110 protein-coding genes and 1 pseudogene (1 of these 111 cut by a window edge) are annotated in these 99,268 nt (G+C 70.8%); 64 read left to right on the top strand and 47 right to left on the bottom strand.

What is annotated here, in order from left to right; translation table 11 throughout:
• Positions 1-341, top strand: a 341-nt coding sequence (locus BMY74_RS27040; protein ID WP_143091718.1) for an integrase core domain-containing protein, incomplete at its 5' end; no start/stop codon positions are given.
• Here the strand turns inward: BMY74_RS27040 and BMY74_RS27035 are convergent.
• From BMY74_RS27035 to BMY74_RS27005, 7 genes are all read right to left on the bottom strand, one after another.
• Complete coding sequence (locus tag BMY74_RS27035) at positions 338-1,105, bottom strand: alpha/beta hydrolase (protein ID WP_089920872.1); 768 nt, start codon at positions 1,103-1,105, stop codon at positions 338-340. The genes BMY74_RS27040 and BMY74_RS27035 overlap by 4 nt on opposite strands.
• Before the next feature lie 119 nt (positions 1,106-1,224).
• Positions 1,225-1,971 carry a dienelactone hydrolase family protein gene (locus BMY74_RS27030; RefSeq protein ID WP_089920871.1) on the bottom strand — a complete coding sequence of 249 codons (747 nt, stop codon included), beginning with the start codon at positions 1,969-1,971 and terminating at the stop codon, positions 1,225-1,227.
• A gap of 22 nt (positions 1,972-1,993) precedes the next feature.
• On the bottom strand, positions 1,994-2,962 hold the full coding sequence (locus tag BMY74_RS27025) for a PP2C family protein-serine/threonine phosphatase (RefSeq protein ID WP_089920870.1): 969 nt from the start codon (positions 2,960-2,962) through the stop codon (positions 1,994-1,996).
• A complete protein-coding gene (locus tag BMY74_RS27020) occupies positions 2,962-5,088 on the bottom strand; it encodes a serine/threonine-protein kinase (protein ID WP_089920869.1) in 2,127 nt (708 codons plus the stop codon). Before BMY74_RS27020 ends, BMY74_RS27025 begins: the two co-directional genes overlap by 1 nt.
• Before the next feature lie 13 nt (positions 5,089-5,101).
• Positions 5,102-6,058: a glutamate ABC transporter substrate-binding protein gene (locus tag BMY74_RS27015; RefSeq protein ID WP_245786384.1), complete on the bottom strand. Its 957-nt coding sequence runs from the start codon at positions 6,056-6,058 to the stop codon at positions 5,102-5,104.
• Positions 6,055-7,296, bottom strand: a complete 1,242-nt coding sequence (locus BMY74_RS27010) for a hypothetical protein (protein WP_089920867.1) — start codon at positions 7,294-7,296, stop codon at positions 6,055-6,057. Before BMY74_RS27010 ends, BMY74_RS27015 begins: the two co-directional genes overlap by 4 nt.
• A 95-nt stretch (positions 7,297-7,391) precedes the next feature.
• Positions 7,392-8,165, bottom strand: a complete 774-nt coding sequence (locus BMY74_RS27005) for a TetR/AcrR family transcriptional regulator (RefSeq protein ID WP_425434861.1) — start codon at positions 8,163-8,165, stop codon at positions 7,392-7,394.
• Between the two features lie 35 nt (positions 8,166-8,200).
• On the opposite strand from BMY74_RS27005, the gene BMY74_RS27000 reads away from it, so the two are divergent.
• From BMY74_RS27000 to BMY74_RS26980, 5 genes are read left to right on the top strand one after another with little or no spacing between them, the layout of a single operon-like run.
• A complete protein-coding gene (locus tag BMY74_RS27000; protein ID WP_089920866.1) occupies positions 8,201-10,522 on the top strand; it encodes a DEAD/DEAH box helicase in 2,322 nt (773 codons plus the stop codon).
• Positions 10,519-11,277 carry an SWIM zinc finger family protein gene (locus BMY74_RS26995; protein ID WP_089920865.1) on the top strand — a complete coding sequence of 253 codons (759 nt, stop codon included), beginning with the start codon at positions 10,519-10,521 and terminating at the stop codon, positions 11,275-11,277. The genes BMY74_RS27000 and BMY74_RS26995 overlap by 4 nt, the downstream gene beginning before the upstream one ends.
• 17 nt (positions 11,278-11,294) lie before the next feature.
• A complete protein-coding gene (locus BMY74_RS26990) occupies positions 11,295-11,813 on the top strand; it encodes a sugar O-acetyltransferase (protein WP_425434862.1) in 519 nt (172 codons plus the stop codon).
• Entirely contained in the window at positions 11,803-12,414 is a 612-nt protein-coding gene (locus tag BMY74_RS26985; protein WP_245786383.1) for a DUF2238 domain-containing protein, read from the top strand. The genes BMY74_RS26990 and BMY74_RS26985 overlap by 11 nt, the downstream gene beginning before the upstream one ends.
• Positions 12,395-13,150 (top strand): DUF3626 domain-containing protein, encoded by a 756-nt coding sequence (locus BMY74_RS26980; protein ID WP_245786382.1) that lies wholly within the window; start codon positions 12,395-12,397, stop codon positions 13,148-13,150. Before BMY74_RS26985 ends, BMY74_RS26980 begins: the two co-directional genes overlap by 20 nt.
• On the opposite strand, the gene BMY74_RS26975 is transcribed toward BMY74_RS26980, so the two are convergent.
• A complete protein-coding gene (locus tag BMY74_RS26975) occupies positions 13,138-14,106 on the bottom strand; it encodes a helix-turn-helix transcriptional regulator (RefSeq protein WP_089920862.1) in 969 nt (322 codons plus the stop codon). The two genes, BMY74_RS26980 and BMY74_RS26975, sit on opposite strands and share 13 nt — an antisense overlap.
• Before the next feature lie 47 nt (positions 14,107-14,153).
• Positions 14,154-14,462: a hypothetical protein gene (locus BMY74_RS26970; protein ID WP_143091717.1), complete on the bottom strand. Its 309-nt coding sequence runs from the start codon at positions 14,460-14,462 to the stop codon at positions 14,154-14,156.
• Between the two features lie 113 nt (positions 14,463-14,575).
• On the opposite strand from BMY74_RS26970, the gene BMY74_RS26965 reads away from it, so the two are divergent.
• Entirely contained in the window at positions 14,576-15,052 is a 477-nt protein-coding gene (locus BMY74_RS26965; RefSeq protein WP_089920860.1) for a hypothetical protein, read from the top strand.
• 65 nt (positions 15,053-15,117) lie between these two features.
• Positions 15,118-15,621: a DUF2087 domain-containing protein gene (locus BMY74_RS26960; RefSeq protein ID WP_089920859.1), complete on the top strand. Its 504-nt coding sequence runs from the start codon at positions 15,118-15,120 to the stop codon at positions 15,619-15,621.
• Here BMY74_RS26960 and BMY74_RS26955 read toward each other — a convergent pair.
• Together BMY74_RS26955 and BMY74_RS26950 are read right to left on the bottom strand one after the other, a co-directional pair.
• Positions 15,603-16,334 carry an SDR family oxidoreductase gene (locus BMY74_RS26955; protein ID WP_089920858.1) on the bottom strand — a complete coding sequence of 244 codons (732 nt, stop codon included), beginning with the start codon at positions 16,332-16,334 and terminating at the stop codon, positions 15,603-15,605. The two genes, BMY74_RS26960 and BMY74_RS26955, sit on opposite strands and share 19 nt — an antisense overlap.
• Before the next feature lie 499 nt (positions 16,335-16,833).
• Positions 16,834-17,088, bottom strand: a complete 255-nt coding sequence (locus BMY74_RS26950; RefSeq protein ID WP_089920857.1) for a hypothetical protein — start codon at positions 17,086-17,088, stop codon at positions 16,834-16,836.
• Positions 17,089-17,232: 144 nt separating this feature from the next.
• Here BMY74_RS26950 and BMY74_RS26945 point away from each other — a divergent pair, with 144 nt between their 5' ends.
• The 12 genes from BMY74_RS26945 to BMY74_RS26890 all read left to right on the top strand — a co-directional run bounded on the left by BMY74_RS26945 (position 17,233) and on the right by BMY74_RS26890 (position 25,804).
• The gene (locus BMY74_RS26945; protein WP_089920855.1) at positions 17,233-17,811 is read left to right on the top strand and encodes an RNA polymerase sigma factor; all 579 of its coding nucleotides are present in this window, start codon (positions 17,233-17,235) and stop codon (positions 17,809-17,811) included.
• Positions 17,808-19,058 carry a hypothetical protein gene (locus tag BMY74_RS26940; protein WP_089920854.1) on the top strand — a complete coding sequence of 417 codons (1,251 nt, stop codon included), beginning with the start codon at positions 17,808-17,810 and terminating at the stop codon, positions 19,056-19,058. Before BMY74_RS26945 ends, BMY74_RS26940 begins: the two co-directional genes overlap by 4 nt.
• A 61-nt stretch (positions 19,059-19,119) precedes the next feature.
• Positions 19,120-19,629, top strand: a complete 510-nt coding sequence (locus tag BMY74_RS26935; protein WP_281245003.1) for a GNAT family N-acetyltransferase — start codon at positions 19,120-19,122, stop codon at positions 19,627-19,629.
• Positions 19,607-20,383, top strand: coding sequence for an arylamine N-acetyltransferase family protein (locus BMY74_RS26930; RefSeq protein ID WP_245786381.1), 777 nt, complete (start codon positions 19,607-19,609; stop codon positions 20,381-20,383). The genes BMY74_RS26935 and BMY74_RS26930 overlap by 23 nt, the downstream gene beginning before the upstream one ends.
• Before the next feature lie 37 nt (positions 20,384-20,420).
• Entirely contained in the window at positions 20,421-20,930 is a 510-nt protein-coding gene (locus BMY74_RS26925) for a YflT domain-containing protein (RefSeq protein ID WP_089920850.1), read from the top strand.
• Complete coding sequence (locus tag BMY74_RS26920) at positions 20,927-21,148, top strand: hypothetical protein (protein ID WP_089920848.1); 222 nt, start codon at positions 20,927-20,929, stop codon at positions 21,146-21,148. Before BMY74_RS26925 ends, BMY74_RS26920 begins: the two co-directional genes overlap by 4 nt.
• Before the next feature lie 68 nt (positions 21,149-21,216).
• Positions 21,217-21,900 (top strand): hypothetical protein, encoded by a 684-nt coding sequence (locus BMY74_RS26915; RefSeq protein WP_089920846.1) that lies wholly within the window; start codon positions 21,217-21,219, stop codon positions 21,898-21,900.
• Positions 21,901-22,298: 398 nt separating this feature from the next.
• On the top strand, positions 22,299-22,607 hold the full coding sequence (locus BMY74_RS26910) for a MerR family transcriptional regulator (RefSeq protein WP_089920844.1): 309 nt from the start codon (positions 22,299-22,301) through the stop codon (positions 22,605-22,607).
• Positions 22,608-22,668: 61 nt separating this feature from the next.
• Positions 22,669-23,424, top strand: a complete 756-nt coding sequence (locus BMY74_RS26905; RefSeq protein ID WP_089920843.1) for a TetR/AcrR family transcriptional regulator C-terminal domain-containing protein — start codon at positions 22,669-22,671, stop codon at positions 23,422-23,424.
• Positions 23,421-24,257, top strand: coding sequence for an NAD(P)H-binding protein (locus BMY74_RS26900; RefSeq protein WP_089920842.1), 837 nt, complete (start codon positions 23,421-23,423; stop codon positions 24,255-24,257). The genes BMY74_RS26905 and BMY74_RS26900 overlap by 4 nt, the downstream gene beginning before the upstream one ends.
• Positions 24,258-24,321: 64 nt before the next feature.
• Positions 24,322-24,552, top strand: coding sequence for a YciI family protein (locus tag BMY74_RS26895; protein WP_089920841.1), 231 nt, complete (start codon positions 24,322-24,324; stop codon positions 24,550-24,552).
• Positions 24,553-24,559: 7 nt separating this feature from the next.
• On the top strand, positions 24,560-25,804 hold the full coding sequence (locus BMY74_RS26890; RefSeq protein ID WP_089920840.1) for an RNA polymerase sigma factor: 1,245 nt from the start codon (positions 24,560-24,562) through the stop codon (positions 25,802-25,804).
• Here BMY74_RS26890 and BMY74_RS26885 read toward each other — a convergent pair.
• A complete protein-coding gene (locus BMY74_RS26885) occupies positions 25,801-26,391 on the bottom strand; it encodes a LysE family translocator (protein ID WP_089920838.1) in 591 nt (196 codons plus the stop codon). The two genes, BMY74_RS26890 and BMY74_RS26885, sit on opposite strands and share 4 nt — an antisense overlap.
• A 124-nt stretch (positions 26,392-26,515) precedes the next feature.
• Here BMY74_RS26885 and BMY74_RS26880 point away from each other — a divergent pair, with 124 nt between their 5' ends.
• Complete coding sequence (locus BMY74_RS26880) at positions 26,516-26,938, top strand: VOC family protein (RefSeq protein ID WP_245786380.1); 423 nt, start codon at positions 26,516-26,518, stop codon at positions 26,936-26,938.
• Here BMY74_RS26880 and BMY74_RS26875 read toward each other — a convergent pair.
• Entirely contained in the window at positions 26,931-27,668 is a 738-nt protein-coding gene (locus BMY74_RS26875) for a helix-turn-helix domain-containing protein (RefSeq protein ID WP_218159755.1), read from the bottom strand. The genes BMY74_RS26880 and BMY74_RS26875 overlap by 8 nt on opposite strands.
• Positions 27,669-27,768: 100 nt before the next feature.
• Between BMY74_RS26875 and BMY74_RS26870 the strand changes: the two genes are divergently transcribed.
• The 3 genes from BMY74_RS26870 (at position 27,769) to BMY74_RS26860 (ending at position 32,269) form a co-directional block, all read left to right on the top strand.
• Positions 27,769-28,323 (top strand): TIGR03086 family metal-binding protein, encoded by a 555-nt coding sequence (locus BMY74_RS26870; RefSeq protein WP_089920829.1) that lies wholly within the window; start codon positions 27,769-27,771, stop codon positions 28,321-28,323.
• 8 nt (positions 28,324-28,331) lie between these two features.
• On the top strand, positions 28,332-29,024 hold the full coding sequence (locus BMY74_RS26865) for an aspartate/glutamate racemase family protein (RefSeq protein ID WP_089920826.1): 693 nt from the start codon (positions 28,332-28,334) through the stop codon (positions 29,022-29,024).
• A gap of 95 nt (positions 29,025-29,119) precedes the next feature.
• Positions 29,120-32,269, top strand: a complete 3,150-nt coding sequence (locus tag BMY74_RS26860) for a S8 family peptidase (protein WP_089920822.1) — start codon at positions 29,120-29,122, stop codon at positions 32,267-32,269.
• A 40-nt stretch (positions 32,270-32,309) separates the two neighbouring features.
• Here BMY74_RS26860 and BMY74_RS26855 read toward each other — a convergent pair whose 3' ends face one another.
• The 5 genes from BMY74_RS26855 to BMY74_RS26835 are packed head-to-tail and all read right to left on the bottom strand — an operon-like array spanning position 32,310 to position 35,589.
• Positions 32,310-32,720, bottom strand: coding sequence for a YciI family protein (locus BMY74_RS26855; protein WP_245786386.1), 411 nt, complete (start codon positions 32,718-32,720; stop codon positions 32,310-32,312).
• A gap of 5 nt (positions 32,721-32,725) precedes the next feature.
• A complete protein-coding gene (locus BMY74_RS26850) occupies positions 32,726-33,124 on the bottom strand; it encodes a VOC family protein (protein WP_089920818.1) in 399 nt (132 codons plus the stop codon).
• 45 nt (positions 33,125-33,169) lie between these two features.
• Positions 33,170-33,739, bottom strand: a complete 570-nt coding sequence (locus BMY74_RS26845) for a TIGR03086 family metal-binding protein (protein ID WP_089920816.1) — start codon at positions 33,737-33,739, stop codon at positions 33,170-33,172.
• Positions 33,740-33,743: 4 nt separating this feature from the next.
• A complete protein-coding gene (locus tag BMY74_RS26840) occupies positions 33,744-34,415 on the bottom strand; it encodes an RraA family protein (RefSeq protein ID WP_089920814.1) in 672 nt (223 codons plus the stop codon).
• 10 nt (positions 34,416-34,425) lie between these two features.
• A complete protein-coding gene (locus BMY74_RS26835) occupies positions 34,426-35,589 on the bottom strand; it encodes an MFS transporter (RefSeq protein ID WP_089920812.1) in 1,164 nt (387 codons plus the stop codon).
• Positions 35,590-35,662: 73 nt separating this feature from the next.
• Here BMY74_RS26835 and BMY74_RS26830 point away from each other — a divergent pair, with 73 nt between their 5' ends.
• The 3 genes from BMY74_RS26830 to BMY74_RS26820 are packed head-to-tail and all read left to right on the top strand — an operon-like array spanning position 35,663 to position 37,803.
• Complete coding sequence (locus tag BMY74_RS26830) at positions 35,663-36,415, top strand: DeoR/GlpR family DNA-binding transcription regulator (RefSeq protein ID WP_245786379.1); 753 nt, start codon at positions 35,663-35,665, stop codon at positions 36,413-36,415.
• Complete coding sequence (locus BMY74_RS26825) at positions 36,412-36,960, top strand: HAD-IA family hydrolase (RefSeq protein ID WP_089920810.1); 549 nt, start codon at positions 36,412-36,414, stop codon at positions 36,958-36,960. Before BMY74_RS26830 ends, BMY74_RS26825 begins: the two co-directional genes overlap by 4 nt.
• Positions 36,961-36,969: 9 nt before the next feature.
• The gene (locus BMY74_RS26820) at positions 36,970-37,803 is read left to right on the top strand and encodes an SCO6745 family protein (protein ID WP_425434860.1); all 834 of its coding nucleotides are present in this window, start codon (positions 36,970-36,972) and stop codon (positions 37,801-37,803) included.
• On the opposite strand, the gene BMY74_RS26815 is transcribed toward BMY74_RS26820, so the two are convergent.
• The 5 genes from BMY74_RS26815 to BMY74_RS26795 are packed head-to-tail and all read right to left on the bottom strand — an operon-like array spanning position 37,800 to position 41,445.
• Entirely contained in the window at positions 37,800-38,336 is a 537-nt protein-coding gene (locus BMY74_RS26815; RefSeq protein ID WP_089920806.1) for a vitamin K epoxide reductase family protein, read from the bottom strand. The genes BMY74_RS26820 and BMY74_RS26815 overlap by 4 nt on opposite strands.
• Positions 38,333-38,929: a DsbA family protein gene (locus BMY74_RS26810; RefSeq protein WP_089920804.1), complete on the bottom strand. Its 597-nt coding sequence runs from the start codon at positions 38,927-38,929 to the stop codon at positions 38,333-38,335. The genes BMY74_RS26815 and BMY74_RS26810 overlap by 4 nt, the downstream gene beginning before the upstream one ends.
• A 51-nt stretch (positions 38,930-38,980) precedes the next feature.
• Positions 38,981-39,358 carry a hypothetical protein gene (locus tag BMY74_RS26805; RefSeq protein WP_089920801.1) on the bottom strand — a complete coding sequence of 126 codons (378 nt, stop codon included), beginning with the start codon at positions 39,356-39,358 and terminating at the stop codon, positions 38,981-38,983.
• 30 nt (positions 39,359-39,388) lie between these two features.
• Positions 39,389-40,873, bottom strand: coding sequence for a carboxylesterase/lipase family protein (locus tag BMY74_RS26800; protein ID WP_089920948.1), 1,485 nt, complete (start codon positions 40,871-40,873; stop codon positions 39,389-39,391).
• Between the two features lie 5 nt (positions 40,874-40,878).
• Positions 40,879-41,445 carry a TetR/AcrR family transcriptional regulator gene (locus BMY74_RS26795; protein WP_089920799.1) on the bottom strand — a complete coding sequence of 189 codons (567 nt, stop codon included), beginning with the start codon at positions 41,443-41,445 and terminating at the stop codon, positions 40,879-40,881.
• A 40-nt stretch (positions 41,446-41,485) separates the two neighbouring features.
• Here BMY74_RS26795 and BMY74_RS26790 point away from each other — a divergent pair.
• From BMY74_RS26790 to BMY74_RS26780, 3 genes and pseudogenes are all read left to right on the top strand, one after another.
• A pseudogene (locus BMY74_RS26790) lies at positions 41,486-42,301 on the top strand (SDR family oxidoreductase); the annotation flags it as partial.
• A gap of 256 nt (positions 42,302-42,557) precedes the next feature.
• Positions 42,558-43,199, top strand: a complete 642-nt coding sequence (locus BMY74_RS26785) for a hypothetical protein (RefSeq protein WP_089920795.1) — start codon at positions 42,558-42,560, stop codon at positions 43,197-43,199.
• A gap of 41 nt (positions 43,200-43,240) precedes the next feature.
• Positions 43,241-43,477, top strand: coding sequence for an SDR family oxidoreductase (locus BMY74_RS26780; RefSeq protein ID WP_089920793.1), 237 nt, complete (start codon positions 43,241-43,243; stop codon positions 43,475-43,477).
• Between the two features lie 5 nt (positions 43,478-43,482).
• Here BMY74_RS26780 and BMY74_RS26775 read toward each other — a convergent pair whose 3' ends face one another.
• On the bottom strand, positions 43,483-44,514 hold the full coding sequence (locus tag BMY74_RS26775; RefSeq protein WP_089920791.1) for an NAD(P)-dependent alcohol dehydrogenase: 1,032 nt from the start codon (positions 44,512-44,514) through the stop codon (positions 43,483-43,485).
• 92 nt (positions 44,515-44,606) lie between these two features.
• Here BMY74_RS26775 and BMY74_RS26770 point away from each other — a divergent pair, with 92 nt between their 5' ends.
• From BMY74_RS26770 to BMY74_RS45230, 4 genes are all read left to right on the top strand, one after another.
• A complete protein-coding gene (locus tag BMY74_RS26770; RefSeq protein WP_089920946.1) occupies positions 44,607-45,185 on the top strand; it encodes a TetR/AcrR family transcriptional regulator in 579 nt (192 codons plus the stop codon).
• A gap of 3 nt (positions 45,186-45,188) precedes the next feature.
• Positions 45,189-46,145, top strand: coding sequence for a helix-turn-helix domain-containing protein (locus BMY74_RS26765; RefSeq protein ID WP_143091716.1), 957 nt, complete (start codon positions 45,189-45,191; stop codon positions 46,143-46,145).
• The gene (locus BMY74_RS26760; RefSeq protein WP_245786378.1) at positions 46,111-46,281 is read left to right on the top strand and encodes a DUF397 domain-containing protein; all 171 of its coding nucleotides are present in this window, start codon (positions 46,111-46,113) and stop codon (positions 46,279-46,281) included. The genes BMY74_RS26765 and BMY74_RS26760 overlap by 35 nt, the downstream gene beginning before the upstream one ends.
• Before the next feature lie 103 nt (positions 46,282-46,384).
• On the top strand, positions 46,385-46,561 hold the full coding sequence (locus BMY74_RS45230) for a hypothetical protein (protein WP_177229930.1): 177 nt from the start codon (positions 46,385-46,387) through the stop codon (positions 46,559-46,561).
• 33 nt (positions 46,562-46,594) lie between these two features.
• Here the strand turns inward: BMY74_RS45230 and BMY74_RS26750 are convergent, their stop codons facing one another.
• A complete protein-coding gene (locus tag BMY74_RS26750) occupies positions 46,595-47,086 on the bottom strand; it encodes an FBP domain-containing protein (protein WP_089920783.1) in 492 nt (163 codons plus the stop codon).
• Positions 47,087-47,152: 66 nt separating this feature from the next.
• On the opposite strand from BMY74_RS26750, the gene BMY74_RS26745 reads away from it, so the two are divergent.
• Complete coding sequence (locus BMY74_RS26745) at positions 47,153-47,428, top strand: TetR-like C-terminal domain-containing protein (protein WP_089920781.1); 276 nt, start codon at positions 47,153-47,155, stop codon at positions 47,426-47,428.
• Here BMY74_RS26745 and BMY74_RS26740 read toward each other — a convergent pair.
• Positions 47,379-47,777 carry a VOC family protein gene (locus tag BMY74_RS26740; protein ID WP_089920779.1) on the bottom strand — a complete coding sequence of 133 codons (399 nt, stop codon included), beginning with the start codon at positions 47,775-47,777 and terminating at the stop codon, positions 47,379-47,381. The two genes, BMY74_RS26745 and BMY74_RS26740, sit on opposite strands and share 50 nt — an antisense overlap.
• A gap of 63 nt (positions 47,778-47,840) precedes the next feature.
• On the opposite strand from BMY74_RS26740, the gene BMY74_RS26735 reads away from it, so the two are divergent.
• Positions 47,841-48,761 carry a helix-turn-helix transcriptional regulator gene (locus tag BMY74_RS26735; RefSeq protein ID WP_089920777.1) on the top strand — a complete coding sequence of 307 codons (921 nt, stop codon included), beginning with the start codon at positions 47,841-47,843 and terminating at the stop codon, positions 48,759-48,761.
• Between the two features lie 21 nt (positions 48,762-48,782).
• Positions 48,783-49,526, top strand: coding sequence for a M15 family metallopeptidase (locus BMY74_RS26730; RefSeq protein ID WP_089920775.1), 744 nt, complete (start codon positions 48,783-48,785; stop codon positions 49,524-49,526).
• A 9-nt stretch (positions 49,527-49,535) separates the two neighbouring features.
• On the opposite strand, the gene BMY74_RS26725 is transcribed toward BMY74_RS26730, so the two are convergent.
• Positions 49,536-50,102 (bottom strand): TetR/AcrR family transcriptional regulator, encoded by a 567-nt coding sequence (locus BMY74_RS26725; RefSeq protein WP_089920773.1) that lies wholly within the window; start codon positions 50,100-50,102, stop codon positions 49,536-49,538.
• Between the two features lie 120 nt (positions 50,103-50,222).
• Here BMY74_RS26725 and BMY74_RS26720 point away from each other — a divergent pair, with 120 nt between their 5' ends.
• The 3 genes from BMY74_RS26720 to BMY74_RS26710 are packed head-to-tail and all read left to right on the top strand — an operon-like array spanning position 50,223 to position 53,798.
• Positions 50,223-50,681: a (2Fe-2S)-binding protein gene (locus BMY74_RS26720; RefSeq protein WP_089920771.1), complete on the top strand. Its 459-nt coding sequence runs from the start codon at positions 50,223-50,225 to the stop codon at positions 50,679-50,681.
• Positions 50,668-51,630, top strand: coding sequence for an FAD binding domain-containing protein (locus BMY74_RS26715; RefSeq protein ID WP_089920769.1), 963 nt, complete (start codon positions 50,668-50,670; stop codon positions 51,628-51,630). Before BMY74_RS26720 ends, BMY74_RS26715 begins: the two co-directional genes overlap by 14 nt.
• Positions 51,627-53,798 (top strand): xanthine dehydrogenase family protein molybdopterin-binding subunit, encoded by a 2,172-nt coding sequence (locus tag BMY74_RS26710; protein WP_089920767.1) that lies wholly within the window; start codon positions 51,627-51,629, stop codon positions 53,796-53,798. The genes BMY74_RS26715 and BMY74_RS26710 overlap by 4 nt, the downstream gene beginning before the upstream one ends.
• On the opposite strand, the gene BMY74_RS26705 is transcribed toward BMY74_RS26710, so the two are convergent.
• Together BMY74_RS26705 and BMY74_RS26700 are read right to left on the bottom strand one after the other, a co-directional pair.
• Positions 53,770-54,954 carry an epoxide hydrolase family protein gene (locus tag BMY74_RS26705; RefSeq protein WP_089920765.1) on the bottom strand — a complete coding sequence of 395 codons (1,185 nt, stop codon included), beginning with the start codon at positions 54,952-54,954 and terminating at the stop codon, positions 53,770-53,772. The genes BMY74_RS26710 and BMY74_RS26705 overlap by 29 nt on opposite strands.
• 16 nt (positions 54,955-54,970) lie before the next feature.
• Positions 54,971-56,164: an FAD-dependent monooxygenase gene (locus tag BMY74_RS26700; protein WP_089920763.1), complete on the bottom strand. Its 1,194-nt coding sequence runs from the start codon at positions 56,162-56,164 to the stop codon at positions 54,971-54,973.
• A 60-nt stretch (positions 56,165-56,224) separates the two neighbouring features.
• Here BMY74_RS26700 and BMY74_RS26695 point away from each other — a divergent pair, with 60 nt between their 5' ends.
• The gene (locus BMY74_RS26695) at positions 56,225-56,743 is read left to right on the top strand and encodes a MarR family winged helix-turn-helix transcriptional regulator (protein WP_089920761.1); all 519 of its coding nucleotides are present in this window, start codon (positions 56,225-56,227) and stop codon (positions 56,741-56,743) included.
• Here BMY74_RS26695 and BMY74_RS26690 read toward each other — a convergent pair.
• Positions 56,714-57,151: an Lrp/AsnC family transcriptional regulator gene (locus BMY74_RS26690; RefSeq protein WP_089920759.1), complete on the bottom strand. Its 438-nt coding sequence runs from the start codon at positions 57,149-57,151 to the stop codon at positions 56,714-56,716. The genes BMY74_RS26695 and BMY74_RS26690 overlap by 30 nt on opposite strands.
• Before the next feature lie 104 nt (positions 57,152-57,255).
• Here BMY74_RS26690 and BMY74_RS26685 point away from each other — a divergent pair, with 104 nt between their 5' ends.
• Positions 57,256-58,533: an ArgE/DapE family deacylase gene (locus BMY74_RS26685; protein ID WP_218159754.1), complete on the top strand. Its 1,278-nt coding sequence runs from the start codon at positions 57,256-57,258 to the stop codon at positions 58,531-58,533.
• A gap of 262 nt (positions 58,534-58,795) precedes the next feature.
• A complete protein-coding gene (locus tag BMY74_RS45225) occupies positions 58,796-59,803 on the top strand; it encodes a hypothetical protein (RefSeq protein WP_177229929.1) in 1,008 nt (335 codons plus the stop codon).
• On the opposite strand, the gene def is transcribed toward BMY74_RS45225, so the two are convergent.
• Positions 59,743-60,321, bottom strand: coding sequence for a peptide deformylase (gene def, locus BMY74_RS26675; RefSeq protein WP_089920756.1), 579 nt, complete (start codon positions 60,319-60,321; stop codon positions 59,743-59,745). The genes BMY74_RS45225 and def overlap by 61 nt on opposite strands.
• Before the next feature lie 48 nt (positions 60,322-60,369).
• Here def and BMY74_RS26670 point away from each other — a divergent pair, with 48 nt between their 5' ends.
• The 4 genes from BMY74_RS26670 (at position 60,370) to BMY74_RS26655 (ending at position 63,270) form a co-directional block, all read left to right on the top strand.
• Positions 60,370-60,774 carry a winged helix-turn-helix domain-containing protein gene (locus tag BMY74_RS26670; protein WP_089920754.1) on the top strand — a complete coding sequence of 135 codons (405 nt, stop codon included), beginning with the start codon at positions 60,370-60,372 and terminating at the stop codon, positions 60,772-60,774.
• Between the two features lie 6 nt (positions 60,775-60,780).
• Positions 60,781-61,569: a pentapeptide repeat-containing protein gene (locus BMY74_RS26665; protein ID WP_089920752.1), complete on the top strand. Its 789-nt coding sequence runs from the start codon at positions 60,781-60,783 to the stop codon at positions 61,567-61,569.
• A gap of 79 nt (positions 61,570-61,648) precedes the next feature.
• Positions 61,649-62,716, top strand: a complete 1,068-nt coding sequence (locus BMY74_RS26660) for an agmatine deiminase family protein (RefSeq protein ID WP_089920750.1) — start codon at positions 61,649-61,651, stop codon at positions 62,714-62,716.
• Positions 62,713-63,270 (top strand): TetR/AcrR family transcriptional regulator, encoded by a 558-nt coding sequence (locus tag BMY74_RS26655; RefSeq protein WP_245786377.1) that lies wholly within the window; start codon positions 62,713-62,715, stop codon positions 63,268-63,270. Before BMY74_RS26660 ends, BMY74_RS26655 begins: the two co-directional genes overlap by 4 nt.
• Here BMY74_RS26655 and BMY74_RS26650 read toward each other — a convergent pair.
• Positions 63,267-64,031, bottom strand: coding sequence for an alpha/beta fold hydrolase (locus BMY74_RS26650; RefSeq protein ID WP_089920748.1), 765 nt, complete (start codon positions 64,029-64,031; stop codon positions 63,267-63,269). The genes BMY74_RS26655 and BMY74_RS26650 overlap by 4 nt on opposite strands.
• 215 nt (positions 64,032-64,246) lie before the next feature.
• Entirely contained in the window at positions 64,247-64,777 is a 531-nt protein-coding gene (locus BMY74_RS26645) for a TetR/AcrR family transcriptional regulator (protein WP_089920746.1), read from the bottom strand.
• Between the two features lie 86 nt (positions 64,778-64,863).
• Here BMY74_RS26645 and BMY74_RS26640 point away from each other — a divergent pair, with 86 nt between their 5' ends.
• Positions 64,864-66,075 carry an FAD-dependent monooxygenase gene (locus BMY74_RS26640; RefSeq protein WP_089920744.1) on the top strand — a complete coding sequence of 404 codons (1,212 nt, stop codon included), beginning with the start codon at positions 64,864-64,866 and terminating at the stop codon, positions 66,073-66,075.
• A 9-nt stretch (positions 66,076-66,084) separates the two neighbouring features.
• Here the strand turns inward: BMY74_RS26640 and BMY74_RS26635 are convergent, their stop codons facing one another.
• Complete coding sequence (locus BMY74_RS26635) at positions 66,085-67,743, bottom strand: M14 family metallopeptidase (protein WP_089920742.1); 1,659 nt, start codon at positions 67,741-67,743, stop codon at positions 66,085-66,087.
• A 105-nt stretch (positions 67,744-67,848) separates the two neighbouring features.
• On the opposite strand from BMY74_RS26635, the gene BMY74_RS26630 reads away from it, so the two are divergent.
• The 4 genes from BMY74_RS26630 to BMY74_RS26615 all read left to right on the top strand — a co-directional run bounded on the left by BMY74_RS26630 (position 67,849) and on the right by BMY74_RS26615 (position 70,429).
• Positions 67,849-68,562 (top strand): class I SAM-dependent methyltransferase, encoded by a 714-nt coding sequence (locus BMY74_RS26630; protein ID WP_089920740.1) that lies wholly within the window; start codon positions 67,849-67,851, stop codon positions 68,560-68,562.
• Between the two features lie 69 nt (positions 68,563-68,631).
• Positions 68,632-69,210: a DinB family protein gene (locus BMY74_RS26625; RefSeq protein ID WP_089920939.1), complete on the top strand. Its 579-nt coding sequence runs from the start codon at positions 68,632-68,634 to the stop codon at positions 69,208-69,210.
• Between the two features lie 69 nt (positions 69,211-69,279).
• Positions 69,280-69,855 carry a pyridoxamine 5'-phosphate oxidase family protein gene (locus BMY74_RS26620; RefSeq protein WP_089920738.1) on the top strand — a complete coding sequence of 192 codons (576 nt, stop codon included), beginning with the start codon at positions 69,280-69,282 and terminating at the stop codon, positions 69,853-69,855.
• A 46-nt stretch (positions 69,856-69,901) separates the two neighbouring features.
• A complete protein-coding gene (locus BMY74_RS26615; RefSeq protein ID WP_089920736.1) occupies positions 69,902-70,429 on the top strand; it encodes a pyridoxamine 5'-phosphate oxidase family protein in 528 nt (175 codons plus the stop codon).
• Here the strand turns inward: BMY74_RS26615 and BMY74_RS26610 are convergent.
• Complete coding sequence (locus BMY74_RS26610) at positions 70,379-71,665, bottom strand: M20/M25/M40 family metallo-hydrolase (protein ID WP_089920734.1); 1,287 nt, start codon at positions 71,663-71,665, stop codon at positions 70,379-70,381. The two genes, BMY74_RS26615 and BMY74_RS26610, sit on opposite strands and share 51 nt — an antisense overlap.
• A 71-nt stretch (positions 71,666-71,736) precedes the next feature.
• Here BMY74_RS26610 and BMY74_RS26605 point away from each other — a divergent pair, with 71 nt between their 5' ends.
• Positions 71,737-73,143 (top strand): hypothetical protein, encoded by a 1,407-nt coding sequence (locus BMY74_RS26605; protein WP_218159752.1) that lies wholly within the window; start codon positions 71,737-71,739, stop codon positions 73,141-73,143.
• Here BMY74_RS26605 and BMY74_RS26600 read toward each other — a convergent pair whose 3' ends face one another.
• On the bottom strand, positions 73,144-73,971 hold the full coding sequence (locus tag BMY74_RS26600; RefSeq protein WP_089920936.1) for a M55 family metallopeptidase: 828 nt from the start codon (positions 73,969-73,971) through the stop codon (positions 73,144-73,146).
• A gap of 43 nt (positions 73,972-74,014) precedes the next feature.
• On the opposite strand from BMY74_RS26600, the gene BMY74_RS26595 reads away from it, so the two are divergent.
• The 4 genes from BMY74_RS26595 to BMY74_RS26585 are packed head-to-tail and all read left to right on the top strand — an operon-like array spanning position 74,015 to position 79,099.
• Positions 74,015-75,769: an ABC transporter substrate-binding protein gene (locus BMY74_RS26595; RefSeq protein WP_245786376.1), complete on the top strand. Its 1,755-nt coding sequence runs from the start codon at positions 74,015-74,017 to the stop codon at positions 75,767-75,769.
• Positions 75,770-76,720: an ABC transporter permease gene (locus BMY74_RS45220; protein ID WP_281245002.1), complete on the top strand. Its 951-nt coding sequence runs from the start codon at positions 75,770-75,772 to the stop codon at positions 76,718-76,720.
• Complete coding sequence (locus BMY74_RS26590; RefSeq protein ID WP_089920726.1) at positions 76,717-77,571, top strand: ABC transporter permease; 855 nt, start codon at positions 76,717-76,719, stop codon at positions 77,569-77,571. The genes BMY74_RS45220 and BMY74_RS26590 overlap by 4 nt, the downstream gene beginning before the upstream one ends.
• A gap of 4 nt (positions 77,572-77,575) precedes the next feature.
• Positions 77,576-79,099: an ABC transporter ATP-binding protein gene (locus BMY74_RS26585; protein ID WP_089920724.1), complete on the top strand. Its 1,524-nt coding sequence runs from the start codon at positions 77,576-77,578 to the stop codon at positions 79,097-79,099.
• A 685-nt stretch (positions 79,100-79,784) separates the two neighbouring features.
• Here the strand turns inward: BMY74_RS26585 and BMY74_RS26580 are convergent.
• The gene (locus BMY74_RS26580; protein WP_089920722.1) at positions 79,785-82,508 is read right to left on the bottom strand and encodes an AfsR/SARP family transcriptional regulator; all 2,724 of its coding nucleotides are present in this window, start codon (positions 82,506-82,508) and stop codon (positions 79,785-79,787) included.
• 162 nt (positions 82,509-82,670) lie between these two features.
• Here BMY74_RS26580 and BMY74_RS26575 point away from each other — a divergent pair, with 162 nt between their 5' ends.
• On the top strand, positions 82,671-84,788 hold the full coding sequence (locus BMY74_RS26575; RefSeq protein ID WP_089920720.1) for a vWA domain-containing protein: 2,118 nt from the start codon (positions 82,671-82,673) through the stop codon (positions 84,786-84,788).
• Positions 84,789-84,842: 54 nt separating this feature from the next.
• Here the strand turns inward: BMY74_RS26575 and BMY74_RS26570 are convergent, their stop codons facing one another.
• On the bottom strand, positions 84,843-85,220 hold the full coding sequence (locus BMY74_RS26570) for a cupin domain-containing protein (protein ID WP_089920718.1): 378 nt from the start codon (positions 85,218-85,220) through the stop codon (positions 84,843-84,845).
• A 53-nt stretch (positions 85,221-85,273) separates the two neighbouring features.
• Here BMY74_RS26570 and BMY74_RS26565 point away from each other — a divergent pair, with 53 nt between their 5' ends.
• A complete protein-coding gene (locus BMY74_RS26565) occupies positions 85,274-86,245 on the top strand; it encodes a GlxA family transcriptional regulator (RefSeq protein ID WP_089920716.1) in 972 nt (323 codons plus the stop codon).
• Here the strand turns inward: BMY74_RS26565 and BMY74_RS46295 are convergent.
• The 5 genes from BMY74_RS46295 to BMY74_RS26540 all read right to left on the bottom strand — a co-directional run bounded on the left by BMY74_RS46295 (position 86,223) and on the right by BMY74_RS26540 (position 91,542).
• A complete protein-coding gene (locus BMY74_RS46295) occupies positions 86,223-87,260 on the bottom strand; it encodes a GrpB family protein (RefSeq protein WP_245786375.1) in 1,038 nt (345 codons plus the stop codon). The two genes, BMY74_RS26565 and BMY74_RS46295, sit on opposite strands and share 23 nt — an antisense overlap.
• Positions 87,261-87,293: 33 nt before the next feature.
• The gene (ligD, locus tag BMY74_RS26555; RefSeq protein ID WP_089920715.1) at positions 87,294-88,178 is read right to left on the bottom strand and encodes a non-homologous end-joining DNA ligase; all 885 of its coding nucleotides are present in this window, start codon (positions 88,176-88,178) and stop codon (positions 87,294-87,296) included.
• The gene (gene ligD, locus BMY74_RS26550) at positions 88,168-89,610 is read right to left on the bottom strand and encodes a non-homologous end-joining DNA ligase (RefSeq protein WP_089920713.1); all 1,443 of its coding nucleotides are present in this window, start codon (positions 89,608-89,610) and stop codon (positions 88,168-88,170) included. Before ligD (BMY74_RS26550) ends, ligD (BMY74_RS26555) begins: the two co-directional genes overlap by 11 nt.
• Positions 89,611-90,435 (bottom strand): non-homologous end joining protein Ku, encoded by an 825-nt coding sequence (gene ku / locus BMY74_RS26545; RefSeq protein ID WP_089920711.1) that lies wholly within the window; start codon positions 90,433-90,435, stop codon positions 89,611-89,613.
• A gap of 129 nt (positions 90,436-90,564) precedes the next feature.
• A complete protein-coding gene (locus BMY74_RS26540; protein ID WP_089920709.1) occupies positions 90,565-91,542 on the bottom strand; it encodes a tyrosine-type recombinase/integrase in 978 nt (325 codons plus the stop codon).
• Positions 91,543-92,127: 585 nt separating this feature from the next.
• Between BMY74_RS26540 and BMY74_RS26535 the strand changes: the two genes are divergently transcribed.
• From BMY74_RS26535 to BMY74_RS26525, 3 genes are all read left to right on the top strand, one after another.
• A complete protein-coding gene (locus BMY74_RS26535; RefSeq protein ID WP_089920929.1) occupies positions 92,128-92,622 on the top strand; it encodes a DinB family protein in 495 nt (164 codons plus the stop codon).
• A 75-nt stretch (positions 92,623-92,697) separates the two neighbouring features.
• The gene (locus tag BMY74_RS47025) at positions 92,698-93,291 is read left to right on the top strand and encodes an LLM class flavin-dependent oxidoreductase (RefSeq protein ID WP_089920707.1); all 594 of its coding nucleotides are present in this window, start codon (positions 92,698-92,700) and stop codon (positions 93,289-93,291) included.
• Positions 93,206-93,496 carry a hypothetical protein gene (locus BMY74_RS26525; protein WP_177229911.1) on the top strand — a complete coding sequence of 97 codons (291 nt, stop codon included), beginning with the start codon at positions 93,206-93,208 and terminating at the stop codon, positions 93,494-93,496. Before BMY74_RS47025 ends, BMY74_RS26525 begins: the two co-directional genes overlap by 86 nt.
• Before the next feature lie 8 nt (positions 93,497-93,504).
• Here BMY74_RS26525 and BMY74_RS26520 read toward each other — a convergent pair whose 3' ends face one another.
• The gene (locus tag BMY74_RS26520; protein WP_089920703.1) at positions 93,505-94,065 is read right to left on the bottom strand and encodes a TetR/AcrR family transcriptional regulator; all 561 of its coding nucleotides are present in this window, start codon (positions 94,063-94,065) and stop codon (positions 93,505-93,507) included.
• 10 nt (positions 94,066-94,075) lie between these two features.
• Positions 94,076-94,942, bottom strand: coding sequence for an SDR family NAD(P)-dependent oxidoreductase (locus BMY74_RS26515; RefSeq protein WP_089920701.1), 867 nt, complete (start codon positions 94,940-94,942; stop codon positions 94,076-94,078).
• Positions 94,943-95,086: 144 nt separating this feature from the next.
• Here BMY74_RS26515 and BMY74_RS26510 point away from each other — a divergent pair, with 144 nt between their 5' ends.
• A complete protein-coding gene (locus BMY74_RS26510; RefSeq protein ID WP_089920699.1) occupies positions 95,087-97,966 on the top strand; it encodes an NACHT domain-containing protein in 2,880 nt (959 codons plus the stop codon).
• Here BMY74_RS26510 and BMY74_RS44335 read toward each other — a convergent pair.
• Complete coding sequence (locus BMY74_RS44335; RefSeq protein ID WP_143091715.1) at positions 97,914-98,180, bottom strand: hypothetical protein; 267 nt, start codon at positions 98,178-98,180, stop codon at positions 97,914-97,916. The two genes, BMY74_RS26510 and BMY74_RS44335, sit on opposite strands and share 53 nt — an antisense overlap.
• A gap of 2 nt (positions 98,181-98,182) precedes the next feature.
• Entirely contained in the window at positions 98,183-99,127 is a 945-nt protein-coding gene (locus tag BMY74_RS26500) for a helix-turn-helix transcriptional regulator (RefSeq protein ID WP_089920695.1), read from the bottom strand.
• Between the two features lie 91 nt (positions 99,128-99,218).
• On the opposite strand from BMY74_RS26500, the gene BMY74_RS26495 reads away from it, so the two are divergent.
• Positions 99,219-99,268, top strand: partial view of a ZIP family metal transporter gene (locus BMY74_RS26495; protein WP_089920693.1) — the 5' end (the start) only. The gene runs 700 nt beyond the window's last position; the window shows 50 of its 750 coding nt (coding positions 1-50); the start codon lies at positions 99,219-99,221; the stop codon falls past the right edge of the window.

Genomic DNA, 99,268 nt, shown 5'->3' with positions numbered 1-99,268 from the left:
CACAACTGTTCTTCACCACCCACGGCATCACCGTCGAACGAGTACTCACCGACAACGGCTCCTGCTACAAGTCCCGACTCTGGCGAGACACCCTCACCACAGCCGGGATCACCCACAAACGCACCCGCCCCTACCGGCCGCAGACCAACGGCAAAGTCGAGCGGTTCAACCGCACACTGCTCGACGAATGGGCCTACCAACGGCCCTACACCAGCAACACCGAACGCACCCAGGCCCTGGCAGACTTCCTGCACACCTACAACCACCACCGCAGCCACACCGCGCTCGGCGGCCACCCACCCATCAGCCGAATCAACAACCCTGCGGGTCAATACACCTAGCTGACCGACACGATCGCGTCGACCACCCGCGGCCCCGAGTTCAGCACCTCGTCGTTGTGGTCCGCGTCCGCGATCTCGACCAGCGTCGCCCGCGCCGCCGTCGCCACCTCGCGGCTCTGCGCGGGCGGTACGACCGAGTCCCGCGTGCCCAGCACCACCACGGTCGGGACGTCCACAGCGGACACCCGCTCCACCACCGGGTACTTGTCCTGCAGCAACATCCGCACCGGCAGCCACGGGTAGTGGTGCGAGCCCACCGCCGCCAGCGACGTGAACGGCGACCGCAGCACCAAGCCCTTCGGCGCTCGGAACGTCGCGAGCTCCGCCGCCACCGCCGCCCCCAGCGACTCGCCGAAGTACACGACCGGCCCGTCGATCAGGTCCAGCGCCGCCCGCGCGTCGTAGGTCAGGCCCTCCTCCGACGGCGTGCCCGGGTTGCCGCCGTAGCCGCGGTAGTCGAACAACAGCACCGACAACCCGCGCGCCGTCAGCCCCCGCGCGAGCGACAGCCGCCCGGACCGGTTGCCGCCGTTGCCCGGGAACACGATGACCGTCGCGGGTGCCTCAGGCAGTTCGAAGTGCCAGCCGTCGAGCATCAGACCGTCCGCCGTGACCAGCCGGACGTCACGGCCACCGGGCATCGCCTCGTCCGCCGAGGGCAGCGGGCCGGGTTCGGGGAAGTACACGAGCTTGCGCTGGAAGGTGAAGACCACGGCGACGATGGTGACAACCACCGCCACCGCGATCAACACCGCCCTGCGCATGAGGCCATCCCATCAGGGTTCGGCGGGCGAGGCGACCGCCGCGAAGACAACCGGCGCTGGTGCACCGCCGCCCGGAGCGACCGGCGCGAAGACCGGCGCCGCGGCCTTCTGACCGGGTCTCAGAGCGTGCGCGAGAACAGCGCCAGCAGCTCCGTCCAGTGACGCTCCGCGGCTTCCTCGTCGTAGGCGGCGGTGTCGGCCTGCGTGTAGCCGTGGTGCGCGCCCGCGTACACCTCGCACCGGTGCGTCACCCCGGCCTCGGTCAGCGCCTTCTCCAGGCGTTCGACCTGCTCCGGCGGCATGGCGGCGTCCTGGTCGGCGTGCGCGAAGTACAGCTCCGCCGTGACCTTCCCTGCCAGCAGGTGCGGGCTGTCGTCCGCCTCCGACGCCAGGTACGCGCCGTGGAACCCGGCCGCGGCCGCCACCCGGTCCGGGTAGGTGCCCGCCGTGCGCAACGCCAGGCCCGCGCCCATGCAGTAGCCCGTGATGCCCACCGGGCCGTCCGTCGTGAGCGGCGAATCGGCCAGGAAACGCAGGTACGCGCCGGCGTCGTTCATCAACGCCTCCGGCGTCAGCGACCGCATCAGCGGCCCGATCTTCTCGAACAGGCCGGGGCGCGCCGCCGGGTCGATGAACTCCGGCAGGTCGAACACCGGTGAGCGGCCCGCGCGGTAGAAGACGTTGGGCACCAGCACCACGTAGCCGGCCTCGGCGAGGCGGTCGGCCATCTTCTCCAGGTGCGGGCGCAGGCCGAAGGCGTCCATGTAGAACAGGACCGCGGGGAACGGGCCGTCGCCGTCGGGACGCGCCAGGTAGGCGTCCGCGGTGCCGTCCTCGGTGGTCACGTCCACGGTGGTGCCGGGCATCAACAGGGTCCTTCCGGATCGACTACGACGCCGGTGCGAACGGCACCAGCACGACGGTGATGTTGTCGTGACCGCCCGCGTCCAGCGCGACCTTCACGAACTCCTCCGGCCCGCACGGCAGCAGCGGCTGCAGGTCCTCGGGCTCGGGCTTGTAGTTGTGCAGGCCGTCCGAGCAGAGCAGGAACACGCCGGGCGAGGTCGGCTGCAGCGTCACGACCTGCGGCACCACCTGGCCCGCGTCCGCGCCGATCCACCGCGACAGCACGTGCGCGCGGCGGTCCGTGCGGGCCTGCTCCTCGGTCAGCACGCCCTCGGCGACCAGCTGCGCCGCCCACGTGTCGTCCGCGGTGAGCTGCTTCGAGCCCTCGTCCGACAGCCAGTAGGCGCGCGAGTCGCCGACCCAGCCGATCGTCACCGACGACTCCGTGACCAGAGCGGAGACGAACGTGCACGACGGGGCGACGCCCCGGCCGCCCGGTTCCAGCGGCTCGTCCTCCACCAGCTTCTCCACGGCGGAGCAGGACGCGGCGACCGCGTCCACCATCGCCTGCTCGGGGTCCGCCGTGTCGATCAGGGCGTTGAGCAGCACGTCCACGGCGGCGTCGGCGGCGGCCTGCGAGGCCTGCTCGGCGCGTTCGGAGGAGGCCACGCCGTCGCAGACGACGGCGGCGACACCCTTGCCCGCGACGTGGCCGAACGCCATCGAGTCCTCGTTGCGGGCCCGCCGCTTGCCCCGGTCGCTCACCCCGGACACCGCGCCGAGCGCGTACTCGACCCGGTCACGCGCCGACGGCTGGTGCCGGCCGCACTGGGTGCAGTAGTCCTCGTCATCGATGTCCGGCGACCCGCACAGGATGCACGAGGCCTGCGCGGGACCGGTCGGTCCGCCCAGCGGCGTGCGGCGGACCAGCAGGTTGCGTCCGCACGCCTCGCAGAACCGGTCCTCCGCCGCGACGGGCGCGAAGCACTCCGGGCACTTCAGGGTGTCCATCAAACCAACGTCCTAGGCCTTACCGCGTTCGCGCGGTCCACCAATGCGATCCGTTCCTCCGGCGTGGCCGCGAACCGGGCCAGCGTGCGGTAGCGACGCTCCAGACCCAGCCGAAGTTCGTGTTCGGAGAGTGCACAGTCCAGCACCTGGCCCTCGGCGGCCTGATTGCGGGTCACGTAGTGGTACGCCGCCTCCAGCACCTCCGCCGACAGCTGCGTGCGCGAATGCACGTCGATGTCCAAGGCGCGCAACCGTTCCCCGGCCGCGACGAGGTCCTCGGCGCCGCAGTCGCCGAGCTGCGCGCGCACCGCCGCGATCTGCGCCGGCAGATGTTGTGACGAGGTGTCCGGGACCGACAGCAGCACCTCGACGGCCCGCGCCCGGTCCCCGCACTCGAGCAGCACGCGCGCCAGCCCGAACGCCGCCGACACGTACGCGTGGTCGGTGTGCCACACCAGCTCGTACCAGCCGACCGCGCCCTTGAGGTCGCCGACGGCCTCCGCGCACACGCCCAGCGCGAGCTTGGGCGCGGCCTCGCCCGGGACCGCCGAGCAGACGGCGTCGAAGAACCCCAGCGCGTCCTGCGCCCGTCCGTCGACCAGCGCCGCGAGACCCCGGTACCAGTCGGAACGCCAGTCCTCCGCGGGGTCGAGCTCCGGCTCGTCGAACATCGACGGCGCCGTCAGCGCCCCCAGCTCGAGCAGCGCCGCCTCGGTGTCGCCGGACTCGATCAGCACCCGCACGATCCGCAGCCGCACCTCCACCGTCAGCTCCGGGGCCTTGCGCAGGCCCGCCGGGTCCGACGTCGTCGCCGTCGCGAGCCACGACGCCGCGGCGTCCGAGGTGTTCACCGACGGCGCGGGCAGCGCGACCGCGACCTCCCGCAGGTCCAGGGCACCCTCCACGCCGAACCGGCGGCGTTCCGGCGTGAACTGCCGCGACAGGCCCGGCCGCGGCACGCCGTCCTCGATCGCCAGCACCTCGCGCAGCACCCCGGTGAGCTGCTCGGCCATGTCCTCGGCCGAGCAGAACCGCAGCTCCGGGTTCGGGTTCGTCGCGCGCAGCAGCAGCCGGTGGAACGAGGTGAACCGGCCCAGCAGCGGCTCCTCGTCCACCGTCGGCAGCCGGTCCTTGAGCTTGCCGCGGAAGTCGAACGGGAAGCTCATCACCGCCAGCGCGCGCCCGACCGTGTAGATGTCGGAGAACACCGACGGCCCGATCGTGCCGATCTCCGGCGCCTGGTAGCCGACCGTGCCGTAGATGGGGGAGTGGTGGTCGTCGATGCGCCGCACCGCGCCCAGGTCGATCAGCTTGAGCTGCTCCTCGGTGTGGATCATGTTGTCGGGCTTGAAGTCGCAGTACAGCAGGCCCACGCCGTGCAGGTAGCCGACCGCGGGCAGGATCTCCAGCACGTAGGCGATGGCCTGCGCGAGCGGCAGCGCCTCGTCGCCGCGGCCCTCCCGGCGCCGGTGGGTGATCATGTCCTTGATCGACTCGCCGCCGACGTACTCCATCACGATGTACTCGACGAGCTTCTCACTCACGCGGCTCTCGTGCCGGATGAAGTTGTGGATCTTCACGATGTTCGGGTGCTCGACCTCGGCGAGGAACCGCCGCTCCGCGAGCGCGGCCGCCATCGCGTCGGCGTCACCCGAGTCGAGCAGGCCTTTCAGCACCACCCACCGGTCGCTCACCGCGTGGTCCAGCGCCAGGTACAGCCAGCCCAGGCCACCGTGCGCCAGGCACCCCAGCACCTCGTACTGGTCGTGCAGCACCTCACCCGGTTCGAGCTTCGGCGTGAACGAGTAGGCGTGCCCGCACTGCGGGCAGAACCCCTCCACCCGGCCCTGCTTGCCGTCCTTGGCCCGCCCGACCTTCTTGCCGCACTTCGAGCAGAACCGCTTCGCCTCCGGGACCTCGGGGTTCTCCAGCACCGCGGTCTTCGGGTCGCGGTAGGGGATCCGGGGCACCTCGACCAGGCCCGCGCCGAGCCGGCCGCGGCTCATCGACCGCGCACTGCCGCGGCGCGCCCGTGCCGACGCCGACCGCGTCACCTCCTGCGACGCCGACCAGGGCGCGGTGCCCGGCGCCGTCGACGGCCCTGTCTCCGTCAACTCGTCACTCATCGAGGCCCCCCTTTCAGTCCCGATAACGCGCGACCGGCGGCGTCGGTGCCGGACCCAGCGGTGTCAGCCACCGCAGGTAGATCCCGCGCCACGTGCCGTCGGTGCGCATCCGCTCCAGCACGCCGTTGACGAACCGGACGAGGTCCTCCTGGCCCTTCGGGACCCCCACCCCGTAGGACTCGTCGGTGAACCGCGACCCCACCACCTCGGTGTACGGGTCCTGCGCCGCGAGGCCCGCGAGGATCGTGTCGTCGGTCGAGATCGCGTCGGTCTGCCCTTGTTGCAGCATCACCAGGCAGTCCGTCCAGTTCGGCACGCTCACCGTCGTCTTCGCCCTGTTCACGACGTTGTTGAGCGACGTCGACCCCGACGCCACGCACACCCGCTTGTCCGCGAGGCCCTCCACACCGGTGATCCCGGAGTTGCGGCGTACCAGCACCCGTTGCCCGGCCTGGTAGTAGACCTGCGAGAAGTCGACGTCCTCGAGCCGGTCGCACGTGATCGTCATCGTGCGGACCACGACGTCGACCGCGCCGCTCTGCAGCATGGGGATCCGCTCGGCCGCCGTCACGACCTTGAACTGCACCTTCTTCTCGTCGCCGAACACGGCCTTGGCGATCTGCCGCGCCACGTCCACGTCGAAGCCCTCGATCTCGCCGGTGAACGAGTTGCGGAACCCCATCAGGTAGGAGTTCTGGTCCACCCCGGCGATCAGGCGGCCGCGTTGCGCGATCCTCGCCATCGTGGAGCCGTCCGGCATCTGCCCGGGCTGGGGCAGCGCGCCGGGCCGCAGGCTCGCCGTCGCGTCGCACGAGGGCGGCGGGTTCGCCTGGCTGCTCGGCGCCGCCGACACCGTGCTCGCGTTCGCCGGCTGCGGGGCCGGGGCCGATCGCGGCACGACCTCGCTGGGCGCCGGTCCCGACGCACACGCCCCGAGCAGCAGCACCGCTGCCAGCGCCAGTCGCCTCACCTGTACTCCTTGAGCCGCTGCCACAACCCCATCGCCGCACCCGCCGCACCGACCACCGCGAGCACCAGCACCCCGACCGCCGTGCCCGACAGCGACACCCGCGCCACCGCCACCTCGTCGCTGAAGTCCTGCCGCGCCTCGCCGATCCCGCGCACCAGCGCCTGGTCCAGCGAGTCGAAGTACGGGCTTCCGATCAACGACACCGCCTCGGTGTACTGCCCGGCGTCGTCGGCCTCGCGGATGCGCTGGTGCACCTGCTGCCACTGCCGGAACTGCTTCATCGCCTCGTCGACCGCCGCGGTGTCGTCGAGCTTGCTCGCCTGGTCCAGCAGCCCTTCCAGCCGTTCGGACACCTCGACGAAGTTCTTCTCGTACGTCTGCCCCGCACCGCGCGCGACCAGCGTCAGCGTCTCCTCGCCGCGCGCCGTGAGCGTCGCGATCCGCGCCTGCGCCAGCACGTCGACCTTCTGCGACGCCGCCCGCGAGTCCGCCACGTCGTTCATGACCAGCACCGACACCGTCGTCATCCACAGCAACGACAGCGCCGCCGCCCCCGTGGCCACGAGCAGGCCGACGTTGAGCAGCCGGTTCGTCTTGCGCGTCAGGTACCGCTGGGTGAGCACCAGCGCGATCACGAACGCCAGCGCCACCGCCACCGAGCCCCACGGGAAGCTCGCCTCGTCCTGCGCCCGCGCCACCCGGTCGGTCTCCGCCCGGTACAGCTCCTGCGCCGCCGGCAGCAGCTGCGTGCGCATCAACCCCGACGCCTCACGCAGGTACGCGGCGCCCACGGGGAAGCCCTGCCGGTTGTTCGTGCGCGCCGTCTCGATCAGCCCCGTGTACACCGGCAGCTGCGCGGCCAGCGTCGCCGTCAGCTCGGGCGAGGTGGCCGTCGCCACCGACAGCGCGGCCTGCGCCTGCGCGACGTCGGCCTCGTAGCGTTCCCGCAGCTCGGAGGGCTCCAGGCCGCCCGAGAGGAACGCGCTCGCCGCCGTCGCGTCGGCGTCCTGCAACGCCCGGTAGACCTCCTGCGCCGCGTGCGCCAGGGGCTCCGACCGCGTCGCCAGGTCCTCGAGCGCCCGCTCCTGCCGGTTCACGCTCCACGTCGTCAGCCAGCCGCTCGCCAGGCTCGCCACGACCAGCACCACGACGATCAGGCTGAGCCGTCCCGGCGTCGACCGCGCCAGACCGGTGACGCGGCGCACCAGCGCCTGCCGCGGCTGCGAGTCGACCACCACGAGCGAGCCTCCCGAACGGCGAGTTGATCGGCGTGGCGTAACTGTAGGCACCTCAGTGACACCGCGTCGGAATTAACGACCCATCCCGTGAGACGTCACTCAGGAGTTACACCCCCGCGTGACGCGACCAGCCGCGCCACCCCGTCCAGGATCATCTCCAGCCCGAACTCGAACGAGTGCTCCGGGCTGAACGCGCTGTGGTGGGCCTCCCCGACGGCGGCGCCCACCCGTGCGGCGACGGGGAAGCGGGCCGGGTCGAACACCGTCATCAGCACCGGCGCGGCCGCGTCCCACCACTGCTGGTCCGTCAGCCCGGTCTCCTTCTCGGTCACCGCGGCCGCCGTGAGGTCGCGCGCCGAGTTCTGCACGTGCCCGAGCACCAGGTTGAGCACCGAGTCCATCTCCACGTCCGAGAGCCCCACGCCCTCCAGGCCGCGCAGCTCGAAGTCGTACTTCGCCGCCACCTGCGGGCCCAGCACCGTGCGGGCCGGCGCGACCTGCAACAACCACGGGTGCCGCCGGTACAGCGCCAGGTTCTCCCGCGCCACGTACGTCAGATGCGCCCGCCAGCCCTGCGCGGGCTCCCGGCCCGTGACCGCCTGCACCGTGTCGACCATGACGTCGATCAGCTCGCCCTTGCCCGGCACGTAGGTGTAGAGCGACATCGTCCCCACGCCCAGCGCCTCGGCCACGCGCCGCATCGACAGCGCCTTGAGCCCGTCGGCGTCGGCCAGGGTGATGCCCGCCTGCACGATGCGGTCCACGCTCAGGTCCGGCTTGCCCTTGCGCGACACGCGCTCCTGGGTGCGCCACAGCAACGCCAGCGTCCGCGCCGGGTCACCGCTGCCCGTGTGTTCGATCACGAGCACGACACTACCGTACCGTATGGTGTACGGTACAAAGTATGTTCGCGCCCGCCGATCCGCCCCGCTTCGGCCAGTTCGACGGAAAACCCCTGATCGAGGCGTTGCCGGAGGTGCTGGCGAGCGACGGCTACTGGTCTGTGGCGGCCGCGACCGCGCTCACCCTCGTCGCGCGGGGCCGCATCGTGCCCGGCGTGACGGCCGCGGGCCACGACACCTGGCGCGTCGGGCCCCTCGACCACGCCGACGAGCTGCACCTGCGCCAGCTCGCCGCCCACGACGACTACGACCGGCTCCGCGCGTTCCTCGACGCCGTCGCCGACACCCTGCCCCGCACCGGCACCGGGCCGTTCGCGGGCACCGAGGCCTGCGACGTCTCCGCGCTCAAGGCGTGGGCCGACGAGCAGATCACGATCTCCCTGCGCATCGAGACCACCGACGACCTGCGGTTCCGCGGCATCGTGCAGGTCCGCGCCGTCACCGACCCCTACCCGCGCGACGTGCGCGGGTCCGGCCGCGAGCTCGACGCCATCCGCGCGATCAGCCGTGTCGACTGGCCGCCGCTGCAACGCCTGCTCGACTCCGCCGAGCTCGCCGACGGCGAGGTCAGCGAACTGCTCGCCACCGACATCGAGGTCCACTGGCCGCGCGAGCTCACCACCGGCCTGTCCGCGAAGGCCGTCATCGGCGAGCCCAGCGGCACGTTCCAGGCAAGCGACCTGCTCGCGTTCGACTGGCGGCTCGCCCTCGGCGGCCAGGAGCTGACCCAGGCCGAGATGGACCTCGTCGCCGAGGCGTCCCGGCCGGTCGTCAAGCTGCGCGACCAGTGGGTGCTCGTCGACCCCGCTCTCAAGAAGAAGGCCCGGCAGAAACTCAAACCGCTGACCGCCGCGCAGGCCGTCACCGCCGCCCTCACCGGCGTCGCCATCATCGACGGCGAACGCGCCGAGGTCGCCCCGCACGGCCTCACCGCCGCGATCACCACCGTGCCCGAGTTCCCCCAGCCCGCCGCGCTGCAGGCCCGGCTGCGCGACTACCAGCTGCACGGCCTGCGCTGGCTCGCCCACATGACGAGCCTCGGCCTCGGCGCCTGCCTCGCCGACGACATGGGTCTCGGCAAGACCATCACCCTCATCGCCCTGCACCTGCACCGCGCCGACCCGCGGCCCACGCTCGTCGTCTGCCCTGCCTCGCTGCTGGGCAACTGGGAACGCGAGATCCGCCGCTTCGCCCCCGGCACACCCGTCACCCGCTACCACGGTCCACAACGGACCCTGCCGTCCGACGGCGTCGTGCTCACCACCTACGGCACCATGCGCCTGGACGCCGAGGCGTTGCGCGGCCACGACTGGGGCATGGTCGTCGCCGACGAGGCCCAGCACGTCAAGAACCCGCACTCCGGCACCGCCAAGGCACTGCGCTCCATTCCGAGCGGCGCGCGCGTCGCGCTGTCCGGCACACCCGTGGAGAACTCGCTGTCGGAGCTGTGGGCCGTGCTGGACTGGACGACACCGGGCCTGCTCGGCACGCACCGCGCGTTCCGCACCCGCTGGCCCGAACCTGACGACACCCTCGCCAAGGTCGTCCGCCCGTTCCTGCTGCGCCGCCGCAAGACCGACCCCGGCGTCGCCCCCGAACTGCCCGCCAAGACCGAGACCGACCGCTACGTCTCGCTGTCGGTCGAGCAGGCCGCGCTCTACGAGGCGCTGACCCGCGAAATCCTCGACCAGATCGCGCACTCCGACGGCATCGCCCGCCGCGGGCTCGTGCTGAAACTGCTCACCGGCCTCAAGCAGATCTGCAACCACCCGTCGCACTACCTCGGCCACGACACGCTGCAGGGCACCTCCGGCAAGCTCGACCTGCTCGACGAACTCCTCGACACGATCGTCGCCGAGGACGGCTCCGCGCTGATCTTCACCCAGTACGTCGGCATGGCCCGGCTGCTGGAGCGCCACATCGAGCAGCCCACCCGGTTCCTGCACGGCGGCACCCCCGTGCCGCAGCGCGAGCAGATGGTCGACGACTTCCAGAACGGCCGCGCGCCCGTGTTCCTGCTGTCCCTCAAGGCCGCCGGGACCGGACTCAACCTCACCCGCGCCGACCACGTGATCCACTTCGACCGCTGGTGGAACCCCGCCGTCGAGGACCAGGCCACCGACCGCGCCTACCGCATCGGCCAGACCAGGCCCGTCCAGGTGCACAAGCTCGTCACCGAGGGCACCGTCGAGGAACGCATCGCCGCGCTCCTGCAGAGCAAGCGCGACCTCGCCGACGCCGTCCTGCACGGGGGAGAGGCCGCCTTCACCGAGCTCACCGACGCCGAACTCGCCGAACTCGTCCAGCTCAGGAGCGCGCAATGACCGCCCGCGGATACGCCGCGTTCCCCAAGGTGAAGCGCCGCATCGCCACCTCGTGGTGGGGCAAGGCCTGGGACAAGGCTCTCAAGGACACCGCGCTCGACTCCGGCATGCTCAAGCTCGGCCGCCGCTACGCCCACGCCGGCGTCGTCGGCCCCATCACCGTCAGCCCCGGCCGCCTGCACGCGCAGGTCCACGACGACGACACCGTCCACAGCACCACCGTCAGCGTCCCGGTGCTCACGGAGGTCCAATGGGGACGGTTCCTCGACCGCGTCGCCGAGAACTCCGCGCACATCGCCGCGTTGCTGGACAACGACATGCCGCGCGACCTCGTGCTCGCCGCCGAGGAGTCCGGAGTGGACCTGCTGCCCGGCATCGGCGACCTCGAACCCGACTGCGACTGCGACGGCTGGGAACTGCCGTGCCGCCACGCCGCCGCGCTCGCCTTCCAGGTCGGCTGGCTGCTCGACGCCGACCCGTTCGTCCTGCTGCTGCTCAAGGGAAAACCGGAACAGGAACTCCTCGACGCCCTGCGCGAGCGCGTCGCCGGCCCCGTCGGCACCAGAACACCTGTGGTGGTTTCGCACGAAGAAGCAGGTCAGTTGCCTGATCGTCCGCTGCTTCCCACCACCACACCTGTGGTGCTCGCGGTGGAGCCGCCACCCGGTTTCGAGGCCGCGGAACTCGTGGCGCTGATGGAGATCGCCGCGTCCCGCGCCCGCGCGCTGCTGCGTTCGGGCTCTCTCGAAGGGTGATCACCGAGAAGCAGAAGATGATGACCGGCCTGCTGTACAAGGACTCCGACCCCGAACTGGTCGCCGAACGGCAGCGCGCCCAGGCGTTGGTGGACGAGTTCAACGCCACCCGCTCCGGCGAGGTCATCACGAAGCTCTTCGGCTCGATCGGCGAAGGCTCGTGGGTCATGCCGCGGTTGCAGTGCGACTACGGCTACCAGATCCACCTGGGCTCCAACAGCTTCCTCAACTACGACGCCATCCTCATGGACTGCGCCACCATCACCATCGGCGACGACGTCTCCATCGGACCCCGCGCCCAGCTGCTCACCGCCCTGCACCCGATCGAGGACCACGAGGCCCGCCGGCAGCGCTTCGAGTCCGCCGCGCCGATCGTGATCGGCGACAACGTGTGGCTCGGCGGTGGTGTCATCGTCTGCGCCGGTGTCACGATCGGCGAGAACTCGGTCATCGGAGCCGGTAGCGTCGTCACGCGCGACATCCCGCCGCGCGTACTCGCCGTCGGCAATCCCTGCAAGGTGGTCCGTGAGCTCTAAGACGCACATCGAGCCGTTTGTCCTGCTCGGACTGACGGTGGTGGCGCTGGTCGCCTCGGGCATCGGCCCGTACGACCGCGCCACCTGGTACCTCGAGGTCGCCCCCGTCGTGATCGGCGGCGTGCTGCTGGCCGCGACCTACCGGCGGTTCCGGCTGACACCGCTGCTGTACCGGCTGATCTTCCTGCACGCCCTGGTGCTGCTGCTGGGCGGCCACTACACCTACGCCCGCGTGCCGGCCGGGTTCTGGGTGCAGGACTGGCTCGACCTCGCGCGCAACCACTACGACCGGTTCGCCCACTTCGCGCAGGGCTTCGTGCCCGCGGTCCTCGCCCGCGAAATCCTGCTGCGGCGCTCCCCGCTGCGGCCGGGCGGCTGGCTGTTCTTCCTCGTCGTGTGCGTGTGCCTGGCGTTCAGCGCGACCTACGAGCTCGGCGAGTGGCTCGCGGCAGTGCTCGGCGGATCGGCCGCGGACGAGTTCCTCGGGACCCAGGGCGACGTGTGGGACACCCAGTGGGACATGTTCATGGCACTGCTCGGGGCCCTGGCGGCGCAGCTGGCGCTGACACGCGTGCACGACCGTGAGCTCGCGCGTGTTTGAGCAGGCCATCGCGCACGTCGACGGCCTCTCGGCGGGTGATCCGCTGCCGCGCGATCTCCGCGTGACGCTGAACTTCCACCCCGGCCGCGGTGTGCTCGACAGCCTCGTGCGCGACGGCGTCTACCGCTCCCAGTTCGAGACCGGCACCAGCAACGGCGGACTCGGTGGCGCGCGCCGGGACTGGGAGAGCCGCCTGTTCGGCGGCGCCTACGACCACGCGGCACCCGCGGACCGGCCGAAGTACGGCGCGCTCAACCACCGCCGGCTGGTGTGCGGCGCCGCCCCGAGGTTCGGCTCGGCGCACCTGCGGCTCCGCGAGGACGTGCTCGACCGCACGACGTTCTGCTACCCGGACAGCGTCTTCGAACCGGTCGACTTCGGCACCGCCCGGCACTTCTCGCTGACCGAGGACGAGAGCCTGGACTTCCTCGACAACTACGTCGAGGCCCACGTCCACGGTCCCGTCACCCTCGACGACGTCGAAGCCCTCGTGCTCGACCCGAGCCACCCTCCGGTCGACCTGCCGTGCCCGGTCGAACGCCACCCCGGCTTCCGGCTGTCCACACAGGACCTGCTGCGCCACCCCGGCTACCGCACACCCGAGTCCGTCGAGCTGGGACTGCGGCTGGCCCGCGACGGCGTCATCACCCCGGACCTGCTCGAGCACAGCGACGCGGACCCGCAGGTCGTCAAACACCTGTGGCACCACCTCGCGCGGTTCGGTCACCCCAGGTAGATCGACGCCAGCCGCCGCACCGCCGCCGTCACCTGCTCCCGGAGCTCGGCGGGGTGCAGCACCTCGACCTCACCGCCCAGCCGCAACAACATCCCGGTCGCGTGACCCAGCGACTCGATCGGGATCGTCACCCGGAAACCGCCGCCGTCGTCCACAACGGACTCCTCCGCCGCCTTCGCCACCACCGGCAGCACGTGCGACGCGAACGACTCCCAGCCGCGCTCCGACAACCTGATCACCGCCTCGCCGGTGTACTGCCGCGACTGGAAGTCCTCCAGCGACTCCGCCCAGTGCGCCGCCAGGTCGAACCCCTCCGGCCTGGTGAACGACTCCTCCAGCACCGCGGCCGTCTGGATCTGCGCCACCCGGTACGTGGAGATCCGCGACGACCCCTGCGCCACCAGGTACCAGCGCCCCGCCTTCAGCACGAGCCCCAGCGGCCGCAGCACCCGCGTCACGTCCTCGGGCGAACGCCACCGCCGGTAGCTGACCTCCAGCAACCGCTCCCGCCACACCGCGTCCGCCACCAGCCCCAGCAACGGCGAGCGCTCCGGGTCGTAGTACCAGGCGGGCGCGTCGAGGTGGAACCGCGTCGCCATTCGCGAGGCCCGGTCCCGCATCGGCGACGGCAACGCCGCCATCAGCTTGAGCTGCGCGGCCGACACCGCGTCCCCGAGCCCCAGGTCCGCGGCCGGCCCCGGCAGCCCGGCCAGGAACAACGACTCGGCCTCCTGTTCGGTCAGGCCCGTCAGCCGCGTGCGGTAGCCGTCGAGCAGCTGGTAGCCGCCGGACGGGCCCGCGTCCCCGTACAGCGGCACGCCGGCCGCGTGCAGCGACTCGACGTCGCGGTAGATGGTGCGGACCGAGACCTCCAGCTCGTCGGCCAGCGCCTGCGCGGTCATCCGCCCCTTGGTCTGGAGGAGCAGCAGCAAGGACACCAACCGGCTCGCGCGCACGCGGACACACTGCCACAAACCACTGACACACCGATGTCAGTGATTCATCAGCAGTTGTAGATCGAGGTGCAGGCGGCAGGGTCGGCGGCGTTCGCGATGACGAGCAACGTGATGAACGCGGCGGCACCCAGGACGGGGATGATCACCAGCATCCACATCAGGATCCGGCGAATCGAGTGCAGCAGGATGACGGCTTCGGTCGTGGCCTGCACACCCGCTTCCTCGACCGTCGGCGCGGCTTGGATCCGGAGCACCGAGTCAGCCGGATAGGAGCTCGACCAGTCGGGTCCGGTGCCGACGCCCCGTTCCTTCTGCACCCGCAATTCGAATGCGCCTGCCTGGGGTTCTTCGGACACGGTGTCACCTCTCGCTCGCCAGGAACGAACCGACTGTCGCCCTGTCTCACGCGCGCGTTACCGGAACACAGACACTGACACAGGGTGTCAGGGATAGCTCATATGTTCGACGCATGGCTTTCTACGAGAAGCAGCTGGCCGTCAAGGAACCGCTGGTCGTCGCGGGCAGGCACGTCAAGCGCTACGAGGTGGTCACCCCGGGGCTCGAGATCACCGACGACATCCGCGACGCCGCCTGCGCGTTCCTGCCGGCGATCTACCCGGACTTCGACGACCCGACCCCGCCCGCCACCGTGACGGTCCTGCACCGCAGCGCCGCGGGGATGTACCTCAACGCCTACAACTGGGTCTGGGACAACGTCCTGCACTGCCGCACCGCCGTGTCCGGCGACCAGCCGTTCCTCGGGTCGACCGATCCCGACCTCACGCACTTCACCGTCATCCCGAAGGACCTCATCGGCTGCGTCTGGGAGCTCCCGCCGCTGGCCCACGAGCGCACCGCGTGGGTCCGGCACGTGCTCGAGCCCGACACGCCGGACTTCGACGGCTACCTCGGCGACGTCATGGCCGAAGGCCTGGTGGGCCGGTGAACGCCGACTGGCAGGGCGCGCCCTCGCGCTGAAAACCGGTGGACGGCGGCGTTAGGTTCGCAGGCATGACCACTCCGGAATCCGTCGTGCGCGCACTGGCCGAACCCACGAGGCTGCGGGCGTTCGCCGCCGTCGTCCTCGGCGCGGGCACCCTGGCCGACGTCGCCGCCGCCTCCGGGTTGAAGGTCAAGGACGCCGGCACCGCGCTGCGCAAGCTCCGCGAGGCCGGGCTGGTCGAAGGAGAACCGGCCCGGCCCGCCGACCTCAAGCCGCTCGCGGCGACGCTCACCGAGGCGATGCCCGCCGACGGACTCGCGCCGTTCATCCGGGGCGACAAGCTGGTGTCGTTGCCCGTGGCGCACGAGCGCCGCCGCAAGATCCTCGAGCACGTCGCCTCGCACGCCTTCACCGCGCGGACCTACTACGAGGAGCAGGAGATCAACGAGCGGCTCCAGGCGTGGTGCGACGGGGGAGAACTCGACCACGTCACCATCCGCCGCTACCTCGTCGACTTCGGCCTGCTCGAGCGCGGCGGCGGCCTCTACCAGGCTCAACCCCTGCCGATGTAGGGCATCCCCGTGGCCATCACGGTCATGAACTGCACGTTCGCGTTGAGCGGCAACCGCGCCTGGTACAGCACCGCGTCGGCCACGTGCTGCACGTCGAACGTCGGCTCCGCCCGGACCTCGAAGTCGGCCTGTAGCACGCCGGCGCCCATGCGCTCGGTCATCTCCGTGGCGGCGTTGCCGATGTCGATCTGCCCGCACGCGATGTCGAACGCGCGGCCCTCCAGCGACAGCGACTTCGTCAGCCCGGTCATCGCGTGCTTGGTCGCGTTGTAGGCGACGGCGTGCGGGCGCGGCACGGACGCCGAGATCGAGCCGTTGTTGATGATCCGCCCGCCGCCCTGCGCCTTCATCACCTTGAACGCCTCGCGGGCGCACAGGAACGCCCCCGTCAGGTTCACCCCGACGACCTTCTCCCACGCGCTCAAGGAGAACTCCTCGATCGGCGTCGCGCGCACGTTCATGCCGGCGTTGTTGAACAACACGTCCACGCGACCGAAGCGCGCCACCACCGCCTCGAACAAGGCGACGACCGAGTCCTCACGCGACACATCGGACGGCACCACGAGAGCGCTCTCGGGAAAACCCTCTCCGGTCTGCGCCAGCGCGTCCTCCCGCCGACCTGCCAGCGCCACCTGGAAACCCGCCGCCAGCAGGGTGCGCGCCGCCGCGCGCCCCACCCCGGAACCCGCACCCGTCACGACCGCGACCGCCATCGTGATCTCCCCTCTATCCAGCGATTGCACCCAGTGTCCCGTGTGGAGTAGATCCTGGGTGTGGAGTGTGAAGAGGACACCTGCCTGCTGTGCGCGGGGTCCGGAACGATGTCGTGGCAACAACCCGTCCCCGGTCCTGAAGGCCTTGTGCTGCACGAGATGTCGCACCCGTGCCCGCGCGGGTGCTCCGGCTGGTGGAAGCTCCCGCACGGGGAGAGCAGAGGGGTCGTCCCAGGGAACGTCACAGGCAATGTCGCACGGGCCAACGAGATTCCAGCCGGTCCGTCCACCCAGGTCTGATCACCGAGCGTGAACGGTGGGGGTCACCCATTATTGCCAGGAGGGTCCCTGCTTGGCGGCTGCGCCCACTCCGAGTGCGAGCGGACACTGTTCTTCTGTGAAGGAGTGCAGCCGTTGCCTTGGTTCTGGGCTCAACGAGGACCGGACCGCCTGCCGGGTCTGCGGAGGCCTGGGTCAGGTCCCGGACCGCTAGCCGAGCCTATTTCTTCGTCATCAAGGTCGGGCCGAGGATCCGGCGGGCCAACCGCCGGGTCAACGACTTCGGCTTGCGCGCGGCCGCCGGTGCGGCCGCGGTGGTGGGCGTTGCCGGTGGAGCGGTCGCCGCGGGGGCGGGAGCCGGGGTCACCGGAGCGACACCGGGAACCGTCGCCGGCTCCGGCGGCAGGGGTGGGATCTTCGCGAACACCTGGGTCTCGGCCTCGACATTGCCGGGCTGCTGCTGCTCGATCGGCACGCGGAGATCTTGCCATCGGGGTCGTTCGCGCTTCGAACGAGGGGCCGCCTGTCGTGCGGACGGTCACGTTCGGACACCGCCGCGCCGCGCGTGTGGCGGGCGTCACGCAGCACACTGGGGCGTGACGGCCCCAGGCGGAGTGTGATGACTGAGACGACCGAGCGCGCGAACGTCGGGCCGCCCGACACGCGGCTCTGGGAACAGATCGCGCAGGGCGACCACGCCGCGTTCACGGAGTTGTTCGAACGCCACGCCGAAGCGGTCTGGAACTACGCCTACCGGCTGACGGCCTCCTGGTCGCAGGCCGAGGACCTGCTCTCCGCGACGTTCCTGACGGCGTGGAGGAAGCGGGGAGACGCCCAGCTCGTGCGGGACTCGGCGCTGCCGTGGCTCTACACGGTGACCGCCAACCGCGCGCGTACCGAATGGCGGGCCTCGCGCCGGGCGCTGCGGCTGGTCACCAGGCTGACCCCGCAGGACGAGCGCGACCACGCCGACGAGGTCGCCGCCCGCACCGACGCCCAGCGCCGGCTGGCCGAGGTGGTGGCGGCCATCGCGAAGCTGCCCGCGTCCGAGCGGGAGATCGCGCAGCTGTGCCTGCTCGGCGACGTGTCCACCGCAGACGCCGCCGCGCTCCTCGGCATCACCGAGTCGAGCGTGCGCGCCCGAGTCTCCCGCACCCGCGCCCGGTTGCGCGACCTGACCCCCGAGGACACCCCGTGATCGACCAGATGCCCGAACACCGCGCACTGCCCGACGACGTGCGCATGCGAGCCCGTCAGCGCATCAGCGAAGGCATGCGGCCCGCCGCGCGGGGCGGCCGCCCCGCGCTCATCGCCGCCGGCGTGAGCATGCTCGCGGCCGGCGCCGTGGTCGCCGGGCAGGTCCTGCTCGGCGGGTCGGCCGACCCCGCCGCGCCGCCCATGCAGCACAACGGCGAGTTCGTCGGCACCGACCGCAAGATCGTCTACGAGGTCCGGCGCGGTGAGGTGGATCCGGACGTGCTGGCCCGCTGCGCGTCCGCCGCGAAGGACCACCCACCGGCCGGGGAGTGGCAGACGATCGCGACCAGCCGCAACGCCGGCACCGTCCTGACCGCCTTCCGGGTGCCCGCCGGTGTCTTCTTCTGCGCCACCACCGCGGTCACGACCGCGATCTCCGCACCCGACCCCGCCCGGCTGGAGCCGGGCGACCGCCAGGCGAAGATCCTCTTCACCACGACCTCGGGCGCCATGGCCGGCCTGGTGTCCCCGGACGTCGCGATCCTCAACCTCGCCCGCGTCGGCGACCAGGGCCTGAACAACGCCCTCCCGGCCGTGGTGGACGGCCTGTTCCTCGAACCGAACGGCTACACCAAGGCCGAGACCGGCACGACGGCCATGTCCGCGGGCCGGGAGTGGCTGGTCAGCGGCGTGCCGAGGCCCACCCCGCCGGTGGTCGACCGCCCGCAGCCGCCCGCACCGCGCGACACGCCCCAGGAACAGCGGTTCGCCCAGTGCCTGCGCGACCGCCCCATCCCGGACCCCGACCAGTTCGCGCTCGGCGTCGCCGCGAAGGTGGGACCGAACGAGACGATCATGGCGGGCCGCTTCGGAGACCTCCTGCTGCTGTGCGACGACACCGGGGGACCGGTGCACGGCACCGTCCACGAGTCCGCCGACCTCAAGGAGGTGCGCGGGAGCACGCTCGTGGCGCTCGGCGCCTCTTACGACTTCAAGACGCACCTGTCGCTGGAGGGCGTGGAGTACAACGGGAGCACGTCGGTGGCCGCGGTCGGCCTCGTGCTCGACCCGAGGGTCGCCTCGATCACCTACACCCGGCCCGGCATGGCCGACGTGCCCGCCTCGCTCGGCGGCGGCACGTTCGTCCTGGCGGCGCCGTTGATCGACCAGCATCCCGACGCGCGCGTGGTCGTGCGGGACGCGGCGGGGAACGTCCTGGAGTCGATCACTCCGCAGCACGGGCGGTAGCCAGGACGACCAGCATGGCGAAGGCGGGTAAAGCGGTGGACAGCCGCGCCACGATTCATCCGTGAGGACCGAACGCCTGACCCTGCGCCCGATGCGGCCGTCCGATGCCGACGCGGTGCGCGCGCTGCACGCCGACCCCGAGGTCATGCGGTTCCTCGACCCGGCGCCGGTCGAGGACTACCTCGGCGACGGCTTCCACGCCGCGCACGAGAACACGAGCGGCCGGTTCGTCGGCTGGTTCGAGTTCAAGGGCACCGGTGTCGTCGAGCTCGGCTACCGGCTGCACCGGGAGTTCTGGGGCCTCGGCTACGCCACCGAGGGCGGAAAAGCCCTGATCGAACGCGGTTTCACCACCGCGGGCGTGCAGCGCGTCGTCGCCACGACGATGTTCGTCAACGCCGGCTCGCGGCGCGTGATGGCCAAGTGCGGGCTGCGGCACGTGCGCACGTTCCACGTCGACTTCCCGGATCCGCTGCCCGGCGCGGAATACGGAGAGGTGGAGTACGCGCTTACTGGAGAAGAGTGGCACCGGGCTCGGGGGGAACGTCGTGTGGCAGACGGAATCAGTTGATTTGGACGCGTACTTCGCGCGAACGGGCGCATCGGCGTCGAGTTCGTTGACGGAGTTGCACGAAGCGCATGTGCGCGCCATTCCGTTCGAGAACATCGACGTGATGCTCGGCCGGGTGCCCTCACTCGACCTGGTCGACATTCAAGACAAGATGGTGAGGAGTCGGCGCGGCGGTTATTGCTACGAGCACCAGCTGCTGTTCACGGCAGTGCTCGAACGGCTCGGTCACACGGTGAGCCGGCAGATGAGCCGGGTGAAGACCGGACCCCGCACGCACTTCATGTCCGTCGTGGACGACCAGCTCGTCGACATCGGCTTCGGCGCCGGGATGCTGCACCCCATGCCGCTCGTCGACGGCGCGGTCGTGGACCAGGCCGGGTGGCCGCACCGCCTGCGCCGCGAGCACGGCCGCTGGGTGCTGGAGAAGCAGGTCGAGGACGGCTGGGAGCTGCAGCACGCGTTCGAGACCGGCATCGAGCAGCGACCCGTCGACTACATGGCCGCCAACTACTACGTCGCCACGCACGAGCGTTCGCCGTTCAGCCGTCAGCTCGTCGTCATGCGGCTCGAACCCGGTTTGAGCCGCCGATTGGTAGGTCGCGAGTTCACCGTCGAGCGGCCGGGGGAGAAACCTGAGAATTCTCAGGTCGACGACCTCGGAAAAACGCTGGAATCGCTGGACATCACGCTTACCGACAGGGAGCTGAGTCACATCGGCGCAGGTTTGGGAACAGAATCGGGGGCCCGTTCGTAGTACCGGGTGTAGGGATCGCAATTCGGAGGTGTTGGAAATGACCACCGCGACTCCGTTCGCCACGGGAGCGAATTCCACGGGCGCCAACGCACTGCCCACCCCGCCCACGGGCTGGCCCATCGGTTCCTACGGGACCTACGAAGAGGCCCAGCGCGCCGTGGACCACCTGGCGGACAACGACTTCCCGGTCGCGGACGTCACCATCGTCGGCGTCGAGCCGATGATCGTCGAGCGCGTCACCGGACGCCTGACCTGGGGCCGCGTCCTCGGCGCGGGTGCCGCGTCGGGTGCCTGGTTCGGTCTGTTCGTCGGTCTGCTGCTCGGCCTGTTCTCGACCGGCGGCGCCCTCGCCCCGATCGTCACGGGTCTGGTCGTCGGTACGGTCTTCGGCCTCGCCAGCGCCGCCACGCGCTACGCCGCCACGCGCGGCAAGCGGGACTTCGCCTCGACCACCCAGCTCGTGGCCGGCCGCTACGACGTCCTCAGCCACCCGCGCAGCGCCGAGCGCGGCCGCGAGATGCTGACGGCACTGGCCTGGCGCTCATGACCACCCCGCTGACGGTCGACGAACTGCGCACCGCGATCGACGAGATCCGGCGGACCAGCGCCGAGCTCGGCGCGCAGGCCACCGACCTGGCCGCGCGCGCCGACCAGGACCTGGGCCGCGACGTCGCCGAGATCGTGAAGGACCTGCGGGCCGCCGCCCGTCAGCTGCGGGTAGCGCAGCTGCTGCTGGAGCCGGCCCGCGCCGACCTGGCAGCCTAGAACCCAGCTCCCACCACAGGAAACGCCGTTCCGGACACCGGGGCGGCGTTTCCGCTTTACTGACGATCATGGGGAACCCGGGGGTGTCGCGGTGGGCGTGGCGGGCGGCTTTGGTCGTGGCCGCCGTGGTGGTGGGGACGTTCCCGTGGAGCGGCGCGCCGTTCGGGCTGGCCGCGGTGGTGCCGATCCTGATCTGGTGCGCCCTCGCCCGATCACCGCAGCAGGGCGTGGCCCCAGGGCTCGTCCTGCTGGCGCTGCTGGCGTGGTTCGTGGTCCCGCGCGGACTGGGCTGGTCCGGACCGCTCGTGCCGTCGGCCGTCGAGGTGTGCTGGCTCTACCCGATCATCGCGGCGGTCGTCTGCCTGGTCGCCATGCCCCGCGAGCGAGGCCTGACCTCCAGTTCGCTGGGGCTCGTGGCGATGGTCGGCATCGGGTTCCTGGTCACGGCGGTCGTCCTGCTCGACCGGCTGGAAGCGAAGCCCGGTGACGAGGGGGTGCTGCCCGCGCCGTCCGGACTGCGGGTGGCGGAGGGGACGGGGCACTGCGGCTCGGGCAACTGCTCGCGCGAGGTGACGCTGTCCGGTGAGCGGGCGCCGGAGGTGGTGCGGGAGCACCTCGACTCGCGCGGGTTCTCGGCCAGGACGCCGCAGCGGATGTGCCGGGAGACCGGTCTCGTGTTCACCCACGAGGTGTGCGCGGAGCTGGCGACGGCCGGGCCGGACGCCGTCGAGGTCACCTGGTACGTGAACTAGAGGGGCGGTGGGCACGTGGCCCGCCGCCCCTCTTCTGCTGTACGGGCTCCTCTCGTGTCGACCGGACGGGAACGAGCGTTCGTCGTCAGGCCGGAGGAGATCGCTGCCGCGATCTCGCGAACCCCGCGCGCCACACCCCTCGCATCGGGAGGGGTTCGGCGAACCCCGCCGCGGTGACGCGAGGGCGAGGACGCGGCACCGGCGACGCACCGAAGTTGGCGTCGATGAGCGCTTCGAACTCTGCGCTCACCCAGGCCGGATCGGCGTACACCAGGTCCGCGAAAGCCCTCTCAGTGGTGGTCGGCACCTCGTCTCACTCCCTGAGGAAGAGTTACCAGGTACATATTTTTTGTAGCGCTGACTGTAAGTTGTGTCAAGCGCCTACTTGAGGAGTTCGTGTGCCGCTGAGCGACCTCGACGACGAGGACTACCCCGCGTACACCACCGGGCGGGCCGCCGAGGTGCTCGGCGTCCAGCAGGCGTTCCTGCGCAGCCTCGACGCCGCGGAGGTGCTCGTGCCGGGCCGCTCCGGCGGCGGCCACCGGCGGTACTCCCGCCGCCAGCTCGGCCTGGCCCGCCGCTACCGCGTCCTGTTCGACGAGGGCCACTCGCTCGTCTCGGCGGCGGTGATCGTGCGGCTGCAGGACGACCTGGCCGCCGCGAACGCCGAGGTCGAAGCGCTGCAGGCGCGGCTGCGCCAGAACTGACCCGGTTTCCGTACGTCATACGGTATTGTTTCCGTATGGCCTACGGAAATGGGGTGGACGGATGGCCGCCGAACGCAGCGGCGGGGGAGACCCGGCCAGGACGCTCGCGCTGCTCTGGCGCAGGCCGCCGGAGCCGAAACCGGTCGGCAGGAAGCCCAAGGTGAGCGTCGACCAGATCGTCACCGCGGCGATCGCGGTGGCCGACCGCGACGGGCTCGGCGCGATGTCGATGGCCCAGGTCGCGCAGGAGCTGAACGTCGGCACGATGTCGCTCTACACGCACGTGCCCGGCAAGGCCGAGCTGATCGACCTCATGGCCGACACGGTGCTGCAGGAACGCGACCTCGCGTCCGAGGGCACGTGGCGTGAGCGCGTCAAGCACTACGCGGACCGCACGCGCGCGGTCTACCAGGCGCATCCGTGGATGCGGGACGTGTCGATGGTGCGGCCGCCGCTCGGGCCGGGACTGATGGACGGTCAGGAGTTCGTGCTGGCCGCGCTCGCCGACTCCGGGCTGGAGCCGCGCGAGGTCACCGTCGCCCACGTCGCGATCGAGGGGTTCGTGCACGGCGCGGCGGCGTCCGAGGTCGACGACCAGCAGCTCGCGGAGACGACCGGCGAGTCCGGCGACTCGTGGTGGGGCGCGCGGCAGGTCTTCTGGGACGACTACTTCGACGTCGAGCGGTACCCGGCGATGACGGCGTTGTGGAACGCCGGCGCCTACGACACCGAGGGCACGCTCGCGGACACCATCACCGGCTCGTTCGACTACGGGCTCGAGAAGCTGCTCGACGGCATCGAAGGGGGCATGCGATGACGACGCTGGTCACCGGCGCGACGGGCAACGTCGGCCGGCTGGTGGTGCGGGGGCTCTCCGGCCACGTCCGGGCGATCACCCGCGACCCGGCCAAGGCGGACCTCCCGCCGCACGTCGAGGTGGTGAAGGCCGACCTCGACGACCCGGACGGCCTCCCGTTCGACGGTGTGGAGAGGCTCTACCTGTTCGCGCACCCGCCGACCGCGCAGGCCGTGGTCGAGCGCGCGGTGCGGGCCGGGGTGCGCCGGATCGTCACGTTGTCCTCGGGCGCGGTGACCTACGGCTACGACACCACCCACCACCTGCCCGTCGAACAGGCCGTGGAGGCGTCCGGCGTCGAGTGGACCCACCTGCGGCCCGGAGAGTTCGCGGCCAACAAGATCGACCTGTGGGGCCCCTCGATCCGTGAGGACGGCACGGTCGTGCACCCCGAACCGGACTCGCTCGGGCAGCCGATCCACGAAGCGGACATCGCCGACGTGGCGATCAAGGTCCTGCAGGAGGACGGTCACGCCGGCAAGGCCTACGACCTGTCCGGGCCGCCGCAGCTCACGCAACGGGACATGGCCCGCGACATCGGCGCCGCGATCGGGCGCACGCTGACGTTCCGCGACGTCACCGTCGACGAGGCGCTCGCCTACTACGTCAGCGTCGGCTGGCCCGAGGAGATCGCGCGGTACGTCCTCGGCCTCGGCGGCTACGAGGGCGGCGAGCCCGACGACTTCAGCGACTACGAGTTCGTCGTGTCACCGGACTACGAGAACCTCACCGGCAGGCCCTACCGCACGTTCGCGCGGTGGGCCCGCGACCACGCCGCCGACTTCCGCGGCTGATCACCGCGTCGATCCCGGACCTCCCCGTTCGACGTCTTCACGAGAGGGCGAACGAGGAGGTCCGGTGCGGTTCATGGTGTTCGTCAGGAGCCCGAGTCCGTTGGCGGCGCTGCACGGGGACGCGCTGCGGCACGCGGGCGTCCTGCTCGACGCCGGTGACCTCGTCCCCGGCGCGTGCGGGGTGTCGGGGTACTGGCTGATCGACGTGCGCGACCACGAAGAGGCCGTGGAGCGGGTCAAGCGCATCGGCCTCCCGGCGTGCGTCGTGGAAATACGTCAGGTGGCTGTGGTCTGATGCCCCCATGGGGGCTACCTCGGTGCACCGCACCGTCGACGCGGTCTGGCGGATGGAGTCGGCGAAGGTCATCGCCGCGCTGGCCAGGTACGTGCGCGACGTCGGCCTGGCCGAGGAGATGGCGCAGGACGCCCTGGTCCAGGCACTCGAGCAGTGGCCGGAACAGGGCGTGCCCCGCAACCCCGGCGCCTGGCTGATGACCACGGCGAAACGGCGGGCCGTCGACCAGATCCGGCGGCGCGAGAACTTCGCCCGCAAGGTCGAGGAGATCGGCCGCGACGTCCAGGAGACCACGCCGGACGCCGCCGAGGGCATCGAGGACGAGATCGGCGACGACCTCCTGAGCCTCATGTTCACCGCCTGCCACCCCGTCCTCGGCACCGAGGCACGGGTCGCGCTCACGCTCAAGATGCTCGGCGGCCTCAAGACCGAGGAGATCGCCCGCGCGTTCCTCGTCAGCGACGCCACCGTGGCCCAGCGCATCGTCCGCGCCAAGAAGACCCTGGCCGACGCCGGCGTCCCGTTCGAGGTCCCCGAAGGCCCCGAGCTCGCCTCGCGGCTCGCCAGCGTCCTCGAGGTCCTCTACCTGATCTTCAACGAGGGTTACTCCGCCACGCAGGGCGACGACTGGCTGCGCCCCGAACTCTGCGCCGAGGCGCTGCGCCTGGGCCGCGTGCTCGCCGAGCTCGCGCCCAAGGAGGCCGAGGTCCACGGTCTCGTCGCGCTGATGGAGATCCAGGCCTCCCGGACCAGGGCCCGCACCGGCCCCGGCGGCGAGCCCGTGCTGCTGCTGGAGCAGGACCGGGGCAAGTGGGACTGGCTGCTCATCGGCCGCGGCCTGAAGGCGTTGGAACGCGCCGAAGCGCTGAACCAGCCGCCCGGCCCCTACTACGTGCAGGCGGCCCTCGCCGCGTGCCACGCCCGTGCGCGCAAGGCCGAGGACACGGACTGGCAGCGCATCGCCGCCCTTTACCAGGTGCTCGCGGGCATCTCGCCGTCCCCGATCGTGGAGCTCAACCGCGCCGTGGCGTTGTCGATGGCGTTCGGGCCCGCCGCCGGACTCGCGCTCGTGGACGAGATCGCGGGCGAGAAGGCGTTGCAGGGCTACCACCTGCTGCCCAGCGTGCGCGGCGACTTCCTGGTCAAGCTGGGGCGCACCGCCGAGGCGAAGGCCGAGTTCGAGAAGGCCGCCTCGCTCACGCGCAACGAACGCGAGCGCACCCTGCTGCTGGAACGCGCCGCCAGCTGCTAGGTGAGCGCCAGCTTCGCGCCCAAAGCGGCGAACGACGCCGCGAAGAACCGCCGCAACCACACCACCACCCGCGGCCGGGCCAGCACCCGGTCGCGCATCGACGCCGCGAACACCCCGTACACGGCGAACACCACGAACGTCAGCGCCATGAACACCGCGCTCAGCGTCACCATCTGCCCGAACCCCGTCGCGAACTGCGGCAGGAACGCCACGAAGAAGATCGTCAGCTTCGGGTTGAGCAGGTTGACCAGCACCGCCGACACCACGACCCTGCGCGCGGACGCCGGTGCCGCGGACGACTCCACGACCAGCTCGTCCTTGTCCCGCAACGTCGCCCACGCCAGGTACAGCAGGTACGCGACGCCCAGGTACTTCACGATCTCGAACGCCAGCGCGCTCGCGTGCAGCAACGCCGCCAGGCCGGTCACCGTGGCCAGCACGTGCGGCACGATCCCCAGGGTGCAGCCGAACGCGGCCACCACGCTCGCTTTCCGCCCGTGCGCGAGGCCGGCGGACAACGTGTACAGCACACCGGTGCCGGGGGTGGCGACCGCGATCAACGTCGTGATCAGGAATGCGAGGCTCATGCCGTAGGACTCTGCCGGGAAAGCGGTCCAGCCAGGAGAGCCAAAAACCACTCGCCAAGTTGGACCACTTCGAAGGTAGAGACCGCGCCGACGGCTCCGTCCCTGAGACATGAGCATCCAGAACATGCACCACGTCGGAATGACCGTCACCGACCTCGCGGCCGCCGTCGCGTTCTTCGAGGAGCTCGGCATGGAGCTCGAGGGCAAGGCGCACATGGAGGGCGAGCTCGTCGACGGCGTCATCGGCCTCGACGGCTCCACCAGCGACATCGCGATGATGAAGACCCCGGACGACCGCTACCGCATCGAGTTCAGCCAGTTCCAGACACCGAAGAGCATCGACGGCGGCTCGCACGCCCCGATCCACGCACTCGGGCTGCGGCACGTCGCGTTCGTCGTCGACGACCTCGACGACACCCTCACCCGCCTCCAGCCGCACGGCGCCGAGGTCGTCAGGAACGTCGAGACCTATGAGGACGTGCTCAAGACCTGCTACGTCCGCGGCCCCGAGGGCATCCTCATCGAGCTGTGCGAGTACTTCAGGTGAGAGCGCGCGCGTACGCCGTGGGGGAGACGCCCACGGTCTGCGTGAAGTCCCGGACGAGGTGCGCCTGGTCGCTGTACCCGAGGTCGGCGGCCAGCCCCGCCCACTCCACCTCCGTCTCGGCGCGCTCCAAGGCCTCGTGGATGCGGTAGCGCAGGATGACCCACTTCGGGCTCACCCCGACGTAGTCCGCGAACAGCCGCTGCATCGTCCGCACCGCCACGCCGCAGTCGCGCGCGAAACCCGACACCCGCTGCACCGAGCGGTCGTCGCGGATCCGTTGCACCAGCTCCATGGCGAGCGTCGCCTGCGGGTCGGCGACCGGGCCGAGGCCGAGCAGGAACGCGTCGAGCGCGGCCACCCGTTCGTCCTCGTCCTCCACGTCCAGCACCAGCGACGACGGCACGTCGAGCCGCACGTGCCGCCCGGTCCACTCCGACACCGGCTCCGGCCGGAACGGCCGGAACCCGCCGGGCCGGAACTGCACGCCCGCCACCCGGATCCGCCCGTCCAGCACGCGGCTGAACAGGCCCAGCCCCACGCCCGCGATCTCCGGCCGGTCGAAGCCGCGCTCGAACACGACGTTCACCGACGGGTGCGGCACGACGTGGGACGTGTAGGGCTCGTCCAGTTCGCCGTCGATCAGCCAGTAGTGCTCCAGGTACGGCTGCAACTCGGCGCACGGCATGCGGCGGCGGAACCGCACGCGGGCGAAAAGCTCGCGCGCGTCCACGATCCCCCGAGTGTCCCGGCGCGGCCCCTGCACAACCACGGATCCTAGGTTGGCGCGTTTCTTCAAGAACGCCGGCAACACCGGAAATAGCCTCGGGACCATGAAGCTCAGCGTTCTGCTCGACCGGGCCCGCGACCACGCACTGCCCGTCATCGCGGCCATCACCGACGACGACCTGACCAAGCCCACGCCGTGCGCCGACTACGACGTCCGCGCGCTGCTCGACCACCTGCTGCACGTCGTCGTCGAGTTCCAGAAGCTCGCCGCGAAGCAGGACGCCGACTTCAGCCACACCCCGTCCTACCCGGACTGGCGCACGCGGTACCCGGCCGAGACGGCGAAGCTCGTCGAGGCGTGGGGTGAGCCCGGCGCCACCGAGGGCATCGCCGGGAACATGCGGATGCCCGCCCAGACCGTCGGCGGCCTCGTGCTGCTCGACCTCACCGTGCACGTCTCCGACCTCGCCCAGGCCACCGGTCAGACCTTCGAGCCCGACCCGGAGGTGTTCACCGAGGTCAAGGCCCTGGTCGAGCAGATGGGCCCGATGGCCGTCGAGATGAAGGTCTTCCAGGACCCGGTCGCCGCACCGGCCGACGCCTCGCCGTTCGAGCGGCTGCTGGCCACCACCGGCCGTGCGCCGCGGTGGAGTGCTTGACTGTTGGCATGTTGACGATCGGAATGCTGGGCGGGATGAGCTGGGAGAGCAGCGCGGAGTACTACCGGCTGGCGAACGTGCTCGTACGCGAGCGCCTCGGCGGGCTGCACTCCGCCAAGGTGGTCCTGCACTCCGTCGACTTCGCCGAGATCGAACGCATGCAGGTTGAGGGCCGCTGGGACGACGCGGGCAAGGCCCTCGCCGAGGCCGCCGCGGGCCTGCAGGCGGCGGGCGCCGACTTCGTGCTGATCTGCACCAACACCATGCACAAGGTGTACGACCAGGTCCAGGCCGCGGTCGACGTCCCGGTGGTCCACCTCGGCGACACCACGGCGCAGGCGATCAAGGCCGCCGGGCTCACCACCGTCGGTCTGCTCGGCACCGGTTTCACCATGGACCAGGCGTTCTACCGCGAACGCCTGGAGTCGCACGGCCTGAAGGTGCTCGTGCCGTCGGAAGAGGACCGGGCGACCGTGCACCGGATCATCTACGACGAGCTGTGCCTCGGCATCGTCCGCGATGAGTCGCGCCGCGCCTATCAAGACGTGATCGCGCGGTTCGACGGGGCGCAGGGCGTCATCCTCGGGTGCACCGAGATCGAACTGCTGATCTCGCAGGCCGACGTGCCGCTCCCGGTGTTCCCGACCACCCGCCTGCACGTCGAGGCGGCCGTCGAACGGGCCATCCAGACGGTTCTGTGAACACGTGACGTGATCGCGGCTGCAACGCCGCCACCGACCGGAGTGTCTTAGTCACTGAGGGCTATTCCTTCTTCAGTGAACTAGGGGAATTCGCGTTGAAACGATCACACATCGCCGCCGGGCTGACGGCTGTCGTGGTGGCCGCCACGGCAGCCGTTCCTGCTTCGGCGGCACCGCGGGAACAGGCGGTCGTGGCAGAGGGACTGACCACCAAGGTCACGCTCGTCACCGGTGACGAGATCACCGTCAGCAACGGCAGGGTCCATGCCCGAGGTGCCAAAGGCAGGGAGAACGTCGGGTTTCGCTCGTTCAAGGACCCGAGAGGCGACCTGCACGTCGTCCCGCTCGACGCCCAGGACCGGCTCAACTCCGGCGAACTGGACGAGCGGCTCTTCGACGTCTCGCTGCTCGCCAGATCCGGCTACGACGACAAGGCGAGCAGGACCATCCCGCTGATCGTGCAGGGGCAGGCGATCAGCGCGGCGGGCGCCGAGTCGTTGCCGAGCATCGGCGCGCACGCGATCACGGTCGGCAAGGACGGCTCCTTCTGGGCCGGGGCACGGGCCGCGGGCAGCGGCAGGATCTGGCTCGACGGCAAGGTGACCGCGTCCCTGGACCGCAGCGCCGCGCAGGTCGGCGCACCGCAGGCGTGGGAGAAGGGCTTCACCGGCAAGGACGTCACCGTCGCCGTCCTCGACACCGGCGTCGACGAGACCCACCCGGACCTCGCGGGCGCCGTCGTGGAGTCGAAGAACTTCTCCGACAGCGACACCACCGACGACCGCCACGGCCATGGCACGCACGTCGCGTCCACCGTGACCGGCGACGGCAAGTACAAGGGCATCGCGCCCGACGCCAAGGTCGTGAACGGCAAGGTCCTCGGCGACTACGGCGGCGGCCGCGAGAGCGACATCATCGCCGGCATGGAGTGGGCCGCGACCAAGGCCAAGATCATCAACATGAGCCTCGGCAGCTCGTGGCCCGACGAGGGCACCGACCCGATGTCGCTCGCGCTCAACCGCATCACCGAGCAGACCGGCGCGCTGTTCGTCGTGGCCGCGGGCAACTCCGGCGGCACCATCGGCTCACCCGCCGCCGCCGACGCCGCCCTCACCGTCGGCGCCGTCAACCGGGACGACAGCCTCGCCGAGTTCTCCTCCCGCGGCCCGCGCTGGGTGAACAACGCCGTCAAGCCCGACATCACCGCGCCGGGCGTCGACATCGTGGCCGCCAAGGCCAAGAACGGCCAGATCGGCACGCCCGTCGACGAGGGGCACGTCTCGCTGTCCGGCACGTCGATGGCCACGCCGCACGTGGCCGGGGCAGCGGCGATCGTCGCGTCGAAGAACCCGACGTGGAAGGCCGAGGACATCAAGGCCGCGCTGATGAACAGCGCCAAGCCCAACCCGTCGCTCTCGATCTACGAGCAGGGCGCCGGGCGCCTCGACGTGAACCGCGCCGTCTCCACCGGGGTCTCCACGAACCACGGCAGCCTCTCGCTGGGCACCGCGTTGTGGCCGCACGACGACGACCAGCCCATCACGCAGAAGCTGACCTACCGCAACACCGGTACGTCCGACGTGACGCTCGACCTGAGCGTCACCGAGGTCAAGCCCGCGGGCGCCGGCCTGTTCAGCGTCTCGCCCGCGAAGCTCACCGTTCCCGCAGGGGGCAGCGCGGACGCCACCGTCACCGCCGACACGAAGGCGGCCGTGCCGGACGGCATCTACGGCGCGGTGGTCCTGTCCTCCGACGGCGTGCGCGTGCCGATCGGTGTCGTGAAGGAGGTCGAGAGCTACGACCTCAAGCTCACGTTCCTCGACAACAACGGCGCGCCGACGCAGTACTACGACTACCGGTTCGTCAGCCTGGACCAGCCGCAGGCGTACTTCCGCTACGACCCGTCCGGCACGCTCGTGCAGCGCCTGCCCAAGGGGAAGTACTTCCTCGACGGCACGATCAGCACGCGCGACCCCGACCCGGCCAAGAGCCTGATCACGACCCTGACCGAACCCGCGCTCGACGTCACGGGCAACGCCGAGGTCGTGTTCGACGCGCGCCAGGGCAACCAGCCCGGCATCGCGATCGAGGCGAAGGACGCGAAGGCGGCCACCGCGGGCCTCGGGTTCCTGATGCAGGCGCCCTGGGGCCAGACCGGCGGGACCTGGTACCTGAACTCGTTCGACTACGTCCGCGTCGTGCCGTCGAAGACCTCGTGGCCGACGTTCGAGTTCTACGCGGAGTCGGTGCTGGCCAAGCCGGACGCCAACGGCACGTTCGACGGCAGCCCGTACCAGTACCACGTGCGCATCGGCGAGAAGACCCGCGTGCCCGCGACCGTGCAGCGCTCGGTGAAGGACCGCGAGCTCGCCCGCGTCGACTCGGTCACGCACGCCCGCGTACCGGGGTCGGTCGGCCAGCGCGACAGCGGCGCCTCCGGCCCGTTGCCGTTGCGGCTCAAGGAGTTCTACACGCCCGGTGTCGAGTGGGACGGCGCGCTCACCGAGTTCGTGAAGCTCGGCGAGTACCCGAGCCTCGGCTCGCAGTTCTCCATCGCGCCGCGCGTGTTCAAGCTCGGCCGCACCACCACCGAGCACTGGAACAGCGCCGTCTACGGCCCCGGCGTGCCGCACCAGCCGGGCACCGTGCGCTTCGCCGGACGCGTCGGCAACGTGCTGCGCCTCGACGTGCCCCTGCACAGCGCCCAGGGCATGTACGGCTTCAGCACGAGCACCGGCCGCACCACCGTCACCGTCGACGGCAAGGTCATCTCCGACCAGCCCGAGTCCGGCTACGCCTACATCCCGGACGCGCCGGCGGAGAGGAAGCGCTACACCGTGCACACCGAGGCGACCCGCGACTCGCAGTCGTCGAAGGTCACCACGGACTGGTCGTTCTACTCCGAGCACGTGCCCGGTGACCTGTACCAGTCGGTGCCGTTGCTCGCCGTGCGGTTCACGCCGCAGCTCGACGACCGCAACCGCGCCGCACGCGTCCTCACCGTGCCGATCACGGTGGAGCGCAACGGAACGGGCCCCGTCACGAACGTCAAGGCGCCCGCCGTGCAGGTGTCCTACGACGAGGGCAAGACGTGGAAGCCGGTGTCGCTGCGCAAGACCAAGGCGGGCTGGCAGGTCACGCTGGTCCACCCGCACGGCGCCAAGAACGTGTCGTTCAAGGCACGGGCGGCGGACGCGGGCGGTGACGTCCAGCAGACGATCCTGCGCGCGTACGACCTGAAGTGATCACCGGTGAGGGGGCCGGTGCGCACCGGCCCCCTCACCGCTACTTCTGGTACGGCGCCAGCGTCTCCGGGTCCACGTCGGGCGCGCTCATGATCGGGTGCACCTCGATCGGCTGGTTCAGCAGCTTCCCGCCCGGCCCGGGACAGGCCGACGCCTTCTGCGCGATCTCCAGCAGGCGTTCCTCGCTGTCGACGTCGACCACCCAGTACCCGGCGATGACCTCCTTGGACTCCGCGAACGGACCGTCCACCACGACCGGACCGGAGTCGCTGCCCCGCACCACGAACGCCCGCGCCGGACCGCTGAGCCCCTCGGACTGCAGCAGCTCACCGGAGGCGCGCAGCTCGGCGTCCAGGTCGCGCATGTAGGCGATCATGCGGTGCATGTCCTCGTCCGACCAGGCGGCGAGGCCCTCCCAGTCCTCCTGGCTGCCGCCGTAGCTGACCAGCATGTACTTCACTTCCACTCCCCACCGGTACCGCGGGCCTTGATCTCCTGCACGGCCCAGCTGTTGCCGTCCGGGTCGTCGAAGAACAGGAACGACCCTCCGTCCGCCTCGTTCATGCGCACGATCTCGCCGACCTCGACGCCGCGCTCGAGCAGTTGCGCGCGGGCCTTCTCCAGGTCGGAGACGACGAGCTGCACGCCCTTGAGCGTGCCCGGCTCGCCCTTGACGATGCCCTTGCCCATCACGATCGAGCAGCCGGAGCCGGGTGGCGTGAGCTGCATGATCCGTGTGTCCTCACCGAAGGTCGTGTCGTGGTCGACGGTGAAGCCGAGCTGCTCGGAGTAGAAGCGCTTCGAGCGGTCGAGGTCCGACACCGGCACGACGACGACTTCCAGGGTCCAGTCCATGTCCGTGGTTCCTTTCAGCGGCCTTTTGCGGAACCGTCGAAGTGCTCAGGGATCTTTCGACACGGGGTCCCGGCCCACATACCCGAGCAGCCGGTCCTGCAGCGGGGCGTCCTCCGGCACCGGCACCTCGGCGCCGTAGACCTCGATGCCGGGACCGAACGCGCCGGGTGTGCGGAAGCGTTCCATCAGCTCGGGCGGCACGGCGGTCGCGGTGGCCCAGAGGCGTTCGACGTCGGTGGCGGGGATCGTCTCGTCCTGGCCGGTGGCGCGGGCGAGGTCCCAGCCGTGCAGCACCAGGTCGTCGCTCACCACCCGGTCGACGTGGTCCTCCAGCGTCATCGGTCCGCCGGGTGTGCTCACCTCGGTCTTCGCCCGGTCCGAGGTGAGCGCGTCGAGGACCTGGCGGCGGGCCTCGCGGAAATCCGCGAGCGGGTCCTCGGTGCGGGGGATCGCCTCGCCGAGCATCACGCCGTGCATGTCGATGACGTGGTCGACGACCTCCAGGGCCGTCCACTTCGCACAGGGCGACGGATCACCCCACTGCTCCGGGCGCACGTTCGCGATCTTCTGCTCGAACGCGTCCGCACGGGCCCGGTACCTGTCCGCGATGGTCATGGCCTCACTCCTCGACGGCGCCGCCGATCTTGCGCAGGTGCTCGCGGAAGGTGAGTCCGCTCGCGAGGTACTCGCCGAACCGGAGCTGGGCGCGCAGGGACTCACCCTGCCGCACGCGGTCCGCCTGCGCTCGTTCGACGTCCCGGATTCCTCGTGCCTTCTCGATCAGCGCGTCGACGTCCGAGGCAGGCACGAACAGCACGCCGTCGTCGTCGCCGAACACGACGTCGTCGGAGGTGACGGTCCACTGGTCGACCTCGGCCGTCGAGAGGGCCTCCGGCGCACGGTCGCGCAGGCTCAACGGTCCCGTCGGGTTGGCGCCGAGGCTGAACACCGGCAGTCCGATCGCGCGGATGTCCTGCGTGTCGCGGTGCAGTCCCCAGACGACCACGCCGGCGAGCCCGGCCTGCTGTGCTTCGAGGACGACCAGGTCACCCACGCACGCCTCGTCGGTGCGGCCGTCGTTGTCGACGACCAGCACGTCACCCGGCCGGCTGCGGTCGATGGCCTCCAGGAACACGTCCACGCTCCCGGCGTGCCGGGCGGGCAGGACGCGGCCACCGGTCTTCGTGCCGGGGATGACCGGCGTGAGAACGGCGGTGCGCACCGGGATGTTCGCGCGGATGCACGCGTCGGCCAGGTGCGCGGTGGTCAGGTCGAGACTGGCGAGATCCATGCGCGCATTCTTACGCCGCCACCTTGTCCTCGGCGGGAGTGGCGCGCAGAACGCCCGCGGACAACGCCGCGACCAGGCACAACCCGACGGGCAGCAGGAACGCGATGTTGAGCGGCACCACGTGGGTCAGCCAGCCGATCACGGCCGGTCCGGCCAGCACGCCGAGGTAACCGAGCCCGGCCACGCGCGAGACGTTGGCCGCCGCGGCACCCGGCTCGAAGTGGCCCGCGGCGCTGAAGAGCTGCGGGACCGTGCCCGACAGGCCGATGCCGGCGATCGCCCAGCCCACCAGGGCCAGCCAGATGTACGGCGAGAGCGCCGCCGTCGCGATGCCCACCGCGCCGATCGCCGAACCCCAGCGCAGCACCGCCATCGGCCCGATCTTCGCGGTGACCCGGTCGGCGATCAGCCGTCCGACCGTCATCGTGGTGGCGAACGCGCCGTAGGCGAAGGCGGCGACCTCCGGTGCGGCGCCGAGGACGTCCTGCAGGTGCAGCACGCTCCAGTCGTTGGCGGCGCCCTCGCTCAGCATGACCAGCAGGGCGAGCACCGCCATGATCCAGATCCGGCGCGGGGCCCTGCGCTTGCCCGTGGTCTGCGCGCCGACGTGCTGCTCTTCCTTCTCGTCGAGGAGGAACCGGGCGGTGACGAGGCTGACGACGACACCGAGCACCGCGGCCGCGCCGAGGGTGGTGGCGGGGGAGAGCTCCCAGCTCAGCGTGCGTGCGCCGGTCAGTGCCGCGGCGACGCCACCGAGAGACCACGTCGCGTGGAACGCCGACATCACCGGGCGGCTGTAGCGCCGTTCCACCACAACGGCGTGCGCGTTCATCGTGACGTCGATCAGGCCGTTGCCGAAGCCGAAGATGAGCAGCGCCAGACCGAGCGTCCACTGGTTCACGGCCACACCGGGCAGGAACGCCGTCACGCTGCACACGACACCCGCGATCGGCACCATGAGCTTCACGCCGATGCGGTCGGTGACCTTGCCGCCGGCCCGCATGCCGAGGAACGCGCCCAGCCCGAGCAGCAGCAGCAACCGGCCGAGCTCGGCGTGCGAGATGCCGGTGCGGTCCTCGACGGTCGGGATGTGCACGAGCCACAGCCCGAGCAGGAACCCGTTGAGGGCGAAGTACGTGAAGGTCGCCGCCCGCGCGGCCTTGAGAGCGCTCACATGCTCAAGCTAACTAACGTCTCGCTTGTTCGAAAGGTTGAGTTTCGCACATCACTGTTGTTCAATCGCGATCGTGTCCCGACTGAAGCAGATCTCCGAGGCGGTGCGCGACGCGGGCTCCCTCGGTGTCGCGGAACTGGCGGCGCTGACCGGCGCCTCCGAGATGACCATCCGCCGTGACCTGGAGGTCCTCGCCGCCCAGGGCGTCCTCGAACGCTACCGGGGCGGCGCGCGCAGCCTGTTGCTGCGCGGCTCCGAACCCCCGTTCGCACTGCGCTCGGACGAGAACACGGACGCCAAGCGCCGCATCGCCGCCGTCGTCGCCGGCCTGATCGCGGACGGCGAGTCGGTGGTCCTCGACAGCGGCACCACGTGCCTCGAGGTGGCCCGCCTGCTGCACGACCGGCGCGTGACGGTCATGCCGTTGTCCCTGCATTCGGTGAACGCGCTGTCGTCCTCGTCGTCGGTGACGCTGCTGGTGCCCGGTGGCCGCCCCCGCCCCGGTGAGCTGGCCCTGACCGGGCCGCTGGCGCTCGCCTCGCTGCAGGCGCTGCGCTTCGACACCGCCGTGATCGGCTGCTGCGGCCTGTCCGCCGAGCACGGCCTGACCGCGTTCGACCTGGAGGACGCCTCGGTGAAACGCACCGCCATCGCCTCGGCCCGGCGCGTCATCGCCGCCGTCGACGCCTCGAAGCTGACCCGCACGGCCCTGGCCCACGTGGCCCCGGCGTCCTCCCTGGACGCCGTGGTCACCGACGCCGTGGTCACCGACGCCGCGGGCGACGACGGCCTGACCGCGGCCGGCGTGGCGGTGGTGACGGCGTGATCGTGCTGTTCGACATGTTCGGGGTGATCGCCCGCCACCAGTCCCGCGAGGTCATGGACACGATGAGCACCTCACCGGACTTCTGGGCCGCCTACTGGGAGCACCGCCCCGCCTACGACCGCGGCGACGTGACGGCCGACGAGTACTGGGCGCTCGTGGGCCACCCGCCGCTGGTCGAGCAGGACGTGGCGAGCTGGAGCCGCGTCGACTACGAGATGGTGGCGCTGCTGCACGAGCTGCACAACGCGGACCGGCGCATCGCGTTGCTGTCCAACATCCCCGAGGACCTCGCCCGGCACTTCGAACGCACCTACGCGTGGCTCGAGCTGTTCGAGCTGTGCGCGTTCTCGTGCCGCATTGGCCACGCCAAGCCGGACCGCGCCGCGTTCGAGTGGTGCCGCGACGCGCTGGGCGACGACGACATCCTGTTCGTGGACGACCGCCTGGAGAACGTGCGGGCCGCCGAGCTCGTGGGGATGCGCGGGCACCACTTCACCGGGATCGACTCGTTGCGTCCGGCTTTGGGCGCCGTGAAGCAGGTCTAGATCCATACGATGAGCGCCATGTCGCGCACCGCTCGTCGCATGTTCGAGCTCCTGGAGCCGATCTGCCTCGTCACCTACTTCGCCGACGAGATCAACGAGGAGATGGCCGCGCTCGGCCACCGCACCTACTGGGACGGCTACTTCGCGAGCCGTGCCGCACCACTGGGCCGGGTGCCGGCCGAGGTCGTGCACGCGGCGTTCTACAGCTTCGCCGAGGGCGAGGCGGCCCGGCACATCCCCAGCGCGTGGGAGACGATCCCGCCGGAGGTCTCCCTCGCCGCGTGGCAACGCGCGTCCGCCGCCGCTCTCCGGCGGATCCTGGACGACCTGGCCTCCTCACCGGGCCTGGTGCGCGCGGCCGACCTCACCACGAAGGCCGCGGTCAGCGCGCCCACGGCGGGACGGGTGATGTACGCGGGCATGCGGACGCTGGACATCCCGACCGACCCGGTCACCCGGCTGTGGCATTCCGCCACGATGCTGCGCGAACACCGCGGCGACGTGCACGTGGCGGCGCTCGTCAGCCTCGGCATCGGCGGCACGGAGGCGCACATCGTCTCCGCGATCGCGATGGGCATCCACCCACCCGAGTCGTTCGGCCGCGTCCACCACCTGCCGAAGAAACGCCTGGCCGAGGTCATGAACGGCCTGCGCACACGCGGGCTCGTCACCGCCGACGGCCACTTCACCGACCTCGGGCGCGAGATTCAGGCACGGCTCGAAGCGCTCACCGACGAGCTGGCCGCGCCGCCGTACGAGGCGTTGCCAGCGGCTGAGCTCGACGAACTGGTCGCCGAGCTCGAACCCCTCTCCGCGAGGCTGGTGGCCGCCGGGTCGCGTTAGAACAACGACGACCAGTAGAACCAGAACGCCTGCAACACCCCGGCCGCGATCAGCAGGTACCACAGGATCAGCACGACGCTGTGGTACTGGAACGTCGGCCGGATGTTGCGCAGCGTCGTGTACCAGAAGATCGGGATCGTCACCGCCCACACGACCATGCAGTACGGGCACAGCGCGCCGATCTCGTACAGCGACTGGACGATCAGCCAGTGCACGAACAGCACGCCGAACGTCGTCCCGACCTGCAGCCCGATCCACACCCACGACGGCAGCTCCACGCCGGCGAGCAGCAGCACACCCAGCGTCGTCACCACCGCGAAGCCCGCGATGCCGATCAGCGGGTTCGGGAACCCGAACAGCTCGGCCTGCTCGGTCTTCATGATCGAGCCACAGCTCAGCACCGGGTTGATGCTGCACGTCGGCACGTAGAACGGGTCCTTGAGCAGCGCGATCTTCTCGACCGTCAGCACGAACGAGGCGACCAGCCCGACGAACCCGCCGACGGCCAGCACCCAGGCGACGATCCGGTTCACGAGAGCTCCTCGTCGATCGCGGCCTTCAGCTTGTCGTAGGAGGGCGCGCCGGTGAACTTCGTGCCGTTGATGAAGAACGTCGGCGTGCCCGTGACCCCGGCCTTGCTGCCCTCGGTCCGTTGCGCCAGCACCCGCTCCCGCAACGCCGGGTCGTCCAGCGCCTTCTCGAACGCGGCCTGGTCGAGCCCGAGCTGCTGCGCGAACCCGACGAACACCGCGCGCTGCGACGTCTGCTGCCCGCCCCACTCCTGCTGGGCGTCGAACATCATCCGGAACATGTCGTCCCGCTTGCCCTGTGCGCCCGCCGCCTCGACGGCGACCGCGGCCAGTTCGGCGTTGCGGTGACTCGGGATCGGGAAGTGCCGCACGTCGAACGTTACCCGCTCGCCGTACTCGGTCTTGAGGCGCTCCACGCTCGGGAACGCGGCGCGGCAGGACGGGCATTCGAGGTCGAGGTACTCGACGACGGTGACCTTGCCGTTCTGTGCTTGGGGTGCCGCGGTGGTGTCGTTGCGGCCGAACAGGAGGAACACACCGACCACCACCGCCACGACGGCGATGATGACCAGGGACAGACGAGCGTTCTTGGACATGGCAGAACTCCACGTGTGGCGTCGGGAAGAGGACCGAACTACGGGTTCGGTCTAGGCGCGCAGCACGCAGAGCTGCGCCAGCCGCACTTCCAGCCGGCGTGAAGGGGGAGACGGCACCGAGGGCAGGCGGACCTGGGCCAGTGCGAACGAGCCGGTGCGCCGCAGCACGGCGAACCCGATCAGCACGGCGAGCGCCACCACCAGGCAGCACCCCGCGACCAGGATCCCGTCGAGCATGGCCGACCCCGTGTCCACGTCGTCGGCCACGTAGGCGATCGAGGACGTGGTGGACGTCGGGCACTGCGCGGTCCAGGCGAACTCCGACTCGCACGGAGTGCCCTGCATCATCGCGACGCCGGCGACCAGCGCGAGCACGGCGAAGACCCGCGCGAGATACGCGCGGGTTCGCGAGCTGCGGGTGCCTGGCACGTGGTCCAGGGTAGCGAGCCGCCGCCGTGCCTAGTTCCAGAACCCCAGTCTGTGCTCCGCCGCGTAGTCGACCGGCCCGATCGCCCCCGGTGCCAGCGACTGCACGTACTGCCCCTCCGAGAACCGAGGCCACCCCGGCGAACCACCGCGGGCGAAGTCCGTCCACGCCTTGATCATGTGGTCGGACAGTCCCCGGTCCTTGGCGAAGCCGGAGTCCGGGAACAGGTAGTCGATGTCGGACGAGTGGTTCGCGCCGTGCAGCTCAGGCGGGACGGACGGGTCCGTGAACGCATTGGGGTCAGCGAACTCGAACGCGTAGACGGACGCCTTCTTCGCGTAGAGCGTGTTCTGCTGGAACGTCGAACGTGCCCACATGCGGTCCGTCAGCACGCGGGCCCACGCCTGCTTCGGCGACGCGAACGCGCTGAGCGGGTACTCGCGCTCGATCTCAACCGCGCGGTCGGGGAACGCCTCCCGCAGCAGCCGCGAGTAGTCCTCGGCGGACATCGGGTCCGGGCGGAACAGGCCGACGAAGCTGTTGTGCTCGTCGCGGGTCGCCCCGGCCAGGATCGGCACGTCCGCGAACTCGCCCGCCTCCAACGACTCGGCCGGCGGGCGGGGGAGCAGCGCACCGTCGTAGCCGACGGGCTGGAAGATGTTCATGATCTGCGGATGGTCGAGCAGCTTCTCCACGGGCAGCTGCCGGAGGCACTCGACGTCGGCGCACCCCAGTTCGGAACTGATCTGGGAGCCGATCGCCTGGATCTCCGGCACCGGCCGCCACGCGAGCGACGGCAGTGCCTCCAGGCCCGGGAACCAGGCTTCCTTCGGCACGTCCACCAGCGTGAACGAGCTGTGCATGATCGCCTTGTGGAACAACGGCTCACGCCCGATCAGGTGTGCGCCCACGGTCGTCGCGCCGAACGACACCCCGAACAACGTCACGTTGCCCGGATCGCCGCCGAAACCGGAGATGTTCCGTTGGACCCACTCCAAGGCCGCCCGCTGGTCGAGCAGGCCGAACTCGCCGGAGTGTGCGAGACCCGGCAGGCCGAAGCCGCCGAAGACGCCCATGCGGTAGTTGAACGTCACCACGACGACGTCGCCCTGCCGGGCAAGGCGTTCCGCGTCGAAGTAGTGGCCCGCGCCGATCGCGCCGTCGCCGTGCACCCACACCAGCACCGGCTTGCGGCCGTGCACGGACGGCGTCGTGACGTTGGCGAACAGGCAGTCCTCGTTCGTGCTCTTCGTCTCCGAGTAGCTCGATCCGACCTGCGGACACGGACTTCCGGGCTGTGAGGCGTCCCGCACCCCGCTCCACGACGCCGCCCGCACCGGCGGTTCCCACCGGGCCGCGCGGGCGTACGGAACGCCCTGGAACCGCAGGTGCCCGTCGCGCTGTTCCCCCTTGACCTGCCCGGTGTCGGTCGTGACGACGTCCGGCGGCATGGCTTCCCCCTTCCCGCAGGCGCTGAGCAGCAGCACCGCGGCGATCAACAACGTGCCCCGACGCACGGCGATCAACTCCTCGTCATCAGGTCGACGGCCGCGACCAACTCCCTCTCGCAGACGTCGAGGTCGAGTGACCCGGACCGCAGCACGACGCCGTTGCGCATCGCGAGCACGAACACCGCCATCACGTCCGGGTCGAACGCGCGGAACTCGCCGGCCTGCTGGCCCTGCCTGAGCAGGTCGGCGAGCCCCGCGCGATCGGAATCGGCGATGCCCCCGTCCGTCACCGCCGCGTTGGCCCTGATCCGCAGGAACGCCACCATGTCCGCACGGTGCTCGCGCAGGAAGGCGATGTTGGCGACCAGGAACGCCCGCAACTCCTCACGCGCTCCGGCCTGACCCATCCGAGCGCGCACGAACTCTTGAAAGCGCTCCAAGACGTCCGCGAACACCACGTCGACGAGTTCCTGCTTGTTCCTGAAGTGGTACGAGATCAGCCCCGTGCTGCTCAGCCCCGCACGCGCCGCGATCGCCTTGAACGACGTCTCCGCGTAGTCCAGCTCCGCGATCGTGGCGATCGCCGCCGCCACGATCTGCGCCCGCCGGGCCTGCTCGGTCACGGACTTTGCTCGCATGAGCAAAATTTAGCACGCCTGAGCAAACGCGACGTCCTCCGGCTTCGGCCGCCACCTCGCCGAGCAGCTGCTCGACCGAGGGGACCGCGTCGCCGCCATCGCACGCCGCCTGGAGTCCCTCGACGACCTGGCGGAGCGCCACGGCGACCCGCTCTGGCGCGCCCGGCTGGACGTCACCGACACCGCCGAGCTGCGTGATGTCGTCGACCGCGCGTTCGCCGAGCTCGGCCGGATCGACGTCGTGGTGTCCAACGCCGGCTACGGCCTGTTCGGCGCGGTGGAGGAGCTGAGCGACGAGCAGATCGACCGCCAGATCGCCACGAACCTGACGGCGTCGATCCAGCTCGTCCGCGCCGCCACCCCGCACCTGCGCGCCCAGGGCGGAGGCCGGTTCGTGCAGATCGCGAGCATCGGCGGCCAGATCGCGTTCCCCGCCATGAGCCTCTACCACGCCACCAAGTGGGGCATCGAGGGCTTCATCGAGTCGGCCGCCGCGGAGCTCGCGCCGTTCGGCATCGGCGTGACGCTGGTCGAGCCCGGCATGGCCCGCACCAACTTCGGCACCGGTGCGTTCGCGATCGGCGACGCGCTGCCCGCCTACGCCGACGGCCCGTCCGGCTCCCTGCGCCGCGTCATCTCCGGCGAACTATCCGCGCTGCCCACGCCCGGCGACCCGGCCAAGATCGCCGCCGCGATCATCGCCGCCGCCGACCGGCCCGAGGCACCGCTGCGGCTGACGCTCGGCTCCGACGCCTACGCCCTCGGGACCGCCGCCCTGCGCGGGCGGCTCGACGCCCTCGAGTCCGCCCGCGACCTCGCCCACTCCACCGACGCCGACGACGCGCTCGTCCACTGAGAAGGAGTCCACCACGGTCGACTTCACCGGCAAGACCGTGCTCGTCACCGGCGCGTCCGGAGCGCTCGGGACAGCGCTGGTCCAGCGGTCCACCGAGGCCGGCACCACTGCGGTGGCCGCCGCCGATACCGCGGGCTCACCTCGGTAGGCCATCCTGGTGATCTCCACACCGGTGGCCGCCATCCAGACTGCCCGTGTTGTCGAATGCTTGTGCTCCCGACGGGAGACGCGCAGAGCGGATGCTTCTGGAGGGCGCATGGGTTTCTTGCTGTCCCTGGCGTGTGTCGTGGGCTTGTTCGCGATTCTGGCGGCCGTGCATTCGTTGATCGACGTCCTGCAGCGCAACAACCGGACGCGCTCCCGTGTGGCGGCGATCGACGCGCTCGAACGCCACGTCGGCAAGCCCGGCTGGCGATGGATGCCCGACGACGAGGACGTGCCGGCCGGGCGGATGGACGAGGCCGAGCGGACACGGCACGCGGCGATGGCGGGTACCCACGGCGGACGGACGGTGCGGGTCGCCGTTTTCACGGCGTCCATGCCTGACACGATCTACCAGGGCGTCGCGGTCAGTCGGGCCGTCCTTCCCGGTCTCGTGCTGGTGGTGGACGTGCCGGAGCTGCACGGGAACCTGATGCTGAGCCGGATCCCGGGTTCGCGGCGCTACAGGGTCCTGGGCAGCCTGGAACCGCTTCTGTCAACAGACACGGGCAGGAAGGTGTTCGCGCAGCTCACGTCGTGCACGTCGCCCGCTGTGGACATCCGCGACGGCGTCGCGTGCTTCACCTTCACCGACGTGCGCGTCGCCGATCGGCTCGACGCCCTGATCGTCATGGCCTGCGAGGTCGCCGAGCTCCTCGCGGCAGGGAGGAAGGCGACTCCGCTCGGCGAGGACTGAGCCGGCGCGGGACCCGGTCGTCACGGTGACCGCCAAAGGAACTGGCCCGCGACGGCATCCGCGTCAACGCCGTGCACCCCGGCATCATCGGCACACCGCTCGCCTACGGCCCCGACGGCGAGGAACTCGTGCCCGTCGACAGCTTCGCGATTCCACGCCAGGCCAGTCCCGAGGAGATCGCGGACCTCGTCCTGTTCGCCGCGTCCGACCAGGCGCGGTTCGCGACCGGGTCCGAACTGCTCGCGGACGGCGGCTTCCTGCTCGGACCCGTCGCGTGAACCCGTCAGTCGAGGTCGGACAGGTCGAGCACGAAGCGGTACCGGACGTCACCGCGGTCCAGTCGCTCGAGCGCCTCGCCCACCCGCTTCGACGGCAGCACCTCGACGTCGGCGGTGATCCCGTGGGCGGCGCAGAACTCCAGCATGGCGGCGGTGGCGGGAAGGCCGCCGCTGCCACCGGAGCTCAGCTTCTTGCGCCCGGCGAGCAGGTCCATCGTCTCCACCGTGACGCTGCCGAGGTACCCGACCTGCGTCAACGTCCCGTCGACGGCCACCAGCGCGAGGTAGGGAGCGAGGTCGTGGGCCACGGGGATCGTGTCGACGAGGACGTCGAACGAGTCCCGCGCCGCGGCCGCGCTCTCCGGGTCGGTGGAGACGACGACACCGCTCGCCCCCAGCCGGAACGCGTCCTTCGCCCGCTCCGCCGACCGGCTCACGACCGACACCTCGGCCCCGAGCGCCGCCGCGATCTTCACCGCGAGGTGCCCCAGCCCTCCCAGACCGGCCACCGCGACGCGCATACCCGGTCCCACGTTCAGCGCGCGCATCGGTTCCCACACGGTGATCCCCGCGCACATCAACGGTGCCGCGGCAGCCGGGTCCAGCCCGGACGGCAGGGGATAGGCGAACTTCTCCCGCACGACGTACTCGCGTGAGTAGCCGCCGAGAGTCGTCGTCCCGTCGTGACGGTCCTTGCCGCCGTAGGTGAGCGTCGGGAACTCACGGCAGAAGTTCTCCTGGCCCGCCTCACACATCGAGCATGTGCCACAGGAGTCGACGATGTTGCCAACGGCCACGGCATCGCCGGCCCGGAACACCGTCACGTCCGGACCGACCTCGGTCACGACACCCGTGAACTCGTGTCCCGGCACGAGGACGCCCTCACCGTCGTGCCCGCGCAGGGAGTGCAGGTCGGTGTGGCAGACCCCGCAGAAGTCGACGCGCACCGCGATGTCGTCGCGCCGCAGGTCACGCCGGGAGAGCGGCACCTGGCGCAGCTCGGTGCCGTGGGCCTGCCAGCCGGTGGTGCTTCGCATGACGCTCCTTCAAACAGACTGTTCGGTCTATTTCACGCTAGCCCTCCTCGGCGGCAAAGTAAACCGACTGGTCTGTAGGTAAGGTGTCCGTCATGCCGGACCAGCAGCTGACCGCCCGAGGCGCCGCCACCCGGCAGCGCATCATCGACGTCGCCACCCTGGAGTTCGCCGAACACGGCATCGCCGGGGCCCGCGTCGAACGGATCGTCGCCGCGGCACGCACCAACAAGGCCCAGCTCTACGCCTACTTCGGCAACAAGGACGGCCTGTTCGACGCGATCTTCTTCGCCTCGCTGAAACGCATCGTCGACGTCGTCCCCATCGACGCCACCGACCTCGCGGACTGGGCGGTCCGCCTCTACGACGAGTACCTGGAGAACCCCGAGCTCATCCGGCTCGCCACCTGGACGCGCCTGGAACGCCGGCCCACCGGCCACCTGGTGGCCGACCGCCTCGACGCGCAGAAGCTCCAGGCGATCTCGGAGGCCCAGGCGAACGGCCTCGTGCGCGGCGGCGACCCGTTCGACGTGATGGCCATGGTGATCGCGATGTCGATGGCGTGGTCCCCGGTCAGCAACGTGTACGCGGCGTTTGCAGGCGAGCCCGCGGAGACCCACGAACGCCGGCGCGAGTTCCTGCGTGACAGCGTGCGCCGCGCAGTCGCCCCGTGAGCTTTGGAAATCGTCCAAACAGCATTCTTTCAGGTTGACCTGCGGGGAATGAGTGGAGCCAAACGGAAAAGCGCCCCTACCTTGTTCCGCATGCCTTTGCGGAGATCAACGGTGCGCGGCCGCGAATTCGGTGACGCGATGCGAGCGCTGCTGCGGGCGGCCGACCTGACCAACCGGGCCGCGGCGGAGTTGCTCGGCTGGCAGGAGGCCAAGGTCTCGGAACTGGTCAACGGCAAGGAAGGCGTGAGCGACGTCGACCTGGCCAAGCTGCTGGGCCTGCTGCGCACACCTCCCGCCGAATGCGACCACCTGATGGCGTTGCACCACGACGCCCACATCCGGGATTGGTTGCAGCCCACCGGTTCTGGCGCCCCGAACCGCACCTTGCGAGAACACGAAAAGATCGCGTCGGACATCACCGGCTGGTCGATGAACGTCGTCCACGGCCTTCTGCAGGTGCCCGACTACACCTGGCACCTCGGGCTGGCCAAGCCGCTCGATGAACCCGAGGCGCGCGTGCTGGTCGAGAACCGGGTCGTGCGTCAGACGGCAGTGCTCGACGGCAGCCGGGCCGTCAAGATCTTCATGCACGAGCAGGCCCTGCGACTGCCCGTCGGCGACGCCGGCGTGATGGGGGAACAACTCCACCACCTGCTGCGGCTGTCCGTGCGGCCCTATCTCACTATTCGCCTGATCCCGACCGCGTTCGGGCCGCACGCCGGACTCGCGGGCGACTTCGACCGCCTGAAGTTCAAGAAGATCCCGGAGATCGTCTACGTCGAGAGCGAAGGGGCTAACGTCTTCCTCGAAGATCAAGCTTCTGTCGACCGCTACGAGACCGTCCTCAAGTCACTCGACCGGACGGCGTTGGACGAGGTCGAAACGAGGAAGCTGATCACCAGCATCATCGGTGAGGAGGCTCGTGGTGACCAGGTGGCGGAAGAGCAGCTACAGCGCTAGCGACGGCAACTGCGTCGAGGTGGGGCGTGGCGTCGGCCTGCGGGACAGCAAGTCGCCCTCCGTCGAACTCGCGCTCACCGCCCGCCAGTGGGCACCGCTCCTGCGCATGATCAGGTCCGGCCCCACGGACAGGTGACGCCGACCCGCCGAACGTCGGGTTTGAGCGGATTTCTCACCCAAACGACCGGTTGCGGGTGCATCCTTGTCCTCGACCACCTCAGAGCCGAGGACTGATGACCATGACGAGTGCGACCGCGGCCTCCCGCCACAACTGGGAGTCCGACCTGGAGCGCTACCGGACCAGGGCGGTCCAGGTGCTCGACACGCACCTGCCCGCGACGACCGGCTGCACCGAGTGCGGCGACCCGTGGCCCTGCGCCCGTGCGTGCACGGCCGAGCTGGTCCTCGAACTCTGACACCGGGAACTCTGACACCGGGAACTCCGGCGCCTACGAGTTCACGCGTTCGAGGAACGCGTTGATCCCGGCGTTCATCCGCTCGACCTGCTCGTCGAGCGTGATCGCTTCCTTGAACCGCGCGCCGGGGCCCGCGCTCTTCTTGCCGCGCAGGTAGAGCGAGCACGCCAGGTCGGCGCACACGTAGACGCCGACCGTGTTGCCCAGTTGCCCGGACTTGCCGGCCTTGCGCGCGCTCATCAACGACACGCCGTCACCGGAGTGCGTGGTGAGGCACCACGAGCACATCGTCTTGCGCGCCCGCCCGGCCTGGGCCGCCCTGCGCAGCGCGATGCCGACGAGCCTGCCGTCCAGCTCGGTCACCAGGTACGAGCGGTCGGGTGCGGCGGGGTCGGTCCAGCCCAGGAAGTCCAGGTCGTCCCAGCGCCGTTCGCCCAGGTCCTTGGGCACGTGCATGCGCTTCGCCTCGCCCTTGGTGGAGTTGACGAAGGACGCGCGGATGTCCTGTTCGGTCAGTGGCTTCATGCCTTCGACGCTAGGCTTGCCTATAGGTCTTAGGCAAATCATTAAGGTGCCTAGGAAGGGTGACGGATGGCACGTGCGGGGCTCACGGCCGACCGCCTCACGCGGGCGGCGGCGGAGTTCGCGGACCGCGTGGCCGAGGCGATCGGCGGCCGTTCGGGCGGGGGCTACGACCTGGGGGAACCGGAGCAGACCGACGCCGTCCGGCTGCTGCACAGCACGTTCCACGGGTACGTCTCGCTCGAGCGCGCGGGGGCGTTCCACAGCCACCCGCGCGGGGTCGAGGCGTCGTGGCTCAGGACGTTGGACGCGCTGGGCTCGCTGCTGCGGTCGTGGCCCGCCTGAAGAAGTTGACGAGGTTGCCGTCGGGGTCGCGGACCAGCAGCGACCGGTTGCCCCACGGCATCGTCGTGGGTTCCTGGACGACCTCGACGCCCGTCAGCTTCTCGTGCACGCCCTCCACGTCGTCGACCTCGAACTCGATGATGACGCTGCGGTTCGCGGCCGGTTCGGCCGATCCGGCGGCGAAGAGGGCGACGGTGCGGGTGCTGCCGATCGCGAGGGTCACCGCGGGGCCCTTCAGCTCGGCGAAGTCGTCGTTGGCCCAGGTCGCCGCCGTCCCGGTGGCACGTTCGTAGAAGCCGGCGAGGCGGGCGACGTCGGCGGTGATGATGCGGATCGATGCGAAGTTCATGCCAGGCACGCTAGGAGCAATACCGGACAGAACCCGCCCGGTATTTGCAGCAGAATCAGGAACATGACCCGGCCCATCGCCCGCGTGCTCTCCCTGTTGGAGCTCCTCCAATCCGGAGGCGTCCGCACGGTGGCCGAACTCGCCCAACGGCTCGAGGTCGACGAACGCACCGTGCGACGCTACGTCGACCACCTGCTCGACCTCGACGTCCCGGTCGAGTCGGTGCGCGGACGCTACGGCGGCTACCGCCTCGCACCCGGCTACCGCATACCGCCGCTGATGCTGAGCGACGACGAGGCCCTCGCCGTGCTCGTCGGGCTGACCCCCATGACGGGCACGGCGAGCGAAACCGCGGCCGCGAAGATCCGCCGGGTGCTACCGGCACGATTCGCCCGCAGGCTCGACGCCCTGCTCGGTTCGCTCGCGTCCACGTCACCGGCTTCGACGGGCGTACCGGACGCCGCGGTGCTCCTCGCTCTGGCCGACGCGGTGACGCACCACAGGCCGGTGTCGATCAGGTATGCCTCCCGCGAACGCACAGTGCACCCCTACGGCCTGGTCACGCACGCGGGCCGCTGGTACGTGGTGGGTGCAGACCCGTCGATCGGCGAGCAGCGCACGTTCCGGCTGGACCGGATCGCCTCGGCCAGGACCGTGCCGGGCACGTTCGAGCCGCCGGAGTCGTTCGATCCGGCCGAGCAGCTGCTGACCGGCCTCGCCACCGCCCCGTACCGGCACGAGGTGACGGTGCGGATCGAGGGGACCGTCGAGCAGATCCGCACCCGTCTGCCCGCGAGCGTGGCGGTCGTGGAACCTCTCCCGAAGGGCTGGTGCCGCGTCGAACTGAGGGCGGAACGGCTCGACTGGCTGCCGGGTGTGCTCGCGTCGCTGGACCTGCCGTTCGCGGTGGAGCGGCCGGACGAGCTCCGCGACCTCGTGGCGGCGCTGGCGGATCGGCTCCTGCGGTCTGCTCGGCGGCACTGAGATCCCGCGAAGGCTGCTTGGATGAGCTCCATGCGAGCCCTGCTGCTCTCCCTGCTCCTGACCGCCGCGGTCGCCGCGCCCGCCCACGCCACCAGCGGGTTCGTGGTGCTGAGCGACGTCGACCCCACCATCCGGCACGACATCCGCTACTACACCGCGCACAACTTCGTCGGCACCCGCGTCGACGGCTACCGCGCGCCCCTGTGCATCCTGACCAGGCAGGCCGCGAAGGCGTTGCGAACCGTGCAGCGCCATGTGCTCCGGCAGGGGTACACGCTCAAGGTCTACGACTGCTACCGCCCGCAGCGCGCCGTCGACCACTTCGTGCGGTGGGCGCGCGACCTCGGCGACCAGCGGATGAAGCCCGAGTTCTACCCGCGCGTCGACAAGACCAGGTTGTTCGAGGACGGCTACATCGCCGAGAAGTCCGGTCACAGCCGCGGGTCGACGCTCGACCTGACGATCGTCGAGCTGCCGCCCCGGTACCAGCGGCCGTACGTGCCGGGGGAGCGGCTGGTGGACTGCGCCGCGCCGCACCGGTTCCCCGACAACACCGTCGACATGGCGACCGGCTACGACTGCTTCGACACGCTCTCGCACACCGACGACCCGCGCGTGACCGGGCAGGCGAAGGCGCACCGCCAGTTGCTCAAGGCGGCGATGGCGCAGGCCGGGTTCCGCAACCTGCCCGAGGAGTGGTGGCACTTCACGCTGAACGACGAGCCGTTCCCCGACACCTACTTCGACTTCCCCGTCACGCGCTGAGCCGGGTCGCTAGTCCTTGCGCATGCCGCGCCACAGCAGGTCCACCAGGTCCGCCGTCTGCTCCCGCCAGGACTCGGCGGGGCTGAGGTAGAACAGCCCTCCCAGCGCGCGCAGGACCGTCTGCGGGTCGAGGTCGCTGCGCACGGTTCCGGCGGCGACGTTCGCGGCGACCAGGACCGACACCGCCTCGACCAGGGCCTCGTACGCGTTCGCCGGCAGCTTCGCGGGGGACTTCGTCGCGACCGTCATGGCGTCGGCCAGGCCGCGCTTGGTCATCATGTAGTGCGCCAGGTACTCGCTGGTCCAGCGCCGGAACGCCTCCTGCGGCGGGTGCTCGGCGAGCAGGCGGGGCACCACGTCGACCATGTGCCTGAACTCGCGCTCGTAGACCGCCAGGATGAGCGCCTCCGGGGTCGGGAAGTGGCGGTAGACCGTGCCGACCCCGACTTCGGCCTTCTTCGCGATCGTGTTGAAAGACAGCTCCGCGGAACTCAGGAGCGACTCCGTCGCGACCGCGAGGATCCGCTCGTGGTTGCGCCTGGTGTCCGCCCTGCGAGGGCTGACCGATCCCGTCATCCCTCCCTCCCCTCGTCGCGTGTTGAGACAGCACGTCGGTGCACAGCGGATTCTCATCCGCTACCTTCGAAAAAGGAAGCGGATGACTATCCGTTTCGGACCGCGACGAAGAGAGATCCGGTGGACATCTTTCTCGAAGTCAACGGCAGGACCGAACAGCTGGCCGTCGATCCTGGCGTCACGCTGCAGGACGCGCTGCGCGAACGCCTCGGCCTGACCGGCACCAAGAAGGGCTGTGACCGCGGGCAGTGCGGTGCCTGCACGGTGCACGTCGGCGGCCGCCCCGTGCTCTCGTGCCTCACCCTGGCCGCGACCGTACGGCAACCCGTCACCACCGTCGAGGGACTGGCGACCGGGGACGGACTGCACCCGGTGCAGCAGGCCTTCGTCGACCAGGACGCGCTGCAGTGCGGTTTCTGCACGTCAGGGCAGATCCTGTCGGCGGTGGCCGCGGTGCGCGACGACGTCGGCGACGTCCGGGAGTTCATGTCCGGCAACCTGTGCCGGTGCTCGGCCTACCCGAACATCGTCGCCGCGGTCGAGCAGGCCAAGGCGGTGAGCGCGAATGCGGCAGTTTGAGCTCACGGCGCCCACGACCGTCGACGACGCCCTCGCGACGCGGGGCACGTTCCTCGCGGGCGGCACCACGCTCGTCGACCTGATGAAGCTGGACGTCCTGACGCCCCAGCAGGTCCTGGACATCAACGGCCTCCCGTTGCGCGGCATCGACACCTCGGACGGGCTGCGCTTCGGCGCGCTCGAACGGATGGCCGACATCGCCGCGCACCCCGGCGTGTACCCGGTGGTCTCCCGCGCCCTGCTGCTGAGCGCCTCGCAGCAACTGCGCAACATGGCCAGCATCGGCGGGAACCTGTTGCAGCGCACCCGCTGCACCTACTTCCGCGACGTGGCCATGCCGTGCAACAGGCGCGACCCCGGCAGCGGCTGCCCGGCGATCACCGGCGCGAACCGCATGCACGCCGTCCTCGGCACCAGCGAGCACTGCGTGGCGACCCACGCCAGTGACGTCGCCGTCGCCCTCGTGGCGCTCGACGCCGAGATCACGCTGGTCAGCGAGGACGGGGAACGCGTCGTCGCGCTGGCCGACTTCTACCGCCTGCCCGGTGAGACCCCCGAGGTCGAGAACGACCTGCGTCCCGGTGAGCTGATCACCGAGGTGCGCGTCCCGCGCCTCGACTGGGCGAGCCGCTCCACCTACGTCAAGGTCCGCGACCGCCAGTCCTACGAGTTCGCACTGTGCTCGGCCGCGGTCGCCCTCGACGTCCAGGACGGGCAGATCACCGACGCCCGCGTGGCGGCGGGTGGCGTCGCCACCGTGCCGTGGCGACTGCGCGCCGTCGAGGAGGCGCTGCGGGGCAAGCCGGTCACCCTCGCCTCGTTCGAAGACGCGGCGGCCGAGGCGACCGAGGGCGTCAAGCCGCTGGCCCACAACGCTTTCAAGGGCTCGCTGCTCAAGCGGACCATCATCCGCGCCCTGTTGGAACTCACCGAGGGGGAACTCCGATGACCGCCCGCGTGGACGCGCCGCTCAAGGTCACCGGCCAGGCGCGGTACGGGGCCGACCACTGGTTCCCCGACATGACCTACGGCTACCTGGTGCTCAGCACGATCGCCCACGGCCGGATCGAGGCCATGGACGTCACGAGTGCGAAGAACGCCCCTGGCGTGATCGCCGTCTACACCCCGTTCGACCCGCTGGTGCTGCACAAACCGAGCACGTTCTTAGGGGAGACATGGGTTCCCCTGCAGGACCGCGAGGTCGCCTACTACGGCCAGCCGATCGGTGTCGTGATCGCGGAGACCTTCGAGCAGGCCCGCGACGCGGCGATGCTCGTCGACGCCACCTACGAGGTGCTTCCGGCCGTGACGTCGATGTCCGAGGGGATGGCCACCGCCGAGGACCCGCCCCCGTCGCGGTTCGGTTCGCAGTCGGCGCTGGAGCTGCTCGCGGACGGCGTCGCCTCCATCGAGGACGCGATCGCGGCGAGCCCGGTCGTCGTCGAGGCCACCTACAGCACCGCGCCGCAGAACCACGCCGCGATGGAACCGCACTCCGCGATCGCCACGTGGGAGAACGGCGTCCTGACCGTGTACAGCGGCAACCAGGCGTCGAACCTCCAGGCCGACGAATTGGCCGGCGCGCTGGCCGTCGACGGGGACCGGGTCCGCGCGGTGAACCCGTTCGTCGGCGGTGCCTTCGGCGGCAAGGGGCGCACGTCCGCGCCCGCGTTCCTCGCCGCGGCCGCGTCCAGGGCGCTCGGGCGTCCGGTCAAGGCGGCACTGACCAGGGAACAGGTCTTCACCGCCACCGCGGGCCGCGCCTCGACCGTCCAGAAGCTCACCCTCGGCGCCGACAAGAACGGCATCCTGATCGCCGTGCGGCACGACTCGTGGTGCAGCACCGCGATGGACCGCTCGTTCGTCGAGCCGACCGGGCAGGGCACCTCGGGGCAGTACTACACGACACCGAACCTGTCGCTGAGCCAGAAGATCGTGCCGCTGAACCTGCCGCCGACGACGTTCATGCGGGCGCCCGGCGAGGCACCGGGGTCGTTCGCCCTGGAGAGCGCGATGGACGAACTCGCGGTCGCCCTGGACGTGGACCCGATCGAGCTGCGCCTGCGCAACGCCTCGACGGCACCGATCGGCAAGGACCTGCAGTGGTCGAGCAAGCACCTCGACGAGTGCTTCCGCATCGGCGCCGACCGGTTCGGCTGGAGCGAACGCACCCCGGGCGGGCGGACCGACGGCGACTGGCTCGTCGGGATGGGCACGGCCAGCGCGCTGTTCCCCGCGGGACGCTTCCCGGCCTCGGTCGAGCTCACGCTGCGCGCCGACGGCACCGCGGTGGTCTCCACGAGCGGTGCCGACCCGGGGACCGGTCTGCTGACGGTGCTCGCGCAGGTGAGCGGCGAGTCCCTGGACATCGCGACCGACCGCGTCACGCCCCGGCTCGGCCACTCCACCTACCCGGCGGGCGGGTTCTCGGCCGGCTCGACCGGCACGGCGAGCGCGGGTACCGCGGTCATGGTCGCGGCCGCGCAGGTGATCGACGACCTGCTGGGCCTGGCCACGGCGCCGGGCGCACCGTTCGAGGGCGTCGAGGCGTCCTACGAGGGCGGCGCGGTGGTGGGCGGTGGCCGCACGATGCCGTTCGGTGAACTCCTGCACGCGCTGGGCCGCGAGTCGCTGACCGCCACGGGGACCTCCGCACCGGGCGAGGAGGTCACCAAGCACTCCTTCGGCTCGTTCGGCGCCCAGTTCTGCGAGGTCAGGGTGCACCGGTGGACCCGCGAGGCGCGGGTGACGCGGATGCTCGGCGTGTTCGACGCGGGCCGGATCATCAACGAGAAGACGGCCCGCGGCCAGATCGCCGGCGGCATGATCTGGGGCGTCTCGGCGGCCCTGCACGAGGCCCTGGAGTTCGAGGAGAGCGGGCGGCTCGCCAACGGGGACTTCGCGGGCTACCTGGTGCCGGTCAACGCCGACATCCCGAACGTCGACGTCGAGTTCGTGCACCACCCGGACACCCTGCACAACGCCCTCGGCGCCAAGGGCGTCGGCGAGGTCGGCATCGTCGGGATGGCGGCGGCCGTCGCCAACGCGGTCTACAACGCCACCGGCATCCGCGTCCGGCACATCCCCATCACCATCGAGGACCTGCTGATCGACTGAACGTGCGGCGCAGGTCGCTCACCCACGCCTCGGGGTTCTCCCACGGGATGAAGTGACCACCACGCTCGTGGGCGTTGACGTTGACGTGGTTGAAGTAGCCGGCCATCGGTCCGGACTTGAACGCCTCGACGCGCTGTGAGGCGGTGTGGACGCCGGGCGGGTTCTCGTAGGTGACGAACGTGAGCCCGACCGGCGCCTCCACGACCGGGACGCGGTCGTGGGCGGGGGTCCACGGGTAGCGGTTGGCGTTGGCGTAGTAGCGCAGGGACGTGCCGATGGAGTTGGTCGCCCAGTAGATCGTCGCGTGCGTGAGCAGGTCGTCCCTGGTGAAGACGGACTCGAGGTCGCCGTCGCTCCACGCGTTCCAGCGCTCCAGCAGCCAGGCGAGCAGACCGGCGGGGGAGTCGCTGAGACCGTGCGCGAGGGTGGCGCCGTCGAGCACGTGCACGTTCAGGTGCGTGGCGAAGCGGTGGTCGAGCTCGATCGCGCGGGCGCGCAGGTCCGGGTCTTCGGGGAGCGCGCGGCCTCGGGTGAGGTCCCAGGCGCGGTCACCGGTGAAGAAGTCGAGCGGCAGGCCGGAGCCGATGTGGATGCCGTACAGGGAGTCCGCGTACTTGTGGCCGAGCTGGCTGGTGACGATGCCGCCGATGTCGCAGCCTGCCGCGGCGTACTTCTCGTGGCCCAGCGTCTCGGTCATGAGGGTGTGCCAGAGATCCGCGACCTTCCAGAAGTTCACGTCCGGGAAGCCGGTGAGCGGGCCGGGGAAGCCGAAGCCGGGCAGCGACGGCACGATCACGTCGAAGTCGTCGGCGAGCGGGTCGACCACCTTCGACCAGTGCCAGAACGTCCACGGCCAGCCGTGCGTGAGGATCAGCGGGACCGGGTCGCGGCCGCGGCCGGGGTTGCGCATGAAGTGGACCGGGACGCCCGCGACGGTCACCTCGTAGTGCTCGTAGGCGTTGATCGCCGCCTCCGCCCTGCGCCAGTCGAAGCCGTCGCGCCAGTAGGCGACCAGCTCTCCGAGGTAACTCGCCGGGACGCCGTAGGACCAGTCCTCGTTGCCCTCGTCCAGCGGTGGGCGGGTCACCGCCAGACGAGCGCGCAGGTCGTCGAGGACCTCGTCGGACACGTGAATCGGCGTGGGTTCCAGGGTCACGCCCCGACGATAGTGATCACACGTGCGGCCGCGCCGCGATGGGCGGAAGAGGCTTGGTCGTGGCCGCCACCTGCGTGAGCTTCGCCGTCAGCGGCGACAGCAGGCGGGAGGTGACGATCTTGTCGGCGACGCGGCGCAGGGCCAGTCCGGTCCGGGTCTGCGGGTAGGCGAACCGCACGAGCCAGCCCGGGAAGTTCTGCACGTCGTCCACCAACGGCCGCATCCACTCCTCGTAGGCCACGAGCCCGTCCTCCAACCGGTCCGCCGACGACAGGCACGCCGCCAGCACGTACCCGCTGACCAGCGCGAGCGAGGCGCCGCCCCCGCCCATCGGCGTCACGCACCAGCCGGCGTCCCCGGCGAGGCACACCCGCCCGCGGTGCCACACCGGCATGCGGATCTGGGTGAGCTGGTCGACGTAGACGTCGTCGGAGGTCTCGAACCCGTCGAGGACGCGGCGGGTCTCCCACCCCGTGCCGGCGTAGCGCTGCCGGAACCAGGCCAGGGCGTCCGCGCGGTCGAGCCGGGCGACGTCCGCCTCACTGGTGCAGGCCAGCATCGCGCGGGTGGTGCCGTGGTGGTCGGGGCGGAGGTGGATCTGCCGTCCCCCGGTGGTGGTGTGCCAGCGCCACCGGCTGTCGTCGGAGGCCGTGCGCGGGATCGTGCCGAAGACCATGGTGATGCCGAGGTCGCGGCGGTCGACCTGGTCGCCGAAGAGCCGGTCGCGCGTGGCGGACCGGACTCCCTCGGCGACCACCAGCAGGTCGGCGGTCAGGACGCGGCCCGAGGCGGTCGTGACGGTGACCGCGTCGGCGTCGTCGGACACCTCGGAGATCGTGTCGCCGTAGGTGATCTCGACTCCCTCCGGCAGGTGTTCCAGGACCACGCGGGCGAAATCGCCGCGCAGCACCTCGAGCTCGGCGGTGGCGCCGTCCGGGCCGGCGGAGGGCAGTTCCGCGAGCACCTCGCCGCGCTCGTCGACGAACACCGTGCCGGTCTCGGTGGTGTTCTGCGCTTTCACCGCCCCGGTCAGCCCCATCCGTTCGAGGACCTCCCGTGCCACGCCGCGGACGTCGACGTTCTGCCCGCCGTCGCGGAAGGCCGCGGCGCGTTCGAGCACGGTCACGTCCCAGCCCGTGCGCCGCAGCCAGAACGCGGCCGAGAGGCCGGCGATGCTCGCACCGGAGATCACCGCGTGTCGTGCAGCCATCTGCAACTCCCCATCAGTGGTAGCTTTGCCACAAAGCTACTTTGGAGCAAAGGCACCTGCATGACAGACGACCCGTTGACCGCGCAGTGGACGTCGGCGCAGGTCGAGGTGATGCACCGGCTGCGCGACTGGGTCGTCGACTTCGGTGAGCTCAACCAGCACCTCGCCGCCTGGATGCGGCTGCCGGGCACCGACGCCAACGCCCTGGGCCAGATCATCTGGGCGGCCGAGGCGGGCACCCCGCTGTCCCCGGCACAGCTCGCCCGGCAGCTCGGCATGACCACCGGCGCGACCACGATCCTGCTCAACCGGCTCGAAGCCGCAGGACACGTCCACCGCAGCAGGGAGAACACCGACCGCCGCCGCGTCACCCTCCGGCCCACTGCGGCCGCACGTGACCGGGCCCGGCAGTTCCTCGGGCTCGCCGGCACCGAGATCGCGACCGTCCTGCGCACGACGCCGCCGGACGAGCTCACCGCCGTGGCGACGTTCCTGGCGCGGATGACGGCGGCCGCCGACCAGGCGAACCTGCGGCTCGGCCGACACGGTCTACAGGCGGGGCCGGGTCAGCAACCGTGACAGCACGATCGCGCTCTCGGTGCGGTCCACCGGGGCGGTCGAGCGCACTCGCTGGATGGCCTGTTCCAGGTGTGGGATGTCCTTGGCGAGCATGTAGAGCATGGCGTCGGCGGCGCCGGAGACGGTGCACGCCTCGATGACCTCGGGAATGTCCTCGAGCGCCTTCGTGAGCTGGGCAGGCGTCGGGTTGCCCTTGCAGTAGATCTCCACGAACGCCTCGGTGTGCCACGCCATCGCCTGCGGATCCACCACCGCGCTGAAACCGCGGATCGCTCCCGCGGCGACGAGCCGGTCGAGCCGTCGCTTGGCCGCCGACGGCGACAACCCCGCCGCCTTGCCGATCTCGGCGTAGGTGGCCCGGGCGTCGCGCAGCACGCACTGGATGATCGCCTCGTCGATGGAGTCCATCCGCAAATATTCGTCGCGACGGCCTGATCTTTGCAAAGAATTCAGGGTTGGAAGCGGTTCCTGACGATTGTTCGCGCAGGTCAGGCGACCCTAGTCTCCGCCTCGTGACGATCAACGATGTCGAGGCCGCGGCGCTGGCCGCGGTGGACGAGGCGGCTGCCGGCCGGCTTCTGATGGACCTTCTCGAGATTCCGAGCGTGACGGGCAGCGCCGCGGAGTCCGAACTGCAGCACGTGCTGGCCGGGAACCTGGAGCGACTGGACCTCGACGTCGACCTGTGGTCGATGGACCTCGACCACCTCCGCGCGCAGGAGGACTTCCCCGGCGGCGAAGCACCGCGCACGGAGGCGTGGGGCGTGGTCGGCGGCACCCGCCAGAGCGACGGGCCGACGCTGGTCCTGCAGGGCCACGTCGACGTCGTCCCGCCCGGTGACCTGGCGCAATGGCACGGCGACCCGTTCCGGCCGCGGGTGGCCGGGGACGTCGTGCACGGCCGGGGCGCCTGCGACATGAAGGCCGGCGTGGTGGCGATCCTCGCCGCGATGGCCGCGATCCGCGCGGCCGAGGTCAGGTTGCGGGGTCAGGTGGCGGTGCACTTCGTCGTCAGCGAGGAGGACGGAGGCCTCGGGGCGTTCGGCACGCTGCAGCGCGGCCACACCGGTGACGCCTGCATCATCACCGAACCGACCAGCGGCGCACTCATGGTCGCCAACGCCGGCGCGCTCACGTTCCGCATCGAGGTCCCCGGCAAGGCCACGCACGGCAGCACCCGGTACGCCGGGGTCAGCGCCATCGACGCCTACCTGCCGATCCACGCCGCGCTCGCCCGGCTGGAGGCCCGCCGCAACGCCGGCGCCGACGCACTCCTGTCCGCCTACCCCGTGCCGTACCCGCTGTCGGTCGGCACCGTGTCCGCAGGTGACTGGGCCAGCAGCGTGCCGGACCTGCTGGTGGCCGAAGGGCGGCTGGGCGTGGCGCTGGGGGAGGACCCGTCCACGGCTCGGGCGGACCTGGAGGCGTGCGTCGCCGAGGCCTGCGCGGCGGATCCGTGGCTGCGGGCCCACCCCGCCGTCGTGACGTGGCCCGGTGGCCAGTTCGCGAGCGGCCGGTTACCGGTGGGGCATCCACTCGCGGATCTGGTGGGGCAGGCGCATGCCGACGTCACCGGGGGCACGCGTCCTGGCGAGCAGGGGGCTCCCTACGGCAGTGACCTCCGGTTGTACGCGGGGGCGGGGATCCCCACCCTCCAGTACGGGCCCGGTGACGTCCGGCTGGCCCACGGTCCTCAGGAGCAGGTTCTTCTGAGCGAGGTCGTCACCGTCACCCAGGCTCTGGTCCTCGCCACTCTGCGATCCGTGGGCGCCGAGTCTGGCCGCCGATAATGTTCACTTATCGGCGGCCAGCTTTTTCGTGCCCGATTGAGTAGCGTTGCGTTGCATAACGTTAGTGCACACGTAATTCTGCTACGATATCCGTGTGGAGACGAGCTGCAACTTCCCCGGCTGTGAACGCCCCGTTTTCCGAGGTGGCGGGCCTGGCAGGCCCTCGGAGTACTGCGATCTGCCGGAGCACACGCGGTGGCGGGCGTGGAGAGAGCGGCAACGGCTGGCGGAAACCGCCGAGCAAAATCTGGAGGTCGTCACCGTGACGAATCTCCCGAGGGTCTCCGGTACCGCCAAGATCAGGGCTGAAGAGCTCCTCGACCGCTTCCGGGTGCTGTCGGAGCAGATGACGCAGACGCTCGGGAGGGCGGTCGGCGAGCTGAACGCCATGGCCGACCCGAGCGTCGCCGAGAGCCAGATCCAGGCCGCCGAGGCCCAGGCCGCCCGCCGGGTCGCGGAGGCCCAGGCGGAACTGGCTTCCGCCGAGCGCCGTCGGCACGACGCGGAGCAGGCGCGCAAGGTCGCTGAGGAGACGACGGAGCAGGCGGTGCGTGCGGCGGAGGAAGCGGACGACGCCGTGGACACCGCCATCAGCGAGCGGGACGAGGCGCGGGAGGCCGCGCGGGCCGCCGCCGAACGGGCTGAGGCGGAGATCGCCGAGGTCAGGGTGCAGGCGGCCGCGGTGGTCGAGGAGATCCGGGCCGAGGCGGAGCAGGCGAAAGCCGACGCGGTCAAGCACGCGGAACAGGCCCGCCGGCAGGCGGCGAAGGAGATCGAGCAGGCTCGTGCCGAAGCCCGGAGCGAGGTCGAGCAGGCTCGTGCTGAGGCCCAGGCGGAGGTCGAGCGGGTGCGTGCGGAGGCGCGGGCCGTGACGGACCGGGCCGAGGCGGCGGTGCTGGCCGCGGAACAGTCGGCCGGGCAGGCTCGCGGTGAGGCGGCGGCGCAGGTCGAGAAGGCGCGCGCGGAGTCAGCCGAGACGGTGAGCCGGGCCGCGAAGGCACGTGACCAGGCCGTGGTGCGGGCCGAACGCGCCGAGCAGGCGGCCGCGGACGCGCGGGCCGAGCTGGAGCGGACGCGTGGTGAGTTCGAGGCACGGCTGGCGCAGGTCCGGCAGGAGGGTGCGGAGCAGGTCGCGGCGGTGCGGCAGACGTTGGCCGTGGTGGAGGACGCGCGCGCTCAGACGTTGACCCGGGCCGAGCGCGCGGAACGTCAGCTGGACGAGGCAGCCGACGAGCTGCGGGCGGCACGGCGGGCGAAGACCTCGTCCTGAGAGGCGGCCATCTCCCGGAGCGCGGACTTGCGTTCGCGCTGGGTGAGCCGGTCGAGGTAGAGGCGTCCGTGCAGGTGGTCGGTCTCGTGTTGCAGGCAGCGGGCGAAGTAGCCTCTGCCCTCGACGACGACCGGGTCGCCGTGCTGGTCGACACCGCGCACGACGGCGCGGTCAGGTCGCGCGACGACGCGGTACGGGCCCGGCACCGACAGGCAGCCCTCCGGTTCCTCGAGGAGTGTGCGCTGCCCGGAGGGCAGGTCGTCGAGGACGGGGTTGAGGATGTGGCCGACGTGGTGGGTGCCCCACTCGTCGGTCATGTCCCACACGAACAGCTGCAGGTCGACGCCCACCTGGTTGGCGGCGATGGCGGCGCCCTCGGCCACGTGGTTGGTGGCGAACATGTCGTCGATCAGCCGGGAGAGCTCGGGCGTGCCGAACTCGGTGGCCTCGCGGCAGCGGCGGGTCAGGATCTCTTCGCCCACGACGGTGATGCGGCGCGGTGTGCCTCGGTCGGACATGCTTTGCAAAGTAGCAGCGTTTGCAAAGCAATCGGTAGGGTGGTGCCCATGTCCCGACGGCCGCTCCCCGACCACCCGGTACGCCTCGCGCTGCTGGACCTGCTGGCCGAACACGGCACGCTGACCTCCACCCAGGCCGCCGCTCGGCTGGGCGGGAGCTCCGGGCTGTGTTCGTTCCACCTGCGCAAACTCGCGGAGCTGGGGTTGATCGAGGAGGCGCCGCACCAGGGCGGCAAGGCGCGTCCGTGGCAGCTGCGCTGGGAGAGCGACGACGAGCCGGCGGCGGACGAGTCGTTCAGCGCGCTCGTCCACGTCACGCCGCAGGAGATGGCGGAGATCAGCGCGTCGATCCGGCGGCTGCTGTTCCGCTACCGCGACCGGGGCACCCGCCCGGCCGGCGCGGTGGCCGTCACCGCGGAGGTCCGGCTGCTCAGCGGCGACCCAGTAGGCTGAGCGGCGATGGACGAGTTGAAGGGCGACTGCGCCAACTGCTTCGGGTTGTGCTGCGTCGCACTGCCGTTCGCCAAGTCGGCCGACTTCGCCGCGACCAAGGACGCGGGCACGCCCTGCCGGAATCTGCTGGCCGACCACCGCTGCGGCATCCACGACTCGTTGCGATCGAAGGGCTATGCGGGCTGCACGGTCTACGACTGCTTCGGCGCGGGTCAGAAGGTCTCCCAGACGACCTTCGCCGGCGTCGACTGGCGCACCGCCGGGCGGCAGCAGATGTTCGCGGTGTTCCCGCTGGTCAGGCAGCTGCACGAACTGCTGTGGTACCTGGCCGAAGCGCAGCGCCTCGACCCGCACGACGACCTGGCCGAGGCGTACACCGAGGTCGAGCAGCACACCGTCGCCGCGCCCGAGGACGTCCTGGCGCTCGACGTCGCGGAGATCCGCGCGAAGGTGAACGTCCTGCTGCTGCGCACCAGCGAACGGCTGCGGACCAGCGCGAAGTCCTACCGGGGCGCCGACCTCATCGGTGCCCGGCTGCGCAACAAGAACCTCACCGCCGCGGACTTCCGCGGCGCGTACCTGATCGGTGCCGACCTGGCGAACGCGGATCTGTCCCGTGCGGACATGATCGGCGCCGACCTGCGGGGAGCCGACCTGTCGGGTGCGGACCTCGGCACGTGCCTGTTCCTGACCCAGCCCCAGGTCAACGCCGCGCGGGGCGACGCCCGCACGAAGCTGCCGGCCGCGCTGTCGCGTCCCGCGCACTGGCTGTCGCGGCCCGCTCGGCGTCGCTGACCTCACCACCGAGTGCTCCAGGGCTCCTGCCAGCGGTTTCGGTTTGACTGAAATTTCAGTCAGGATTACGGTGCGGAGTATGAACAGGCGCAACTTCGTCCAGTCGGCGGCCACCGCCATCGGCGGCCTGTTCGCCGGTTGCACGTCCGGCACCACGAGTGCGGCCCGGTCCTGGGTGATGCCCGAGGAGGGTGAGCCGCACCGGCGGACCTGGATGGCGTTCGCGGCCGATGAGCGGATCTGGGGCCGTGACCTGTTGCCGCAGGTGCGGCGCGACCAGGCGGCGATCGCGACCACGATCGCCCGGTTCGAGCCCGTCTCGATGCTCGTGCGTGCCGAGGACCTGGAGCTCGCGCGGTCGTTGATGCCGGGGGTCGAGCTGGTCACCGCGGAGCTCGACGACCTGTGGATGCGTGACACCGGGCCGGTGTTCGTGCGCGGCGGCGGCGCGGTCGACTTCAACTTCAACGGCTGGGGTGGCAAGCAGGAGCACCGCCGCGACGCGAAGGTCGCCGGGTTCGTCGCCGGGAGGGCCGGCGCGGAGCGGGTGCGCACGGACCTCGTGCTGGAGGGTGGTGCGCTGGAGGTCGACGGTCAGGGCACGGCGATCATCACCGAGAGCTGCTTGCTCCACTCCAACCGCAACCCCGGCTGGAAGAAGAGCGACGTCGAGGAGGAGCTCGCGCATCTGCTCGGGATCAGGAAGGTGATCTGGCTGCCGGGCATCGCCGGGCGTGACATCACCGACGGCCACACCGACTTCTACGCGCGCTTCGCCGGGCCCGGTGTGGTGGTGGCGGGGCTGGACAACGACCCCGAGTCGTTCGACTACGAGGTGACGCGCCGCCACCTGGAGATCTTGCGGGGCGCCACCGACGCGGCCGGGCGGCCGTTGCGGGTCGAGGTGCTGGAGGGGCCGGACGCGGTGCGGGTGCGCGACGACGACTTCGCGGCCGGGTACATCAACTTCTACGTGTGCAACGGGGCGGTGGTCGGGCCGGAGTTCGGTGATCGGCGCACCGACGCCGCGGCGAAGGCGACGCTCGAGCGGTTGTTCCCCGGACGTGCGGTGGTGCAGATCAACATCGACGGGATCGCGTCGGGTGGGGGCGGGATCCACTGCACGACGCAGCAGGAACCGAAGTGAGGGAGCCGGTGTCGCAGCGCAGGACCCAGATGCTCGAGGCCGCGGTGCGCGTGATCGCGCAGGACGGCGTGCGCGGGTTGCGCGTCGAGAAGCTCGCCGCGGAGGCCGGGGTGTCCACGGCGTTGATCTACTACCACTTCAAGGACCGCGCCGGGATCCTGCGGGCCGCGCTGGAACACGTGAACCACCGCGCGCAGACCTACACCGACGAGGTGACCTCCGCCGATCCGCGCGTGCGGGTCGAGCAGATGCTGCTGGCGGAGCTGCAGGACGTCGACGTCGTGCGGGAGACCAGCATCGCGTGGGGTGAGCTGCGGGCCAGCGCGGCGTTCCACCCCGAGCTGCGCGAGACGTTGCGCACGACCACCGAGGCGTGGAACTCCGACGTCGAAACGCTGGTGCGCCAGGTGGATCCGGACGTGGACGCCGCGGCGGTGGCCGAGCGGCTCACGGCGTTGGTCGAGGGTCTGAGCGAGCGCTGGCACAGCGGCTCGCTCACCTTGCGGCGTGCGCGGGAACTCCTGACCGGCGCGGTCGAGCGGGAGCTGGGTTAGACCGACAGGCGCTGCTGGGCGACGGCGCGCGCGAAGCCGTCGACGTTGTCGATCATGATGTTGTGGCCGGTGTTCGGCACGGACACGAGCTGGACACCGGCGCCGGCGAGCTCGCGGCCGCCGCTGGGCGGTGCGTCCTCCGGGTAGAGGTAGACGCGCGGGATCTCCAGTTCCAGCAACAGCTTGCGCATCGTGGGCGAGGTGCCGCGCACGAGGTCGACGGCGCTGCGGTGCAGGGCCTCGCGGCCGGCCATGCGCATTGTGGCGGCCCAGTGGGGACCGACGTCGCGCAGGACGCGGTCGAAGCCGTGGCTGAGGAAGTCGGCCTCGCTGTAGGCGGCGATGCCCCGGCTGCCGGGCGCGCCGAGCGACGGGGTGGTGGGGTCGATGGTCGGGTCGACGAGCACGAGCGAGCGCACCATCTCGGGGTGGCGCGCGGCGAGCACGATGGCGACGGCGCCGCCCATGCTGTGACCGATGATCTCGCTGCGGCGCAGCCCGATCTTCGCCAGTGACACGGCGAGGGCGTCGGCGTGGCCTTCGAGGGAGTAGGCGAAGCCGCTGGGCCTGTCGCTGATGCCGAAGCCGAGCAGGTCGACCATCAGGCTGCGGCGGCCCGCGAGCAGCGGGTGCGCGACCGCCTCGGCGTAGTAGGGAGCGGACGAGGCGCCCAGACCGTGCAGGTAGACGCGGGCCGGCGTGGCGCCCGGCACCTCGACCCAGCGGATCCGGACCCCAGGTCTGATCTCGACGGCACGCATGTCTCTCCCGGCGGTAATCGGTGTGCGGACCCTACCCCGCGGCCGGAGCGGCCGAGGGCGGATTCGAGAGTCCGTTCTCGGCTGATCGGCGAAACGCGTGGGTGTGGCTGAATCCTAGGGCGGCCTGGTAGCGCTCCCGAACGGGAGCACCGCGTGATGTTCGTCCTTTGTGGCGCGGACCGACAGCGACCGAACGGCGGCTTTTGGCACCGCCCTCAGAGTCCGAGGGCCGCGCGTGCCGCCGTCACGGTCGCCGCGCGCAGCTCGTCCACGGGGGCGTCGGGGAACTGCATGGTGCAGTCCTGCATGCCGCCGAACGCGAGCACGGCGCGGGCCTGCTGCTCCAGCGTCGCCTCCGGCCCGTACACGAGCAGGGTGAGGCGGGCGCGCCAGGACAGCACGACGTCGATGAGGCCGAGCTCCGCGAGCGTGGTCAGCTCGGTGAGCAGCAGCATCATGTCCTTGCGGTGGCGGTGGTGAAAGTCGAAGAACCCCTCGACCAGCTCGGTCACCGGCACCTCGGCTCTGGCCTCCATGCGCGCGAGGAAACCCTCGCCGTCGTCGAGCAGCGGGGTGACGATGCTGCGGACGAGCTCCTCGCGTGAGGCGAAGTGGTAGTAGAGCGCGGGTTTGGTGATGCCGAGGCGGTCGGCGATCTCCTGCAGGCTGGTCTGCTGCACGCCCTTGGTCGCGAACAGCTCACGTGCCGTCTGCAGGATGCGTTGCTTGGTGTCGGACTTGGCCACGCGCCGAATCTTACTTAACGGTCGGTAAGTCGCGGTGCTAGAGTCGGACACTCTGGCTTACCGACCGTTAAGTAAGGAGGCGTGACGTGCGGATACTCGTTTCCGGAGCCAGCATCGCCGGTCCGGTGCTCGCCTACTGGCTCGTGCGCAACGGGCACGAGGTGACGGTGGTGGAACGGTCGCCGGTGCTGCGCAAGACCGGTGGGCACGCGGTGGACCTGTTCAAGCCGGCGATGGACATCTCCGAACGCATGGGCGTGCTGCCGCGGATCGAGGCGCTGGCGACCGGGACCACCCGGCTGGCGTTCGTGCGCGAGGGCACGCGCAGGCCGATCGGCGCGGATGTGACGAAGCTGTTCGCCGCCGCGTCGGACCGGCACGTCGAGGTGATGCGCGACGACCTGAGCGAGATCTACTACGACGCCACCCGCGCGGACGTCGAGTACGTGTTCGGCGACTCGATCGCCTCCATCGGCGACGACGGCGACGTGACGTTCGACAGCGGCGCGCCACGGCGGTTCGACCTGGTCGTCGGGGCGGACGGGCTGCACTCGACGGTGCGGCGGCTGGTGTTCGGCGAGGTCGCGAAGACGTTCGTGGGGGCGTATCTGGCCGTGTTGTCCGTGCCGCGGGAGCTGGGGGTGCCGGGAGCGATGACCGGGCACATCGGGCCGGGGCGCAGTGCGGCGGTGTACGGGGCGCGGCACCTGGACGACGCACGGGCGGTGTTCCTGTTCCGCTCCCCGGAGCTCGCCTACCACCACCGGGACGTGCCGCGGCAGAAGGAGCTGCTGCGGGAGGCGTTCGCGGGGCTGCACCCGCAGGTGGACAGGTGGTTGTCGCACCTGGACTCCGGGCGGGCGTTCTACTTCGACTCGATCACGCAGCTGCGGGAGGACACCTGGTCACGCGGGCGGGTGGCGCTGGTCGGCGACGCCGGGTACTGCCCCGGGCCGGCGATCGGCGGCAGCACGAGCCTCGCGGTGCTGGGCGCGTACGTGCTGGCCGGTGAGCTGGGCGCGGGAGCCGATCACGAGGCGGCGTTCGCGCGCTACGAGCACGAGATGCGCGACATCGTGCACCGCAGCAGGGCGTTCGCGCTCGGGGTGGCGAAGACGCTGATCCCGGCCTCGCGGGCGGGAGTGTGGGGGCTGACGCGAGGCGCGCAGCTGCTCACGGCGTTGCCGTCGTGGCTGGCGCGGCCGCTGGCCAGGCTGAACTCGCGGGGCGTGCGGATGCACGACTCGATGCGGGTGCGCGACTACGGCGTTCAGGGCGCCGGCGTACCGGCGCCCTGAACCCTCAGGTCAGAACTGCAGGCTCCACTTGTCGAGGAACCCGGTGTCCTGGTTGGCGTTGTCGTTGACCCTCAGCTGCCAGGTGCCGTTGGCGACCTCGCTGGAGGCGTTGACGGTGTAGGTGGTGTTGATGTTGTCCGTGCCGCCGCCGGAGCGGTTGTGCAGGACGTAGACGGTGCCGTCCGGGGCGATCAGGTCCACCTTCAGGTCGCCCTGGTAGGTGTGCTTGATGTCCACGGCGACCTTGAGGGTCGACGGGGCGTTGCCGGTCACCTCGGTCACCGCGATCGGGGAGTTGATCGTGGTGTTGTCGCGGATCTGGAAGTCCGCGGCGTTCTCGAAGTACTTGCCGGTGGGCGGCGGCGTGGTGCCGCAGTACTGGCCTTCCTTGCCGATGGCCTCGTACGGGCAGTCGGCGCGGTCGAGCAGCTGCAGCACGGCCTCCTTGTTGCGGGAGGTCTGCGCCGGGATCACCTCGTCGGGCGGGTAGAAACCCCCACCGCCGGCGCTGCCGGGGTACATCTCGAAGGTGTAGGCGAAGATGCCCTGCGTGCCCCACAGCCAGTCCGGGATCGACCCGTCGGTGATGTAGAGGTCGCTGGACTGCTCGGGCGTGTAGCCGTTGGTCTGCGCCATGGACTGGCCGATGGTGGCGAACGTGTCGCGCTGGTCCTGGGTCAGGCCGGGCGCGACGTCGTCGTAGGTCCAGCCCCACGGCCACAGGATGAGCTCGCTGTAGGTGTGGAAGTCGATGGACGCGGTGATCTGCTGCTTGCCGCCGACGTTGCGGCCGCGCACGAAGTCGGCCACGACCTTCACCTCGGGCGCGGACTCCGCGCTCGGCCCGCGGTAGGTGTCCGACCCGGTGCTGCCGCTGGAACCGCCGCAGCAGCCCCACTTGTAGCCCCAGTTGCGGTTGAGGTCGGTGCCGACGTTGCTGGAACCGGCGTTGGGCTGCCGGTTCTTGCGCCACGACCGGTAGCTGCCGGTCGCGATGTCGTACTCGCCGCCGTCGGGGTTGACGTCCGGGATGATCCAGATCTCGCGGGTGTCCACGAGGCCCTTGATGCGCGCGTCGGTCGCGTACTGGGTCGTGAACTGGTTGATCAGGTACAGCGCCATCTCGACGGTCAGGTGCTCACGGGCGTGCTGGTGGTGCGTGAACAGCACCTCCGGCTCGTTCTCGTCGACGCCGACGTTGTCGCTGATCTTGAGGGCGACGATGTCTCGGTTCTCGTAGGACTTGCCGATGACCTGCTTGCTGATCAGGTTCGGGTACGCCGCGACGGCGTTGTTGATCGCCGTCGTCATCTCGGCGTAGTTGTGGTAGTTCGAGTCCGCGGCGGGGAAGTCGAACGGGCCGACGGCCGAGTTCGCCTCCATCCGCTTGGGCAGTTCGGTGACCTCGAAGCCCTGTGCGCGCAGGTTCTTCGCCTCGCGGCCGGTCGCGGTGATCACGACGATGCCGTGCTCCTCGACCGAGTCGATGGCGGCACCGGACTTGGCGAGCTTGGAGCGCTGTTCAGCGGTGCGAACGTTGCTGACCTGGTAGTTCGTCGACGACTCCTCGGCGCCGGGTGCCGCGCCGGTGGGCACGCCTCCCATGGCGAACACGACGCTCGCGGCGACGGTGACCCCGATCAGGGGTCTGAGATGGCTCTTTCGCATGCAGGGCAACCCTTTCGTACCACATGCAGGGTCATGGCTCCGCAATGTTTAGTCCGTGTGAAGGCTCACTGTCAGCCCGCCATTCGTATGGGGTTGGCTGGTGGGATGACGCGCTACGACGCAGTGGAGGCCTCCGCGTACCGGGTGGCCCGCGAGATTTCGTTCGAGGGGTTGGCGGCGTGGCGGGAGGCGGTGGAGCCGTACCTGCGGCCGGGACGCGTGGTGCTGGACCTGGGCGCGGGAACGGGGTTGTTCGTGCGGGCGTTCGCGCAGTGGTTCCCGGAGGTGTCCGTGGTGGCGGTGGAGCCATCCGCGGACATGCGTGCGGCGTCGGGGATGCCGATGCTGACCGGGGACGCCGCGGCGATTCCGCTGCCGGACGCGTCGGTGGACGTGGTGTGGATGTCGACGGTGGTCCACCACGTGCGGGACCTGCCCGCGGCCGGGCGTGAGCTGCGGCGCGTGCTGCGGCCGGGTGGTGTGGTGGTGTTGCGGTCGTTGTTCCGCGAGCGGCACGACGGGATCGGGTTGTTCCGGTTCTTCCCGGAGGCCGTGCGCGGGATGTCCGGGTTCCCGACGGTGGCCGAGGTGGCGGACGGGCTGGGGTTCGCCGTGGCGCGGCTCGAGCCGGTGGGTCAGGTGACGGCGCCGTCGCTGGCGGACAAGGCGTCGACGGTGCGGCGGGAGGCGGACACGCTGCTGCGGTCGCTGTCGGTGCAGGAGTTCGAAGCGGGCCGGGAGCGGTTGGTGGCGGCGGCGTCGGTGGAGACCGGTCCGGTGGTCGACCACCTGGACCTGCTGGTGCTCGACGCCGGCTGAGGCGGGTCGGCGCGCCCGGCCGGAGGAAATCGCCGTCGCGGCCGGGCGCGCTCTGACAGGGTGACGGGCATGGCCTCAGATCCCAAAGCCGACCTGCACCGCTACCTCAGAAACGCCCGCGAGTCGTTCCTGTGGAAGCTCGAGGGTCTCTCGGAGTACGACGTGCGCCGCCCGCTCACCCCGACGGGCACGAACCTGCTGGGCCTGGCCAAGCACCTGGCGTGGGTCGAGGCGGGCTACTTCGGTGACTGCCTGGGCCGCCCGTTCCCGGAGAAGGCGCCGTTCGACCTCGACGCCGACCCGAACTCGGACATGTTCGCCACCGCGGACGAGTCCCGCGATGACGTGCTGGGCATGTTCGCGCGGGCGACGGCGTTCGCGGACACCACGATCGGGGAGCTGCCGCTGGACGCGCCGGGTGTGGTGCCGTGGTGGCCGGAGGAGCGCAAGTACGTGACGTTGCACCTGCTGCTGGTGCACGAGATCGCGGAGGTCAACCGGCACGCCGGGCACGCGGACATCCTGCGGGAGGGGCTCGACGGAGTGGCCGGGCTGCGGGCGGGCGGCTCGAACCTGCCGGAGCAGGACTGGCAGGCACACTGGAACCGGGTGGAGTCGGAAGCGCGCAAGGCGTCGGGACAGGCGTAGCGCTCCGGTGGCGTTCACGTGCTGGAATCGCGGCTGACAGGGCCGCGGGAGCGATCAATACTGCGGGGCATGGGTAAGGAATACGAGCGCATCGAGCCGCGGCTGTGGAAGTTCATCGAGGAGCAGAAGGTGTTCTTCGTGGCCAGCGCGCCGCTGGCCGGGGACGGGCACGTCAACCTCTCGCCCAAGGGCCGTCAGGGCACGCTGCGGATCCTCGACGACCGCACGGTGGCCTACCTCGACTTCGGCGGCAGCCACGCGGAGACGATCGCGCACCTGCGGGAGAACGGCCGGATCACGTTGATGTGGTGTGCGTTCGAGGGTCCGCCGAACATCGTGCGCGTGCACGGGCGCGGTGAGCCGGTGTTCCGCGACGACCCGCGGTTCGCCGAGCTGGTGGCGGGGTTCGGGGAGGCGGACGCGCCGGCGTTGCGGGCGGTGGTCGTGGTGACGGCGGAGCTGATCAGCGACACGTGCGGGTTCGCGGTGCCGTTCATGGACTACCGGTCGGAACGGGAGCTGCACGCGGACTACTTCGGGCGCAAGACCGACGACGAGTTCCGCGAGTACACGAACAAGAAGCCGTACAACATCGCGAGCATCGACGGCCTGCCCGCGGTGCCGTTGCCGTTGCCGCCGCGCTGATGCGCGGGTGATGTCGAGAACGTCGTCGTAGCTTCGTCCCGGGGGCATGACGAAGAGCGAGATCACCGAGGTGCTGAACCGGCCGTACAGCAGGGAGTTGCTGCACCGCGACCTGTGCCGGCTGGCGTACGTGGCGAAGGACGGCACGCCGCGGGCGGTGCCGATCGCGTTCGACTGGAACGGTGAGCGGCTGGTGCTGTGCACGTCGACGAACGCGCCGAAGCTGCACGCGCTGCGGGCGAACCCGGCGGTGGCGCTGACGATCGACACCGAGGTGCACCCGCCGAAGATCCTGCTGATCCGCGGCACGGTCGAGCTGGACGTGGTCGACGGCATCCCGGACGAGTACCTGCGGATGAACGGCAGCTACGAGATGACCGCCGAGCAGCGGGTGGGGTGGGAGCGGGAGGTCCGCTCGCTCTACGACGGCATGGTGCGGATCGTGGTGACGCCGACGTGGGCGAAGCTGATCGACTTCGAGACGACGCTGCCCAGCGCCGTGCAGGAGCTGGTGGCGCGCCGGTCAGCGCGACAGGAAGCGGTCCAGCACGCGCACGCCGAACTCGAGGCCTGAGACGGGGACGCGTTCGTCGACGCCGTGGGCCATCGCGCGGTAGTCGAACCCGGCGGGCAGCCGCAGCGGTGAGAAGCCGTAGCAGTGGATGCCCAGCTGGCTGAAGGCCTTGGCGTCGGTGCCGCCGCCCAGGCAGTAGGGCACGACGTGCGCGGCCGGGTCCTCGTCGCGCAGGGCGTCGGCCATGGCGGTGAACCAGGGCGTGTCGACCGGGGCTTCGACGGGCGGCTGGTGTTCGAGGAACTCGCGGGTCACGCCGGGTGAGAGCAGCGCGTCGATGTCGGCGACGAGCTCGTCGACGGTGCCGGGCAGGGTGCGGACGTCGAGCTGCGCGGTGGCGGTGCCGGGGATGACGTTGACCTTGTAGCCGGCGGACAGCATCGTCGGGGTGGTCGAGCAGCGCACGGTGTTCTCCACCAGCTTCGCCGCCGGGCCGAGACGGGTGAGCGTGCCGTCGACGTCGTCGAGGTCGACCTCCACCCCGAGCGCCTTGCCGACGCCCACGAGGAACGCCTCGACGGTCGGGGTGAGCCGCACCGGGTGCCGGAACGCCGCGATCCGCGCGAGGGACGTGACCAGCGCGGTGACCGCGTTCTCGTCGTTGCGCCGCGACCCGTGCCCGGCGCGTCCGGTGGCGGTGAGCTTCATGTGCGAGGTGCCGCGTTCGGCGGTGCCGACCGGGTAGAGCCGCACGCCGCCGACGTCGTAGGAGAACGCCCCGGACTCGCTGATCGCCGCCTGCACCCCGGCGAAGTGCGCGGCGTGGTGCTCCACGAGCCAATGCGCCCCGTAAGCGCCCTGGTCCTCCTCGTCGGCGACGAACGCCAGCACCACGTCCCGGCGCGGGCGGCGGCCCTCGGTGTGCCAGCGGTCGAGCACGGCGAGCGTCATCGCGGCCATGTCCTTCATGTCCACCGCGCCCCGGCCGTGCACGAACCCGTCGCGCACCTCCCCTGCGAACGGGTCGAAGCTCCACTCGGCCGGGTCGGCGGGCACGACGTCGAGGTGGCACTGGACCAGCACGGCGGGCAGCGACGGATCGGTGCCGTGGACGCGGGCCAGGACGTTGGTGCGCCGCGGCGCCGGTTCGAGCAGCGTCGGCTGCACCCCGCTGTCCTGCAGCAGCGCCGCGACGTGCTCGGCGGCCTCCCGTTCGCCCGCGGAGTCGCCACCGCCGCGGTTGGTGGTGTCGAAGCGGATCAGCTGCGCGCACACCTGCGCGACGTCGAGCGCCATGGATCCCACCGTATCCGCCGCCGTCGTGTGGAATTGTCACGGGCCTGTGCCGATCGACTGGGGGGACACCGGTGCACCTGCAGAACGCCCTGGAAGGGCTCGCGCTCAACCCGGCGCTGTCCGCGGCCATGGTCCGGCGGCTGATCGGTCACGGCGCGGTGGGGACACGACCGGACCTGACACCAGAGCTGGTGGACGAGATGATCGCCACCGGCCGGCCCCGGCTGCTGCGGCAGCTGGCGATGAACGACGGCCTGCCCGGCTCGTCCCGGTTGCGGCTGGCACGCCATCCCGACACCTCCGTGCGGGCCGGTGTCGCCGCGGGCTGTGTCCAGGGCACCTCGCGTGAGGTGGTCGAGCTGCTGCTGGCCGATCCCGAACCAGAGCCCCGCAGATTCCTCGCCCGCAACGGCGCCGTGCCCGAGGACCTGCGGGCACGGCTCGCCACCGACCCGAGCGCGCAGGTCAGGGCGGAGCTGGCCGGCCGGTGGCCGGCCGCGCCGGAGCACGTGCGGCGTGCCTTGCTGACCGACCCGGACGCCACCGTCCGCGAGGCGGCGGCGTGCTCGGCGCACCAGGCGCCACCGCCCGACCTGGTCCCCGCCCTGCTCGCCGATCCGGTCACCAGGGCCGGGACGATCCGCCACCTCACCCTCGACGACGCGACCGCGCACCGGCTCTCCCAGGACCCCGACCCCGACGTCCGGGTCGAACTCGCGCAGCACCCGCGGTTGCCACCGGAGCTGCGCGACGTGCTCGGCGCGGATCCGAACCCGCGGGTCAGGGTCGGGGTCTTCGGGCGGCAGGACACCCCCGAGCCGTTGCGGGCGGCCATCTACGCACAGGTCGGTGCCGCGCCCCTGTGGTTCGACCCGCTGGGCGACGCCGAGCAGGTCGAGCGGGTGGTGGCGGCCGGTGAACTGCGGATGCTGCGCCTGGACTGGGTGCGGGCCGACCCGGTGCCGCACGTCGACTCCCCGTACCCGTGTTTCCGCGCGTCAGCGGCCTCCAGCGGCGAGGCGTTACCGGCGGAGGCGGTGGCCCGGCTGCTCGCCGACGACGAGCGCGACGTCCGGTGGATCATGGCCGAGCACGCCCCGCACCGGGTGGACGCGGCGACCGCCGAGCGCCTGGAACGCGAGTTCGATCCCGCGGACACGAAGTTCTCCCCGTGGCGGCCGGCGGACGTGCTGGCGTTCCCCGCAGAGGTGTTGCGCCGCTTCGCCACCGACGAGGACCCGCGGATGCGGTGCCTGGCGCCGCGCGACCCGGACCTGCCCGCGGAGGTCGCCGCCCGCCTGGCCGCCGATCCCGACGCCGCCGTCCGCTGCGCGGTCGCGGGCCACCGCAGTCTGCCCGTGGAGGCGCTGGTCGCGTTGCTCGACGACTCCGACCGCGAGACCGTCGAGCGTGCGGCCCGTTCACCCCGGCTGCCGGTGGAGCAGCGGGAACGGTTGTTGCGGCTCGCGGGCCTGTAGTCAGCCGTACACGTCCTCCATCGCCGCACCCGCGATGTGGGTGACGACCTTGAACGCCTTCATGGCCTCGGTCATGGACACGGCGTCGAACCCGACCCGGCGCACGCCGATCAACTCCACGGTCGGCACGACGGCGGCCGCGTCCGCGAGGTGCGAGGCGTCGAACTCCACCTCGATCCGGTGATGTGCCACCACACCTTCGGTGCGCCCGGCCGAGGCCATGGAGGCGGTCGAGGCCTCTGTGATCTGTGAAGAAGTCACGGCGGGTGGCAGGCACACGGCGGCGTAGCGCGAGACGCACTCCTTGACGGCCACCGTCCACGCGGTGGTGGCGTAGGAGGCGGCGTCGGCGCAGGTGAGGTCGTCACCGGTCACGAGCAGCACGGGGACGCCGTGTTCGGCGGCCAGGGCGGCGTTGAGCCGTCCCTCGGAGGCGAGGACGCCGTCGAGCCACACGCCGGTGATGGAGTTCTCCATGTAGGTGTGGGCGAGCACGCCTCGGGTGCCCGCGGCGGTGTGGTAGCCGAGGAAGACCACACCGTCCACTCCGGAATCGATACCTTGCATCATCGACAGCGGTTTGTGGCGGCCGGTGAGCAGGCGCGCCCCGTGGTGGAGGTCTTCGAGCAGGAGGTTGCGTTGCGAGGAGTGGGCCTCGTTGACGAGCACCTCCGTGGCGCCGCCCGCGAGCAGGCCGGTGACGCAGGCGTTGACGTCCGCCGTGAACAGGCGCCGGAACCGCTGCCACTGCTCGGTGCCGGGGACGACGTCCCCGGTCCAGGTGACTCCGGTGGCGCCTTCCATGTCCGCCGAGATCATGATCCGCACACTCGGTAAGTTAGCGGCGGGCTGCTGGGGAAGAGGGGTTTTCGTGCGGGTGAAGTTGTGCGCGTTGCTTGCAATTGCAACGACACTGGGGCTGGCGGCACCTCCGGCAACGGCACAGGCGCCGGTCGTGCTGAAGGTCGCGATCGTGCAGCAGATCGACTCGCTGAACCCGTTCCTCGCGGTGTTCCAGTCGAGCACCGAGATCGGCCGGTTGATGTACGACTACCTGACCGCCTACACCGCGGCGGACCAGTCGGTGACCGAGGGCATCGCGAACAGGTGGGAGCCCTCGCCCGACAAGCTCACCTGGACCTTCACCGTCCCGGACGGCAAGAAGTGGTCCGACGGGCAGCCGATCACCGCCCACGACGTCGCGTTCACCTACGACCTGATGCTCACCGACGAGGTGGCGCGCACGGCGAACGGCAGCTTCGTCACCAACTTCGAGTCCGTCACCGCGCCGGACGACCGGACCGTGGTGATCAGGACGAAGACGCCGCAGGTGACGATGCTGGCGCTGGACGTCCCGATCGTGCCCCGGCACGTGTGGGAGAAGGCCGGCAGCATCAAGGACTACGCCAACGACCGGATGCCCGTCGTGGGTTCCGGGCCGTTCGTGCTCACCGAGCACGTGCCGGGCCAGTTCATCAAGCTCAAGGCCAACAAGAACTACTGGCGGGGCGCGCCGAAGTACGACGAGCTGCACTTCGTGTACTTCCAGAACTCCGACGCCGCCGTGCAGGCACTGGGCAAGGGCGAGGTCGACCTGGTCAACCGGATGGCGCCCGCCCAGTTCGACTCGCTCGAAGGCAAGGCCGGCGTCACCCGCAACAAGGCCCAGGGCCGCCGCTTCACCGAGCTGATGATCAACCCCGGCGCGCAGACCCGCACCGGCGTGCCGATCGGTGACGGCGCCCCGCAGCTCAAGGACGTCGCGGTGCGCCGGGCGATCGCGCAGGCCATCGACCTCGACGCGCTGGTCCAGCGGGTCAACCTCGGCTACGCGGTCAAGGGCGCCGGGCTGGTGCCGCCGGTGTTCGGCAAGTGGCACTGGCAGCCGGGCGAGGCGGAGCGCAGGTTCGACCCGGCCGCGGCGAACGCGGCACTCGACGCCGCCGGCCACCCGCGCGGAGCCGACGGCACGCGGTTCGGGCTGCGGCTGATCGGACGCGCCGGACGCGCCTACGACGAGCAGGCCAGCGAGTACCTGAAGCGGTCGATGAGCGACATCGGCATCGCCCTGGACGTGCGGCTGGTGTCGGACAACCAGCTCAACGAGGCCACCACCGCCGCGACCTACGACCTGGCGTTCTCGGGCTGGTCGACCAACATCGACCCGGACTTCGTGCTGGGCCTGCACACCTGCGCGCAGCGGCCGGGCGCGGACGGCAAGGGCGGTACGACCGACACGTACTTCTGCGACGAGATCTACGACAGGCTCTACGCCCAGCAGCTCTCGGAGTTCGACGAGGCCAAGCGCGTCGAGATCGTCAAGCAGATGCAGGCCCGCTTCTACGACCAGGTGCCCGCGGTGGTGCTGGCGTACGAGAACGCGCTGGAGGGCTACCGGTCCGACCACTTCGCCCGCTTCACCACCCAGCCCGCGCAGGGCGGCGTGATCATGGCCCAGAACGGCATGTGGGGCTACTACGGCGCCGAGCCGGCCGAGCGCACCGCGCAGGCGCAGGGCAGCCGGTGGACCGGGCTCGCGATCGGCGGTGTGCTGATCGGCGGCCTGGTGCTGGTGGTGGTGTGGATGGCGCGGCGGCGCGGCGCCACGGCCGGGGAGCGCGAGTAGGTGCGCCTGGCCGGTCGGATCGGCGGTGCCGCGCTCAGCCTGCTGATGGTCGCGGTGCTGGGCTTCTTCCTGTTCCGGGTGGTGCCGGGCGATCCCGTGGTGTCGATGACGCGGGGCCGCCCGACCACCGAGGCGTTGCAGGCCGAGCTGCGCGCGCAGTTCGGCCTGGACCGTCCGCTGCACGAGCAGTTCTGGAGCTACTTCACCTCGTTGCTGCAGGGCGATCTGGGGACGTCGTTCACGTTCCGGCGTCCGGTCTCCGAGGTCATCCTGGAACGGCTGGGGCCGACGGTGCTGCTGGTCGGCACGGCGACGCTGATCGCGGTGCTGCTGGGGCTGTGGCTCGGGGTGCGGGCGGCGTGGCGTCGTGACTCGGCGTTCGACCGGGTCACGACGGGGGTGTCGCTGACGTTGTGGGCGGTGCCGACGTTCTGGCTCGGCATGCTGCTGATGATGGTGACCGGCGACCTGTTCCCGTCGCGGGGCATGCGCGACACCGACACGCCACCGGACTTCCTGTCGCAGGCCCTCGACGTCGGTCACCACCTGGTGCTGCCGTCGGTCACGCTCGTGGCGGTGGTGTGCGCGGAGTACGCGCTGGTGATGCGGTCGTCGTTGCTGGAGGAGATGCACGCCCCGTACCTGACGACGGCGAGGGCGAAGGGTCTGCGCGACGACCTGGTGCGCCGCCGCCACGCCGTGCCGAACGCGGTGCTGCCGGCGATCACGCTGGTGTTCCTGCGGTTCGGGCTGGTGGTGGCGGGGGCGATCACGACGGAGACGGTGTTCTCCTGGCCGGGTCTGGGGTTGTTGTTCTACGACGCGCTGACCGGGCCGGACTACTTCCTGCTGCAGGGGTTGCTGGTCGTGACGGCGGGCGCGGTCGTGGTGATGAACCTGCTGGCCGACGTGCTGCACGGGGTGCTGGATCCACGGGTGAAGGTCGTATGAGCGTGTTCTCGAGGCTCGGCGAACGCCGGGCGGGGTTCCTGGCGCACCGGGCCGGTGTGGCGGGTGCGGTGGTGCTGGCCGTGGCCGCGCTCGTGTCACTGCTCGCGCCGCTGTTCGTTCCCGCGGACGCGCTGGACGTCACCCGCGTGACGGCCGATGCGTGGCAGCCGCCGGGCGCGGGGCACTGGCTGGGTACCGACCACACCGGGCGTTCGGTGGCGTTGCTGATGGTGCAGGGCACGGGCACGTCGTTGTTCGTGGGGCTGACGGCGGCGGTGCTGTCGGTGGGCATCGGCACGCTCGTCGGTGTCGTCAGCGGTCATTTCGGCGGCCTGCTCGCGGGGGCCTTGCTGCGGGTGACGGACTTCTTCCTGGTGCTGCCCGCGCTGGTGCTGGCGATCGCGTTGTCGACGGTGCTGCCGCGCGGCCTGGGCACGATCATCCTCGCGATCGGGCTGACGAGCTGGCCGTCGACGGCGCGGATGGTGCGGGCGCAGACGCTGACGATCGAGGCGAGGCCGTTCGTGGAACGCGCGCGGGCGCTGGGTGGTGGTCACGCGCATGTGATCGGCCGGCACGTGCTGCCGTCGGTGGTGCCGCTGGTGCTGGTGAACGCGACCCTGGCGGTGGCGTCGGCGATCGTGGCGGAGTCGACGCTCGCGTTCCTCGGGCTGGGCGATCCGACGCGGATCTCGTGGGGCGCGATGCTGCACCAGGCGCAGCTGCACGGGGCGGTGCCGCAGCGGGCGTGGTGGTTCCTGCTGCCGCCGGGGCTGGCGATCGTGGTCGTGGTGCTGGCGTTCACGCTCGTCGGGCGGGCGCTCGAAGCCGTTGTGACGCCGAAGAGGTAGCCGCATGCTGGAGTTGAAGAACCTCACCGTCCACTACGGGCACAAGCGCGTCGTCCACGACGTGAGCCTCACCCTCGCCCCCGGTCAGATGCTGGGGCTCGCGGGTGAGTCCGGGTCGGGCAAGTCGACGGTGGCGATGTCGGTGCTGCGGCTGCTGCCCAAGACCGCGCGCGTCGAGGGCGAGGTCCTGCTCGACGGCGAGGACGTGCGGACGATGTCGTGGGGCCGGCTGCGGGCGGTGCGGTGGGCGTCGGCGTCGATCGTGTTCCAGGGCGCGATGCACTCGCTCAACCCGGTGCGGCGCGTCGGTGAGCAGATCGCGGAGCCGATGCGGCTGCACAGCACCCCGGGCAGCGTCGCCGAGCTGCTGGAGCAGGTGGAGCTGCCGCGGGAGAAGGCCCGCGCCTACCCGCACGAGCTGTCCGGCGGGCAGAAGCAGCGGGTGATGATCGCGATGGCGCTGGCGTGCGGGCCGCGGCTGGTGATCGCGGACGAGCCGACGACGGCGCTGGACGTGGTGGTGCAGGCGCAGGTGCTGGCGGTGCTGACGCGCCTGGTCGCCGAGCAGGACCTGGGGCTGCTGATGATCAGCCACGACCTGTCGGTGCTCGCGCAGACCTGTGAGGACCTGGCGGTGATGCAGGGCGGTGAGCTGGTCGAACGCGGCCGCACCCACGAGGTGATCGCGAACCCGCGGCACCCGCACACCGCGGCGCTGACGGCGGCGTTCCCGGTGATCGGCGCCCCGCAGCACCGCTGGACCGAGCCCGCGCCGGCACCGCAGCCGCTGCTGCGGGTCCGGGACCTGGTGGTGGACTACGGCCGGACCCGCGCCGTGGACGGGGTGGACCTGACGATCGGGCGGGGCGAGATCGTGGCGCTCGTCGGGCAGTCCGGCTCCGGCAAAACGACACTGGCCCGTACCATAATGGGGCTGCGGAAGCCGTCCTCCGGTCGGGTGATCTTCGACGGGGCCGAGGTGGCCGCGAAGGGCAGGGCGCTCAAGGCGTTCCGCCGCCAGGTGCAGCTCGTGCTCCAAGATCCTTCCAGCGCGCTCAACCCACGCCACCGGGTGTTCGACGCGGTCGCCGAGGGACTGCGGGTGCACGGCGTCGACGGTGACCACGAAGCCCTGGTCACGGCCGCTGTGGAACGGGCGGAGCTGCGCCCGGCGAGCCTGTACCTCGACGCCCTGCCGCACGAGCTGTCCGGGGGTCAGCAGCAGCGCGTGGTGATCGCCGGCGCGCTGGTGCTGCAGCCCCGTCTGCTGGTGGCCGACGAGCCCGTCGCCTCCCTGGACGCGTCGGTGCGCGGGGAGGTCGTGGCGCTGCTGCTCCGGTTGCGCGCCGAACTGGGCCTTGCTTCATTGCTCATCACGCACGACCTAGGGCTGGCGTGGCAGATCGCCGACCGGGTCGCGGTGATGCACCAGGGGAAAATCGTGGAACAAGGCCCAGTCGAACAAGTCCTCCTCACCCCGTCTCACGACTACACGCGCGCCCTGCTGCGCGCGGTGCCTCAGGTCTAGAGCGTGATCCCGATCGAACACGCCCGCTATCGGGCGTCGCTGACGCCTGCCGAGATAGGGCGGGGCGGAGCCGACGGCTGGGTCGCGCTCGGCGACGTGCCGGAGCTGGCCCGGCTGGCGTGGCACGACCTGGGCCGCCCGCCCGGGGTGCTGGCCGAACTGGCCCAGGCGGACGACCCGGAGCACGTACTGGAGCTGTGCCGGATCCTGGCCTCGACCTCGCGCGCCGACACCGCGACGGTGTGGCGCTACCTGGCCGCGGACCTGGACCGCACCGGTGAACGCTCCGACGGGCGGCAGCGGTTCCTGCTCGACCGGGCCGAACGCGGCCTCGGCGTGGACTGGCACGACTACGCCGCGCTGATGGGCATCGCCCGCCCCGAGGACCTCGACGCGGCGTTCGACCGCGGCGAGGACATGGTCGGGGTGGCGGTCATCGGCCTCGCGCTGTCGCACCCGGACCCGGTGCCCGTGTTACGACGGGTGGCGCGGGCGCTGGACCACAACCGCCTCGAAGTTCGCCGTCAGGGCGCGACGGCGCTCGCGCACGTGGCCCGCATCCACGGTGTGGTGTCGCGGGAGTGCCTGGACGTGCTGCGCCGCCATCCGGACGGGGTGGCCGAGGACGACCTGTGGACGTTCATCGCGCACCACCGGCTGCCGGTGTGGCTGTGGTGGCGGCGGGTCAGGTCACGGGCAGGGCGGCGAGTTCCGCGCGCACGGCGGTCTCGGTTACGCGGTTGCGCTGCCCGCGGGCGCGGCGCAGCGCCTCGCCGAAGTGCCGCCGGGCCTGCTCGAGGTCTCCTTCGGCCTGCGCGATCCGGCCGCGTTCGCGGGCGATGTGGCAGCGCATCTCGTCGGGCCCGTACCAGCCGCCGGGGGTGAGGTCCCAGGCCCGGTCGCACTCGGCGCGGGCGGCGGGGTGGTCGCCGGTGACGCGGGCGAGCGCGGCGAGGCCGAGGTGCGCGCCCGCCTGCACGACCAGCGCCCCGGACCGCCGGGCCAGGGTGAGCGCGAGCTCGAAGTCCTCCCGCGCGCCGTCCAGGTCGCCTCCCGCGACCTTCGCCTGGGCCCGTGCGGTGACGGCCTCGGCGGTGTCCTCGGTGGCGCCGAGCTCGGCGAGCAGGCCGCGGCCCCGCTCGACGTGCGCCAGGGCGGCGGTGGCGTCGCCTTCGGTCAGCAGGACCTCGCCGAGCTGGGTGAACGCGAGCGCGGCGCCCCACCGGTCGCCGATGCGCGTGAACGCGGCCGCGGCGTCACGCAGCATCGTCTTGCCGGTCACCGGATCACCGCCCATGCGCGCGAGCAGTCCGTCGCCGACGAGGGCGAGCGCGGCGCTCCACGGGTCGTCGCCCAGCAGCCGGGTGCGGTGGTGCCACACCGGCGAGTCGTTCTCCGGGGCGCCGAGCGCCATGCCCCACATCATGGTCATGATCGGGTAGCGCGGCGGGGTCTCGAACGTGGCGAGCAGCGCGTCGGCCTGGTGGATGCGGGCGCTCTGGTCGCCGGTCGCGACGGGCCAGGCGATCAGCAGGCACAGCGCGTACTCCTGCTCACGGCCTCCGGGCGGGGTCTCGCCGCACGCGTGCAGGACGGCGTCGGCGAGCCGGGCGGCTTCGGTGCGCAGGCCGCGGCACCAGTAGTAGGTGGCCAGGGCGGCGACGAGTTCCAGGGCGAGGCCGAGGTCGTGGGTCGTGGCCCAGGTGACGGCGGCGACGAGGTCGTCGTGGTCGGCGGCGAGCCGGTCGAGCCAGGCGATCTGCTCGGCCGCGCGCAGGTGCGGTTCGGCCTCCTGCGCCCGTGCGAGGAACCAGCGCGCGTGCTCGTGCCGCAGGTCGGGCGCGTGGGTGGCGCAGAACGCGCGGATGGTGTCGAGCATCCGGTAGCGGTCGTCGACGACCTCGACGAGTGACTTGTCCACCAACGACGTCAGTGTGTCCACATCGGACCCGCACACGGCGGTGACGGCGTCGAGGCGGGCGCCGCCGGAGAACACGGTGAAGCGCGCGGCGAGGTCGCGTTCGGCGTCGGTGAGCAGCTCCCAGCTCCACTCCACGACGGCGTGCAGCGTGCGGTGACGGGGCGCGGCGGTGCGGCTTCCCTTCGACAGCAACCGGAACCGGTCGTCCAGGCGCGCGGTGATCTCCGCCAGGGGCAGGGTGCGGACACGGGCGGCGGCGAGCTCGATGGCGAGCGCGATCCCGTCCAGCCGCCGGCACACCTCGGCCACCACCTCGTGGTCGGCGTGGAATCCGGGCTTCACGGCCTGCGCCCGGTCCAGGAACAGCCGGGTGGCGGCCTCGTCGTCCAGGGCGGTGACGGGGCTCAGCGTCTCGCCGGTGATGCCGAGCGGCTCCCGGCTGGTCGCGAGCACCCGCACGTCCGGGCAGGCGGCGAGGACGCCGCCGAGCACGCGGGCGGCGTCGTCGATGACGTGCTCGCAGTTGTCCACGACCAGCAGCACGTGCCGGGACGCGAGTGCTGCCCGCAGCCGTTGCCCGGCACCGACCGGACCGGACGCCAGCATCCCCGACTCCCGCACCCCGATCCCGTCGAGCAACGCCCGCACGACGTCGGCGGTGGCGCTGAGGTCGACGAACGCGACCTCGCCCGGTTCGCGGTGCGCGACCTCGACGGCGAGCCGGGTCTTGCCCGTGCCACCGGGGCCGACGAGCGTGACCAGGCGGCTCTCGCGCAGCCACCCCGCCACGCGCCGCAGGTCCTCGTCGCGGCCGACGAAGCTGGTCAGCTGTGCGGGCACACCCCGGTGGGGCGCCTGTGCGCGCAGCACCTCCAGGTGCGCCGCCGCCAGCACGGGGGAGGGGTCGACGCCGAGCTCCTCGGCCAGCAGTTCCCGGCCGCGCGCGAACACCTCCAGCGCCTCGCCCTGCCGGCCGTCGCGGTGCAGCGACCGCACCAGCGCGGCCCGCAGGTCCTCGCGCAGCGGATGCTCGGAAAGAAGGTCGCGGAGGTCTTTCGTGGTCCCGCCGGAAAGTGCGCAGTTGATGAGCACTTCTGTCAGCGTGTGCCGCGCCACCTGCACGAACGGCGCGTCGACATCGGCCAGCGCGGGCCCGCGCCACAACGCCAGCGCCTCGGAGGCCCGTCCGGCGCCCAGCAGCTCCGCGCACCACAGGTGATCGACGTCCGCGGGCTCGGCGACGAGCCGGTAGCCGGCCGGGTGGTGCTCGATCACCACGCCCGGGACCGTGCGCCGCAGCCGCGAGACCTGCGACTGCAGGGCATTCGCCGCCCCCGCCGGCGGCCGCGGGTACAAGCCGCCGATCAGCTGGTCGTGCCCCACGATCCGACCAGCGTCGAGCACGAGCATCGCCAGCAACGCCCGTTGCCGCGGCGCCGCGACCTCCACGCCGTCGACCAGCACCGGACCGAGCACCCCGAACCTCACAGGGCCTGATTCTCCCCGAGTCCGCACACCCACGAGGCCGCAATCGCGACTGCGCCGAATAGGTCGACTATCGATGCAATCCGGTGACCCGCCGTATCTGCCCGGCCACGTGCGGTCTCCTTCCGTTCGGTCGGGGACGAAACGCAATTCGAGCGGAGAACCATGAGACCCAGCATCACGGTCGGCGCCGCGCTCGCGGCCACCGTGGCACTCGCCATCCCTGCACACGCCGCCACCGGTGCCCTGCCCGGCGGCACCAGCATCGAGGTGACCATCACCAGCCCGGCGGACAACGCCGTCGTCCTGCCGGGCCCGGTCACGGTCACCGGCAAGGCCTCCATCGGCACCGGTGCCGCGGTCGTCGACACCGCCCTCACCTACGTCGTGGACGTGTCCGGCTCCACCGCGGCCGGTGTGACCGCGGGCTGCGGCGGTGACGTCAACGGCGACGGCCAGGCAGACAGGGTCCTCGACTGCGAGGTCGCCGCGGTCAAGGCGCTGCACGCGAAGGCCGCCGTGCCCAACACCGTCGTCGGCAGCGTCGGCGGTGCCGTGTTCGGCTCGTCCGGCGCGACCGTCGACATCAGCCCGGCGGCGGGGGAGCAGAAGACCGTCGCCCCCGGATCGGACGCCAACGCCAACGGCACCAACGACGTCATCGAGGCGATGGTCAGCGCCCGCGTCGGCGGTGTCGGCCTGTTCACCGACTACAGCGTCCCCACCGGCACGAACTTCGCCGCGGGCCTGGACGCGGGCCTCGCCACCGCGGTCACTGCGCCGCAGCAGCGCAAGCTGATGGTGTTCCTGTCCGACGGCGCCGGCAGCGGCAACGTCGACGCCGCCCTGCAGCAGGCCGTCAACGCGGGCATCAAGATCTTCACCTTCGCCGTGTCCAGCGGCTCCGGCTGCGACATCGGCCCGGACTCGCTGCGCAAGATCGCCCAGACCACCGGCGGCACCTGCACCGAGGTCCCGGACGTCTCCCAGCTGCCCGACGTCGTCCCCGGCGTCATCGCCTCCAAGCTCACCCAGCTCACGCTGAAGGTCGACGGCGGCGCCGACATCCCGATCACCTCCATCACGCCCGGCCTGCCGCAGGACGGGCCCGCGACCGTCGACTACACCGTCGGCACCCCGGCGCTCACGCCCGGCAGCCACCAGCTCTGCGTCACCGCGCGCGGCACCGACGGCGGCGGAGCCGGTGACGTGACCGAGTGCGTCACCGTCAAGGTCAACGCCCCGCCCGTGGTCGCCCCCGGCGGCCCGTACGCGGGCCAGGAAGGCACCGACGTCGGCCTGGCCGGCACCGTCACCGACCCCGACGGCCCCGCGCTGACCACCACGTGGACCGCCACCCCGCAGTCCGGCGTCGACGCGGGCGCGACCTGTGCGTTCGGTGACGCCGCCGCCCAGACCACCACAGTGCGGTGCACCGACGACGGAGTGTGGGACCTCAAGCTCACCGCCAACGACGGCCTCAACCCGCCCGTCACCCAGGCCACCACGCTGACGCTGACCAACGTCGCCCCGGCCGTCACCATCACCGCCGACAAGACGCTCGTCACCCGCGGCACGACGGTGAACTTCACCGCCCCGTTCACCGACATCGCCACCAACGACAAGCACACCTGCACCCTCAACTTCGACGACGGCAGCCCGGTCGTGAACGGCACCGTCGCCCAGGGCGCGGGCTCGGGCACCTGCACCGCCTCCCGCACGTTCACCGCCCTGGGCCCGCACAACGTCCTGGTGCGCGTGACCGACGACGACGGCGCCTCCGCCACCGCGGTCGTCAAGGTCGTCGTCTACCTGCGCGGTGAGGCGTGGGCGCTCAACGCCACCGGTCTGGTCACGGTCGCGAAGACCCCGCACGCCCAATGCCCGCCCAACGAGGACAAGACCGTCGCCACCGTCACCGTGCTCGGTCTCGCCTCGGTGAACGCCCTGCACGCCGACTGCACGCTCAACGCCGACACCGGAGCGACCGTGGCCAGCGCACGGGTGGAGGGAGCCACCCTGCTCGGCGGGGCGATCAAGCTCAACGCCATCGAGGCCACGTGCGTCAGTGACGCCAACGGCATCACCGGCTCGTCGAAGGTCGGCACGCTCAACGGCCAGCCGATCGGCACCGGACCCGCCACCGTCGGCATCCCCGGCGTGGCGACCGTGCACCTCAACGAGACCGCGACCGGACCGAACGGCCAGCTGATCCAGAACGCCGTCCGCGTCCGCACGCTGCTCGGCCAGGAGATCATCCTGTCGGCCTGCCGCCTGGGCTGACACCGCTGATCAGCGCACAGTGACGCTGGGGAGGCCCGCGCTACCTCCCCAGCGTCACAACGCGTGCCCGGTCGTCGCGTCCACGTGCGCCGGGATCTCGTCGTGCCGATCACCCACGGTCAGCGTCCCCGTGGGCTCGAACAGCAGCAGCTTCGCGCCGTGCGGCGCCGACGGCTTGTGGAACATCCCGCGCGGCACGGTGAACACATCGCCCCTGCCGAGCACCACCGTGCGGTCCGGGTCCCGCAGCGCGATGTGCAGCTCACCGTCCAGCACGAGGAAGAACTCGTCGGTGTCGTCGTGCACGTGCCACACGTACTCGCCCTCCACCTTCGACACCCGCACGTCGTAGTCGTTGACGTGGGTGACGATCCGAGGGCTCCACAGGGCGTCGAACGAGGCCAGGGCGTCGTCCAGGGCGATCGGGTTCATGCCCGGAAGCCTCGCGGGTCGCACCGCCCCGGCGTGAGTGCTAGGAATCGCACATGCCGCAAGAATCCTCGCACCGCGTGGTCGTGATCGTCGACGAGAACTCCAACCCGTTCGAACTCGGCTGCGCCACCGAGGTCTTCGGCCTGCACCGCCCCGAACTCGGCGGCCACCTCTACGACTTCCGCCTCTGCGCCCCCGAACCCGCAACGCCCATGCGCGACGGCTTCTTCACCCTCACCGCGGTCACCGGCCTGCACGCCACCGAACACGCCGACACCCTCATCGTCCCCAACCGCCCCAACGTCGAGACACCCCGCCGCCCCGAGGTTCTCGACGCCATCCGCGCAGCCCACCGACGTGGAGCGAGACTCGTCGGGTTCTGCAGCGGCGCCTTCACCCTCGCCGAGGCAGGCGTCCTCGACGGCCGCCGCGCCACCGCCCACTGGCAGTGGGCCGACGAGTTCCGCACCCGCTTCCCCCAGGTGCTCCTCGAACCCGACGTCCTGTTCGTCGACGACCGCGACATCCTCACCTCCGCCGGCAGCGCCGCCGCCCTCGACCTCGGCCTGCACCTCGTCCGCCGCGACCACGGCGCCGAGATCGCCGCCTCCGTCAGCCGCCGCCTCGTCTTCGCCGCCCACCGCGACGGCGGCCAGCGCCAGTTCGTCGAACGCCCCGTACCCGACCTGCGCGACGAGTCACTCGCCCCCGTCCTCGCCTGGGCACAACAACACCTCGACACACCCCTCACCGTCGCAGACCTCGCCACCCGCGCCGCCGTGAGCCCCGCGACCCTGCACCGCCGCTTCCAGCACCAACTCGGCACCACACCCCTCGCGTGGCTCACCGGCGAACGCGTCACCCTGGCCTGCCGGCTCATCGAACTGGGGGAGAGGCGCTTCGACGTCGTCGCCCGCCGCACCGGCCTCGGCACCGCCGCCAACCTCCGCGCGCTGATGCGCCGCCAGACCGGCCTCACCCCGTCCGACTACCGCCGCCGGTTCAGCCCAGCGCCCGCAGGATGATCCGCTCCACCACCCGCGTCTTGGCATCGGCGTAGTCCTGCACCCGCGCCCACGTCCGCCCCGCCAGCTCCCGCTTCGTCCGCTCGTACTCCCGCCGATCGGCGTCGTGGGCCCGCAGCCGGTCGCGGAACGCCAGCATCCGGTCCACCTCCTCACACCTGGGGGAGAAGACGTGCAGGTTCACCTTCGGCGACACGCCCTTGAGCAACCGGTGCTCGTACCAGCCGTGCTCCCGCAACCGCAGGTAATAACCCGCCTCCACCAATGCCGGCACATAGGCGTCCTCGTCGTTGGAGTCCGGCACCACCAGCAAGATGTCGATCAGCGGCTTGGCGGCCAGCCCCGGCACCGACGTCGACCCCACGTGCTCCAGCCGCACGATCCCCGAACCCAGCGCACCCCGGATCTTCGCCGCCTCCACCGCGTACAAATCGGGCCACGCCGCGTCGTACTCCGCCAGCACCACCGGCGCGTTGTGCGGCGGGTCGTCCGTCACGAACTCCACGTCGTCCGACGGCAACCGCCACGCCGAATACGCCCGCTCCAGGATCTCCAGCACCACACCGTTCTTCGCCACCGCGTAGTCCTGCACCCGATCCCACTCCCGCGCCGCCAACTCCCGCTTCGCCGACGCGTACAACTCCCGGTCCTCATCGCTGGAACGCAACCAGTCCCGGAAGATCACATGCCTGCGCACCTGCGCACACCCACGCGGGAACACGTGCAGGTTCACGTTCGTGTCCGGACCCTTGAGAACCCGGTGCTCGTGCCAGTCGTCCTCCCGCACCACCACCCGGTACCCCGCGGCCTCCAACGCCGGCACGTACGACCCCTCGACCAGCGGCTCGTCCACCACCAGCAGCAGATCCACCACCGGCTTCGCACACAACACCGGCACCGACGTCGACCCCACGTGCTCCAGCACCGCACCCGGCAACGCTTCCAGAACGCGCGCCCGTTCCCTCTCGTACAGACCCGGCCACGCGTCGTCGTACTCGGCGAGCTCGATGTTCACAGCAGACCCCCTGGTAGGCAGTCGGCCAGAATATCAACTCCCGAACAGGTCACCCGCGCTCTCGACCCGCTCCAGCACCTCGTCCGCCGTGAACACCAGGTCCTCCACGACCTCGCACTCCTCGACCTCGTCCCACGTCACCGGCGTCGACACCGCCGGCCGCTCCCGAGCCCGCAACGAGTACGGCGCCACCGTCGTCTTCGCCGTGTTGTTCTGCGACCAGTCGATGAACACCTTCCCCGTGCGCTGCGCCTTCGCCATCGTCGACACGATCAACCCCGGCTGCTCCCGCGCCAACCGCTGCGCCACCGCCTTCGCGTACTCCGACGTGTCCTTCGCCGGCGCGTACGCGTACACCTGCATCCCCTTGTTCCCCGACGTCTTCGCCCAGCAGTCCACCCCGTCGTCGTCCAGCACCACCCGGATCAACTCCGCCACCCGCGCACACTCCACCACCGTCGCCGGCGCCCCCGGATCCAGGTCGAACACCAGCAGATCCGGATCCCGCTTGCCCCCACGCGGCCCCACCGTCCACTGCGGCACGTGCAACTCCAACGCCGCCAGGTTCGCAAGCCACACCAACGTCGCCAACTCGTCCACCATCACGTAGTTGACCGTCTCGTTGCCCTTGGTGCTGCCCGGCGACTCCAGCCGCATCGTCCGCACCCACTCCGGACGGTGCTCCGGCGCGTTCTTCTCGAAGAACCACTTCCCGTCCACACCGTTCGGAAAGCGCTTCAACGTCACCGGACGGTCCTTGAGGTGGGGGAGCAGCACCGGAGCGATCCGCGTGTAGTAGTCGATCACCTCACCCTTGGTGAACCCGAACCCCGGATACAACACCTTCTCCAGGTTCGTCAGCTTCACCGTCCGGCCCTCGACCCGCACCGCCACTTCTTTCGGGGTGTCACTGCTCAACCCGGCGCACCTCCTCAGGCGACTTGTCCGGCCGCAAACCACGCCACGCCGGAAACCGCATCCGCCCGTCCGGCGTCCACTGCCGGAACACCACCTCGGCCACCAACTCCGGCTCGACCCACTTCGCGCCCTTCGACCGCTCCCGCGGCATCTCCGTCACGAACGGCGACCTCGCCCGCGCCAACGCCTCCAACCGCGGCGTCAGCACCGCCAGCTCCGCGTCGTTGAACCCCGTGCCCACCGACCCCGCGAACGCCAGCCCGCCGTCCTGCGGAATACCCAGCAACAACGCGCCGATCACCCCCGCACGCTTGCCTTCACCCATCCGCCAGCCCCCGATCACCACCTCCTGCGCCATCAGATCGGTGATCTTGCGCCACACCGGCGACCGCGCCCCCGGCTGATAAGGCGAATCCAGCCGCTTCGCGACCACACCCTCCAACCCCTGCTCCCGGCTCGCCGACAACACCGCCGCCCCGTCCTCGTCGTAGGACGGGGGAGTCAGCCAGTTCGGCCCCCTCAGCTCGAGCTCCCGCAACAGCTCACGACGCTGCCGGAAAGGCAGCGCCATCGTCGACGTGCCATCCAGGTGCAACAGGTCGAACAACAACAACGTCACCGGATACTGACGCGCAGCCCTGCGCGCCGCCTCCGACTTCGTCACGTGCATCCGGTTCTGCAACGCGCTGAAACTCGGCCGCCCGTTCTGCAGCGCCACGATCTCCCCGTCCAGCAGAGCCTCCGTCGACCCCAGCTGCTCACCGACACCCTGCAACTCCGGGTACGCGACCGTGATGTCGTTGCCCAGACGCGACCACGCCTGCACCCGGCCACCCTCCACCCGCAGGACCGCCCGCACACCGTCCCACTTGAACTCATAAGCCCACAGATCATCATCGTCCTGGGGGAGAGGACCCGGCACCGCCAGCATCGGCTTCACCAGCTCCGGCAACGCCTCCCAGTCCGGACGCGCCGGCGCGTGCCGCCGCTTCACCATCCAGTTCTTCCCGTCCCGCCCCGACCGGAAGAACACGAACTGACCCCGCGCACGCCGCCCGTGCAACACCACGTCGACCTCGCGGTCCGACCACTTCACCGTCTCGTACCGGCCGCGGTCCCAGATGAACATCTCCCCGCCGCCGTACTCACCCTTCGGGATCTCACCGGAGAACTCCGCGTACTCCAGCGGATGGTCCTCCGTGTGCACCGCGAGACGCACGACATCAGTCGTCGGCGGCAAACCCTTCGGCACCGCCCACGACACCAGCACACCACCACGCTCCAACCGCACGTCCCAGTGCAGGCTGCTCGCGTGGTGCTCCTGGATCACGAACGTGTCGTCGTCACCCCGCGGGAGATCCCCAGGACTCGGCACGGGCTCCGGCGTCCTCGCCGGATCCCGCTTGCGCCGGTACTCGTCGAGCCCGGCCATCTACGCCGACGATGCCTTCTTCTTCGGCGCCGCCTTCTTCTCCGCGCCCTTCCGACCGGCCTTCGCCTTCTCCACACTGCGCTCCAGCGCCGTCATCAGATCGATGACGTCACCCTTGTCCTCGGCCTCCGGCTGCTCGGGCAACTCCGCACCCTCCGCCTTCGCCGCGATCACCTTCTCCAGGGCGTCCCGGTAGTCATCGGTGAACGTGTCCGGATCGAAGTCGCCCGCCATCGACTCCACCAACGACGTCGCCATCTTCAACTCCTGCGGCCGCACCTCGACGTCCTGGTCCAGGAAGTCGAACTCCGCCTTCCGGATCTCGTCCGGCCACAACATCGTGTGCATCACCAGCACGTCATCCCGCGCCCGGATCGTCGCCAGCGTCTCCTTCTGCCGGATCGTGATCTTCACGACCGCCAGCTGACCCGTCTTCACCAGCGCATCCCGCAACAACACGTACGGACGCGCCGCCGCCTTGTCCGGCTCCAGGTAATACGTCTTCTGGAAGTAGATCGGATCGATCTCCTCCGCCGGCACGAACTCCAGGACGTCGATCGACTTGTCGGTCTTCACCGGCAACTTCTCGAAGTCCTCGTTCTCCATGATCACCATCCGGCCGTCGTCCAACTCGTAGCCCTTGGTGATGTCGCCGTACTCCACCTCTTCACCGCACACCGAACACACGCGCTTGTACTTGATGCGCCCGCCATCCGCCCGGTGCACCTGGTTGAAACGGAAGTCGTGCTCCTCGACAGCCGTGTAGAGGCGCACGGCGATCGTCACCAACCCGAAGGAGATGGCCCCACGCCACACGGATCTCATTCTCATTGGGTACCCCTGAAATGCGGTTTTCGCACTCTCAGGTCACCCGAGTGGCCTAACGATCCGGCAACTGAGCGACCCCCGGCATTCGTCCTGCCACCGAGCGTCCCGCACCACAGTGGAGCACCACTAGATGTCCTTGAGCGCCCGATACGTCCTGTTGCTCGCCACCGCCGCCCGCCGCTCCCGCGCCGTCGCCTCGATGTAGTTCTGACTCGTCGCCAGACTCGCGTGCCCCAGCAACGCCATGATCTCGCTCGCCGACGCCCCGTCCTCCGCCAGCCGCGTCGCGAACGTGTGCCGCAACGCGTGCAGGTTCGCCCCCGTCGGCACCCGGTCGTGCAACCCCGCCCACCGGAAACACGACTTCACCAGGTACTCCAGCCCACCCCGCCCGATCGGCTCACCGTGCCGGTCCCTCAGCAACGCCGAGTCCCGGTCGAACCGGCCCTGCGGGAACCGCTGCCGGCAACTCTTCAGGTACGCCTGCACGATCCGCTCCATCGGCGGCTCGATCGGCACGCTCCGATCCCGGTTGCCCTTGCCCTTCACGTGCAACCGGCTGTCACCCTCCCGTCCGACGATGCTCGACAACGTCAGCGTCCGCATCTCCGCACTCCGCAGCCCCGCGACCAGCCCCAGCGCGATCACCAGCACGTCCCGCTCCGGCCACGGGTCACGCCCCTTGCGCGCACCCTCCGCCGCGGCCGTGAGCAGCTGCTCGGGCGTGTCCTCACCGCGCAGCGGCTTGGGGACCAGGGGAGGAGTCTTCGGGCGGGCGACCGCGCCCATCGGGTTGCCCGCGATCAGGTCCTCGGCCACGCAGAACGTCAGGAACTGGTTCCAGGTGGACCAGGCCCGCAGCACCGAACTCTTGGCGTGGGTGTCCGCGAACAACCCGAAAGCCTGACGCAGGTTCGCCCCGGTGAGGTGCCCGATCGTCAGGTCCTCGACGGGGGAGGAGAGCGTCTCGGCCAGGAGTGTGTTCACGCCGGCGAGATCTCGCTGGTAGGCGGCCGTGGTGTGCGGCGAGTCCTTGCGAGTCCGGCGGGCGAGGAAGAAGGCGTCCTGGGCGGCGAGCACGTGCATATGGATCTTGTACCGCACAGCACCGACAATCCCGTGTTCCGTGCTGGATAATGGCGATTATGCATGAAATGTCCGTTTCGCCGGGTTGCTGACGGCCGGACGAAGCTGCTGGACCAGGTGGCGTCACTTGTCGGGGATCGTGAGCGTAATGGCGCCCCGCCACGTACGTCCTCACTGACGACACGTCGATGTCGACCGCGCTCCGGCATCGCCGTGGATCTGATGTTGTGGGCGTCTGCAAGCGGGCCGGCCTGCCCGCCGGTGCGGCTTGCAGACGCGCCAACACGGCGTTTTCGGCCCCTTCCGAAGCGATCTTCGCAGGTCGCCGTTTCGCCGATAATCTACATTATGTCAAGTAACGTTGATCCGGCCCGCTGACGGGACTCTCCCAGCGCCGCTCGACGCCCCCCGCGGCCCTTGCGTGACAGCCGTCGGCCGTGCCGCGTCGCGCGGCGGTTCGTCCAGACGGATTCTCCTGGCGTTTGCCAGCGGCGCGTTCGTGGCCGGCCGCGGTACGGCGCCCCTGTTCGCCGCTGTCCCTCTCCGTCTTTCGTCACCGTGGCGTTAGAGGTCGGTGTGGCCGCGCTGTCATGCTCTGCGGTCATGATCGATGATTTCGCGAAGACGTACCTGCACGGCGATCTGCGTGAGTTGCGCGAGGTGCTGGTGTGGAAGCTCGAGGGGTTGTCCGAGGCCGAGGTGCGACGCCCGCTGGTGGCGTCCGGGACGAACCTGCTGGGATTGGTGAAGCACCTGACGCTGACGGAGTCCCGGTATTTCGGGGAGGTGTTCGGGCGGCCGTTTCCCGAGCCGATGCCGCGGTGGGACGACTTGGCGGCGCGGGGCTCGGACATGCGGGCGGACGAGTCGGAGTCGCGTGGGGACATCGTTGCTCGTTATCGGCGCGCGTGGGCGCATTCGGACGTGACGATCTCTTCGCTTGCGGTGGATTCGCCTGGTCATGTGCCGTGGTGGCCGCGTCCGGACGTGATGTTGTTCAACGTCCTGGTGCACGTGGTGACGGAGACGGCGCGGCACGCGGGGCACGCGGACATCTTGCGGGAGCAGCTGGACGGCGCGACGGGCGTAGGTCGCTGACTCCCCCGCTCCCCTGTTTCAGCTGGTCAGACGCTTGTGAATGATCTTGTCGGGGGTGGTTGCGACACTCGGTGCATGCGATACGCGATCTACGTGCCCGGTTTCGGTCCGTCGTTCGGTGATCCGTCCGTGCTGGTGTCGCTCGCCGTGGAGGCGGAGGCGGCGGGGTGGGACGGGTTCTTCCTGTGGGACCACGTGGTGGTGCCGGGTGAGCCGGTGGTGGCGGATGTGTGGGTGACGTTGGGGGCGGTGGCGGCGCGGACGTCGAGGGTGCGGCTGGGGCCGTTGGTGACGTCGTTGGGGCGTCGGCGTCCGTGGAAGGTGGCGTTGGAGGCGTCGACGCTGCAGCGGTTGTCGGGTGGGCGGCTGGTGCTGGGGGTGGGTGCGGGGGTGCCGCAGGACTTCTCCCCTTCGGCGAGCGGGTGTCGCGTGCGGAGGCGATGTCGGAGGGGGTGGGTCTGGTGCGGGCGTTGTTGTCGGGTGTGGAGGTGGAGCACCGGGGTTCGGTGTTCGAGGTGTCGGGGGTGCGGTTCGCGCCGGTGGAGGTGCCGGTCTGGGTGGGGGGGGTGCGTGGCCGCGGTCGGTGCCGTTCCGTGCGGCGGAGCACGCGGCGGGGGTGGTGCCGGCGACGTTCGGGCCGGAGGGGTTGGTCGTGCTCTCCCCTGCTGACGCGGCGCGGTTGAAGGCGGACTTCGTGGCGTCGGGCGGGCCCGAGGACGGTGATGTCGTGCTGTGGGGTGGGCCGGTGTTGCCGGTGGAGGTGGCGGAGTACGAGGCCGCGGGTGTGACGTGGATGTTGACCGACGGGGGCGCGCGGGGGTGGGAGGAGTTGCGGGCGTTCGTGGCGGCCGGTCCCCCGCGTTGTGGCGCGTAGGCCTGCGTTCAGGCGCGTAGGCCTCGGAGCAGGGTGTCGACGTAGCGGCGGGCGGCGGCGAGCCGGTCGTCGGTGTCGGTGCTGTGGACGTAGGTGGCGTAGGAGATGCCGCACATGAGGGGGACGAGGTCGGCGTTGTCGATGTCGGGGTGGATGGCTCCGGCCGCGCGGGCGCGGTCGAGGAGTTTGGCGCCGGTGGCGAGGATCTGCTGCTTGAGTTCGGCGGTGCGGGGCAGGACGTCCTGTGCGGAGGCGGCGACCTTGGCGAGTGCGGGGTCGGTGACCTGGCCTTCGACGAGGCGGGTGAGGCAGTCGGCGAAGGCGGTCCAGGGGTCGTCGTGGGTGAGTGCTTGTTCGCCTTGGGCGGCGAGGGTCTCGAGGCAGGGGGTGGCGACGGTCTCGAGGAGTGCTTCGGGGGTCGGGAAGTGGCGGTAGACGGTGCCGACGCCGAGGCCTGCGCGGCGGGCGACGTCGTTGAGCTGCAGCGGGGTGCCTTCGTCGACGAGTTCGCGGGCGACGGTGAGGATGTGCTCCCAGTTGCGGGCGGCGTCCTTTCGCTGCGGCGTCATGGTGTCCAGCTTAATTGGATACGCCATCCGGAATGCGGTGGAGTGGTGCGTGCCTCTCGCTGTGGCGGCGTACGGCTTGTTGGACGCGGGGGTCTCGGGCGGCGTGGTGGGGTGTGACGGGGGTGGTGTCGGGTCCGAGGACGGTGCCGGTGGTGAGGGTGGCGTCGGTGGCGGCGCGGATCGAGGAGCGGGCGGCGAGGGAGGCGGGGCCGGAGGTGGATCGTTCGAAGGTGCGGCGGACGAACGGCCAGGCGAGTCGCAGGGCGGGTGAGACGACCTTGGGGTCGGTGAGGGTGCCGTTGGTCATGTCGGTGGCGGCGGCGCCGGGGTCGGCGGCGAGGACGGGGACGGTGGTCTGCCGGTGGGCGAGGTCGAGGGTGTAGGCGAGGTTCGCGAGCTTGGCGCGTCCGTACCAGTGGAAGGAGTAGTAGTCGCCGGGTGGTTCGACTTCGTGGAAGTTCGTCTTGGCCACGACGACGGCTTTGGAGGTCACGTTGACGACGCGGCCGGTGATGACGGGGAGCAGTGTTTCGGTGAGCAGGTAGGGCGAGAGGTGGTTGACGAGGAAGGAGCCTTCGACGCCGTTGATGTGGGTGTGGTCGGCGAACATGGCGCCGACGTTGTTGACGAGGACGGTGAGTTCTCCTTCGGCTGCGATGCGGGCGCCGAGGGTGCGTACTTCGTCGAGTGAGGAGAGGTCGGCCTGCAGGAAGCGGGCGGTCTCCCCTCCCCTGGTGTTGATGGCGTGGACGGCGTTGGCGCCGCGTTCGGGGTTGCGGCCGACGACGGTGACGGCGTAGCCGGTTTCGGCGAGTGCGAGGGCGGTGTGGAGTCCGATGCCGCCGGTGCCGGCGGTGATGACTGCTGTGGGGGTCATGCCACTCCTCAATTCGGATAGCTCATCCACTTGTTGTGGCTGACGCTAGCACACATGCGGATGGACTATCCGTTTCGCGGGGGTGGCTGGTCTGATGGTGTTGTTCCCGGGCTGGCCGAGCCGGAGGTCCGGTAGACATTCCGGGTGCGGAGGACCTACAGCTACAACGAGGCGGTCACGATCCTCGGCGGTCGTGAGCACCCGGTGATCGCCGCGATGGACAAACTCCTGGGCGGCGCGTTGCTCGCGGGGTCGCTGGGCCTGTGGACCGTGCTGGACCTGTTCGACGCCAAGCCGGACTTCGTCCGCCTGAGCAACGACCTGCTCACCAAGCTCTCGGCGAGGCGCCGGGGCGTCAGCCGTCACACGCGTACGCAGCAGCTGCACGCCGCGCACGCGGTCCTGGTGATGACGGCGTTCTTCGAGGCCTACGAGGAGCAGCGGTTCGCGGTGAAACTGACCCCGCAGGACCGCGAGCTGGTCGCCTCGTACAACCCGTGGGAGTTGGAGCTGCCGCTGCCGTCGGTGGACCGTTCGCACGAGGAGAACCTGGCCCTTCTGAGCCGTCTGTACGGGGATCTCGCCGACCACCTGCTTCGCGGTGTGACAGGTCTGGCTTCGTGGGACGCGCTGGACGACACCGGGCAGGAGCGCCTGCGCGCGGCCCTCGGCCGCACGGCGAAGCGGGCGGCGGAGCGGTACCGGGAGCTGCTGGGGCAGTTCGCCGCCGAGTACCCCGAGATCCGGTTCTGGGTCGCGGTCGAGGACGGCCGTGCGACGCGCAAGGCGCTGGCGCGACTGGAGGACGTCCTGCGCGACACCACCACGGACCTGACGCCGGACGTGCGGCTCACGGAGCTGGCGGGGGTGTACCGGGGTGCGTTGCGGCGTCCGCTGGTGAAGCCGGCCGAGGTGCCGGGCGACGTTCGGATTCCGGCGCTGGCCGAGGCGTACGTGGATCCGCGGTTCCAGGTCGTGGCCGATGTCGACCGGGCGTGGGCGCCGTCGTTGCTGGCGGCGTGGGACGACGTGCCGGTCCGTGACGACCTGTACGCCTACCTCGCGGGTCACCTGACGTCACCGCGGGCGGTGTCCGCTCCCCTGCTGGTGCTGGGTGATCCGGGGTCGGGCAAGTCGGTGTTCACGGAGATGCTGGCGGCGCGGTTGCCCGCGTCGGACTTCGCCGTGGTGCGGGTGGAACTGCGGTGCGCCCCGGCCGGCTGCACCCTGGAGGAGCAGATCGAGCACGGCCTGCGCACGTTGCTGCACGAGCAGGTGAGCTGGGCGGAGTTCTGCCGCACCACGGGCGGTGCGCTGCCGGTGGTGGCGCTGGACGGGTTCGACGAGCTGCTGCAGGCGACCGGGGTGAACCAGACCCGCTACCTGACGACGATCGCGGCCTTCCAGCAGCGGCTGGAGGACATGGGCAGGCCGGCTGTGTTCGTGGTGACGAGCCGGATGAGCGTGTGCGCGGGGCTGGAGCTGCCCGGGGACACGCACGTGGTGCGGCTGATGCCGTTCGACGACGGCCAGGTGCGCGCCTGGCTCGATGTGTGGAACGCCGCCAACCGCCCCCTGCCCGCCGAGACCGTGCTGCGCTACCCCGACCTCGCCTCACAGCCGCTGCTGCTGTTGATGCTGGCGTTGTACGACGCGGTGGACAGCACGTTCCAGCGCGACCACCTGCGGCTGAGCCGCGCCCAGCTGTACGGACGGCTGCTGGCGAGGTTCGCCGAACGCGAGGTCACCAAGACCGCGGCGGACCGGTCCGGGGCCGACCTGGCGGAGGACGTCGAGTTCGAGCTGGACCGGCTGTCGGTGGTGGCACTGGCGATGTTCAACCGGGGCGTGCAGTGGGTCGCCGAGCACGACGTGACCGCGGACCTGGCGCAGTTGCTCGGCGTCGACTCCCCGCAGCGGATGAAGGGGACGCGCACTCCCCTGTCGGCCGGTGAGACGGTGCTCGGGCGCTTCTTCTTCGTGCAGCGCACGGAGTCCATCCGCGAGGACCGGACCACGCTGCGCACCTACGAGTTCCTGCACGCGACGTTCGGCGAGTACCTGGTGGCGCGGTTCGTGTGGAACCGGCTGACCGAGCTGCGGCGGATGGACGAGGCACGTCCCAAGCGCAAGGTCATGACCGACGACACCGAGCTGTACTCGGTGCTGTCGTTCGCCGCGCTGACGTCGAGCAAGCCGGTGCTGGACTTCCTGAAGGAGTTGGCGGCCGGCTCCGACCGGGACGGGTTGTTCGCACTCGTGGCGCAGCAGCTCTACTGGAGGGACCGGTCGCGAACCTCGCGCGGCACCTACCTGCCGCACCTGCTGACCGACTCGGTGCGGGACGCGAAGTACTCGCTGAACCTGGTCGTGCTGGCGTTGGTGCTGCGCGGGAAGTGCTACTCCGACGAGCTCGCGCTGGAGGTGGACGACTGGCGGCGGCTGACGCTGTTCTGGAAGTCGCGGCTGCCGTCGAACGAGTGGGCGGGCGTGGTGCTGTGGCTGTGGGTGGAGCGGGACGCCGAGCGGCACTTCTCCGTGTGCCTGAACCGCCGCGAACGCGAGCTTCAGGCGGAGTGGTTGCTGATGGCGGAGCCGTACGTGACCTTGGACGAGGTCGCCATGACGTTGCGGGACGCGGTGACGCCACTGGCGTCCGAGCACGGTATCCAGGTGACGGCGGCGCTGGTCGCCCTGATGGCCACACCGGTGGACAAGTGCCTGCCCGCGCTCCAGCGGCTGCACGAGGCCGACGGGGGCGGCGAGGTGTTCAGGCGTGAGTTCTACCTGCGGCTGGGCACCGGAGGGAACGACACCGAGCTTGTGCGGCTTTTCGGGTTGCCGGATGTCATCGACGACATCGGGGTCGTGGTGGAAGGGCTGCTGCGGTTCCACGAACGCGGGGGTGACAGGGCCTTGCTCACGTTCTACCTGAGCGGGCTTTCCGTTGCGGGGCTGCGGCCTGATCTGCTCACGCGGGCCAGGCGGGCGGCGGAGACTCTGGGCGTCCAGTTGAAGTGGTGAGCTCCACGGCCAGTGCCGCCAGCTCCCCCTCGGTCAGGTCCCTCTCCCCCACCCGCCGCAACAACTCGCTGCGCGAGCACACCACGACGGCACCGGGCCGCCGTCCCAGCTCCGCGGCCGCCACGATCTCCGGCGAGCCGTTGTGCACGACCAGGATCGGGTCGGGCGTGTCGGTGTAGAGCAGGCGCTCGATGTCCCGTCCGGTGATGGCCATGCTCAGTCTTGTACGGCTCGGGCGTAGCGGGCCGCAAGAGAGCGAACGTGTGCCACGAGCTCGGGTGGTGAGGTGACCTCGAAGTCGAGGCCGAGCATGCCCACCCAGACGGCGAGGGTCTCGACGGAGTCGGAGCCGGTCACGAAGACGCAGGTGCTGTCGTCGACGGCTTCGACGGTGCCGATGGAGGCGTTGATGCGGGCGGCGACGACGTCGGCCGGCGCGTGGACTAGGACGCGGGCCTGCACGCGCCAGGCGGCCTGGCTGGCGCGTGCGGCGACGTAGGTGGTGGCGTCGAAGTCCCGTGGGGTGAAGCGGGGGCCGTGCGGGGGCTGGGGCGGGGTGATGCGGTCGACGCGGAAGCTGCGCCAGTCCTGCTTGTCGGCGTCCCAGGCGACGAGGTACCAGCGGCGGCCCCAGTTGACGAGGCGGTGGGGTTCGACGCGGCGGCGGGTGGGGACGCCGTCGTGGGAGCTGTAGTCGAAGCGGAGGGTGTCGCTGTCGCGGCAGGCGGCGGCGAGGGTCGAGAGGAGTTCGGGGTCCAGGGCCGGTGCCGGGGTGTCGCGGGGCACGGACTCGACCTGTTCGAGGGCGGAGACGCGGTGGCGCAGCCGGGAGGGCAGGACCTGTTCGAGCTTGAGCAGCGCCCTCAGGGAGACCTCTTCGAGGCCGGTGACGGCGTTGGTGCGCAGGGCCGCGGCGACGGCGACGGCCTCGTTGTCGTCGAGGAGCAGGGGTGGGAGTTCGGCTCCGGCGCCGAGGCGGTAGCCGCCGAACGTGCCGGTGGTGGCGTTGACCGGGTAGCCGAGCTCGCGCAGCCGGTCGACGTCGCGGCGGACGGTGCGGGGGCTGATCTGCAGTTCGTCGGCGAGTTCGCTGCCCTGCCAGTCGCGGCGGGACTGCAGCAGGGCGAGCAGGCGCAGCAGCCGGGCCGAGGTCTCCAACATGGACCCACACTTTAGGACAGTTCCTGTCCCCAACGCGCGGTGGTGAGCCGCGGTGAGGTGTACGTGGGCAAGATCCAGGTCATCCGGGGGCATGCCACAGTGGGTCGAAGCGGGTGTCTGGGGACTGGCGGGCGGCGGCGC

This window comes from Lentzea albida (assembly GCF_900111005.1).
Classification (GTDB): Bacteria; Actinomycetota; Actinomycetes; order Mycobacteriales; family Pseudonocardiaceae; genus Lentzea; species Lentzea albida.
Note: the sequence above shows the minus strand (reverse complement) of the source record. Positions and strands in the feature narration are given on the sequence as shown.

Bases quoted from the DNA above. Each gene is read 5' to 3' on its own strand.
- BMY74_RS27035 (WP_089920872.1), bottom strand. From the start codon at position 1,105: ATGCGCAGGGCGGTGTTGATCGCGGTGGCGGTGGTTGTCACCATCGTC.
- BMY74_RS27030 (WP_089920871.1), bottom strand. From the start codon at position 1,971: ATGCCCGGCACCACCGTGGACGTGACCACCGAGGACGGCACCGCGGAC.
- BMY74_RS27025 (WP_089920870.1), bottom strand. From the start codon at position 2,962: ATGGACACCCTGAAGTGCCCGGAGTGCTTCGCGCCCGTCGCGGCGGAG.
- BMY74_RS27020 (WP_089920869.1), bottom strand. From the start codon at position 5,088: ATGAGTGACGAGTTGACGGAGACAGGGCCGTCGACGGCGCCGGGCACC.
- BMY74_RS27000 (WP_089920866.1), top strand. From the start codon at position 8,201: ATGTTCGCGCCCGCCGATCCGCCCCGCTTCGGCCAGTTCGACGGAAAA.
- BMY74_RS26995 (WP_089920865.1), top strand. From the start codon at position 10,519: ATGACCGCCCGCGGATACGCCGCGTTCCCCAAGGTGAAGCGCCGCATC.
- BMY74_RS26990 (WP_425434862.1), top strand. From the start codon at position 11,295: ATGATGACCGGCCTGCTGTACAAGGACTCCGACCCCGAACTGGTCGCC.
- BMY74_RS26965 (WP_089920860.1), top strand. From the start codon at position 14,576: ATGGCTTTCTACGAGAAGCAGCTGGCCGTCAAGGAACCGCTGGTCGTC.
- BMY74_RS26960 (WP_089920859.1), top strand. From the start codon at position 15,118: ATGACCACTCCGGAATCCGTCGTGCGCGCACTGGCCGAACCCACGAGG.
- BMY74_RS26955 (WP_089920858.1), bottom strand. From the start codon at position 16,334: ATGGCGGTCGCGGTCGTGACGGGTGCGGGTTCCGGGGTGGGGCGCGCG.
- BMY74_RS26945 (WP_089920855.1), top strand. From the start codon at position 17,233: ATGACTGAGACGACCGAGCGCGCGAACGTCGGGCCGCCCGACACGCGG.
- BMY74_RS26925 (WP_089920850.1), top strand. From the start codon at position 20,421: ATGACCACCGCGACTCCGTTCGCCACGGGAGCGAATTCCACGGGCGCC.
- BMY74_RS26920 (WP_089920848.1), top strand. From the start codon at position 20,927: ATGACCACCCCGCTGACGGTCGACGAACTGCGCACCGCGATCGACGAG.
- BMY74_RS26915 (WP_089920846.1), top strand. From the start codon at position 21,217: ATGGGGAACCCGGGGGTGTCGCGGTGGGCGTGGCGGGCGGCTTTGGTC.
- BMY74_RS26905 (WP_089920843.1), top strand. From the start codon at position 22,669: ATGGCCGCCGAACGCAGCGGCGGGGGAGACCCGGCCAGGACGCTCGCG.
- BMY74_RS26900 (WP_089920842.1), top strand. From the start codon at position 23,421: ATGACGACGCTGGTCACCGGCGCGACGGGCAACGTCGGCCGGCTGGTG.
- BMY74_RS26890 (WP_089920840.1), top strand. From the start codon at position 24,560: ATGGGGGCTACCTCGGTGCACCGCACCGTCGACGCGGTCTGGCGGATG.
- BMY74_RS26885 (WP_089920838.1), bottom strand. From the start codon at position 26,391: ATGAGCCTCGCATTCCTGATCACGACGTTGATCGCGGTCGCCACCCCC.
- BMY74_RS26880 (WP_245786380.1), top strand. From the start codon at position 26,516: ATGCACCACGTCGGAATGACCGTCACCGACCTCGCGGCCGCCGTCGCG.
- BMY74_RS26870 (WP_089920829.1), top strand. From the start codon at position 27,769: ATGAAGCTCAGCGTTCTGCTCGACCGGGCCCGCGACCACGCACTGCCC.
- BMY74_RS26865 (WP_089920826.1), top strand. From the start codon at position 28,332: ATGTTGACGATCGGAATGCTGGGCGGGATGAGCTGGGAGAGCAGCGCG.
- BMY74_RS26855 (WP_245786386.1), bottom strand. From the start codon at position 32,720: ATGCTGGTCAGCTACGGCGGCAGCCAGGAGGACTGGGAGGGCCTCGCC.
- BMY74_RS26850 (WP_089920818.1), bottom strand. From the start codon at position 33,124: ATGGACTGGACCCTGGAAGTCGTCGTCGTGCCGGTGTCGGACCTCGAC.
- BMY74_RS26845 (WP_089920816.1), bottom strand. From the start codon at position 33,739: ATGACCATCGCGGACAGGTACCGGGCCCGTGCGGACGCGTTCGAGCAG.
- BMY74_RS26840 (WP_089920814.1), bottom strand. From the start codon at position 34,415: ATGGATCTCGCCAGTCTCGACCTGACCACCGCGCACCTGGCCGACGCG.
- BMY74_RS26820 (WP_425434860.1), top strand. From the start codon at position 36,970: ATGAGCGCCATGTCGCGCACCGCTCGTCGCATGTTCGAGCTCCTGGAG.
- BMY74_RS26810 (WP_089920804.1), bottom strand. From the start codon at position 38,929: ATGTCCAAGAACGCTCGTCTGTCCCTGGTCATCATCGCCGTCGTGGCG.
- BMY74_RS26795 (WP_089920799.1), bottom strand. From the start codon at position 41,445: ATGCGAGCAAAGTCCGTGACCGAGCAGGCCCGGCGGGCGCAGATCGTG.
- BMY74_RS26785 (WP_089920795.1), top strand. From the start codon at position 42,558: ATGGGTTTCTTGCTGTCCCTGGCGTGTGTCGTGGGCTTGTTCGCGATT.
- BMY74_RS26775 (WP_089920791.1), bottom strand. From the start codon at position 44,514: ATGCGAAGCACCACCGGCTGGCAGGCCCACGGCACCGAGCTGCGCCAG.
- BMY74_RS26770 (WP_089920946.1), top strand. From the start codon at position 44,607: ATGCCGGACCAGCAGCTGACCGCCCGAGGCGCCGCCACCCGGCAGCGC.
- BMY74_RS45230 (WP_177229930.1), top strand. From the start codon at position 46,385: ATGACGAGTGCGACCGCGGCCTCCCGCCACAACTGGGAGTCCGACCTG.
- BMY74_RS26750 (WP_089920783.1), bottom strand. From the start codon at position 47,086: ATGAAGCCACTGACCGAACAGGACATCCGCGCGTCCTTCGTCAACTCC.
- BMY74_RS26745 (WP_089920781.1), top strand. From the start codon at position 47,153: ATGGCACGTGCGGGGCTCACGGCCGACCGCCTCACGCGGGCGGCGGCG.
- BMY74_RS26740 (WP_089920779.1), bottom strand. From the start codon at position 47,777: ATGAACTTCGCATCGATCCGCATCATCACCGCCGACGTCGCCCGCCTC.
- BMY74_RS26735 (WP_089920777.1), top strand. From the start codon at position 47,841: ATGACCCGGCCCATCGCCCGCGTGCTCTCCCTGTTGGAGCTCCTCCAA.
- BMY74_RS26730 (WP_089920775.1), top strand. From the start codon at position 48,783: ATGAGCTCCATGCGAGCCCTGCTGCTCTCCCTGCTCCTGACCGCCGCG.
- BMY74_RS26725 (WP_089920773.1), bottom strand. From the start codon at position 50,102: ATGACGGGATCGGTCAGCCCTCGCAGGGCGGACACCAGGCGCAACCAC.
- BMY74_RS26715 (WP_089920769.1), top strand. From the start codon at position 50,668: ATGCGGCAGTTTGAGCTCACGGCGCCCACGACCGTCGACGACGCCCTC.
- BMY74_RS26710 (WP_089920767.1), top strand. From the start codon at position 51,627: ATGACCGCCCGCGTGGACGCGCCGCTCAAGGTCACCGGCCAGGCGCGG.
- BMY74_RS26700 (WP_089920763.1), bottom strand. From the start codon at position 56,164: ATGGCTGCACGACACGCGGTGATCTCCGGTGCGAGCATCGCCGGCCTC.
- BMY74_RS26695 (WP_089920761.1), top strand. From the start codon at position 56,225: ATGACAGACGACCCGTTGACCGCGCAGTGGACGTCGGCGCAGGTCGAG.
- BMY74_RS26690 (WP_089920759.1), bottom strand. From the start codon at position 57,151: ATGGACTCCATCGACGAGGCGATCATCCAGTGCGTGCTGCGCGACGCC.
- def (WP_089920756.1), bottom strand. From the start codon at position 60,321: ATGTCCGACCGAGGCACACCGCGCCGCATCACCGTCGTGGGCGAAGAG.
- BMY74_RS26670 (WP_089920754.1), top strand. From the start codon at position 60,370: ATGTCCCGACGGCCGCTCCCCGACCACCCGGTACGCCTCGCGCTGCTG.
- BMY74_RS26665 (WP_089920752.1), top strand. From the start codon at position 60,781: ATGGACGAGTTGAAGGGCGACTGCGCCAACTGCTTCGGGTTGTGCTGC.
- BMY74_RS26660 (WP_089920750.1), top strand. From the start codon at position 61,649: ATGAACAGGCGCAACTTCGTCCAGTCGGCGGCCACCGCCATCGGCGGC.
- BMY74_RS26650 (WP_089920748.1), bottom strand. From the start codon at position 64,031: ATGCGTGCCGTCGAGATCAGACCTGGGGTCCGGATCCGCTGGGTCGAG.
- BMY74_RS26635 (WP_089920742.1), bottom strand. From the start codon at position 67,743: ATGCGAAAGAGCCATCTCAGACCCCTGATCGGGGTCACCGTCGCCGCG.
- BMY74_RS26630 (WP_089920740.1), top strand. From the start codon at position 67,849: ATGACGCGCTACGACGCAGTGGAGGCCTCCGCGTACCGGGTGGCCCGC.
- BMY74_RS26625 (WP_089920939.1), top strand. From the start codon at position 68,632: ATGGCCTCAGATCCCAAAGCCGACCTGCACCGCTACCTCAGAAACGCC.
- BMY74_RS26620 (WP_089920738.1), top strand. From the start codon at position 69,280: ATGGGTAAGGAATACGAGCGCATCGAGCCGCGGCTGTGGAAGTTCATC.
- BMY74_RS26615 (WP_089920736.1), top strand. From the start codon at position 69,902: ATGACGAAGAGCGAGATCACCGAGGTGCTGAACCGGCCGTACAGCAGG.
- BMY74_RS26610 (WP_089920734.1), bottom strand. From the start codon at position 71,665: ATGGCGCTCGACGTCGCGCAGGTGTGCGCGCAGCTGATCCGCTTCGAC.
- BMY74_RS26590 (WP_089920726.1), top strand. From the start codon at position 76,717: ATGAGCGTGTTCTCGAGGCTCGGCGAACGCCGGGCGGGGTTCCTGGCG.
- BMY74_RS26585 (WP_089920724.1), top strand. From the start codon at position 77,576: ATGCTGGAGTTGAAGAACCTCACCGTCCACTACGGGCACAAGCGCGTC.
- BMY74_RS26575 (WP_089920720.1), top strand. From the start codon at position 82,671: ATGAGACCCAGCATCACGGTCGGCGCCGCGCTCGCGGCCACCGTGGCA.
- BMY74_RS26570 (WP_089920718.1), bottom strand. From the start codon at position 85,220: ATGAACCCGATCGCCCTGGACGACGCCCTGGCCTCGTTCGACGCCCTG.
- BMY74_RS26565 (WP_089920716.1), top strand. From the start codon at position 85,274: ATGCCGCAAGAATCCTCGCACCGCGTGGTCGTGATCGTCGACGAGAAC.
- ligD (WP_089920713.1), bottom strand. From the start codon at position 89,610: ATGGCCGGGCTCGACGAGTACCGGCGCAAGCGGGATCCGGCGAGGACG.
- ku (WP_089920711.1), bottom strand. From the start codon at position 90,435: ATGAGATCCGTGTGGCGTGGGGCCATCTCCTTCGGGTTGGTGACGATC.
- BMY74_RS26535 (WP_089920929.1), top strand. From the start codon at position 92,128: ATGATCGATGATTTCGCGAAGACGTACCTGCACGGCGATCTGCGTGAG.
- BMY74_RS47025 (WP_089920707.1), top strand. From the start codon at position 92,698: ATGCGATACGCGATCTACGTGCCCGGTTTCGGTCCGTCGTTCGGTGAT.
- BMY74_RS26520 (WP_089920703.1), bottom strand. From the start codon at position 94,065: ATGACGCCGCAGCGAAAGGACGCCGCCCGCAACTGGGAGCACATCCTC.
- BMY74_RS26515 (WP_089920701.1), bottom strand. From the start codon at position 94,942: ATGACCCCCACAGCAGTCATCACCGCCGGCACCGGCGGCATCGGACTC.
- BMY74_RS44335 (WP_143091715.1), bottom strand. From the start codon at position 98,180: ATGGCCATCACCGGACGGGACATCGAGCGCCTGCTCTACACCGACACG.
- BMY74_RS26500 (WP_089920695.1), bottom strand. From the start codon at position 99,127: ATGTTGGAGACCTCGGCCCGGCTGCTGCGCCTGCTCGCCCTGCTGCAG.